This window comes from Thermoactinomyces sp. CICC 10735, from assembly GCF_016055175.1.
GTDB lineage: Bacteria > Bacillota > Bacilli > Thermoactinomycetales > Thermoactinomycetaceae > Thermoactinomyces > Thermoactinomyces vulgaris.
The window spans coordinates 345,091-459,896 of record NZ_JAECVT010000004.1; the positions used below are offsets into that span (position 1 = coordinate 345,091).

The following is a 114,806-nucleotide window of genomic DNA, read 5'->3' on the forward strand; positions in this document are numbered from 1 at the left end:
TTGAAGCGGATGTCGTCCACCGACATATCCTGGCTTTCTTTACTTTCCAGGTGCGGCAGTTCCAACTCGGAAAACAACATGCCTTCCAATTCTTCCACGGAGACTTCCGCTTCATAATAATCGTGTCCTGCTTGATCGCCGGCTCCCTGTCCTTTTCCCGGCCCCTGATTGCCGGAACCGGGTTCTTTCCCCAACACATCTCCCACCTTGCTGTCCCCATTTCCTTGTCCCACATGCTTCCCTTTGTTGTAGTTATAACGGAAACGGTATTCTTCAATGGAGCGAACCGGGATTTTCACGATCTGCTTCCCGTCCGACATAATGATGCTTTCTTCACTGATTAAATCCGGCAGGTTTTTTCGGATCGCTTCTTTCACTTTTTCCTGGTGCCGCATTTGGTCCTGATATCCTTTGCGATGAAGGGACCAGTCTTCCTCAGAGACAATAAACGGGGGGTGCGCCATGGATTTCACCTCCCTGAAATCAAGCCCTTTAGACTGTTGCGGCAAGGATCCTCCTTCCGACAGAAGAATCCTTGCCGCAATTTTTTGACCATCAGCGGTTTAACAAACTGCCCACATATCTTAAAAGCTCATTGGCACTGGCAGGCGTGTATCCGTATTCGGTCACCAGCCGGTTGATCACTTCATTGATTTTTTTCAATTGGTTTTCATCCGGGGTTTTGGTGGATGTCGTGATTTTCACCACGTCCTTGAGATCGGCAAACAATTTTTTCTGGATCGCCTCACGCAGGCGGGGATGCTGTTTATAATCAAACTTTTTCCCTTTGCGTGCATAAGCCGAAATGCGAATCAAAATCTCTTCGCGGAACGCTTTTTTGGCGTTTTCCGAAATGCCGATCTGCTCTTCAATGGAACGCATCAACTTTTCATCCGGCTCCAGTTCTTCGCCGGTGATCGGATCGCGGATTTTTTGCCAGTTGCAATAAGCTTCCACATTATCCAGATAATTTTCCATCAGGGTTTCTGCCGACTCTTCATAAGAGTAGACAAACGCTTTTTGCACTTCTTTTTTGGCGATTTCGTCGTATTCTTTCCGGGCGATGGAAATGAAATGGAGGTATTTATCGCGTTGCTCAGGAGTAATGGAAGGATGTTGGTCCAAACCGTCTTTGAGGGAACGAAGAATATCCAGAGCGTTGATAAAATTGGTTTCCGTCTTGATGAGTGCACTGGAAATACGGTTGATGACATAGCGGGGGTCAATGCCGGACATGCCTTCATCGAGATGTTCATTGCGCAATTCATCCACATCGATGTCTTTGGATCCTTCGACCACTTCCCCGTCATACAGGCGCATTTTCGTCAAAAGATCCACTTTTTTCGATTCTTTCAACCGGGTCAGAATGGAAAAGATCGCTGCGGCTCTGAGCGAGTGGGGAGCAATGTGGATGTGGGCCAGGTCACTTTGTCCAATTAATTTTTTATAAATTCTTTCTTCTTCCGTCACGCTTAAATTATACGGAATGGGCATCACGATGATCCGTGATTGCAGCGCTTCATTTTTCTTATTGGCAATAAACGCTTTGTACTCGGCTTCATTGGTGTGGGCGACAATCACTTCATCCGCGGAGATAAGTGCAAAACGGCCGGCTTTGAAATTGCCTTCCTGGGTCAGTGACAACAAGTTCCACAGAAACTTCTCATCGCACTTGAGCATTTCCTGGAACTCCATCAACCCGCGGTTGGCTTTGTTCAGCTCGCCGTCAAACCGGTAAGCGCGCGGATCGGACTCCGAACCGTATTCGGTGATGGTGGAAAAGTCAATGCTTCCCGTCAAATCGGCGATATCCTGTGATTTGGGGTCAGACGGGCTGAACGTTCCAATCCCGACCCGTTCATCCTCGGACAAGATGATCCGTTTCACGGGAACGTCTTCAATCCGTCCGTTGAATTCTTCCTTCAACCGGAACCGGCAAGACGGGCAAAGTTTTCCTTCGATCTTTACGCCAAACTCTTTTTCAAATTCGGGCCTCAACTCTTCGGGAATCAAGTTGAGCGGTTGTTCATGCATCGGGCATCCTTTAATCGCGTAAACGGCCCCTTCGTCGGTCATGGAGTACTTCTCCAACCCCTTTTTCAACAGCGTGACGATGGTGGACTTTCCTCCACTGACCGGTCCCATCAGCAGAAGGACCCGTTTTCTGACATCCAAGCGCCGGGCGGCGGAGTGAAAATACTCTTCGACCAGGCGGGTGATGGCCTGATCCAGCCCGAACAGCTCTTTTGTGAAGAAATGGTATTTTTTATTTCCTTGTGAATCGGTTGAAACACCGTCTTTTATAATCATATCGTAAACTCGGGAATGAGCGGTTTGAGCCACGCGGGGATTTTTCTTCACAATGTCCAGATAGTCAATGAAGGTTCCTTCCCATTCCAAGCTCTTCTCGCGGTTGCGATACTCCTCAAGGCGTCTGAGGAAATGATCCATGGAAAGCCTCCTCTCTAAACTTTCAAACCAAACCGTTGACTTTTCAAATCCCTGGTGACTAACAATCTGAAAAAGGAAAAGAGACTAAGGCGTGATTTTCTATCATATATATGCGCTATTTAGAAAGTTGTTACTTCTATTTTATCAGAATTTAAAGGAAAAAGATAGAAAAACCTCAGGAAAAAATCTGAGGTTTTTCAAAAATCTTCAGCGGATGGATGGCTCAGAATCTCTTTTTTCAAATACGCCGGTTTGCTGTTGGATCGATTCCAACAAGGTTTGAAGATCCCCGGCATCATCAACCGGATACGTCGGTTTTCCCCGGTCAATTTGGTATTCGGATTTCAAATAGAATGTTTTCATTCCCGTGGTGGAAGCCACCATGTCTTCCTGCATATCGTTGCCGATCATGACACATTCTTCCGGCCGGACCCCGATCCGCCCGGCAACTTCCAGATAATATTTGGGATTGGGTTTGCAATAGTGGGCCTCTTCATACACAGTCACCCATTGAAAGGGCAGATCATTGATTCCGGCCCATTTCAACCGCTCCATGATTGCGGCCTTCGGGAAAACCGGATTGGTTGCCACTGCGACTTTATACCCGTGATCCACCGCGGCTTGTACCACTTTCCGGGACAAAGGACTCACTTTTGTATATTTGGAAAGTTTCGGGAAATCTTGTTCATAAAATTGATTGAATAAAGGCCAGATGATTTCCCGGTCCAGCCCCGAACGTTTGAGAAACTCCCGTTCAAAAATTTGTTCGTTGGTCCTTGTCCCGTCCCCGCTTTTAATCATGGCTTCCGTCGCTTCCCAAATGGTTTGGATCAGTTGATCAGGAGCGATCAGGTGCTTCACCTTTCCCGCCAGTTCTTTTAAGTAAATGCGTACGAAAGACTCCGTGTCAAGCGGCAGCAGCGTACCGTCCAAATCAAACAAGCATGCTTTGATCATAAGATGTCCCTCTTTCTGTGTGAATCTCCGTCAGACCAGGTTCTTAAAGCCGGTTTGTCTCAACCCTTCATACAAAACAATGGCAACGGAGTTCGATAAGTTTAACGAACGGGAGACCGGCCGCATGGGAATCCGAATCATGGTATCCTTGTGCGCCTCCAAAATTTCAGGCGCCAATCCTTTGGTTTCTTTGCCGAAAACAAAAAAATCATTTTCCCGGTAAAACGGTTCGGTATAATGTTTTTTCGCAAAGGTTTCCACACAAAAAAAGCGCCCATCCGGGTACTTTTCCTTCAATTCGTCAAAGGAATCATGATATTCGATATCGAGTTCATGCCAATAATCGAGACCGGCCCGTTTTAATTTGCTGTCATCGATCTCAAAACCCAGCGGACGAACCAAATGCAATTTCGCCCCGGTCACCGAACAAGTGCGGGCAATGTTTCCTGTATTTTGCGGAATTTCCGGTTCAACCAGCACGATATGAAACGGCACAGTTTCATCCCTTCCATCTGTCCAAACTTCCTGTCTATTTTACCTGAAAAAGAAAATCCTCTTCAACTGTTCCTATTCAATGCGGAAAAACACATAGCGTGTCTGTGGTGTCCAGGCGGGGGAATCACGATACTCCCAACGGCGATGCAGGCTGTTTTGGGTATGCGCATTGACCAGCGGCTTTCCGTCTGCATCATACGCCGTTACAATCGTATTGTGATTGAAACGCCCGTCTCCTTCCCAATCATAACAAATCACATCCCCCAATAAAAGCTCCCCGGCCGACCCGACCATTCGGCATCTGCCCGTGGAACCCCCTTTTTTCAAAAACAGATACAAACTGTGGGCAACCGACCAGCTGAAACTCCATTGGTGGTTCCTGCTGTCTCTCCGGTACCACCATCCCTCGTTCCTGCTCCCGAAAACCATGGGCATTCCGCCTGCATACAGGCATTGGGAAACAAAATTGGTACAGTCATCTTCAAAAAGCAGATATCCGGGATGGTGGCTGTTCCAGTATCGATTGGCAAAAGCGACCGCCCGTTGCCGGTTGTAAACCATGCTCGTCATCCACAACGCTCCTTTTTCGGTTTTTACAAACATCCTATGAATCCGGCAACGGGATCATTCTCTATTTAAAGCGGCCCACCCAAACCTCCCCCACTTTGACACTGTAAATGGTCTCTTTCTTTCCTTCGCACAAGTGAAGCTCGGTCTGCTGATAAACTTTGCCCAAAATTTGCTTGATCTCTTGGGAAGCGAGGGAGCTTTTTTTCAAATCGCTTTTTGTAAACACATCACTTTCGATATGAAGATTCCAATCCAGTTGATCCAACCGCGCCTTCAACCGGGGAAACCAATTGCCGGGAAAAGGTTTCGGATCCGGATCGGGGTCAAACATCCCCCACGGCGGACGGGATTCACCTGTCGAGACAACAATTTGCGATTCCGTCATGTGCGGAAGAAAAAGCCACAGCTGCAGTTCACAATCTTTCCGGGCTTGCTGCAGTTTTTGCTGCCAGTATTCACTGACATCCAGCAATGCTTCCAATAACAATTGCTGATACCACAAAGGGGGCTTCCTTCTCTTTAAAACATGCAACGGGGGAACACGCTCGTATTCTTCCAATTCCCGAAGAGGTAACGCCATCGCCGCCTGTTTCCAGTGCTCGATTTTCCGGACTTGTCTTTTCCAACCCCGGATCTTTTTCTTTTTTTTCCTGTGATGTAAAATCATATGAATTCCCCCATTCAAAAAGAAAAACGGATGTTTCCATCCGCAGGATCCGTGTTTTGCTTTGTTTATGGTTTTAACCAACCTTCCAGTGTCAGCAGGTATTCTTTAATATGGAGGCCGCCTCCGTATCCGACCAGCGAACCGTTTGAACCGATGACCCGGTGACAAGGGATGACGATGGACAACGGATTTTTATTGTTGGCCCCGCCCACTGCCCGCACTGCTTTCGGCGACCCGATGGCGGACGCGATCTCTTTATACGTCCGGACTTCGCCGTAAGGAATGGTGGAAAGCTGCCGCCAAACCCTTTTTTGAAACGGGGTTCCGTACAGGTCAAACGGAATCTCAAATGTCTTCCGTGTTCCCTGAAAATACTCATCAATTTCGTCCATATACGGGAGCAATGCCTGCTCGTTCTTTTCCAGTGTGTAATGGCGAAACCAATGATTCAACCAGATCCCGGCTCCCAAAACGGGATCGTTTTGTTTGCAAAAGTCCAAGTAAATAAGCCCCCGCTGATTCGCCAACAGGGTGATCAAACCGACCGGACTTTCCATGTGACTCCAAACCATACGTTGCGTCCCTGAGGCCATGAAATAAACCTCCCATTCGGGATTTCGTCACTTGACAAAAAACATCTTCAGATTATAGACGAATCGATTTGCAAAATGTTGCAAGAAATTCATATTCAAGGGGTGCTGCCGTCCTGATAAAGGAATACCAACCATCGCATCTTCCGGATGATTGAAACCGAAGATCCTTAAAAGTCTGTTTCACATGCATTATTCTCTAGTGTTTAGAATGAATTCTCTTTATCTGTAAAAACTCCTCTTGATCAACTTGGTTTCAATCGGATGAATCTTTCAGGAGACAACCGGGTCCCCGGCAAAGAATTCCAGGCCTTTGTCAATTTCCCGCAAGACGTCCGGATCGGTTTCTTTTTCTTTGGCTTCAAGCAATGCTTCTTTCGCTTCATCTCCTCCGATTTTGCCCAACGCCCATGCCGCCGTTCCCCGGATGACCGGGCGCGGGTCGTCCCGAAGCAGCCGGACAAGACCGGAAACGGCGGAGCGATCCCGGAAGTGGGCCAAAGCCAAAATCGCATTTCGTTGGATCGGTTTTTTCCCCCGCCATGAACCGGCCATCGATCCGTACGTTTCCTTAAACTCCCGGTTGCTGATGGAAAGCAGCGGCTTCAAAAGCGGCTTCACTTTTTCCGCATCCGGGCGAAATTCCGGTTGATGGTCAAAATCGATCTTCCGGTTTTTCGGGCAAACGATTTGGCAGGTATCGCACCCATAAAGACGATTTCCGATTTTCCCCCTGTATTCATCCGGCAAAAAACCTTTCGTCTGGGTGAGATAAGCAATGCAGGATTGGGCATTCAATTGCCCCGGTTGCACCAGCGCCCCGGTCGGACAGGCATCGAGGCAAAGCGTGCAATCGCCGCATCCGTCCGTCACCGGTTCATCCGGAGGGAGATACACATCGGTGATCATTTCCCCCAAGTAAACCCAGGAACCAAATTCCTCCGTGATGATCGCCGTGTTTTTTCCGCTCCAGCCGATGCCTGCTCTTTCTGCCACGGCCCGATCCGACAATGCGCCGGTATCCACCATGATCATGGTCCGCGCTTCGGGCACCCACTCTTTTAATGCCGCTTCCAATTGGCGGAGCCGTTCTTTTAACACATCATGGTAGTCCTGCCCCCAAGAAGCCCGGCAAAAATACCCCCGATAAGCCCCTTCTTCCGAGCGCGGGGCATTTTTTAACCGGGAGGGATAACTCAGGGCAATGGCGATGATTGTTTTCGCTTGAGGAAGAGACAGACTGGGATCCACCCGTTTTTCGATGTCCGGCTCTTCAAAACCGGATGCATATCCTTTTTCCCGGCTCTCCTTCAGTCTCTCCTTGAGCTCAGTAAACGGATCCGCGCTGGCAAAACCGATTTTGTCGATTCCGATTTCCTTTGCTTTTTCCTTCAACCGTTGCTTCAATTCCTCTGCATTCACCTTTCTCACCCCCTTTTTAACCTGTTATTATATCACTGTTATCTATCCATTTGATCCATCAGTTTATTCCATCACTTAGGTACAGCCGCACGGGCCAGCTCATCGCAGCGATTGTTCCACGTCACATTGCTGTGTCCTTTGACTTTGACAAACTCCACGTCATGCTTTTCCATCAACGCAAGCAATTTTTTCCACAAATCTTGATTTTCCACCGGCTTTTTCCCGGAGGTCATCCAACCGTTTTTTGCCCATTTCTCATACCATTTTTGCTGCATGCAGTTGACAATGTATGCACTGTCTGAATGCACCTTGACACGGCAAGGTTCTTTCAGCCGGGATAACGCCTCGATGACTGCGGTCAGTTCCATCCGGTTATTGGTGGTCACTTCCTCGCCCCCGGAAATTTCCTTATGGTGTTCTTTATACATCAATACGGCCGCCCATCCCCCCGGGCCGGGATTGTGGGAACAGGCCCCATCGGTATAGACAATCACTTCTTTCAACGCCCATTCTCTCCTTTGACCGCCAGCGTCCGCATCCGGTTGACAGCCGCTGCGATTTCGTATTTGCGGGGAAGTGCCAAATCCCCGGGATGCCCGCGAAACGGGGAAATCCAGTCCAATCCTTTTTCCTTGATTTCCGATTCGATTTCCTCCAGCAATTGCCGCAATGATTTCCTGCCATCTGCTCGCTCTCCGAGCAAACGCAAAATTTGGGCGATGGCACGGGTTTGGCTGGGATCGACCAACTGTTCCAAGTAGGTCAGATCAATCGTGCCGGAACCCAAAAGGATGCTTTTCAATCCTTTGGCTTCCGCCTTTTCTTTCCGGCCCTTTCTCGCATCAAAACTTTTGGCAACCGGGTTGCGGCGGGAAACCTCTCCGAAGGATTCTCCGCCTTCCGGTGCTCTGCCCGATTGATGGACACCGGCAATTTCTTTGGCCTGACGGGTCACATCATAAGGCAGGTAATGGTCCATCATGATCACATGATCCGCCACATCGAAGTAATCCCCGGATCCGCCCAGGACCAAAATGGTGGACACCCGGTTTTCTTCATAAAGCTGGCGCACTTTGTCAATAAACGGGGTGATCGGTTCTTTTCCTTTGGCCACCAAAGACTGCATCCGTGCATCCCGGATCATAAAGTTGGTGGCACTGGTATCTTCATCCACCAAAAGGCAGGTGCTTCCCATTTCGAGGCTTTCCATGATGTTGGCCGCTTGGGAAGTGCTTCCGCTGGCATCTTCGGTGGAGAATTGATCCGTATCTTTGCCCAGAGGCAACCGGCTGATAAACGGGGAAATGTTCACCTTTTCCACCCGGCGTCCGTCTTCGGCCCGAATCTTGACGGCATCTTCCACGGTAATCACATATTCCCTGCCGTCTCCGGCAACATGGTTGTACACCCCGCGCTCAATGGCCTTGAGCAAGGTGCTTTTTCCGTGATAGCCCCCTCCCACGATGAGGGTGATGCCTTCGGGAATCGCCATGCCGGAAATCGGTTCGCCATGCGGCACCGGAATCACCGCTTGCAATGACTCCGGCGAGCGGAATGGAACCACTTTTCCACTTTTTAAGGGGCGGTTGCTGATCCCGCTTTCACGCGGCAAAACCGCTCCGTCCGCCACAAACGCAACCCATCCGTTTTCTTTCAGCGCTTTGCGGATCGCCTGCTGGTTGTCTGTCAGTTTCATCCGGTCTTCAATCTTTTTTATGTCCTTCTCCGACAGCTTCATTTCTCTGACAATCCGGGGCAGGAAATCAAGCAGCATTTGTTCCGCCTGCCTGCCCAAAACCGTCCGTCCCCGGGCCGGCAATCCGATATGTATCCGGGCTTCCATATATTCCGGTTCCACCACCACGGCCGTTCTCTCCAAAATTTCCTGTCCCGGCCGGTCCATGGTCATCAATCCGCTTTTTCCCGTGCCGGAAGCTTTAAAGGAATACTTCTCCAACCGGTGCGACCATTTCCGGGCCAACCAGTCTTCCAATGCCACTTTTCTCTCCCGGGTTTGAATCCAGGACAGATCGACGGGAACCTCTTTCCGCTCCAATCGCACCCGCACTCTGGACGGAGTGGCAAAAGGATCTCCCTGAACATAATCGATGAATAATTGAAAATCCGGAAATTGATAGGTCCCCTGCAAGTCTTTGTAGGCTTTGTACCCTTTTCCGTCAATGCGTTTTAAAATTTGGCTTAACTGTTTCATTGCGGTTCACCATCCTCATGCTTGTCCTGTTTGGAAGCATTATTTAAAAGTTTTTTGTATACATCCCGGATCTGCTTGAAATCTTCCCAAGACTCCCTTTTGGCGCTTGGGTTCCGGAGCAGATAGGCCGGATGATAGGTTGGCATGAAAAGCACCCCTTTGCGCCGGATCCATTTTCCCCTGACGCGGGTGATCCGGGCAGACGGATCGATTAAAGCCCGGGTGGGTGCTGCACCTAACGTAACAATTATTTTGGGACGAATCAATACAAATTGCTGCCGTAAAATGGAAATACATGTATTCATTTCTTCATCCTTGGGCGTCCGGTTTCCCGGCGGACGACATTTGACAATATTCGTAATAAATATTTCTTGACGGGGAATTTCGGCAGCTTCTAAAATTTTATTCAACAGTTGTCCCGCTTTGCCGACGAAAGGGCGGCCTTGGCGATCCTCATCGGCACCCGGTCCTTCACCGACAATCATCAAAGGAGAACGGGGATTTCCTTCTCCCATCACCACTTGGGTTCTTCTTTGGTGTAACGGACACATGGTGCACTGCTCGTATCTTTTCGCCAATGTCTCAAGGTCCATTCTCTTCTCTCCCTTTTCTTCCGGTTTCTCCTCTGTCAAGAAATATGTTATACTCTTAGGAATTCCATTTCAAAAGCTTTAACAAAAACTCAACCTCCTGTTGATCTTTCTGCTTTATTCCGGAAATAGCAAAGGAGTTGAAAATCATTGGAACTGTTACCTTATCCTTTCTTTGTCTCAGATATTGACGGCACCCTGCTTGACGATAAAAGACAAATTTCCGAAGCCAATAAAAATGCCATCGCATCCTTCCGGAAATCAGGAGGCGTTTTCACCCTCGCCACCGGAAGAACGTATATGGAAGCCAAACGGTTTATTGGAGAATTGGAGATTCAGGTTCCTGTCATTTTGTGCAACGGCGCCGCCATGTACGATCCGGTTTCCAACAAACAAATTCCGGTCAAAACCTTTGAGCGCCAAATGATTCTCCAACTGGTGAAGGAATGGAAGAAAACCATTCCTCCCCAAGTGGACATTTTTGTCTACGGGTTGGACCGGGTTTACGGAACCAATATCGGGTATGTGACCCAAGCCAGCATCGACGAAGGATTTGAACCCGAAATCATCTCTTCTTTTGATAAATTGCCGGACATTCCTTATTTGAAAGTGGTGGCAATCGCCGAAAAGGAAGAGATGAAGGCCATGCTCGATTGGTCCAAGCAACGGTCGGACGCATTTCCGTTAGATTGCATCTTGTCTTCGGATGAATACTTTGAAATCCTGCCTTCCGGAATCTCAAAAGGAAATGCCGTGTTGCAACTGTTGGAAAGCATTCATCTTCAGGCCGGCCAAGCCGCGGCCATCGGAGACCACTTGAATGACTTGTCCATGCTGGAAATCGTCGGCTTGCCGGCCGCAGTGGCCAACGCCCATCCGCTCGTGTTGCAACAAGCCGCGGTGCATGTGCCGCCACATCACCAAGACGGGGTTAAACATTTCATCCAACACCATTTGCTTCCCCACAAAGCCAAAGCATCGTTATAGAAAAAAGGACGACAGGGACGGATCGGACTTCCTGTCGTCTTTCTTTTGAACATGATTTTTAACACGGAAACGGTTCGTTCCCAAACGGGACAATGCGGTATTCATCCAGAAAAGCCTGCATTTTGTCAACCTCTTGAGGGGTACCGGCCACAGCGATATAGCCGTCCGGCCTCACCAGAAAAACCGAGTTTTTCTGAATTCCTGATTTGCCCATGTCCGGCGTCCATTTCACTTCATGCAAAACCATAGCGTTTTTATCTGCAAACTTTCGCAGGGACGGGGTGGTTTCGCCATAAAGATGAAGTTGCCAATCCACCGATTGCAATGGTTTATAGTTTTCCCCGCCACCGGTTTGCACCCACGGCAAACGGTCGCCCCCTTGGATCGCTCCGGTTTTTCCGGCGCTGAGCAAACTGCCCCGATAATTGACTTGTGTTTGTGAGACAGTTTTAAAGAACTTTTCTTTTGCTCCCGGAAGTTTGACCAGTTTGGGAAGGAGACGAGGAATAAACACTTCTTTATAAAAGGAGGAAGACAGTCCTTTTCCTTCCATCACCCGAATCACTCCTTTAAAGAACCGGTCCGTGGTGGCGACCAATGTTTTGGCAAAGCTCAACCGCTCCTGTTCATATGAATCCAATATTCGTTCATCCGCTTTCTTTTGCAAAACCGCGGCAATCTTCCAACCCAGATTCATCGCATCCCCGATGCCGGTATTCATGCCTTGTCCCCCTGCCGGACTGTGAATATGCCCCGCATCGCCGGCTAAAAAAACCCGGCCGACGCGAAACTTTTCACTGACTCGGTGATGGACTTTGTACGAAGAGTACCAGTTGACTTCTTCAATTTTCACCGGTAAGATTTTTTCAATCAAGGGAATCAGCGGCGTCAAGTCCTCCGGAATGCCCCGGCTTAAAACTTCTTTCGGAATCAGCCCGATAAACCGGGCATGCTCCTTGTCGCGGAGATTGACAGCCAGGCAAAATTCTCTTTCTGAAAATCCGGCTCCCATCCCTTGCAAAGGATTTTTGGTTTTGACATCCGCCACAAAAAAGACTTGCTCATAGGTTCCGCCCGGAAAGCCGAGCCCCAACGCTTTTCGAACCGTGCTGTGCGCTCCGTCACACCCGCACACATAATCATAAGATGGTTCCTCTTTCATTCCCTGCCTTTGAATTATGACATGAACCCTGCCATCCGTTTCCTTTAAATCCAACAGTCCGGTTTCCCACTCGACCCCAACACCTTTGGCATTTAAATATTCGATTAATATGGCTTCATGCTCATCTTGGGCCAGACTTAACAGATAAGGATAAGGGCTGATGTTTTCCGCCATTTTTTCGCCCAATTCCACTTTGGATACCGATTCCGCATCTTTAAAAATTTGTAATTCGGCCACTTTGATGCCGGCCTCGATCAACCGGTCCGCCAAACCGAACTGGCTGTATAGCTCCAAGGTTCTGGCATGAACCGCCATGGCTCTGGAAAGTGTGCCGGGCCCCTGATTTTGATCAATGATCCGAAAAGGAATCCCTTGTTTTTGAAGCGAAATGGCCAGCGCCAAGCCGGTGGGGCCGGCACCGACAATGAGTACTTGGGGTTTCATTCCTTTCCCTTCTTTCCGCTTTAAAGTGAACCATACCATTTTTCACGCCGATTTTTACTTCCTGTATAATAAACAACAGGTTGTTCATTTTCATTATAATTTTTGGATTTCATCCGCAACAATGATCAAAACGGCGGAATCTGTCGGTTATGGAACACTTCCGGATGCAGTGTCGTCCAAAAAGGGAAGGAGGAGCCCGATGCGAAAAAATCAAACGGATCTGCGTGTCCTTCGAACGCGGAAAACGATTAAAGAAGCATTCGTGGAATTGATGGAGGAAAAAGGCTTTGACGCGATCACCGTAAAAGACATCACCACGAGAGCCGGGATCAACCGGGGAACCTTTTATGCGCACTATCAGGACAAGTTTGATCTCATGGACAAATATCAGGAAGAGATCCTGACGGAGATGGCAGAAATCGTCAAACGGAATCTGCCGAATGCCCTTTCTGAAATCAATGACTCGTCCCCCACTTTAAAACCGGTGAGCACGATTGTTTCCATATTGGGATATATCAATCAAAATCACCGGTTTATGAAAACATTGTTGGGCCCCAAAGGAGACTTGACTTTTCAAAACCGATTGAAAGAATTCATGTGGAATGCACTCATCAAAAACAATCCAAACTCCATATTGAAAGAAGAAAATTTGCTGGTTCCGGGACATTACCTGATTTCTTATATTGCTTCCGCCCATATCGGAGTGGTTCAGCAGTGGTTAAACAGCGGAAGAAAAGAATCCCCCGAGGAAATGGCGCGTATCCTATCCACCATCACTGTGAACGGACCATTCTTTGCCGCCGGTTTGAAAAAAGCTTGACCTTCCCTTTGCAAATAAATAAAAAGCGCAGGCCTTTTCTCAAGACCTGCGCACATACCATGAATCCGTCCAGATATCGTTGGTCGGGACGACAGGATTCGAACCTGCGACCCCCTGGTCCCAAACCAGGTGCTCTACCAAGCTGAGCCACGTCCCGCTAACTGGTCGGGATGACAGGATTCGAACCTGCGACCCCCTGGTCCCAAACCAGGTGCTCTGCCAAGCTGAGCCACATCCCGACAATTCGGTTATTTCAGGGCCTCAATTTTCAAACGACGAGTCCCATTTTAACATGCCATCCTTTCCAATGTCAATCATCAATTCTTTCTGCCTTGAAGCCGGAAAGGCTGTCTTCAAAATGCAAAAAGACGTTCACGGAAGCATCCGTGTGAACGTCTCAAAAAATCCTTTCCATTATGATTTGGAATCATCTTTGTACCATTTGCTTTCCGTGGTGGGATCATTAATAATCCCGAGCGCTACCAGAATGGCGATAATCAGATCCACAATCGCATTTCCCTCAGTGATCCCCAGGTCAAAACCGGCATACCGAAGACCTCCGGCAACAAATGCCAACAATGATAACCAGAAACCATAGTTGCGAAACCGAGTCATCCAATTCATCCCGATTCGCCCCCATTCCCTGAATGTAAGCCGGCTGAAAAGCCAGCTCCAGCATCATCATATGCAGGGAAAAGAAAAACATTTTCTGATCAATACCCATTCGGTAAAAAAAGACGTCCGTCCAAGATCCGCCGAAATTCCTCCGGGCCCATCCAATCTCCTTTCATCCCGGAGCATCAAACAATAAAAAAACGGTTTCCTTCATCAGGAAACCGTTTCGCTTTGGTGCCGAAGGTGGGAGTCGAACCCACACTCCATAAAGGAACACGATTTTGAGTCGTGCGCGTCTGCCAATTCCGCCACTTCGGCATGACAGGCGGTTAAAAAATTTCAATCTCGCTTGGAACGATTTTTATTATATACGCTTTATTCTCGAATGTCAAATAAAATTTTTAGAGATTGCCGGACATCAACCGAAGATCCTATACCCCCGAAAACCCCGGATAAAAAGCGGATTTCGGCCCACCCTTCCGATCCATTTCCAACCCGCACTCTTTATTTACGCAATATTAAAAATATATTTTTTGGCAAGATTGACCCATTACGTTCCATCCACCGGGTCAGACGCTTTATTCAACCTTTCCGCAAGGCGGTGCAAAGTTTCATAATCGCCGTATTGGACCGGATATGCTTGGCGATCGTTATTGTGGTAAGTGGCAACTTTTGACTGATCGTGATATGGATACCGTTCCCACAACCAGCCCATGTTTTCGACGATATCGCGTTTATGCCCTGCGCACCAAACACCGGCATGATACAAGCCGACCTTTTGCTCATAAAATTGTTCCCGATTCAGTTCTCCGCTTATCCTCTTTACGTAAAAATCAACAGCCCGCGGAGGAAACCCCAGCGCAAGACCCAACAGGCGATGAAACTCTGTGCTGTCGCGGGAAAGGTTTTCGACTGCTTTGGCAAACCCGTCACGCTCCGGCTCATCCCGAAAGAAAATGTCATAGCCGGGATAAACGGAAAAACGCGGGAACTTTTCGAGTTTTTTCAAAGCATCTGGTGGCAATTGGGCCAAGCATTCATAGCTAGACGGCTTGATTCCCGCAAGAAAACTTTCAGTCGGCATCCATTCCATGAGCGATCCCTCCGGTTAGTTTGATTTCTCTCGACTATCTCATCTTTGCGCAGCATTTGATAGTCGCAACATTTAAAATGCAGTGCGTGTTTTAGTTATATTTTTTATGTATGAATTCATGAAAGAAAATTACTCACGTGATCATACACTTCTTTGGCTGTTTCCAGCAATCCTCGCACGGCTTGTACCCGTTCGGCTGCATCGCGTATCCCCAATACATTAATATTTTGTATTGAAACATTTTTATACCCATTAATGGAACCGTATCCTGTAACAGACCCGATACCTAATATCCTCGTCTTACGCACTTCGCTTGGCATCAAGCACAACCATTCGTGTTACGCCGGCAAAAAATCCTTATCCATTTTTGCCTCACATGAGCAGGCACCTGAAAGGCCTGCTCATGTTTTTCCGATCCGGATTAACAATCAATGACCAACAGGGTATGCGGATGTTGAGACCGGTATTCCTCTTTCCACCCGAGCTTGATTTTCTTCCATGTCTTTCCGGCATCAGCAGACCGGAAAAGCCCCAGATTGTTCAACGCGTAAAAAACCCCGGATTCCGACGGGTCGTTTGCCAATGCAGAAATCAGCATTCCTTCCGGCCCCGGCAAGCCGTCAACCGATTCCATCCATCGATCCCCTTCTTTTCGATAAATGGTGGATGAAGCCTGTTCCATTCTGGCGTGGTGAGCGTTATTCGGATGAATGGAGGCAGAGACAAGCACCCAATCCGGGTTTTTGACATCGACCGCCAACCCGTATAAATAAGGATGTTTCAGACCCTGGCCCAAAGGAATCCAAGATTGGCCCCCGTCACGGCTTTCCATGTAGCCGCAACCTTCACGGAACAATCCGTCGCCGCATGCCGCATACAAACGATCCGGTTGACTGGGATGCACCAACAGGGTATGAGCGTCCAGGGGACCTTGAAATTTTTTGTCTTCCCAGGTTTTTCCCCCGTCCAGACTACGCAGCACAGCGCCAAACTCGATCGAAACATAAATCCGTTCCGATTGCTCCGGATCCGGCGTAATCCACCGGACATGATGCGTGTGCGGCCGGGGAGGGAAACTCCAGGTCCGATGCGAAGGCACGAATTTCATCTCTTTATGTTCCCGCCAGGTTTGGCCTCCGTCTTCCGATGAAAAAAGCGCACTCGGTTCCGTTCCGACATATACCACCCCGTAACCATTCCCTTTTTGATGCAGGCTCACCGCCACGGCAGTGATTTTTTCATAAAGAATTCCTTTTTCTTTTAACGGCTCAAAATAATCACATCCATCCCCGACAGGGTACCATGAATCGCCAAAATCGTCCGAACACCACAAGCCACGGCCGAAGATCCCGCAGTACAACCGTTCCGGCCGGAACGGATCTTGAGCAATGCAAGTGGGTTGCATGCCTTTGAGACGGGAAGTTGTCCCGGCACTTTCCCCATCATCCAGGTCAGCCACCAATAATTCCCGTTCCATCCCCAGCAAAAGTCGCTTCATTCAATGATCCCTCCACACACTTGTTTTATGGATCAAACCCGATGGATCCATTTTTTCTTTTCCCGGTCATTAAAAAAAATAAAAGCTTGCCAACCCGTCAAACATGTCGGCAAGCTTTTCAAGGTACCACCTTCTGATTCAAAGATTTTTCACAGCGTCTATAGAATAAACGTAAGCCCCCTTAATTATTTATTCGCAAACCAGACGACATTTCAGTTCACCTTTTTCCAAATTTATTTCATTCGCTCAATATGCGCCTGAAGCTTTTCTTTCGGCCAGATCACTTGAACGAACTCGGCCTCTCCCACCAGCGCCTGGTCATGTTCGGCAATCACATCACACACCACTTTTTGCGGAGTCCATTCCTTGACCGTGGCCACAAACGTGACGGTTTTCCCGACCGGGGCCGGCGAGCGGTGGCGGACATTGATGGAAGCACCGATTCCTTCTTCCCCTTCTTCCAAAAACGGCTCGATGACTTTCCTTCCGACCCATTCCATATAATAGACCATGGACACGGTGGACAAGACCGGATGAATCATCTTGCCGTCAAACGAAGCAACCATCTCCCCGGTGACCGTCACGGACATTTTTTCCTGGTATCCTTGATGAAGACCCGGTTTCATGAAACAACCCCCTTCAGAATGGAACCCGATTTCTGCCAAAATCCATCCCTTTTTTCTCGCTTCTTTCCTGAATGAAAATATTTCCTTCTTCCCCAGTCCCGTTTGGGTACCACTCCCGTCATCTTTTCCGGCAGATCCATTCCGTCAAGACATCGGCCCCGGCATTTCCCCTTGTTTCCGGTTTGCCAATCCGTCCAGAAACAAATCCATAAACCGGTCGGCGATCTCCTCCGGCGGCAACTCTCCTTCGGGACGGTACCACTGATAAAGCCAATTTCCCACGGATAAGAGGAGTAACCGGACAAATTTTTCATCCACCTGCCGGAATTCCCCCTCCCGGATCCCTTGGGACACAAGCCGGGCCCACATTTTCTCATACCGGTCCCGTTTTTCCTGGATTTCACAAAACCTTTCCTTGGACAATCCCTTCCACTCATGAAAATAAACGGTTGCCGCTTCCAGGTTGGCTTCCACCACCTTGATATGGGCGATGACCGCTTGTCTTAACTTATCCACTGCCGGTGCATCGTTCTCGACAATGGGGCGAAGGGAATTTAAAAAAGCTTCAGCGCCTCTGTTTGTAATCTCATATAACAAATCTTCTTTTGTGCGGATATGCGCATATAAACTGCCGGATAAAATCCCGCATGCTTCCGAAATATCCCGAATCGTTGTCCCGTGATATCCTTTTTGGCTGAAAAGCCGGCAAGCCGTGCTCAAAATTTGTTCCTTGCGTTCCTGCCTTGTCATGTTTCATCTCTCCTGCGAAACAAGCGCTTGTTCGCTTCCATGATAATAGAAATTTCAGACATTTGTCAAGAATCCATTTATTTCAGAGAGTGTTATTCTTGTTTGGGCTCTGGCAAGTGAACCAGTCATACACCGGCTGCCCCGTCAACCAAAAATGGCCCTTTCCTGAAAAAGGATTTTGTCCATTTTTATCTAAGTTTTAGATAAAAAAGATATCCCAAATTTTTGAAGCGGGGAAGAAGGGGGCTCATTCGTGTTATTTAAAAAGAGATCTCATCCTGCAAGCGAAGATGCCTTTATGTCCTTTCATTTCTGGTTAACCTTGGAGGAGATCGAGCAGTTGGAAGCCATCGCACGCGATCACCAAACCGATCCGGCGGCCGTGGTGCAAAAAATTGTCAAAAAAACATTGGAACACTGGCGCCAGTTGGAAACTGAGGAAGAAGAAAAAGAAACCGTGGAAAAATAGAGCAAAAAACGGAAGAAAGGAACCCCTTTCCTCCGTCTTGCTTTCAACCGGGTTCAGTAAATGAGGTCAATGAAATCATCTTTGGAAACGGCTCCGAAATAGTGCTTGATATCCAGGCCGTCCAAGGATTTTTCAATTTCATCCCGTTCATACCGGATTCCCGTCAAGCGGTCTTCAATGTCTTTCACATCGCCGATTCCAAAGAAATCGCCGTAGATCTTGCAGGACCGGATGATTCCTTTTTGCACATTCAACCGCACGTCGATGCTTCCGACCGGAAAACGGCGGCTGTGTTTGACATTAAATGCCGGCGACTCGCCGAAATTCCATTCCCATTTTTGATAGCGCGATTCGGAGATTTCCCGGATTTTTTCCCAGTCTTTCTCGGACAATACATACTCGGGAATCGGTTTTTGCCCCTTAAAGATATGTTCCAACAACAATTGGCGAAACTCCAAAATGGTCATAGGCTCTTTCAAAAAGTCAACGATATTGCCCACCCGGCTGCGGATCGATTTGATGCCTTTGGACTCGATCTTTTCCTTTTTCACTTGCAATGCCTTGGTGACGTGATCAACATTGACGTCAAACATCAGCGTTCCGTGGCTGAACATCCGCCCGTTGGTTGAAAACTGGGCGTTTCCCGATATTTTCTTCCCGTTTGCCAAAATATCATTCCGTCCGCTTAATTCCGCATCAATCCCCAGCGATCTCAGCGCCTCGATCACCGGCTCCGTAAACTTCCGGAAATTGGCGAAGCTTTTTCCGTCATCTTTCGTGATAAAGCTGAAATTGAGATTGCCCAAATCGTGGTATACGGCGCCTCCCCCGGATAAGCGGCGGACCACATGGATTCCGTTTTCCCTGACATAATCCACATGGATTTCCTCCACTGTGTTTTGGTGCTTTCCGATAATGATGGAGGGTTCATTGATATAAAAAAGCAAATAGGTCTCATCAATATCCAAATGTTTCAGCGCATATTCCTCAATCGCCAGGTTCATGCGCGGATCGGTCATATTTTGGTTATCTATGAATAACATGATAGATTCCTCCCGTCTTTGCCCGGACATTCCGTGATGGATCCGGGCTCCTCTGTTTCCATTGACCATTGTACCCGTTTCCCGGGACAAAATCACGTTTGGGCGAATTTGAGCAAATCCCGGTTTTATTATACCTTTATTAAAGAGAACAGAGAGAAGAGCGAGCAGGGGGATCCGTCATGTCGATGGAACAAGCGGAATTGTTGTTGCAAAAATACTTTGGTTACTCTTCATTTCGAAGCGGACAAAAGAAAATCATCGAAAGCATCTTATCCGGCCACCATACCATGGGGATCATGCCGACCGGAGGCGGAAAATCCATTTGTTATCAGATCCCGGCTCTTATGTTTCCCGGGATCACGTTGGTGATCTCTCCGTTGATCTCATTGATGAAAGATCAAGTGGACCGTTTGCGCCAGCACAACATTTCGGCCACCTACATCAACAGTTCGCTTCCGCATGCCGAAATCAAGCGGCGCATGAAAAAGCTGAGAGAAGGGGTTTACAAACTGCTCTACATCGCTCCGGAACGCTTGGAATCCCTGGCCTTTCAAGAAATTTTCTCCACCCTTCCGGTTTATCTGGTCACCATTGATGAAGCCCACTGCATTTCCCAGTGGGGACACGATTTCCGGCCCAGCTACCGGTCCATGGCCAAACAACTTTTATCCCTGCCCCGCCGGCCGCTCATTGCCGCTTTAACCGCCACCGCGACGCCGGATGTGAAAGAAGATATTTCCCGGCTTTTGCAAATCGATCCGTCGCGGATCTATTCCACCCGGTTGGAACGGCCGAATTTGTCCTTTCAAGTCATACACGAAGAAAACAGGCTGGATTACATCAAGCAATATTTAAAAGACCATCCCCGCCAAAACGGGATCATTTATTGTGCCACCCGCAAAGATACCGATCATGTCTATGAAGCACTGGTGCAATCCGGCTTTTCCGCAGCCAAGTACCATGCCGGGCTGACCGATGAAGAAAGAGAAAAAGCACAGGAGCAATTTTCATATGACCGGGTGCAAACCATTGTCGCCACGAATGCCTTTGGCATGGGCATCGATAAATCCAATGTCCGGTTTGTCATTCATTATCAATTGCCCCGCAATCTGGAATGTTATTACCAGGAGGCGGGACGAGCCGGCCGGGACGGGGAAAAAAGCGAATGCATTTTATTGTTTTCGCCGCAAGACATCCCGATGCAACGTTACCTGATCCGGCATTCCGATCTTTCCCCGGAAAGAAAAACGTTGGAATTCAGCAAGTTGCAAAAGCTGGTCAATTATTGCCATACCCAACGGTGTTTTCAAGAGGAAATCGTCCGGTACTTCGGGGCCGACATCATGCAACCATGCGGAACATGCGGAAACTGTCGCAAAAAAATGGGGGATTTGGTCAATTATACAATTGAAGCACAAAAAATCTTCTCCTGCATCAAACGGTTGAACGAACAGTACGGACTCACCATCATCGCAAAAGTCCTCAGGGGTTCCAAAAACAAGCGGCTGAAGGAATGGAAGCTGGACCGGATTTCTACATACGGGACCATGAGGGAGTACACGGAGAAAGAAATCCAGCGGTTGTGCCAACTTTTGGCCTCTGATGGTTATCTCTCCCTGGTCTACGAAGGGCGCCCTTATCCGCTGGTCCGCCTGACCCCGAAAGCAGTCGCGGTGCTGAAAGGAAAAGAACCGGTTTATCTGCACAAAGAGACCGAAAAATGGCTCAAAACCCCCGAAACCAAAACCCACCGCCTCTTGGATGAGCTGGTATCCTTGCGCAAACAGTTGTCCGAAACCGAAAAACTTCCGCCGTACATGATCTTTCCGGACAGCACTTTAAAAGAGATGTGCCGCCGCTTGCCCGTCACGGAAGAGGAGATGCAAGCGATCTCCGGGGTCGGGGAAATGAAATTTCAAAAATACGGGGCTCATTTTTTAAAAATAATCCGGGAATATGTCCAAAATCACGGGGAAAAACCGGTCCGGGAAAAAAGCACGGGAAAACCGTCCAGCCATTTCATCACTTATCAGATGTTCCTTCAAGGCAAAACCATTCCCGAAATCGCCAAAGAGCGCAACCTGACGCGCGGCACCATCGAGGATCACTTATTGCGCGCCGGCTTGGAAGGCTTGGAACTCGACTGGGATGCTTTTATTCCCAAAGAATATGAAGCATTGATCATGGAGAAAGTGGAAGAACTGGGCGCCCAAAAATTGCGCCCCATCAAAGAAGCTTTGCCGGAATCCGTGGATTATATGGCCATTAAAGCGGTCATTGCCAAAAGAGAAAGATTGCAAGCTTTGAAAAAATAGCTTCATTCCATGAATCTGCGGTGGAATGAAGCTGTTTTTTCCCTGTCTTCCCTCCTTCAGGGAAACCGCCCGTCCGATATCATGACCTTTTTCCTCCAAACGTCCGTATTTTTATACCAGTCACTCCGCATCCAAAGCCACCACGATTGCATCCGGAGCCAAGCATCATATATGATACCCACAGGAAAACCAGAAAGAGTATAAAAAGAAAGAGTGAGAGCAATGATTAAACTATTTATCAGCGACTTGGACAACACCCTGTTCGACCATGAAAAACAAATCCATCCGGAAGACCAAAACGCCTTGCACAGACTGATGGATGCAGGCCTTGAAATCGGGTTGGCTTCCGGAAGAATGGACTTTGAACTCGTTCAGGTGATGAACCGGATTCAAGCCCGTTTTCACCGGATCAGCCAAAACGGGGCTTTCATCTATACCAAAGAAGGAAAATGTTTGCAAAGGGTCACCTTTCCCGGAAACATTTCCAAACAAATCTATGAAGCGGCCCGTCCTTTCGGGCTTGTTTGCTTTGTCAGCGAGGAAAACGAAATGTTTGTCGCCGAAAAGACGGAAAAAGCCCGGGCCATTGAAGAAAGGATGAAGATGCCTGTTCATTCCCGCCCCCAATTGCATGAAGAAATCGGAAAATCACTGTTTCCCAGCAAGGTTTGCTTCTTTGGGGAACTGAACGATTTAAAACGTTTGGATCAACATATTCACCAACGGTTCCCCTCCCAAGTCGACTCCTTTATTTCGGACACCGATTGCCTCGATTTCATGCCGACCGGCATTTCCAAGGGGAATGCGCTGGAAAAACTGGCGGATGAACTCGGCCTGAAACCGGAGGAAATCGCAACCGTCGGGGATTCGTTTAACGATGTTTCCATGCTGGAATGGACTCCCCACAGCTTTGCCATGCGCCATGCCCCGGAAGAAGTAAAACAAAAAGCCGGCCGGGTCGTTTCTTCCGTCCGCGAAGCCTGCGAATGGGTTCTTCAATATAACCAGTCTTCATAAGAAAGGAATGGGTTGCACGATGCAATGTTATTTTTTGGGTACCGGTGCCGGGGTTCCCTCCCGGAACCGCAACGTGTCCTCCCTGGCATTGATCATGCCCGAGTATAACGGGCAGATTTGGCTTTTTGACTGCGGCGAAGCCACACAGCATCAAATCTGGGACTCGCCGGTGAAACTCGCCAAAATCAACCGGATTTTCATCACTCATTTGCACGGCGACCATCTCTTCGGTCTGCCGGGGATTTTGGGAAGCCGTTCGTTCCAAGGCGCCACCTCCCCCCTCACCTTGTACGGTCCGAAAGGGATTCAAGCGTTTGTCGAAATCTCTTTAAAGACAAGCCGCACCTTTCTCCGGTATCCGCTGGAAATCGTCGAAATGGAAGGGGATTGCCAATTTGAAGCGCCCCCTTTTTCCATCCGGGCCAAAAAGCTGGATCACGGCATCCCTTCGTACGGATATCGTCTGGAAGAACCGGATCAACCCGGCAGATTGAATGTGGAAAAGTTGCAAAAAGCCGGGATTCCGACCGGTCCTCATTACCGGTTGTTGAAGGAAGGGAAAACCGTCACCCTTCCCGACGGACGGGTATTAAAAGGGGAAGATTATGTCAGCCCCCCGAAAAAAGGAAGAACCTTGGCGATTCTTGGAGACACCCGGTACACTCCCGAAGCCTGCATCCTGGCAAACCGGTGCGATTTGCTGATTCATGAGGCAACTTACCGCCGGGATCAAGAAGATCTGGCCCGCAAATATTTTCACTCCACTTGCACGCAAGCCGCCGCCGTCGCCAAAGAAGCCGGGGTGAACCATTTGATCTTGAATCATATCAGCACCCGGTTTCAAGAAGAAGAATGCGAGGCTTTGCTTCAAGAAGCCAGAGACGTCTTCCCGTCGACCGATCTCGCCCGGGACCGGTGGAGCTACACCCTTCCCCCGCACGGCACCTCCTGACCGGAAACACTTTTCCTTTGTTTCCGGTGTCTTTCTCCTGTCAAAATGGATTAAAATAAAATTAACCGATCAAAGAGGAGGAATGTGGGCCGTGTACAAAAAAACCGGCATCCATCTGTTGCTGGTCACCGCGCTGATTCTACCGTCCCTCGCTCCGGCAACCGCTTGGGGAAACGAATTTCATGGAAAGACTTCCGTGCAGCTTCATGCCTCCGACCGCCTCCCGGACAACAACCCGGTCTGGGGAGATTCACGCCCGACCCGTCCGGTTCTCCAACCGGGGTCTCCCGAATCTTGCGGCATGGTAAATAAACCGCTCCTTCACATGGACACCATTCTCCGTCAGGCCATCCGGGAAAATATGACTCCGGGCGCCGTACTCCTCGTTGCACGCAAAGGAACCATTGTGAAACACCAAGCCTATGGATATGCCGTCCGTTATGCCGATGACCGACAGACTCCCGTTCATCCCCCGGTCCCCGCACGGAAAGACACCATCTACGACCTCGCATCCGTCAGCAAGATTTTCACATCCGTGGCCGTGATGAAATTGTATGAAAAAGGACGGTTTGAGCTGGATGATCCCGTAGCCAGATACATCCCCGAATTCGCCCAAAACGGAAAGCAATCGGTCACCATCCGCCAGCTTCTGACGCACACTTCCGGCTTTCGTTCCGGCATTCCGCTTTATCAAATGGGAAACAACCGGGAAGAACGGTTGCAAATCGCTTTGGCTTACCCGCTGGACCATCCGCCCGGAACCACTTACACCTACAGCGATCTCAACATGATTACACTGGGGGTTCTTGTCGAACGCCTTTCCGGTCTGCGGTTGGATCAATTTGTCCAAAAAGAAATCACGGGCCCGCTTCACATGCATGACACGTTTTACAACCCTCCGCAAAAGTTGAAACGCCGGATTGCCGCAACGGAATATCAGCCGTGGACCGGCCGGGGGTTGGTGTGGGGAACCGTGCATGATGAAAATGCGGCGGCACTGGATGGAGTGGCGGGACATGCCGGGGTTTTTTCCACTGCCCGCGATTTGGCCGTCTTCGCCCATATGATGTTGATGGACGGGAAATACGGATCCACGCGGATTTTAAAAAAAGAGACCGTCCGTCTGATGGAAAACAACTATAACACCGACTTTCCCGGCGATGATCACGGTCTCGGCTGGGAATTAAACCAAGGTTGGTACATGGACGCACTCAGCGGTCCGGATGCGATGGGCCACACCGGATTCACCGGAACTTCGCTGGTGATCAACCGCAGCCAGGGAACAATCGCCATCCTTTTGACCAATCGCGTCCACCCGACCCGGGAAACCGAATCCATCAATCCGCTGCGAAGAGAAGTGGCACGCATGGCGGCGGACGCCATTCCCGTGAAAATCCCGGGCAAGGTTCCGGCTTGGTTTTCCGGTTACGGCGACCAACTGTCCCGTTCGCTGGTGGCATCCCTGCCGCTTTCGACTCACGATCGCACCCTTGTATTTACGACTTGGCACCGGATTGAACCGGTTCATGATCAAGCCACGGTGGAATTTTCCGCCGACGGCCGGCATTGGTCCGCGGCGGAGCAATTCAGCGGAAACCGAAAAGATTGGAAGACTTACGCCATTCCGGTTCCCGAAGAAGCCCGTTTCATCCGCTTCCATTATCAGACCAATGAAAGTGTCAACGGACGCGGCTGGTACATCATGGATCCGTTCCTTGAAACCCGCGGAAAAACCATTCCGCTTCAATGGCAGGGGGAAGGATGGGAACGCCGGACCTATTAATTCAGCCGGCGGACCAGCTCACACCGCTTGTTTTTCTTTGGATTTGAACGAATTCATCCGGTTGCCCATCTTCTCCAATAAAATCATCAAAACATAACCGGCCAGCATGCATCCGATGGTGATGAACAACATTTCCCCGCCTGCTTTTTCAATGGAAAAACCGCCCAAAGAAGGGCCGAGAATGCTGCCCACACTGAAATGAACCGAAGCGATGGCATTGGCGGCAGGCAAAAAGCGGGCAGGCAGCAAGTCCGTGGCACAAGCCAATCCCATGGAGTAAAGGGAGCCGACCAATCCGCCAATCAATATGAAAGAAACAAAAAGATAAATCTCGTTGGACAAAAAATGCGGGATGACAAACATGCCGGCCGATCCGGCCGAACAAACCAAAATCAGCAGATTTTTACGGCCGATCCGGTCCCCCAACACCCCGAGCGGCACCTGAAAGAGCAAACTGCCCCAGACAAATGCGGAAATCAAAAGGGAAATAAAGCCTTGGCCCATGCCTTCCCGTATGCCGATCACCGGGAAATTCCCCGTCAAAGCGGTTTCCAAAAACCCGTAAATGAACGGGGAGCAAAAAGCAATGAAGCCAAGCCGGTAAACCGTTCGCAATGATCCTTGCCGGTTCGCATCCTTTTCTTTCCATTCGTTGTCCAAAGATTCGGCGATCGTTAAACGGCCGGTTAAATAAATGGAAAAAAAGAGGATACACAAAACAAAGAGAAACGGAACCGTTTCTCCAAAATGAACCAGATTCAGCCCCAGCGGACCGATCCCAAATCCCAATCCATAAGCAAACCCGTATTGGGAAATCCGGCGTCCCCTTTCTTTCACGGGAGCATGGATGGTGATCCACAATTGGGTGGCATAGTGCAACAAACTGTCGCCGATGCCGACCAGAAAGCGAAGCCCGGTCCATACCCAGAAACTTTGAAAAAACGGAAAAAAACAAACTGCAACAGTGACAATGTACAACCCGGCAAGAATCGATTTCTTCACGCCGATTCGCCGGACCATGGCCGGTCCGAGGGGAGCCGCGAGCAAGATGCCGAGATAAAGCGCAGAGGCACTCAGGCCGTTAAAATCGGCTTGCACTCCTCTTTCTTCCAGAAACATCGTCAACAGCGGAATCAATAACCCCTGGGTCATCCCGGCCACACAAATCATCCAGACCATTCCTTTGAACGTCCGGAGAGACCAGGCCATGTTTTCGCCCCCCTTTTCAAAATCTTTTCAAACCATTATATTGGTTTTAATCATGATTGCTCAACATCCAAAGAGGGGGACACGCAAGTGATAAACATGATATTGAAACTCGATTGGGGATCGATTCTTGCATCCGTCATCGCAATCGGGATCATCATTTTGCTTTCAATCATCAGCATCATCATCGCCAGAAAGTTGATCATCCGCCTGACCACTCACAGCCGTCTCAGCAAAGGGACGCAGCTGAGGTTAAAAACCATTCAAAGCATTTTGATCAATGTCACCACCTATGTGATCATCTTCATCGCATTGGTCTCCATCCTGGCCGAATTTCACATCAACATTTCTGCCATTTTAGCCAGTGCCGGCGTCCTGGGGCTTGCCATCGGTTTTGGCGCAAAAGATCTGGTTTCCGACATCGTCTCAGGATTTTTCATTTTGTTGGAAGACCAGGTGCAAGTCGGGGAAGATGTCACCGTCAACGGATTTTCCGGCACCGTGGAGCATGTGGGCCTCCGCGTCCTGAAAATCCGCGATCCGGAAGGGGATTTGCACTTTATTTTAAACCGGGATATCAAATCCCTCACCAATCATTCCCGCGGACACATGCTTGCCAAAGTAGACCTTCCGCTTTCAACCAAAACCGATCTGGATCAGGCCCTCGCTTACCTGGAAGAACAATGCCGGCACCTCCGGGAATCGTTGCCGGACGTGATCGACGGTCCTAACGTGCTGGGCGTGGTGGATGTGACCCCGCAGTCGTCCATTGTCCGGATCCAGGCCCGGGCAGAAAACGGGAAACAAGGTGAAGTGGAACGCCGGTTGCGCAAAGAATTGGTCCAAGCCACCGACAAAGCCGGTTATTTATTGACCGAAACCACATAACCATTAAAAATGATATAATAAAGTTATACTTTTAAATTTTCATTCGAGGTGATCCGGATCCGTGTATCACATGACGGTATATGATATGGATGGCCAACTGCTTTATGATGGTCCCATCAATGCCACGAGTGACGACGAAGCCAAAAAGCTCGGCTATGCCTGGATTTCCGAAAACGGCCATCAAGATAAACCTCACCGCATTTTCCATGTGACAGGACGTCTTGTTTCCTTCAAACCGCATCCCTACCGGGGAAATGCTTCATCCAACAAAGCCTGAAAGAGATTATCTTTCAGGCTTTTCCTTCATCTTAAAAAATACGGGTCTGAAGATTCCCATCTGCCATTCATTGAGCGGGATAAAAGCGGAAATCCTTTGTTTTTTACTTTGAATCGGCTTTTGTCTCACCCGACCCCTGATTGTAACAATTATTCCATTTATTTATAATATTCCCGTAACTGTACATACCGCCGAAGGAGGATATCGATGCGACATGCCAATGGTTTGCGAATGACTGTTTCTTTCCTGTCAACCCTTTTGCTGATGGTTCCCGCCTCTTGGTCCTTTGCAAAAGCCGATGCAGTGTTTGCCGAAGCTTCCCCCCACTCTCCCGTGGCCAGCGACGGCAAAATCATCAAACAATCCACGCAGTCGGGGGACATTGTCCAAACCTCCGGGGGCGCCTACAGCAAAGGGCATCAAGGAAACATGCTGAAAGCACGTGAAAAAAACCTTTCCCAAAATGGTGCATCCGCCGAATCTGTCATCGGGCCGGATAACCGGACGCGTGTAAAAGACACTTCCAAATACCCCTACAGCGCTGTCGTCCAGATCCAAAGCGATCTCGGAAACTGCACCGGTTGGCTGATCGGACCGGACACCGTTGCAACGGCCGGCCACTGCGTCTTTGACCCGGATGAGAAAAAATGGGCCTCTTGGGCAAAGGTTTATCCCGGACGGGACGGCGACCGTTTGCCATTTGGTTATGCGAAAGCCACCCGTTTTTACTCGGTTGTCGGATGGACCCGGTATGGAAACACCAATTATGATTACGGAGCCGTCAAATTGAACAAAAACGTGGGAAACCAAACCGGCTGGTTCGGATACCGCTGGCAGAGCGGATCATTGGACGGCACCCGGGTGAACATCAGCGGTTATCCCGGTGACAAACCGCAAGGCACCCAATGGGAACACAGAGACCAAATCCGCGAAACCACCCCATACAAGTTGCTGTATGACAACGACACTTATTCCGGACAAAGCGGATCACCCGTCTATCAGGAACAATATCAGAATTGCGGGGTTTGCAGCATTGCCATCCACACCAACGGAGTTTACGGAAATAAAAAGAGCAACCGCGGAACCCGCATCACCAAAGAAGTTTTCGATAACCTGAACACTTGGAAAGACCAATAGATTCCAACCGGTTGGAACTTTTTCCCCTGAAGGAAAGTCATATAAAGTAGCCGTACCATTCTGAGAGGATCTTTCCTCTCTCTTTTTATTCAAGGGGGGATTTTGCTTGATGAAATGGAAATGCGGATTCACCATCCTTCTGTTCACCCTTTGTTTCCCGCTCTTTTTCGGCTGTGAAAAAACACCGGATGCCGGACCCGTGTCCAAAGTGAAAGTCACCGGAACCGTCACGGATGAAAACCATTCGCCTGTCTCCGGCGCTTTGGTCGTCCCGAAACCGAAAGAAGACGTCAGCGGACCCGTCCCGGAAATCGCCAGATATACCGATGAAAATGGCCGTTTTACATGGTATGTGCCCGCCGGATCGTACGAATTTGTCATCGAAAAAGAAGGTTACAAACCGCGCCGCCTTCCGGTTCAATCCAAAGATGCCGGAAAACCCGTCCACTTGAACGTCATACTGGAAAAAGAATAAAAAAACAAGCTCCAAAAATCTCTTTTTGGAGCTTGTCATGATGCTTTTTACTGCAATTGTTTTTTCAGCTCTTCCAAATCGGTCACCGGCGATTGGCAGGCATAATTTTCACAGATGTACACTTTGGGGCCAAGCGTTTGGGACGCCTCTTCTTCAGACCGGGGAACAAACCATTTGATGGTGGTGGCATCACTTCCGCGCGGATCCAGGGAAATGACCGCTTCCGGCAAGTAAGCCCTTTGGATCAACCGGATCATTTCTTTGGTTTTCACATCATTGGGCGAACCGGAAATGAAAATTTCTTTGCTTTTCCCCAGCACCAACATCACCGCCATCAGGAAAAAGGAATGGGAAATCGGTGAAGATTCCACCGCTTTGGCAAAAGCCCGGATTTGTTCCCGCGCCTCCTGAAGCAAAGATTCATCCGATGTCAGCTTGGCCAACCGGATCAAATTATAGGCCGCCACCGAGTTGCCGGACGGAGTCGCACCGTCATAAATCTCTTTGGGCCGGACAAACAAGGACTCTGCATCTTTTCCGTAAAAATAAAATCCTCCTTGTTTTTCGTCTTTGAACAGCGCCAGCATTTGCCGTGTCAACACCAAAGCTTGCTCGATAAACCGGGGCTCAAAAGTGGCTTCGTACAACTCCGTCAAACCCCAGGTGAAAAAGGCGTAATCATCCAGATAGCCGGGATAGGCCACTTCCCCGTCACAATAGCGGGCAAACAGACGGCCTTTCTCATCGATTAACCGTTCTGAAAGAAAGCGGGCCGCTTTGACCGCGGCATCGGTGTATTCCGTTTCTCCGAGAACCCGGCCGCCCCGGGCCAATGCCGCAATCATCAATCCGTTCCAGGACGTGAGGATTTTGGTGTCTTTTCCTGGGCGTACGCGTTGCTCTCTGGCTTCAAATAATTTCCGGCACCCTCTTGCCAGCATTTCCTCCAATTCATTCAGCGGCAACTGATACCTCTCGGCAATCTCCCCGAGGCGAACGCCAATTTGGTTTAAGACGCTTTTTCCGTCTTCAAAATTTCCTTCTTCTGTCACGCCGTAAGCCGCACAAAAGATTTCAGCCTCTTTTTCTCCCAACACCTCCGCGATTTCCTGCGGGGTCCAAACATAAAACTTTCCTTCTTCCCCTTCGGAATCAGCATCCTCTGCCGAATAAAAACCGCCTTCCGGCGCCTGCATGTCTCTTGTCACATAACGGAAAATGCCCCGTGCCACTTCGGCGTAACGTTCCTCAAGGGTCACCTGGTACGCTTCCAGATAAGCCAAAGCCAGCAAAGCATTGTCATAAAGCATTTTTTCAAAGTGGGGAATCAGCCACTCCCTGTCCACGGCGTACCGGGCAAAGCCATGGCCCAAGTGGTCATAAATCCCCCCTCTGTGCATGGCTGTGAGCGTGCGGGTCACCATCTGGAGGGCTTCCTCTTCTCCCGTCAGCCTGTGGTACCGGAGCAAAAACAGCAAATCATGCGGGCGGGGAAACTTCGGCTCATCGCCGAAACCTCCAAAATCCGGATCAAACTGGCTGGCGAACTGTTCATACGCATGATCGATGACCCCCAAGTCCACCTCCCCGGCTTCCGCCGCATTTAAATAAGACTTGACCGCGTGGACAATTTTGTCCCCGACTTCATCGGCCCGGTTCCGCTCCTCTTTCCACAGCATCGAAACCCGTTTCAACAAATCAATCAGGCCCATGCGTCCGTACATGGTTTGCTTGGGCAGATAAGTGCCTGCAAAAAAAGGTTTTTGCTCCGGCGTCATGATGATGGTGAGCGGCCATCCTCCCTGGCCGGTCATCGCCTGACAAACGGTCATGTATACTTGATCCACATCCGGCCTTTCTTCCCGGTCCACTTTGACCGGGACAAAATCCCGGTTCAAAATGGCAGCCACTTCCTCATCCTCAAACGATTCACGTGCCATGACATGGCACCAATGGCAGGTGCTGTAACCAATACTTAAAAAGACCGGTTTATCCTCTTTCTTGGCCTTTTGGAAAGCTTCTTCCCCCCATGGGAACCAATTCACGGGTTGATGCGCATGTTGGAGAAGATAAGGCGATTTTTCCCGGATCAACCGGTTGGACTTTCGCTGATTGGATTGATGAACACTCATAAATCAGTCCTCCAAAATATTCATGTATGTCACCCGTCGGGATTTCCATAAAATTCTTGTCTCTCCCAGTAGTTTAGCACAAAAAAAACGGAGGCATGCAACCCGCCTCCGCAATCCGGTTGATCCAAATCAGTTCATCCTTGGCAAAACCAACATCCACCCGTCCGCCAAACAGCTGATGGCGGAAATCCCGGATTGAATTACTCAATGATTTTTAATGCTTCGAGAACATCTTTGGCACTGCTGACCAAAGAAGCGAGTGTAGCAGTCAGGGTGATCAAGCCGCCGTATTCTTTCACGAATTCATTGCACTGTTTTTTCAGCTTCCGGATCGTTTCTTTCTTGATCTTTTGCTGCTTCATTTCATTGAGGGCTTGTTCCGTGCTTTCTTTCAGTTTCAGTGCGCTCTGGAGATAGATCACATTGTCTTCCTGATAATATTTTCTGGCCCGGGGAATCGCCCGGCCGTATTTGAATCCGTCGCCCTGATCGGTTTTGGCTTTTTTTCGGGCCGGACGGGGCTTGATCTTCTCATTTTGATCCATGCTGGTTAAAAGAGCTTCCAATCGCGTACGGAGCAATTGATTCTGCTCCGGTGTCAAATCCATCGAAGATGCCATTTGATCGACTCCTTTATCTGCCGGATTCCACATGATGATCTCCCGATCGAAAAGAAAGTTTTTTCAGCCTCCATTCAAACCTGCTGATCCATTTCACTTTCATAAAAGCATTTATCACCCGCTGTGCCGATAGCCGCCCGTTACCTGTTGAGGATTTCAGAATCCGGCTTTTTCTGTTTCTCCTTGGATAGCATGAATGTATCCCCGTGCTTGCGGAAAACAATCCGCCCCGCTTCTTGCCCGGCGGCTTGCATCAACCGTTCTAACGGCTCATCCAAAGGTTCGGCCGACAATACAAAGGTGTCCCAATGAATGGGAGCCAACCATTTCGCACCCGTATCGCGAAACATGGCCCAAGCCTCTTCCGGCGTGCAATGTGCCCATCGCAAATGATCGGGGGAATAGGCTCCGATCGGCATAAAAGCAAGATCCACCGGCCCCGTATCAGACAACTTGCGAAATTGATCCGTAAAAGCCGTATCCCCCGGAAAAAAGATCCGGGTTCCTTTTTTCTCTATCAAATAACCGTTATAGCCGTACCGGCGATTCCAAGGGTAACGGTTCCCCCAATGTTTGACGGGGACGCCCAGAATCTTGATTCCCAGTTCTTCAATCTCCAGTTGTTCATCCCATCCCAGCTCAAAAACTTTTTTAAACGGCAAGTGTTTGATCAGACGGGCCGTGTTTTTGGGAGTCACCACATAACACCCTTCATGGGCCAATTGCGACAAGCTGGGAACGTCAAAGTGGTCAAAATGGGCATGGGACAAAAGGATCAACTGCACCCTCTCCAAATCTGAAAGAGAGACAGCCGGCTCGGTATGGCGTTTCATCCCGATCTGCCGGTTCAACCATTTGATGGACTCTCCCACGCGTTTCCCCAAGACGGGATCGGTGAGAATGCGTGTATCATAAAGTTGCATCAAAACCGTGGAATGCCCGACCCAGCCAACCGTCACCTCTTCCCGGCTCCATTCCTGCGGTTTCAGCATCTTTTCAGGCTTTTTCAATGGCAGCCGGGGCAAACGGTTGAACCGGAACCACATTCCCAAACCAATGATTCCAACCATCACCACAAGCAGAATGAACAGTATTTTCATCCCCAAACATCCTTTAAACTCTTGTTGTCGAATTTCTTTTTGTTTTAAAAATGCAAACGGCTTCGGAATTTTTCGTATACAGCTTTTTTATTTTACATTAGCGGTCTTTGGCTCATCAACCGATCCCGCCGCCACCATGCCGTTATTCCCCCGCATCAAAAAGAGCCTGCCCGCCTCCAAAGGAAAAACCGGACGGTCCAAAGGGAGTTCCTTTTTTTCCGTCCGGCTTCCGTCTTGCCAAAATGTCCTGGCTTTCCATATAATTCTTTTTCCGGTTCAGTGAATCGTAAAGAAAGTTCCCCGATTTCCGATCAAGGCTGGCCGTGATGAGCGACAGCGGGGAAGTATCCGGAATGTTGCCCGGAAAACTGATCACCGGCAGGTTGTAAAACAGATGCTCCGGATCCTCCTGATGGATATTCCACCGCCCTTGTAGATGAATTTTAAAAACTTCGCCCACATACCGCAACAGGCCGTCCAACGTCATTTTTTCTTCATCTTTCAATATCTCATCCGGCGAGGAGTAATTTTCCAACACCCATGCTTCCACTCTCAGCAGGGACTCCGGAGTGTAATCCAGATCCAAATGCCCCAGCTTCTTTTGCAATTTTTCCAGTTCATCCGGATGGATCATCAGCCATTCTTCGAACCAGTCTCGTTGATTTTCCTGTACCACTGCCTTTTTCCCTCCTTTACGGTTAATTACCGGAATTCCACCTTAATTCCTGCCGCTTTTAATTCATTGATCAACGGCTGGCTGGCATCGGCATTTTCAAACACCCAGGTGATATCCCAATTTTCCACTTGCACCAGATATTTGTCCTTTTCCAGTTCATCCCGGATGTGCACATCTCTTGAAAAATACCCTCTGCTTCCATCGGTTTTGGTCGTGGTCTTATGTTCAACCGCTTTTAATGTTTTGGGATCGGCAATGTCGATAATCCGCACACCAAGTGGGGTGTCCACACTGTGTTGCATGGTGGAGTTTTCCCAGTTGAGGGTTTTCCGGTAATTTTCCACCAATTGGTGCGACCGGTTTGCTTTTTCCATGTTGGCATCATACGTTTTGCTCCATTGTTCATAACTCCATTTTCCGCCGTTTGCCTTGTAAATCTCCCACCGGTTTTGTTTATGTTCCGGGGTTCACGGAACCAATGAGATGTCTTTTTCCACTTTGGGCGTTTTCGGATCCGGTGTGCGGTTTCCGCAAGGCAACTCGATCATTGCCGTGTAACGTTCGGTGGACCGGGCTTTTAAACACCTTTGAAAGCTGTCAAACAGTTCATCCGTTTCTGATTTGACCACCGGTATGCCGAGATCGAGCTGTTTCACTTTGTTAAACACGGGCACGGCAAAAGCGGTGACCCCGACCAACGCCGCACCACCGACACCGGCGATGATCGCATTCTTCCAGTTGATGCCGCGTCCGTGAAGCAGATCATCGGCAACGCTGGTTCCGGATCCTTCCACCGCACCCACGACACCAGCTCTGGAGAAAATGGAACGAAGCGGCCCCGGCAATTTCGTAACCCCATTCCGAATCCCGGAAGCCAGCGGCCCCAACAACCTCGAACCGGTGATGGATGCAATCAGCCGGCTTCCCAATGAACCGGCCAATGCCCGGGCCGCTCCCCCGGCAATCCCCAATCCGATCGCCCCCAATACACCGCCGAGGGCTGCTTCCAAAAAGGTGTCCTGCGTGATTTCGCCATTCATCAACCAGCTCATTCCAAAAGAAAGGCCCATCCCGATTAACACCGAAGCTCCCAGCGGTGGAGCGACAAAACATAATACCACTCCGACCACCAACACCACTCCGGCCGCGATATATCCAATATTCTCCTTAACCCATTTCCAGGCAGCGGACAGTTTGTCCACCACCACTTCCTTCATCTTGGCACAAACTCCGGTGAATCAGTCCCATAAGTCCCCCAAAAATTCCTTTGTTCCTTCCCAAACTCCCTTTACTTTTCCCTTAAACCAATTCCACGCTTTACCAATCGGATTACCCGATTTTTCGGAAGAAGGGCTCTCTTTCTTCACTTCCTGTGAGACCGGTTGCTCATCCGCCGGGCCCGGACCCGGTTTCACTTCCTCAAAATGGTCATCCACCTTCGGGACCTCAAAACCTCCGCTTTCGGCAAACGAAATGGGAAAGCCGGCCGCCATCATAAAAAAAAAGGGCTGCCAACCCCGGAAGGATCAATTTTCGCATGTTCCCCGTTACGGAAAAAATTGTGTCTGCGCCCGTTTTTTCTGTTCTGTCGGTAAAATCGATCCGTACGCCGATAATTGATTAATCATCCCGTAGCCTGCACACCTCCTTTTTTAACTCTATTCAGCTATTTCACAAGAGACTGATTTATTCTATTTTACAAAAAGATAAGCCGTTTTTGTTAAAAATCATGAAGTTCGCTTTTTTTACGGACTTCTTTGGCTTCCCGGAATGTTCACGGGATGCTTTACACAAATAAAAAACCCCGTCCCCCAGAATGACAGACGGGGTTGGGTTTGCACTTGCCATTTCCGTTTGGCTCACCATGAAAATTGCCGGCCACTGCCAATGGTGCGGCGTTTTTCCATCGATTCTTCCTCCGGATTTCGCTTTTGATCCGGTCATGAGTTCGAAAAAATTTCAGAAAAAAGGGCAATTGTCAACAGAACCAGAATAACGTAAATGATCATATGAACCTCTTTTTGCATTTTCCAACTCCCTCTCGGTGAGTAAATGGATCCGTTTGAACGGAAAAAGAATCGAATTGCAACCCTGTGACATTGGAAAAACGGGTCGTTTACACCAACGGTTTGCCTTTTTTCTGAGTAATCATTGCAACTGGATTCATTCAATACACAAATCGATGTTTTATTTTGATTAAATAGAATATTTTTAATTTTATTTTAAATAAAATGATGGGCTTCATCAAGATCGCTTCCAAAAAAACCGGAGCAGACAAAGCTCCGGTTTTTTCTTTAAAGCGCAAAATGGGAATATTCCCCGACAATCCGTTTCATGAGGTCGCTTTCGGGCGGGATTTGTGTGATCTCATAAATGGTGTTCTCCAATCCCTTTTGCCGGATGCTTTCCTGAATTTGAACGGCCTCGGGATCTTCCTGGTAATCATACCGCAGGGCAGCGGCAATGCCTTTGGCCAGTGAAACCGGCTGCTCCTTCAGATACGTGATATATTGGGCAGCCGGACTGACCAGACGGTCTTGGGGTCCCAGTTTCCGTATGGGGGAACGGCCCACCCGGGTCACGTCATCAGAAATATGCGGGTTGACAAAACGCCGGATGATGGTGTCGATGTATTTTTGATGTTCCTCTGGGTTGAACCCGTGCTTTTCAACCAACAGTTTTCCGGTTTCCTGCAAAGTGTTTTTCACCAGGCTTTGGATCTTTGGATCCGCCATGGCTTCATCAATGGTTTGGTAACCGGCTTGGTAGCCGAAGTATGCGGCCACGGCATGGCCGGTGTTGACGGTGTACAGCTTTCGTTCAATATACGGCATTAAATCATCCACCAAGGTCATGCCGGCCACTCGAAGTTCTCCCACCACTTGTGAACGGTCCACCGCCCACTCATAAAAGGGTTCCACCACCACTTTTAACGGATCCGCATGGGACTGGTTGGGAACAATCCGGTCCACCGCCGCATTGGGGAAACCGACCATTTCATCAGCCTTTTCTCTTTCTTCTTCATCCAGTTTGGAATAAACTTCTTTTTTTAGCAGGGCGCTGCCGCCAATCATGTTTTCACAAGCAATGACATTCAAGGGCTTGGTTCCGGTTGCCATCCGCTGTTTCAACCCTTCGGCAATCAGTCCGGCAATCAGCGGCAAGACATTGGGACCGACCGCCGTGGTGACCAGATCCGCACCGGCAATGGCCGACATCACTTGCTCCGGATGGTCTCCGCTGTGAATGGCGTAAACATTTTTGACGATGATTTCTTCATTGGAATCATCGGCCAACCCGATGGAATAGCTTTTCCGTTCGTTGATCAAATCCACTATCTCCCTGTTCACATCCACAAAACAAACCTCATATCCCGTTTGGTGAAGCAGGCTGCCGATAAATCCGCGTCCGATATTTCCAGCTCCAAAATGTACTGCCAGCATGTGTGTCCACCTCTTAAAAGAATTTCATGATTTCTTCGGCTGTTTCCGCTTGAACAATTTGATGCACGTTTTCCTCCTCGGCAACCACCAAGGCGATCTTGGATAAAATATCCAAGTGCTCATCGCCTTTTGCGGCAATTCCGATCAAAAGTTTGACGATGTTGCCGTCGCCAAAGTCCACGCCGTCAGGAACCTGTACGATCACAATGCCGGATTCGATAACATTTTCCTTGCCTTCTTCCGTTCCATGGGGAATCGCAACATAATTGCCCATATACGTCGAAGTCAATTTTTCCCTCTCCAGCATGGTATCCACATAAGCCGGTTTGACGTAACCTCTTTCCACCAACAATTGGCCCGTTAAGCGGATCGCTTCCTCTTTGCTGTCCACGCTTGCATTGAAACGGATGTTTTCCGGAGATAAGATCGATGATGCCATGTCAAACACTCCTTGTTTCTTTTAATTTCTCTTCAAAGAATCGTTCAAACCGTTTAGCGAGGTAAGCGGAAATTGCCTGGCGGTCTCCCGACTGAAACAAGGCAATCCCCTCATCATTTTCAATAAACAGGGAACTGATGAAACTCAAGACTTCCAACACCGGACCGGAAACCTTCTCCGGCGCCAACAACAACAGCAACGTATCGGCACGGATGTCCGATTGATCCATGCCCTTCATCACAAACGGCTGCTTCAGAAAACAAACCGTAAAGGAGGGGCGAACCACCTGTTTGCTCCGTGTGTGGAAAAGTGCGAGCCGTGTCCCGGGAATTCCCAATCCCCCTTTTTCCTCCCGCTTTAATAAAGCTTCCACCACCGGCGCCACCCTTTGGATCACCCCTTCATCCCGCAATCGCAAACAGGCTGCTTCCAAGGCTTCCGGGACAGATCCGGCCTCTTCCGCAACAAAACATTGGAACCCTTGGAGGATGGTGGCGATCCCCCCCGAATACTGATGGATCTTTTGCATGTTGGAGACGGTTTGTTCCAGCTTTTGGGAAGGGGCCGGATCCGGACGCCCGGAAGAAGGTTTGAAGCCCTGTCTCTTTTTGCGCCTTTTTTCCCGGATACAGGCCCGGATCTTTTCCACTTCATCGCGGGTCAAAATGGGACTGACCACCAGATAATTCTCTTGGAAATAAGGCAGTTGGATGGTGGAAATGATGAGGTCAAACGCCTCCGGGTCCTCCTGATCGATTTCAAAAACCGACCGGTTGGTCAAATTTTTGATCTCAGGAATCTCCTGCCGGATCCGGGTTTCCAGCATTTTGGATGTGCCAATCCCGCTGGAACAAATAATGAGCGCATGCAAATCCTGATCTTGTTTGTTGAGCAATGCCGAACCGAAATGCATCACGAGGTATCCGATTTCTTCATCCGGAACGGAAACATCAGGGAAGACGGCCGCCATCCCTTTTTTGACGACCGCAAACAAATCCCTGTAATCTTCCATGATTTTGGGCAACATGGGGTTGGTGATTTTCATATTTCGCCGGATGCGGGTGAGGGCCGGCTTCAAATGAGAAATCAGCCCCTGAACCAGTGATGTTTGATCCGACAAGCGGCAATTCAGCTCTTCTTCCACAAACCGGATCAGCTTTTTGGTCCAAAGCAGAACGGGATAATCCTCTTCCTCGATCCGGTATTCCTGATCGTGTCTAAGCCGGGCCCCTTGCAGATGCATGGTGATATAGCCGACTTCCGCTTCGGGGATCGACAGGCGGAACACCGTTTGCAACCGGGCGATCAATTGCCGGGCGAACGCATACTCCGGCGTGTTTTTCAACCGGTTCAGATGAACGGGATCCATTTCAATGTTTTCCCCCTGCATAATGCGTTCGATCGCCAGCGCCAAGTGGACAACCAAACCGATGTAGGCACTGTCCGCAAGAGAATAAGGCAATTGTTTGCTGATTTCTTCAACCACTTTTTCCACCAGGATGAGCTTTCGCTTTTCAACCAACCCCAGCAATCTTCCGGAAAGGGATTCAGACGTTTTTTTTGTCTTGTTTTGAATGTTTTCGCGGATCAGGGATAAGAACTGGACTTCATCAATATTTTCGGCAATCAGGTTGCTCATGGCCCGCCGCTTGGCCGACTCGCTTCCGACAATTTCAACCCCGTATCCGCGTTTTCGAATCAACGACAAATCAAACTTTTCAAGCCCGCTTTCCAGCTTGGTCAGGTCATGGCTGACGGTTGCCATGGTGACGTCCAGTTCACTTGCCAGCGAAATCAGTTTCACGGGTTCTTTTGCTTCCAAAAGCGTGCATAAAATCAGGATTCTCCGTTCTTCCGGCGTATACTCCCGGCGGGATTGCCGGAACAGATCCTGTTTCAATGCCTCCATTTGGCCGGCTGCACCGGACAGCTGAATGCCGACTCCCGGCTTTTTGACCAGTTCCAGGTCATACTTTTGAAGCAATTGTTCAATCCCTTTCAAATCCCGGTGGATGGTGCGGACACTGACATCCAGTTCTTCCGCCAGTTGCTTCGTGGTCAAATTATCCACCCGGGTGGATAACAAACGTTTTAAAATCAACCTTTCCCTTGCAGTGATATACATCTTGTCCACTCCATTAAAACGACATCGCCCGGAAAGCTTCGGACAAGCCGTGCTTTCCCGTTATTCTTTGGCCTTTTTCAATTCTTCCACGAGTTCATCGTATTTCGGACTGCTCAAAAAGTTGTCCACGGAAATATGATGAGCATGGGGGACCTTGGCTTTGGCCCGGTCCGTCAGGTCTTTGTGTGTCACCACAATGTCGGCATCATCCGGCAGGTTGTTGATCGATGTGTTGGTCACAGACAGATCCAAGCCTGCTTTTTGCACTTTGTTTCTCAAAATGGATGCCCCCATGGCGCTGGAGCCCATTCCTGCATCACAGGCAAAAATAATTTTTTTCACTTTGCCGTACTCAACCGTCTCGGCTTTCGGCTCTTCGTCTGCCGGTTTTTCTTCTTTTTTCAGCAGCTCGGCCGCTCTGCCTTCTTTCCCTTTTAATTCACTGGTTTTTTCAACAGCTTTGTCCAAGTCTTCACCGCTTTGTTTGGATGTTTTCAAAATCAACGATGCGATAAGGAAAGAAACAAGCGTCGCCGCGATGACTCCCGCCAAAACACCGACATAGTTCCCTTTCGGCGTCATGGCCACCAAGGTGAAAATGCTTCCCGGTGACGGCACTGCGATCAATCCGGCGCCGGTCATCAAGAAGGTGAAGACGCCGGTGGCTCCGCCGGCAATGGCCGCAACCAAAAGGAAGGGTTTCATCAAAATATAAGGGAAATAAATTTCATGAATTCCCCCGAAGAAATGAATGATTGCCGCACCCGGCGCGGATTGTCTGGCCGTTCCTTTGCCAAACAACATATAAGCAAGCAAAATTCCAAGTCCGGGACCCGGGTTGGTTTCCAACAAGAACAAGATCGATTTTCCGGACTCAGTAACTTGTTCAATCCCGATCGGACTTAAAATTCCATGGTTAATGGCATTATTCAAAAACAGGACTTTTGCCGGCTCCACAAACAAACTGGCAAGCGGCAACAAATGCGCATCGATGATGGCTTGAACCCCCGCCGCCAGTGTGCTGTTCAACAACAATACCACCGGGCCGATGGCTTTATAGCCGAGGATGGTTAAAATTCCTGCGATGATCCCGGCGGAAAAGTTGTTCACAAGCATTTCAAACCCTTGTTTCACTTTTCCTTCGACCAATTGATCCCATTTTTTGATGCAATAACCGCCAAGCGGTCCCATCACCATCGCTCCCAAAAACATGGGAATACCGGATCCGACGATGACGCCCATGGTGGCCGTGGCTCCCACCACACCTCCTCTGACATCGTAGATCATTTTTCCGGCGGTGTATCCGATTAAAACCGGAAGCAGATATTGGATCATGGGGTCGACCAGTTTGGCCAAATCCTCATTCGGGAACCATCCGGAAGGAATAAATAAAGCCGTGATCAATCCCCAGGCAATGAAGGCGCCGATATTAGGCATAATCATTCCGCTTAAAAAACTCCCGAAACGTTGTACCTTCATTTTGACTCCGGGATTTGCCTGACCCGATTCCGCCATGTTCCTCTCTCCTTTCTCTTTTGGGAATATATATTTATATTTTGTGAACATCTCGTTACTTTTATCATAAGACGGCGATCCAAGCTGGTTCAATTTATAGAAAATCCTATTTTGTCCTCCTAATTGTTGACATTATTAAAATAAACAAAACCCCTTTCCATAAAAAATAGAAAGGGGTTGACGGGTGAAGGGATTCGATTTAACAGTTATAGCTGGCTTTTTCTCAAGGCCTGATCCAGATCGGCAATAATATCATCCACCGACTCAATTCCAACGGACAAACGGACCAGATCCGGAGTCACTCCTGCGCTTCTTTGCGCTTCTTCCGTCAATTGTTGGTGCGTGGTGCTGGCCGGGTGGATCACCAGGGACTTGGAATCGCCGACATTGGCCAGATGTGAAAAGAGTTCCAGGCTTTCAATGAACTTCTTGCCGGCTTCCAATCCGCCTTTGATGCCGAAAGTAAAAATCGCCCCTTGGCCTTTGGGGAGATATTTTTGAGCCAGTTCATAAGACCGGTGGTTCGGAAGCCCCGGGTGATTGACCCATTCAACCGACTCATGTTTTTCCAGATATTTTGCAACTTCCAGTGAATTCTCACTGTGCCGTTCCATCCGCAGATGCAATGTTTCCAACCCTTGCAACAACAAAAAGGCGTTAAACGGGGAAATCGCCGCTCCGGTGTCACGCAAAAGCTGCACCCGCGCTTTGGTGATGTATGCAAGCGGTCCGAGCGCTTCGCTGTACACCACTCCGTGATAACTCGGATCGGGCTCCGTGAAATCCGGGAACTTGCCGTTGGTCCAGTCAAATTTTCCGGAATCCACAATAACTCCGCCGATGCTGTTTCCATGTCCCCCGATGAATTTGGTGGCCGAGTGAACGACAATGTCGGCCCCGTGCTCAAAAGGACGGCACAAATACGGGGAAGCAAAAGTATTGTCCACAATAAGCGGAATTCCGTGGTCGTGAGCCACTTTCGAAACCGCTTCAAAATCCAGCACATCCAATTGGGGATTTCCGATGGTTTCGGCAAAAATGGCTTTGGTCCGGTCGGTGATCGCTTTCCGGAAGTTTTCCGGATCCGATTGATCCACAAATTTCACGCGAATCCCTATTTTGGGAAGAGTATGGTAAAAGAGATTATAAGTTCCTCCATATAACGCACTGGAAGCGACGATTTCATCTCCGGCTTTGGCAATGTTCAAAATGGCATAAGTGATGGCTGCCTGCCCGGAGCTGGTTGCCAACGCTCCGACTCCGCCTTCCAGTTCCGCCACCCGTTTTTCAAAAACATCCTGGGTGGGATTCATGATGCGGGTATAAATATTTCCCGTTTCTTTCAACGCGAACAAATTGGCAGCATGTTCCGTATTGTCAAACACATAAGAGGTCGTTTGGTAAATCGGCACGGCTCTCGATTTCGTGACCGGGTCCGGCACCTGTCCTCCGTGTACGGCAATGGTTTCGCTTCGATAGTTCGTGGATTCACTCATTGGCCTTTTTCCCCCTTTTGTTGTAAAAAAGCCTCTTCTCTGATCCAGAGAAGAGGCTTGATCACTCATCGAAGTCTCTCCTATCTTCTAGAAATCCCAAAGGATTTCTACAGGAATTGGCACCTTCCGGATCTTTATCCGGGGTTGCCGGGCGTCATTGGGCCAGTCCCTCAGCCTCTCTGGATAAGAGCAAAATCTGATAAGAATAGTATTATTTTATTGAATTGACTCTATTATAATGACTGGAAAGGACCATCGTCAATGATTTTTCTCAAAAAACCCATTAAAAAACCAGGGCAATTGCCCTGGCCAGATATAAACCCGGTTCGAATGGGGATTCGAAGAGATTTAATCGGGAGTCCATCTGATGATTTATTCGGACGGTCTTCCTAAATTATGGTCTTTTTGTACGAAAAAAGTTTTTTTGTCACGGATTATTCAATTTTTAAGACAAAAAAACAACCTCTTTTCCAAAACGCCTCTTTTTGCATTTAAGCTTTGATTCCTTGGGTACTGGCCCTTTCGTCCGGATCCTTCATACATATGTTATAGCGATTTGAAAAACGCGGAGGTGATTTTATGTCAGCGCTTGAGCGCTTATGCCGTCAATTCGCACGAATTGTCAACGGCCAGCCAAGCACCATAAACGGGGTTTGTTTTATTCAAAAATTCCGGAACATCCCCGTCACCATTTTGGGGAAACGGTCCCGTTCTCCGCTGGTTCTTCCCACCTTCTTCAGTTTTGAAAGCCTTGACCGCCAAGGCCGCGCGCTCAATTTGGGAGAAACGGTGATTTTACAAAGAGAGATTAATCCGTTCATCTCCGAATTGCGTAAACGGGGAATTATTGTAACCGCTCTTCACAACCACTGGTTGTTTGAAAACCCCCGTTTATTTTACATTCATTTTGAATCCGTCGAAAATCCGATCACTTTTGCCAGAAAAGTTGCCGCCGCCTTGAGGGTATTGAAAAGATGATGATTTCTTTAAAAACCACCCGGAAGCCGGGTGGTTTTTAAAAACTCCCGGTATAATAAACTTAATCTGAAGCAAGGGAGAACGTTGCATGGAAGAAATGTGGAGAAACATTTTGCTGGAACTCGGCATTTGGGCCATTCCAGTCAGCCTTTTGATCAATACGCTCGTCAACCTGACCGGCTTTCTCCCCTCGATCTTTATGACGGCAACAAACGTCTGGCTTTGGGGAGCTTGGTGGGGCGGGGTCCTGTCCTGGACCGCGGAAGTTTTGGGAGCTATGCTTGCCTTTGTGCTTTATCAGCGGGGCGTGCGCATGCTTCCCCGAAAATACCGAAACCGCTGGCATTGGCTGGAGTCCATCCATGCACAGCCGCAATGGCGGCAATGGACCCTGCTTGTTACTGCCCGGCTGGTGCCCTGGATTCCGACAGGGGCCGTAAACCTTTTTGCCGTATGGGCAGAAACCCGCTTTTTCATCTTCTCAAGTTCCACCGCCTTGGGCAAAATTCCATCCATCGCCTTGGAAACCGGAGCCGGGTATGGGTTCATCCAATGGATTCAACTTTTTTAAGGGAAAGAAAAATTTTTACATACAGATCCTTTTGGGTTAAAATAAATAATGTACGAGAAAATAGTAAGTAACTTGTAATAACAAGATGGAGGGATTTTTTATGGCAAAAGTGTTGATTTTGACCGGTGATGCCGTGGAAGCCCTGGAGATTTTCTATCCCTATTACCGGTTGCTGGAAGAAGGACACGAGGTCACCATCGCGTCCCCGAATAAAAAGAAATTGCAAACGGTTTGCCATGATTTTGTGGACATGGAAACATTCACGGAAAAACTGGCATACGGCATTGACTCCCATGCATCATTTTCCGAAATCAATCCGGCTGATTATGACGGCTTGATCATTCCCGGGGGACGGGCTCCGGAATACATCCGCATGGAAAAAGAAATCCCTGCACTGGTCAGCCATTTCTTCGAAAACAACAAACCGGTGGGGGCCATTTGCCATGCCGCACTGGTGTTCAGCGTGATTCCGGAATCCGTCAAAAACCGTTCGATGACGGCATTCACCACTTGCAAACCGGAAGTGGAAAGCGCAGGAGCAGAGTACGTCAACAAAGAGCTTCATGTGGACAACAACTTGGTATCGGCTCATGCTTGGCCGGATCTCCCCGGATTTATGCGGGAGTTTTTAAAGAAATTAAAATAATTTTGATCAAAAAAGGAGCCGGTTTTTCCCCGGCTCCTTTTTTAAAACAAAGCCAACTGGTTGCTTTCCGGAAGCCCCTTCAAACAACCCAGCCGCTCCAGCACTTCGATCACCGTGCTGGACAAACGGGCCCGCTTTTGCAAATCCTCAATCGACAAAAACTCTCCTTGCTCCCGGGCTTGGACGATGTTTTGCGCCGCACTCTCCCCGACTCCGGAAATCGAAGCAAAGGGAGGGATGAGGCGTTTTTGGTCATCCAGCCAAAACTTGACGGCATCCGACTGGTACAAGTCCACGGGCGCAAATTCAATTCCCCGTGCATACATTTCCATCACCAATTCCAAGGTGGCCGCCATGGCTTTGTCTTTCGCCGATGCCTGGAAGCCCATCTCGTTGATCTCGTTCAGTTTCCGTTTGACCGCATCATATCCTTTTAAAACCAGCTCAATGTCAAATTCATTGACGCGGGTGCTGAACAATGCCGCATAAAAAGCTTCCGGATGATACACTTTAAACCACCCGATGCGGACCGCCGCCGTCACATAGGCCGCGGCATGCGCACGCGGGAACATGTATTTGATCTTCCGGCAGCATTCAATGTACCAATCCGGCACGCCATGCTCTTTCATCAAGGCTTCCTCTTCTTCAGTAACCCCTTTTCCTTTTCTCACTTTTTCCATGATCTTAAACGCCGCTTTGGACGGCAATCCCATGCGGATCAGATACAACATGATATCATCACGGCAACAGATGGCCTCCGAAATCGTACAAACGCCGTCATTGATCAAATCCTGCACATTGCCCTGCCAGACGTCCGTCCCGTGCGACAGCCCGGACACACGAACCAATTCACTGAAACAACTGGGTTTGGCATCTTGCAAAATCCCACGCGCAAAATAGGTTCCAAATTCCGGAATCCCCAACGTACCATGTTCAATTCCGTTAATGTCTTCGGGCCGGACACCGATGCTTTTGGTGCTGCGGAACAGTTCAATCACCTTGGGATCCCCGAGCGGAACCTTGGTGGGATCCACACCGGTCAGTTTATGCAACAGACGCTGGATGGTGGGTCCCGTATGCCCGAGCAAATCCAGCTTCAAAATCTTCCCGGAGATGGCTTTGTAATCAAAGTGGGTCGTGATCACCCCGGATTTGGTGTCATCCGCCGGGTGCTGAATGGGCGTGAAATCATAGACTTCCCGTTCCTGCGGCACCACCATCAACCCTCCGGGATGTTGCCCGGTGGACCTTTTCACCCCGACGCAACCTTGCGCCAGGCGCTCAATTTCGGCACGCCGCAAATTCAAATTATGTTGTTCCGCATACTTTTTCACATAACCAAACGCGGTCTTTTCTTTCACCGTGTTGATGCTTCCCGCACGATAAATGTACTCTTTCCCAAAAAGTTCCTCGGTGTACTGGTGCGAGCGCAATTGATATTCTCCATCAAAGTTCAAATCGATATCGGGCGCTTTGTCCCCTTCAAAGCCAAGAAACGTCTCAAACGGGATGTCATGCCCGTCTTTCCACAGATCTTCCCCGCACCGGGGACATTTTTTGTCAGGCAGGTCAAACCCGCTTTCATAAGAACCGTCGGTAATAAACTCGCTGTACTTGCACTTTTTGCAACGATAATGGGGAGGCAACGGATTCACTTCGGAAATATAGCTCAAACAAGCAACGACCGAAGAACCGACCGATCCCCGTGAACCGACCAAGTATCCGTCTTCCAGCGATTTGCTGACGATTTTTTGCGAAATCATGTACAGCACACTGAATCCGTGTTTGATAATGGAGTTCAATTCCCGTTCCAACCGGTTCTTCACGATTTCCGGCAACTCTTCCCCGTACCATTCGTGAGCCGTTTGGTAACAAATCCTTTTTAACTCTTCTTCGGCTCCTTCCAAATGGGGCGTGTACGTTTCATCCGGGAACGGCTTGACCACTTCAATCTGCTCCGCAATCGCCCGGGGATGATCCACCACCACTTCTTTGCATTTTTTCTCGCCCAAATATTGAAATTCCCGCAACATCTCGTCCGTCGTCCGAAAATGCGCTTTCGGCAAAGGCCCTTGCGGTTTCGCGCCGGTTTGGTTTGCGGCGATGATTTCGCGGAAGATGGCATCCTGTTCATCCAAATAATGGGCGTTAGAAGTGGCAACCACCGGTTTGCCCAGCTTCTCACCGATCTCGACAATCAATTGATTCGCTTGCCGCAACCGCTCTTCATTTTCCACCAAGCCTTTTTCCACCAGATGCATGTTGTACTCCACCGGTTGGATTTCCAAGTAATCATAAAAACGCGCGATTTCTTCCACTTCGGAAGGCGACTTGTTTAACGCCGCTTCATATAATTCTCCGCGTTCACAGCCCGATCCGACCAAAAGGCCGTTCCGGTGCTTGACGAGTTCGCTGCGGGGAATGCGCGGCACCCGGTAAAAATATTTTAAATGGGACATCGAGATAAGCTTGTACAGGTTTTTCATCCCTTCCTGGTTTTGCACAAGCAAAATGGCATGGAAAGGGCGAACCCTTTTTAAATCCCGTTCCCCCCGGTTTTCATTCAACATGTGCAAATGGGTGATCTTCTTTTTCTCAACCGCGATTTGCAACATTTTCCACATCACATGGCCGGTGGCTTCCGCATCATAGATCGCCCGGTGGTGCTGTTCCAGTTTGATACCGAGCTTATCCGACAGTGTGTTCAAGCGGTGGTTCCGCATCTCGGGGAATAACATCCGTGCCAGTTCCAGGGTGTCCAGCACCGGATTTTTCACCGGCTCCTTGCCGATCCGTTTCACCGCTTCCTGCAAAAATCCCATGTCAAATCGCGCATTGTGCGCCACCAGTACGGTTCCTTCGATAAACTCAAGAAAATCCGCCACCACATCATCCACTTCCGGTGCGTCTTTCAACATGTCGTCGGTGATATGCGTCAGCTCGACAATATGTTTGGACAACGAGCGGTGAGGGTTGGCAAAGGAGGAAAATTTATCGATGATTTTTCCGTCTTTCATCTTGACTGCTGCCAGTTCGATAATGACATCGTGAACGGCGGACAACCCGGTGGTCTCCACGTCGAAGACGACATATGTACCCTCGAGCAAATCCATCTCAGCTTCATTCATCACAATGGGAATGCCATCGTCAACGATATTGGCTTCCACTCCGTAAATCACTTTGATGCCATGTTCGCCGGCCGCTTTGTATGCTTCCGGATAGGCTTGCGCAACGGCATGGTCGGTAATCGCCACGGCGGGATGACCCCATTCCGCCGCTCTTTGAATCATTTTCCCCGCACTGGCAATCCCGTCCATCGCCGACATGGAAGTGTGCAAATGAAGCTCAACCCGTTTTTCTGCCGCCGTATCCCGGCGCGCAAACGAATCGGGTTCGGTTTCTTCCAAGCTGTTCACCATCACGACCAGTTCGCGGGAAAACGTGTCATATTGAACACTTCCGCGCACTTTTAACCAATCACCGTCCCGGATCATGGCCAAAACGGCGGCTTGCTCCTTGTCACGGGCAAACACTTTGCACGAAATGGAATCGGTAAAGTCGGTCAAATTGAAGGTTAACAACTTCCGACCGCTTTTTAACTCTTTCAACTCGCTTTTAAACACTTTGCCTTTGATGACCACATTCCGCTCTTCTTCGACAATGTCTTTGATTTTCACCGGTTCTCCCTTGATGCTGTAGCCCAATTTTTTGCTTACAACCGGTTCCTCCGGATGCCCGCTCTTTTCTTTCTGTTTCTTGGCCCGCTCTTTTTGTTCGGCCAACGCTTTTTGCATCAAGGTCTTTTCCTCTTGGATTTTCTGCTCGCGGAATTGTTCGGCGGCCTGCTCCGGTTCGGTTTCTTTTGCTGATAAAATGACGGGGAGTTTGGTTCCGGTGATGCGTTCGTAATACTTCATGATGTAGCGGTCTGTTTCCCGTTGTTTGGCCATTTTCAAAACAGCCGGGTTGGGGAAGATGACAACGATCCGGTCCCCTTCCACCTGCCATTCAGCCTGTCCGAACCAAGTGGCGGCGGCGGGTGTGACCTGTTCTTGCAAACATTTTTGGATAAAATATTTATATTTTTGCAAAACGATTTCATGTTGCAAGCGGTCGTAGGTAAAGTACATATTCACCCGGACCCACGGCTGAAAATGTTTTTTCACGCGCATCTGAAAATCCTGCCATAACTCCGCATTCATCGGCTCCACCAAATGAAGGTGAATATTCCATGTTCTGTCTTGGAGACGGACTTGCACCTCTTTAATCACACCATCCCGAAAGGCATGATTCAGCCATTCTTCCGGCAATTCGGCTTCATGGAACAGGTTAACCAGTGCTTGCCTCCCCTTCATTGCTAAAGACCTCCAAATACTTGGTTTCTCTTCCCATACCACATCGGAATGATTCGAGTCATTTACTTATTGTATCGAACATATACAAAGAGAGAAAGAGGCGATTTTTGTAAGGCCGTTTTAAAAGGATAAAACCCTGCGGTCAGGCAGGAATCAAATTATCTTTCAAGAAATTTATATATGGAACATTTATATTTTTCGAAAAAATAAGGAGGATGAGGCCATGAGCGTCAAACTTTCCTGTTACAAAGCCCCCAACACGGAAGGCAGCCTGCTTCACTTTAAACCCCGTTATGAAAACTTTATCGGCGGCGAGTGGGTTCCTCCGGTAAACGGCGAGTATTTTGACAATCCGTCACCGGTCGACGGCAAGGTGTTTACCAAAGTTCCGCGTTCACAAAAAGAAGATATCGAACTGGCTTTGGACAAAGCGCACCAAGCCAAGGAAAAATGGGCCAACACCCCGCCTGCCAAGCGAAGTAAAATCCTCCTTGAAATTGCCGACCGGATTGAAGCCAACAAAGAAAAACTGGCACTTTCGGAAACATGGGACAACGGAAAACCCATCCGCGAAGCACTGGCGGCAGACATCCCGCTTGCCGTTGACCATTTCCGGTATTTCGCCGGTGTCATCCGCGGAGAAGAAGGCAGCGTTTCCGAAATTGACGCCAAAACGCTTTCGGTTCACATCAAGGAACCGATCGGTGTGGTCGGACAAATCATCCCCTGGAACTTCCCCTTGTTGATGGCCGCATGGAAACTGGCACCGGCACTGGCGGCAGGAAACTGTGTCGTACTGAAACCTGCTGAACAAACGCCTGTCACCGTCCTGTTATTTGCCGAGATCATTCAAGATTTGCTTCCACCCGGTGTCCTCAATATTGTAAACGGTTTCGGCCCCGAGGCCGGCCAGGCGCTCGCCACCTCTCCGCGTATCGGAAAAATCGCTTTCACCGGTGAAACCACCACGGGCCGGTTGATTATGCAATATGCTTCTGAAAACATCATTCCGGTCACGCTGGAGTTAGGCGGAAAATCTCCCAATATTTTTACGGAAAGCGTCATGCGGCAAGATGATAGCTTCCTGGAAAAAGCCATCGAAGGATTTACCATGTTCGCGTTAAACCAGGGGGAAGTCTGTACCTGTCCGTCCCGTGCACTGATTCAGGAATCGATCTATGAAGAATTCATGGAACGGGCCCTCGAACGGGTGAGCAAAATCAAACTGGGGGATCCCCTGCATCCGGAAACGATGATGGGGGCGCAAGCTTCTTCGGATCAATTCCAAAAAATCCTAAGCTATCTCGAATTGGGGCGTGAAGAGGGAGCGCAATGCCTGACCGGCGGAAAACCGTATGACAATCCGAAATATCCGGACGGCTTTTATATTGAGCCGACCGTCTTTGTCGGAAACAACAAAATGCGCATTTTCCAAGAAGAGATTTTCGGACCGGTTGTCTCCGTCACAACATTTAAAGATGAACAGGAACTGTTGGAAATCGCCAATGACACGCTCTATGGCTTGGGAGCCGGATTGTGGACCCGAGACGTTCATCAAGCTTACCAGATCGCCCGGAAAATTGAAGCCGGCCGCGTGTGGGTGAACTGTTACCATGTCTACCCTGCACATGCTGCCTTTGGCGGATACAAACAATCCGGGATCGGGCGGGAAACCCACAAAATGATGCTGGAACACTACCAGCAAACCAAAAACATGCTGATTTCCTACGATCAAAACCCCACCGGATTGTTTTAAGGTGAACACGGATGAAAAAAGTGGAGCGGGTGTCTGTGACCGAAGAAGCAGCCAAAGTGATTGAGGCTTTGCGAAAAGAACATGGCGATTTAATGTTTCACCAAAGCGGTGGTTGTTGTGACGGATCTTCTCCAATGTGTTTCAAAGCGGGAACATTCCGGGTCGGAGCCAACGATATTTACCTCGGGGATGTGGCCGGTTGCCCTTTTTATATGTCACGGGCCCAATATGAATACTGGAAACACACCCACCTGACCATCGATGTCACCAAAGGCCGCGGAGCGTCTTTCTCCTTGGAAATCCCGCTCGGGATCCGGTTTATCATTCGTTCCCGTTTGTTTACCGAAGAAGAGCAAAAACAATTGGGATTCCTTTAAACGAAAACCCCCTGCCCATGCAGGGGGTTCACTTCGCCTCTTTATTTTTGAATAAACAATTGTGTCCAATAAGTGCCGTAATCTCCACCTTGAACATAACCGATTCCAATATGGGTAAAATCAGGATTCAAGATATTGGCCCGGTGTCCTTCACTGTTCATCCAGCCGTCCATCACTTCTTCCGCCGTTTTTTGTCCCGCCGCAATATTTTCTCCGGCCGCTTTAAAATCAATGCCTTGTTGTTTCATCATTTCAAAAGGAGAACCATAAGTCGGGGATTGATGGTCAAAATAGTGATGATCCCTCATGTCCTTGGATTTCATGTCCGCTGCTCTGGAAACCGCGGCATCCAGTTGCAACGGGTTCAAGCCGTGCTTCTCCCGTTCCTGATTCACCAAGGCCAAAACCTCTTTTTCAATGGGAAGGATCTCTGCATCTTGATCATCGGTTGCCGCCGCAGAAGACGGTTGCGTTTCACTTACTGCCTCCTGTTGTTGCGGTGTCACCTTTGGATCGGCTTGATTTTGGATTTCCAAAAACCCCAAACCGGAAACAGTGGACAACAGTGCCGTCAATCCGGCAAGAATCAATTGAAAACTCATGCTACATCCCCTTTCCCTTCAACTTGCTTCACAGTCTAACATAAATCCGAAGCAATAAAATTGTAGAATATTGGAAAGGAGTTTCATTTCCGTTTCATCAATGCATCAAACCGGTGCGAACTCAATTCTTGTTCAGGAGTGATCAGCATGTTCAGGCTGATGGGGTATTCCCGGTCCTGATGTTCCACTTGCACGGCAATGTGGGCATCTTGCACTTTCCACAATGCCATCCGGATGCTGACATACTGGTCACGCGGAAATTGCGGATCCCAAAATTCCCCATAAAAAAAAGGAGCTCCCCAATTGGTTGACAAAAAGCGCACAACAACGTCCAAACTCCTCAACATTTCCATGGTTAATTCGTTCATCCGGTCTTCACTTTGATCCTTCAGGATCTCATCCATTTCCCGGTATGTATCAATATCCAGCCATACAGATTGAATGCGCCCTTCCTTTTTTTCCAAAAGAATACGGGGATATCCGTCCAAATGATTGCAAAAACACACACCTTCTTCCTTTTCCCACATCATGCGATAATCCAAGAGTTCGGCAAGTACTGAAAATGAATGAACCATTTGCTCCTTATCCCAATCAAATTGAATACTTGGCAAATAGGAAGCAATCATTTGTAACTGGCGATGATGTTGTTCATTTAACATGATCCGGCTTCACCCTGTTTTCTAGTGTTCAAAAATCAAGAACCTATATATTTTAATTCAAAAACAATCATACAAAGATTATAATTATTTTTATATTAATTGATCAAGTATGGATCTACTACCTTTCTTTTCTTCAAACAAAGGTGATTTCAACCGGATCCATACCAGCCCGCCTGACGGGGAAAAACGCAATCATCCCGGGCGCCGGGACACACAAGGGAGGGATGGGAAAGAAACGGGAAACCAACAGGAGCGGATAAAAACCACAAGCAAATGCGAAACATTCAAATATTGAGATATTAAAAAGAAAAAATGGCAGATAAAATATCGGAGATTTGTTCTTCCTGATCATTTGAAACCTGTTTTTTCCGTTTCCGGCTTCAGTCGCCAGGCACCCCCGGTCAAAATTTTCGAATGTTTGCGGATACGATGGAGCGGCAGGATTTTCCGGCCGTACGACGTATAAAAAAAGCAGGTCTTTGATTTGTCACCCGTGGAGGTGGTACAACATGTCACGTCAATTTACCATCAAAGGATGGTTATATGAACATATCACTTTGACGTGGAAAGAAGGAGAATTATTCAGCGACTGCCCCGAAGTCTTGGAAGTGATTCAAAAAAGAATTGAGGAACTGGAAGAGTTAAAAGCGTTTATCTTCTGTCCCGACACAAAACGTTTTTTTACCGAAAACTATCTGGAAAAGCCTTACTCCGCCTATTTGGTGTTAAAACATGTATTGGAGGAAGTTTATGAACTTCCGGACAAAGAAGAGGTCCTGCGGTTGGAAGACCAATCTTCTTCATCCACTCCTCTTCTCAGTTCATAACATGAAAGATGCCCCGCTATTCACGGGGCATCTTTCATTACCGGTCAAACCACGCAAAAAGCTCCGCTTGTTCAAGCGGAGCTTTTTTAACGGGCCGATTCACACTTTGGTGCTGAGGGTCGGACTCGAACCGACACGGTGGTACACCCACCGCAGGATTTTAAGTCCTGTGCGTCTGCCAATTCCGCCACCCCAGCATGCTTGGTGCCGAAGGTGGGAGTCGAACCCACACTCCATAAAGGAACACGATTTTGAGTCGTGCGCGTCTGCCAATTCCGCCACTTCGGCTTGAGATGAAAATTCATTATCGAATCGACAAAAAATATCATATCAGCAACAAGAATAAATGTCAACGATTTTTTTAAACAGGTAAAAACAAAGAACCGGTTAAAAACCAGTCATCATCAGCTTTTATGGGAGCTTTTCATCTTGAAAAAAACTTTTTCCAATTTTTTGCGTGCCAGAGCAAGTTCATGAAGGACGGCTTCTTCCGTCATCCACTCAGATAATGTCCCGGACCATCCGCAGGACGGACACACCATTTTCTCTTCGAGCGGCTCCGAATGTAATGTTTTAAACTGTTCCCGGCACTCCCGGCATTGCAAACGATGGCTGACTGGCAACGGATCCGGTAAATAGTCCCTCATAAAAAAACTCCTTAATGAAACGTTTTTTGGAGACAATAAGTGAAGTGCGTTTTTCATTTTTCATATTAATCCTTCGAAAAACACTCAGGCTTTTCCTGCAACAATTTGCCAAGAATCATTTAAAAATCGTCTCTTAATGAGATATAATAAAATAGTTTCACAAAGGATTCGGAAACAACGCATGGATAAAATAGAACCGACACCGAACGGAAAGGATGACCAGGCATTGATACCGGCTGAACTTATGGCCAATTTTCCTCTTTGGGCATCTCTCGCTGCCATTATCTTGGCACAACTGTTAAAAGTCCCTTGGAATTTTTTTATCACGCATCATTGGGATTGGAACTGGATGGTCAGCTCCGGGGGCATGCCCAGCTCACACACTTCCGCTGTGACCGCGCTGGCAACCTCCCTGGGAATCACGGAAGGATGGGATTCTTCCGCCTTTGCCATTGCAACTGTCATTGGAATCATTGTGATGTACGATGCCACCGGTGTCCGCCGACAGGCCGGCATGCATGCCCAGGCTCTCAACCAGTTGGCTGACGACTTCGCATTACTGTTGAAGGAACTCAGGAACATCAAAGAAAAGCCGACCTCGGAAACGCGGATCCGCTTGAAAGAAATCCTGGGCCACCAACCCATCGAAGTCTTTACCGGTGCCTGGTTAGGCATATTGGTTTCTGTTGCGATGTACTTTCTCTGGTATTAAGTGAAGCGGGACATTCAAGCAATGCCCGCTTCATCATTCTGAAGAAGCGCAATGCACTCAAAGGAGGGGATCAGGATGCGACTGGTTTCCATTTGTCCCAGCAATACGGAAATGCTTTATTTTCTGGGAGCGCACTCATGGCTTGTCGGAATTGATGATTACTCGGACTGGCCCCCGACATGCCAACACCTTCCGCGCGTCGGTCCGGATCTAAATGTTGATATCGAAAAAATCAAAGCATTGAATCCGGATCTGGTGATCGCTTCCCTCAGTGTCCCGGGAATGGAGAAAAATATCGAAAGATTAAAACAAGAAAATCTCCCCTTGATGATTCTGAACCCCAAAACCCTCCGGGATATTGCACAAGATTTGATCCGGCTCGGAGATGCTCTCGGCCTCCAAACCAAAGCGGAACAGACCGCCCGCCGGTTTACAGACCAAATCGACCGGCTCAAAGCCCGGATTCCCGGCAAGGAAACACCGCCGCGCCTGTATTGGGAGTGGTGGCCAAAACCGGTTTTCACCCCGGGCAGACGAAACTGGCTCACCGAGGTGAGTGAATTGGTCGGGGCAGTCAACATCTTCTCCGACATTGACAAAGAAAGTGTACAGACGGATTGGGAAACCGTACGGGATAAAAAGCCCGATTATGTTTTGACTGTCTGGACCGGGGTTCCGCTGAAGCGGATAAAAAAAGAGATGATCCAATCCCGTCCGGCCTGGCAAGGAACGCCACTTTCAAAGGAGCAAAATATTTTCCTGTTGGACGAGGGATGGTATTGCCGCCCCTCCCCCCGGATTTTGACCGGCCTTTGCCATTTGGCACACTTGTTATATCCGGAAACGTTTTCACCGCCGGATCCGGATCACCCTTTTCCCTTACAGGAGGAGTAAAGAACGGGGGTGCACTTCAATCCGGATTGGAGTCGTCCCCTTAACTTCCCCGTCAATATGGTAAGGAAACGATTCCGGTCCCAGGATTTCAATTTGTTGTGCCCGCTCAAACCGTATGGACGGGTGCCGGGCATGCCACCCGAAATAAGTTAATGGAAAAGCGCGAATAAACTGACCTTTCCTCAGATTTTGCACACAACAGACATCCAAATATCCGTCTTGAGTATCCGCCTGCGGACAAATCCGGATTCCTCCGCCGTATTGGCGGATATTGGCAACGGACACCATCCAACATTTCTCCAGCCGATACTCATTTCCGTCCATCCTCAGTGTCATGGACCGGGCCCTGTAGGAAAACAAACATTTCACCGCTTCCATCCCGTATGAAAACGATCCGAACCACTTTTTTAAGCCGGACCGGTTCACCCGCTCCACCACACTGACATCAAATCCCACCCCCGTGGATCCAAACATGGGTTTTCCGTTCACGGTCGCCGTATCCACCGGTTCCGGGTGAAAATTCAAGATACGCGCCAGCGCTTTTTCCGGCCGGGAAGGGATGGCGTGGGCAAAAGCAAAATCATTTCCGGTTCCGGACGGAATAATCCCGAATGGAACCGGAACGCCAATCAAGCCGCTCCCCACCTCGTTCACCGTTCCGTCGCCACCGATGGCAACCACCGCTTGCCACTTTTTCTGTTTGGCTCCGTCACGAATCCGGGAAGTCAATTTTTCGTTTTGCTTCGTATGCCAGACTTCATAAGCAACGGACCGGGCCTTGAGATATTTTTCTGCCTTTTCCCAAAAAACTTTTCCTTTTCCTTTTCCCGATTCCGGATTCACCACAAATAAAATCATGTTCTCACCTTCTGCCCGAATGCATTCTTGCTAAAAAAAACCCAGGGTGCATCCCTGGTTTCTAGAACATCCGATATCCTTTTAAGCGCAACGTACGAATGGTAAAAATCCCGCCCAGGACTCCCAAAAAACCCGAAAAGAACAAAACGGCATTGACAATGGTAAAAATTTGCGTCACATCCCGCCCCACATACAAAACAACCCCGAAAAAAAGGGCGAGCGGCAACCAAGTGGTTTTTAAAATCATATTCAGAATAAAGCCCAATCCAAAAAATAAAACAAATAACAACGGAATGGAAATGATCAATTGGGCGAGCGTCACTTGAGTCATCGCCTCCACATCTCAAAGTTCCCACTCATTTTACTGAATATCTTTCAGAAGGTCAACGATATAAAAAAACCCGCCAAAAGCGGGTTCACTTCATTTTTTATCTTCTTTTCCGGTTCCGTGACAGGCATAACACGCTTCCGTACCGCCCAGCAAAAGCTCCAAATACCCTTTTCCGCTGCAATAATGGCAAGTATTTTCTGATAGTTCTGACATGGCTTTTTTCATGGAATCGCCCCCTGTGGTCCCGTTTCAGAAATGATATAATATTCTAATCTAAATGAAAAATTCCATTCAGGAGCAAGAACCGCGTTCACAATCCATGTAAGCGATAACATCAGAATCATGCCTTTTCTTTCGGAAAATTGCTGTATTCCATAACAAAAAACCCTTCTTAAACCAAGAAGGGTTTTTGTAAAAATCATAAATGATTACAGTTTTCCTTTGCGAAGAACCAAAGAAACGCCACCCAACAAGAAGAGCCAGCGAAGATCAATGATTTTTTTCATGAACGCAGCTGTTCCGCCGGTCATCTTTTTATTTCCGACCACACCGATGGCCTCTTTTCTTCCCAGAGAAGCCACGGTTCCTTTCGGTTCATATTTAAACGGTTGGTCAAATTGACCCCCGCGAACCACTTTGGCCAATTGTTTGCCGAGATATTGGCCTTGCTGTGTGGAGATTTGGGCTGTCGGCGGGTAAGGACGCTCATTTTCGCTTTCTCCCGGGAACACGAGAGAGCTGTCACCCACGATAAACACATTGTCATGGCCGGGAGCACGTAGATATTCATCCACTTTCACACGTCCGCGCATCGTTTCAATGCCGGATTCTTCAACCAGTTTATTTCCGCGCACGCCACCGGTCCAGACCACGGTAGACGATTTGATTTCACGTCCGCCTTTCAGGATGACACCGTCTTTGGTGCACTCTTCGATCGGCGTATTGACAATGAATTCAACACCTTTATTTTCCAGGTATTTCACTGCATAGTCCACCAGTTCTTTGTCAAATCCCGGCAAGACGGTCGGTGCCGCTTCCACATTCACAATACGGACTTTTTCAAGCGGAATGTCATAATCCCGGCACAGTTCGGGCATGCGATCCACCAATTCGCCCACGTACTCAATTCCGGTGAATCCGGCTCCCCCGACCACGATCGTGATCAATTCTTCTTTTTTCTCAATGGCATAACGCGAGAACATGTATTCCATGTGCTCGCGAATCATGCGCACGCTGTTGATATTGCGAATAAAGAACGCATTTTCCAATAAACCTTTAATACCAAACGTTTCCGGTGCGCTTCCCAATCCAACCACCAAATAGTCATATTGGATCGGGTCATTGTTTTCCAACAGAACCGTTTTTTCGTCCAACTTCATTCCGGTCACCCGGTCTTGGATAAAACGGATCCGGTTGGTGTCAATGACCGACGGGATCGAAACACGTGCGTGATCATGATGGGAAGTTCCTGCAGCCGGCTCATGCAATTTCGTCGTGATATAGTGGTAACTGTTTTGGTTGACCAGGGTAATTTCTGCTTCGTTCGCATTCAGATTTTTGGCCAATCCTTTGGCTGTCATCAGTCCGCCATACCCTGCTCCAAGGATCACGATTTTAGGTATACTCATCACAAATCACATCCATCTAAAGTATTATTTAGTATGATTGATTTCTCACAATCTGAAAAGGTTCGAACGCTTCGTGATCATTGAATCATGCCATTGATTATGATATTATTTTCACGAACTTTTAGCAAGAGCTTTTGTTCACATTTTCTCCACTTCATTTCAGTCTATCCGGCAAAAACGAATTGGTAAATTTTTTAAAGCTATGGATTCGATCATCACATCATGTTATATGATTATTATATAATTTTCTCCATTTTCGCAATAATATTTTGGAGGTGCGCTTGTGACAACACAACAAGTTGAACAAAACATAACCGATATCATTGTGATCGGCGGAGGGCCAACCGGGCTCTTTGCTGCTTTTTACGCCGGAATGCGCCAAGCTTCCGTCAAAGTCATTGAAAGCCTGCCGCAATTGGGAGGCCAATTGTCTGCACTCTATCCGGAAAAATATATTTATGACATTGCCGGTTTTCCCAAAGTGACCGCCCAAAACCTGGTGGATAATCTGATTGAGCAAGCCAACCTTTTTCATCCCACCTATTGTTTGGATGAAAAGGTCTTACAAGTTCATAAAAAAGAAGAACGATTATTTGAGGTTGTCACCCAAAAACAAGTGCATTTGGGCCGTTCTGTGATTATCACCGCTGGTTGCGGAGCTTTTGAACCACGCAAATTGAAACTGCCGGAAGCTGAGAAATTTGAAAACACCCATATTCATTACTTTGTCAAAGACAAGCGGCAGTTTGAAGGAAAAGATGTTTTAATCGCCGGCGGGGGAGATTCCGCGGTGGATTGGGCTTTGATGCTGGAACCGGTCGCCAAAAGTGTCACTTTGATCCATCGCCGGGACAAATTCCGCGCTCATGAGCACAGTGTCGAAAAAATGATGAATTCCGGCATCAGGGTGTTAACCCCGCGGGAAATTACCGCGATCGAAGGAGCCACACACATCGAAAAAGTGACGATTTCTGATAAAAAAAGCGGTGTATCCGAGGAATTGAAAGTGGATGAAGTGATTGTCAGCTTTGGGTTTGTCTCTTCGTTGGGGCCGATTCAAGAGTGGGGACTTCACATCGAAAAAGGATCCATCCTTGTCAACTCCAAAATGGAAACCAACATCCCCGGCATTTACGCCGCCGGCGATATTGCCACCTATGAAGGAAAAGTCAAACTGATCACTGTTGGTTTCGGGGAAGCCCCCATTGCCGTCAACCATGCCAAACAATACATTGATCCGGATGCCCGTGTTCAGCCTCAACACAGCTCCAATTTAAAATTGGACCGGTAATTTGTTGCATGATCCCTCCTTTGATTTGAAACGATAAATATAAAATTAAAGGAGGGATTTTTTTTGGGTACTCATTATGCTTGTCCCGTTTGCAACGGGTTTTCCGCCCTCGAAACTCATCGTTGCCCCGGGTGCGGTCATGTTTTGGAAGACAACGGACGGTTGACTGACCTGTTCAGTGATTACAGTCCTTACCGGGAGATTGATGATCTGAAAATGACCGACGGGCTGACCGATCTGAAAACCCGTCAATGTCCTCACACCCTCATCTGTCCCGCTTGCGGGCATTCCAAAGTGATGCTGGTGGATGAAATCCCGATATCGTAAAAAAACCCATCTCACATGGAGACGGGTTTTTTTAACAATCCTCGTCGGGCCGGCCTGATTCCGTTGCCGTCCGAAATGATGATCCGCAACCGCAAGTAACCGTTGCATTCGGATTATCGATACTGAATCCGCCGCCCATGACGGTCTCTTTGTAATCAATCACCGTTCCCTGCAGCAACGGTTGGCTTCGTTGATCAACCAAAATCCGGACACCAAACTGGTTCAATTCCATATCATTTTCTTTCTTTTCTTCATCAAAACCCATACTATATGAAAAACCGCTGCATCCGCCGTATTCCACGCCAACGCGCAGATAGAGGTTTTCCGGATGCTCTTGTTCGCTCAACATATCCTTCACTTTTAAAGCGGCTTGTTCCGTCAATGTAATCATGGGGCATTCCCTCCTTCTCTTTACAGTATACAAGGGAATCTTCCCCTGATACAACCGATGAGCTCAGATCGCTTTCATCATCGCCTGTTTGGAACGTTTTTTCGTTCTTTGCATCGGGGAACGAAGCGGATAGATGATTTCTTCTCCCCTTTGGTGAAGAATCGTTTCCTGCTCCCACAAATTATGCAGTTCGTCGAGCTCCCGGCTCAGTTCATAAACGGCCGGATGATTCAAACCGAAACGATCTGCCGCTTCTTCCATGCGTTTTCTTGCTTTTTCCAACTGATCTTTTAACGCCGGACCCCCACTCATCTTATGACCTCCTCTCCCCTGTCTTGACCCATCTCTCATCAAACAAGGCACATTTGTTCGAAATCTGCCAGTTATTTTCAGTATACAATGACAAAACTGAAAAGAAAAGCCGCATTTTTTACAAATTATTCAATTAAATATATTATTTAGACACAACTTCTTGTTATCTCCATCCTTTCCAAACTTTTTGCGCCGTTATGTAAAAAAATGTAACCCCCTTCCCTCCCGGGAAATTGACAAAATCCGGGCGACGGAAGAGGCCTTCCCGTTTGTTTTCCAATGATTATCCTTTGTGGTAGAATAATATAAGTTCGATTTGTTATTTAGACATTCGAAATAATTTCAGATATCATTGGTTCTTTGTTTGATCAGAAATGAGAGGAGGAACCCTCCATGTCGTTAACCTCCACGGTTTCAGACCGCAATTTGGATATGATTGTGGAGAAGGTGAAACATGGGGAACGCCTTACATTGGAAGACGGGCTCACTTTATACGAATCGCCGGACTTACTCACCATCGGCCAATTGGCCAATGAAGTAAACAGGAGAAAGAATGGGGATCGTGTTTACTTTATCCAGAATATGTACTTAAACCCGACAAACGTTTGTGAAGCCAGATGTGCATTCTGCGCTTTCCGGCGGGATCCCGGGGAAGAAGGGGCTTACACCATGTCGCCCGAGGAATTGCTGGAACATGTCGGCGAGCGGTACACGGAAGGAATCCGGGAATTCCACATTGTCGGCGGACATAACCACACGGTGCCGTTTGACTATTATCTTGAAACGGTAGCCATCTTGAAAAAACACTACCCGCATGTGACCATCAAAGCTTACACGGCGGCGGAAGTGGAATTTTTCTCCCGCTTGTCCGGGCGTCCGGTCGAAACGGTCTTGAAAGAACTGATGGACGCCGGCGTCAGCTCCCTGACCGGCGGCGGCGCGGAAATCCTGACCGAGCGTTACCGTTTAAAAATGAGCCCCGACAAAGCAAGCACCGACGACTGGTTGAATGTCCACCGCATCGCGCACCAGCTGGGAATGAAAACGCACAGCACCATGCTTTACGGATCGATTGAAACCAAGGAAGAACGGTTGATCCACATGATCCGCCTGCGTGAATTGCAAGACGAAACCAACGGCTTTTTGGTCTTTATTCCCTTGGCGGTACAACCCAAAAGCGTCAATGCTTCCATCAAACGTCGCACTTCGGCGATGGACGACCTGAGAACCATTGCCATCAGCCGGCTGATGCTGGATAATTTCCCGCATATCAAAGCTTATTTTATCAATATCGGAACGCAGCTGGCGCAATTGGCCACGCAATTCGGTTCTTCCGATCTGCACGGAACCCTGGTTCAGGAACGAATCAGCCATGCCGCTGGCGCTTTGACGCAACAAGCATTGACCAAAGACGAACTGATCTGGCTGATCAAAGGAGCCAACCGCACACCGGTCGAACGGGACACGTTCTACAACGAAATTGCGGTTTACTAGAAAAAAAGCATCCGGCTGAAACAACCGGATGCTTTTTTAATATCGAATTTCCATGTCTTCAATCTCCTCATAAATTTTCTTGAGAAGTTCTTTTCCGCTGTCCGCCGTGACGATTTCCCCGTTGACCAATGCATAGGGACCTTGCGCACAGATTCCGCAGTTCCCCAAACAGTCATACTCCAACACATCAATCCCCGGATCTTTTTCCAGCTCGTTTTTTACGGCCAACACTTCATCCGTCAAATTATTGATGCAAAACTCAACAAGAGGGATCATTTATATTCACTCCATCATTGACTTCATCTTTTGGTTGTTATTATATAACGATTCCATGGCTTTTCCCATTTCCAGAAAAAAACAGCACTCCGGGCCATGGATTCACCCGGAGTTTGGTGCATTCTGATTCTCTTCTTTGATTAATTTCAGGCCGGTTTCTTTCATCACCCGGATCGTCTCTGATTGGCTCCATTGCCGGTCCTCGATGATTTCATCCGTAAAAACCAAGGTGGACAAGTCGTCCAAGATGTCATGGGAAGCTCTCGTTCCCAATTTATTCTTTGCCTGGTTCAAATCCTGACGAAAAGCTTGGAAAAAAGCAAAGTACTTTCCGTTGTTTACATATTCGGGTTGATTAATGATGGATTCGATATTTTGAAATTCGCTCTCCGGATGATCGAGCGGGGCCCCCCATTCCGGCCCGAACACAAAATAGTGATCATGCTGATGGAGTGCGTCCAAAGATCTGGCAATCGCATCGAAATCCTCCCGCCGAAAAATCCCTTCATCCGGCTTGTCCAGTAAGGTTCCTTTCACCAACTGTTCCCGGTATTTTTCAATCGCTTGTTTTTCTTCAGGACTCAGCTGTTCCACATGACGAAAATCCATTAAAAAAAACAATATGGCTCCAATGATCAAAAAAGGAGTAAGTATTCGCAACAAACGCTTCATACCCATGCCTCCAACCCGTCTCCATTAGTCTGCACCAAAGCGAAAGGCTCCGTCCCGTCGTCCGTCAAACCCTCCTTCCATCTTGTTCTTACTCCGGTTCACCCGGATGCCTTGCACTCCCCCGTAATACATGCCCGTCGGTTTCACAATCACCTGATATCCTTTTTGTTCCAATTCTTTCTGGACATCGGCAGGCAACGCTTTTTCGACATAAACGATATTATCTTCCACGATAAACCGGGGGCGGTTGATGGCGGACTGGACCGAAAGATCATATTCCAAGACACGCAACACCACTTGTGTCAAAACCGGCGTAATCCGGCTTCCGCCTGCACTTCCGATCCCCAAAACCGGGCGTCCGTTTTTGGCAAAAATGGTCGGAGCTGTATAACTGACGGGCCGTTTCCCCAACTGGGGACGATTGGGAGAGCTTTTGATGATACTGAAATTTTTTAACTGGTTGTTTAAGAAAAAGCCATCCACGTATATCCCCGAGCCGAAAAAGTTACTCAAGGTATTGGTGGCCGTCACCATGTTTCCGTCTTTATCGACAACCACAAAATGGGTCGTATTGTCATGTTCCTCTTTGTCCGCGAGCGAATCGGCCACGGTTTGATACTGGCTCGAAATTTGTTTGAGGTTGATATCCTTTGTTAATTGTTGAATATATTGATCCGCCAACATCTCCTTTACCGGAACCTTGGAAAACTGAGGATCTCCCACGTTTTGGCGCCGCGCATGGTTCACCCTTTTGTCGATTTCCCCGAGCAAATGGATCTGATCGGCAGACAAGTCCTGGGTTTTGCCCACCTTCAGTTTATCCGCCATTTTTAACGACTCGGCCAACATAATTCCACCGGTTGGGGGAGAAGGGGTGATCATTTCATAGTCCCCGTATTTTACAACAATCGGTTCTTTGACCAACGGCTGATACTTGTGTAAATCACTGACTTTCACGCCTTGGGATTTATTCTCGATGTCTTTGGCGATCAAGCCTTCATAAAACGCTTTGGATCCGTCTTTTTGAATCGCCTTCAGTGTATTGGCCAGATCTTTTTGGACCAGCAAGCGGTGCGCCTGAATCGGCTCCCCGTCCGGGAACATGTGCTTCAGATCGTTGACCGGCAGCCGGTATTTAGCAGCCTGTAAGCGGCTGTTTAAAATCGGGGTGACTTCAAACCCCTGTTCCGCCAGCTCAATCGAAGGTTGAATCAACTGATCCATCGGCAATTTTCCGTATCGTTGATGAACGAGTTCCATTCCTTTCACAAACCCCGGAACCCCCACTCCGTTATCCGGAATGATCCCGGTGTATGGCGCTGTTTCCCGATAATCGATGACCACGGGGTCTTTCTCCTTGCTGTAAAAATCGATCAACATCGTTCCTCCGCCGCCAAGCCCCGATCCGTAAGGCTCAACGACGCCCAAAGCATATCCGACGGCAATCGCCGCATCCACCGCATTGCCGCCTTGCTCCAAAATGCGCATCCCCACTTTGACCGCTTCCGGATGCGCCGCTGCCACTCCGTATTTATGCTTGTTCTTTTGGTCAACGGTTTGCTCAAAGGCTTTGGAATCATACTCATTGCTTTTATAAAAATAAGCAAAAATGGTGCCGATAATAACAAAAACAGCCAAGATGACATGAAATTTTTTATTGTTCAACCTTTTTCCCTCCTTTCAGCCCGGGCGGAAGCGGAACCGTGCGGACAAGGATGTTGTTTTCCCGTTTCCATGTGCGATTCCACAAATCCGAATATATCCTCTCTTGTGTCATTTGCATAAACACCCGCTCACGCCGGTACGCCTGACTCCATCCCAGAAGCGGACGTGGTTGTCCTTCCCGGATCATTAACGGATAAATTTCCAACCGGGCTGTATCATTTTTTAACACCTTGTATTGCACCAGCACACTTTCGCGGGTACGGGTCCAACCCTGATCAAACACAAAATTGCCCAAGCTGTAGAAAATCACGCCGTTTTTATACACCTCGACCGGCTCCAACACATGGGGATGATGGCCGACCACAAGATCCGCGCCGGCATCGATCAAAGCATGCCCCAGATCTCTCTGCCGCGGATGATAGCGGCTGTCATATTCCAATCCCCAATGCATATGTACAATCACCAGATCCGCATTTTGTTTGGCTTTGGCCACTTGTGGAAACCAAACATCCGGATCCGCCGGGGCGATTCCGGAACGTTGATGCATCGCGCGGAAATCGACCGGCATCACATCGGAAAAGCCCAAGGTGGCAATTTTTATCCCGTTCACGGTTTGATATACCACTTCAACGGCTTCGTCCAAATGACTGCCAGCCCCGACGGTCTCCAATCCGGCATCCCGAAAAGCCTTCAATGTATCCAACAAGCCTTGTTTCCCATAATCCTTCATATGGTTGTTAGCCAGATTGACGGTGGAAAAACCGACCTTTTTCAATGCTTTGGCAGCTTCGGGTTTTGTGCTCAGATGAATAAATTTGTCCGCCTTGGGATAACCCGGCCGGTTCACGATGGGATTCTCGAAGTTACCCGTCACATAATCCGAATACTGAAAATAAGGACGAACATAATGAAACAAATATTCATAACCGTAGTTTTTGACGATCACATCCTCGATATGCCGCCCGAACATCATGTCCCCCACCAGCGTGACCGTCAGCCGGCTGTCGGGATCCTCCCGGACGGATACGGCTTTCACGCGATCCAAGGCCGCCCATCCCGTCATCAACACGATGACGAGGAACAAAGCAATGTACGAATGGATCACAGCCTTTTTTTTCTCGCGTTTCATGTATCGCTGGAACCTCTGCCGATAAGTCAACATTTCCTCCATTCGTCCCTTCACGATGTAATCTTAATCAAAATCAATTTCAAATGGAAGAAAATTTCCTATATCTTTTATGGAGCCAATTTTGCTTTTAGTTTCGGCGGAAGATCGATGGTGCGTACCAACGCGTCACCTTCCCGTTTCCACAAACGACTCCATTCCTTCGAAAAGACAGGCTCATCGGTGATTTGCATAAAAATCCTCTCCCGACGGTAAAAAGAACCAAAACCGGTTAAAGGCCTCGGGGTTCCCTGCCGAATGACAAGCGGGTGAATCACCAAATTCACCTTTCCATTCATCACTTTATACTGAGCCAAAGCACTTTCGCGGGTACGGGACCACCCCTGATCCGAAATAAAGTTCCCAAGGCTGTAAAAGATGACCCCGTGTTTGTAAACTTCCACCGGTTCCAAAACATGGGGATGGTGGCCGATCACGATATCGGCTCCGGCATCGATCAACGACCGTCCCAAATCCTGCTGTCTCGGGTGGAAGTTGCTGTCATACTCTTCACCCCAATGCATATGGACAATCACCAGATCGGCATTTTTTTTGGCTTTGGCCACATCATAAAAAAACACGTCCGGATCCGCCGGGGCCACACCGGACCGGTCGGACAAAGCGCGAAAATCTTTGGGAAGAATATCGGAAAACCCGAGGGTGGCAATTTTGATGCCCCGGATCATCTGATAGGTAACAGTGGAAGCATCTTGGATATTGTAGCCGGCTCCGACCGTCTTCACCTTTTGGTTTTGAAACACCCGAATGGTATCCAACAAGCCTTGTTTCCCATAATCTTTTATGTGGTTGTTGGCAAGGTTGACGGTCGTGAAACCTTCTTCTTTCAACACTTTGGCAATCTCCGGTTTGGTGGAAATATGCACCCGTTTGTCCGCTTTGGGATAATCTTCGCCTTCGGTGACGGGCTGATCAAAATTTCCGGTAATATAATCCGATTTCTTGAGATAAGGCCGCACATACTGAAACAACGACTGATATCCGTGATTGGGGACCACCACTTCATCGACATACCGCCCGAACAACATGTCTCCTGCCATGCTGATGGTCAAAAGGCTGTGATCATCTTTTTCCTCCACTTTTGGCGGCGAATCCAAAACCTGGCTGAGGACGATGAGCAAAACGGTGATGCCAAGAGCAATCAACGTGTGCTGCATCGTTTTTTTCTTTTGCCTTTTGATATAGCGTTGAAATTTTTGTTTCCAAGTTAACATGTAGAATCCATCCTTACACCTTGCATAAAAAATAAAGTTCGGGGTTAGAGCCTGTTTCTTTCTCCACCCCCGCATCTTTTGGCTGCCCTTTGATGTTTAGAAAAATTTCAGCAACACAAATTCGTATAAAAACATAATGACGAAAGTCGCCCCGCTTAATAACAACGTACTTCCGACGGTCGGAATCACGCCCTGTTTTTGAATGGTGTTGGCAATGAGTCCGGGAACAATCACACCGATCCCCCGGAATTCCTGCATTTCAAAAGGCAAATAAGGAAAAGTCATGGGAGCAAAATAATCAAAAACCAGCTTCAAGGCGACACCGACGGACAACATGGCGGCAAACTTTCTCCGCCCGTATAAAATGGTAAATCGCCCGACGACTTTTGTCACAATTATAAATGTTAAAAAACTAATCAACAAAATCACACAAATGAAAACAGGTTGATCAAAAACCAATCCCATATATCCGGGAACAATCAGTCCTGCAGGCATTACCCCCACTTTTTCCGCATACAACAGGCTGAGTACCACGCCGATAATTAACGAAACGTATAAGTCTGATCCAAACAACGAACTTTCCTCCTAGCTGACAATATGTGCCATTTTCTTGTTTTGTACCGCTTTTTGTTCATCTTCGGGTTGATTCGATTCAGACTCCAGCCGGGCGGTAAACTGCTCTTTGGCTTTTTGGTTCATCTGTTCAAACCATTCACACAACGGCTCCGCAGCCCCGTGAATGTTTCCGACGCCGTAAACCAACCGGTTATGTAATTTGCCTTGAATCGCTTGAACAATTTGTTCCACCGGCTGATTTTCCAGATCCAGCAGTTCACTGCACCGGATCAGGCCTTTTTCGCAGGCTTCCACGATCGGCTGAGTCGTTTGTCCGATGACGACAAGTGTATCGATGGACATATGCGGCAAAACATCCCTTGCGAATTGTTCGGTCCGATCCACCCGGTCCGGACGGCAGTTCATAATGACCACGGGATCTTTGACCGGATATCCCAACATTCCGACACGTTCCCAAATATTGAGGGTGGATGAAGCATCATTGGCTGCAAATCCGTTGACAAAATAGGCAGGATGTTCATCCGCACTCAGCGGAAGGATCCGCATGGCTCCCGGATCGGGATTTGCCTTCAACATGCCCCGGAAAGCCGTTTCCTGGTCAATGCCCAACGCTTCGGCAACAGCCAACGCCAATGCGGCATTCTCCGGAAACACCATGTAATCGAACTGGCGCAAAAACTTTTCCGAGATCTTGGAAGTATCGGCAACAAAAACACGCGTGCGGCGGCGACGGGCAACCTTTTTGAAAAAGGGAACGAAAGGCCCTTCGGATACAATCAGATATCCTTTGTACGGAATTGTCGCCGTAAACGCATCCGCCACCTCTTGCAACGTCGGCCCCATCACATCCATATGGTCTTCCAAAACATTGACAATCACGCCGACATTGGCTTGCAACATTTCTTCCTGAAATACAATCTGATAATCCGGATTCACTGCCATGCATTCGCTGACCAGACAATTGGCTCCGAGCTTGGCCACTTCTTCCACAACCACTTTCTGTTCCCGGATATTAGGCCCTTCCAGGCGTCTGCGAATCGGTTTTTCTTCCTTTTTATCCCAATAGATCATCCGGGCGGCCGTCCCCGTGGTTTTCCCGACCGCACGATATCCGGCTTCAATCATGACTCCGGTAATCAATCTGGTCACCGTGGATTTCCCGCGGATGCCGTTCACATTAATCCGCAACGGAATGGAATCAATATTTTTTTGGTGTTTTTTCTTTTCCCAGACCCCCAGGCCAAAAAGCGCCCCAAGCGACAGGGGGATCAACCACATATCCATCAACTCCTCGGTTCCTCCGTGATCCAAGCGGTGATGGCCATTTCATCACCCATCCGGAACATCCATTTTTTATCTGTTTATATTATACTATTAATGACTTTTAATAAGATTTTACTAGAACGTTAAATAGCAGACACATAATAAGATATCACGAACCCGCCGGAACTCGTAGCAAAAATAGCACAAAAATATTAAACCTTTTTGAGTTGCTGATGAAAACCCCCGATCCCCGAAGCAACAAAAAAAATGCTGTGCAGAAACCTCTACACAGCAATCAAGCGGTCGATCACTTCACAGATTTTTTTCAGTTTCGGATTTCCTTCCGCAACCATTTCATCCTCAATGACCACGACGGGGTACCATAAATCTTCTTCGATGACCCGTTGGCTGAATGCTTTTTCTTTTTCTGTCTGGGGATGGAAAATATCCACATATTTTACCGTCACCTGCCCGGGATATTTTCGCCTGAGGGCCGCTTCCAACCAGGTTGCGGTCTCCTTGGAAGAAGGCAGGTTGACACAACTGGCACAAATTTCTTCCGCACCATAGACGTATACAACGACATGATTCACCGGCTTCCCTCCGCTTCTCTATTCTATTACCGAAGCGCCTGATCCAAATCCATGATCAAGTCTTCCACATCCTCCACACCAACGGAAATGCGGACCAATCCGTCCGTGATCCCGAGTTCCGCCCTGCGTTCGGCAGGAATCGATGCATGGGTCATGCGGGCCGGGACAGAAATCAGGCTTTCCACCGCTCCCAAGCTTTCCGCAAGGGTGAAGAAGCGGGTGTTCTCCAACAATTGATCCGCCTTTTCCGCGCAGCCCACATCAAACGAGATGATCCCGCCATAGCCTTTGGCTTGTACGGATGCCACTTCGTGCCCCGGATGGCTTTCCAATCCCGGATAATACACTTTCTCCACTTGCTCATGCTCATTCAACCAATCGGCAATCCGCCGGGCATTTTGTTCATGTTGGCGCATTCTCAATCCCAGCGTCTTCATTCCTCTCATCAAAAGCCAGGAATCTTGCGGTCCGAGAATGCCGCCGATCGAGTTTTGCAAAAAGTGGAGTTCCTCACCCAGGGATTTTTCTTTGGTGACAACCAGTCCGGCGACCACGTCACTGTGTCCCCCGAGATATTTGGTGGCACTGTGAAGAACAATATCGGCACCAAGGTCCAACGGGTTTTGCCAGTAAGGAGTCAAAAACGTGTTATCCACAATCAGCAACAACCCTTTTTCTTTGGCCAACTGTGCGATCGCCCGGATATCAGATACTTTTAAGAGTGGATTACTTGGTGTTTCCATATAAATGGCCTTCGTGTCGGGAAGAATGGCCGCCTCGATTTGTTTTGGATCACTGGTGTCCGCAAACGTGGCTTTCAATCCCATCCGGTTAAACACCTTGGAAACCACCCGGTACGTCCCGCCGTAAACATCATCCCCGATGACCAAATGGTCTCCTTGATTGAAGTAAGAAAGGACAGTTGAGATGGCAGCCATTCCCGAGCTGAAAGCCAACCCGGCCGCACCATTTTCCAATTCCGCGATCAGCTGTTCCAATGCCGCCCGGGTCGGGTTCCCCGTCCGGGAATATTCATAACCGGAATGTTCACCCACCCGTTTTTGTTTATAGGTTGACACCTGGTATATCGGAACGCTGACGGCTCCGGTTTGGGCATCGCCAAAAACGCCTCCGTGAATCAATTTTGTATCCGTTTTCATCATTTACACCCCACCTTGGTAAATTTTTGAGCTGAGATAACGTTCGCTGCTGTCTGGAAAAATGACCACGATCTGTGCATCTTTGGAGCATTTTTTGGCTTCTTCCAAAGCGGCATAACAAGCGGCCCCGGAAGAACTTCCCACCAGCAACCCTTCCTTCGTCGCCAGTTCCTTGACGAGCCGGAAGGCATCCTCGTCCTTTACCGTATACACTTCATCGATCAAAGACCGGTCAAAGTAATCCGGGAACATTTCCATGCCGATTCCTTCCGTCTTGTGCGTCCCCGGCTTTCCGCCCCCGATGATGGATCCTTCCGGTTCCACGATCACCGTTTTGATCGCCGGATTTTTTTCTTTCAGGTAGCGGGCCGTCCCCATAAACGTTCCGGCTGAACCAGCCCCGGCCACAAACACGTCAATTTGGCCGTCCATCTGCTCCCAGATTTCAGGGCCGGTGCTTTGATAATGCGCCCGGGGATTGGCCGGGTTGACAAATTGTTGCGGGCAATAAGCGCCGGGAATGGATTGTTCCAATTCTTTCGCTTTTTCCATGGCTCCTTTCATCCCGAGCTCGGTCGGCGTATTGATCACCTCGGCTCCCAACGCGCGCATCAATTCTTGCTTTTCCACTGAAAACTTTTCCGGAACGACAAAAATCACCCGATAGTCCGTCCCCACCGCGGCCAAAGCAATGCCAATGCCTGTGTTCCCGGCTGTCGGCTCGATAATCGTCCCGCCCGGTTTCAGTTTCCCCGTTCTTTCCCCTTCGCGAATCAACGCCACTCCCAAGCGGTCTTTCACACTGCCACCGGGATTAAAAAACTCCAATTTCGCAAACAGTTTTATATTCTTCGGAGTTCCCATCCGTTTCAGACGTAACATCGGGGTTTGACCAATCAATTCCTTTACGTCTTCATAACGCTTTTTCATATACATACTCCTTTGAAATGAAACTGAGACATATCCATCATATCAATTTTCTGATTTGGAAAAAAGACTCGTTTTTCCCTGCCGGTTTCCGCCAATTAACCATTGATTTTGCTGGAAAAACCCCCTACAATGAATTTGATATTGGGATATCTGCTTGGTTTGTTACTCCTATTTAGAAAGGGGTTATGGTTGTGTCAGTAGAAGAACGCGTTAATGAAGTATTGGGCAAATTGCGCCCTTTCATTCAGCGTGACGGTGGAGACGTGGAACTGGTTGAAGTCGAAGACGGAATCGTGCGTGTGCGTTTGCTCGGTGCCTGCGGAAGCTGCCCCAGTTCCACCATTACACTGAAAGCCGGAATTGAACGGGCGTTGATGGAAGAAGTACCGGAAGTTCGCGAAGTCGAGCAGGTATTATAAGCTCTTTCTCAAATCCCTCTTACTTTTTGTAAAGAGGGATTTTTTATATTCATCTCGAAAACAAAAAAAGAAACTTATTTAATGTATAAATACAATTGCGATGAAGGAGGGATCTCCCGTACAAACCAAAACGCCTCCCAAAACATTAAAAGAACGTTTTTTATTGATCGGACCCGGGCTGGTTGCCGCCGCCACCGGTGTGGGAGCCGGAGACTTGGTCGCCGCCTTGGTGGCCGGAACCAAGTTTGGAACGGTTTTTGTTTGGACCATTATTGCAGGGGCCATCATCAAGTATTTCCTGAATGAAGGTGTGGGCCGTTTCCAACTCGCCTCCGGACAAACCATTCTGCAGGGATGGAGATCTTTGGGCCACTGGGCATTGATCTACTTTGGAATTTATATCGTGATATGGGGATTCATTTACGGAGCCGCCGGATCATCCTCCGCCGCTCTGGCCGCCACCGCCATCTTTCCACAAATCCCGTTGAAAGGCTGGGCCATCCTGCACGCCATTATTTGCTTAATATTCGTATGGATCGGAAGATATCAGTTTTTTGAAAAAGTGATGTCCCTGCTGACCGGCATTATGTTCATTACCGTCGTCGGCACCGCTGTCATCGTTCTGCCCCAGCTGGATCAAATTGCCACGGGACTCATCCCCCGCACGCCAAACGGCTCCATCACATATGCCTTGGGATTGATCGGCGGCGTTGGCGGATCCATCACCATCGCTTCCTATGGGTATTGGGTGCGGGAAAAAAACTGGTCGGGTCCTTCGTGGATTCCGGTCATGCGCCTGGATACCTGTGTCGCTTACACGCTGACCGCCATCTTCACCCTTTCGCTGTTGATCGTGGGAGCTGAATTTTTATACGGATCGGGCATTGAATTGCAAAACGAAGAAGGATTGATCCACCTTGCCGTCCTTTTGGGCAAAGAATTTGGCACCCCGGTCTATTGGTTGTTCCTGCTCGGTTTTTGGTCTGCGTCTTTCACATCGGTCTTGGGGGTGTTTAACGGTGTTCCCTATCTTTTCGCCGACTTGGTGCGCCATTTCAAAAAAGAAGTCCCGGGAACAAAAAAACCCGCTCCGGTTTCCGTGCGGGATCCTTTCTACCGCGGCTTTCTTTTGTGGATGACATTCCCTCCGATGTTGCTTTTGTTTTTGGAAAAACCGGTCGGCCTTGTGATTTTGTACGGAGTTCTCGGTTCCTTGTTCATGCCTTTTATCTCCGTCACATTGTTGATTTTGTTAAATTCCAAAAAATTGGATCCGGTTTACCGGAACCGTTGGTGGGCCAATGCCGTTCTGATCATCAGTCTGGTCTTGTTTGCCATCCTTGCTGTCATCCAAATCATGGATATGGTTTAGAAGAACCTTAAAAATTATCATAAAAAAGAAATCCCGGTATGAAACCGGGTTTTCTTTATTGTTCATTATACAAATGGCAAGCCACCCAGTGTTTGGGTGCGGCTTCTTTCCATTCCGGAACGGCCTTGGCGCAAATGTCCATCGCTTTCGGGCACCGGGTCCGGAACCGGCAGCCGCTGGGAGGATCAATGGGACTGGGGACATCCCCTTCCAAAATAATCCGTTCCCGTTTTTTGGAAACATCCGGATCCGGGATGGGAACGGCAGACAGCAGCGCTTCCGTATACGGGTGCAACGGTTTGTCATACAGATCCTCACTGTCCGCAAGCTCCACCATGCCTCCCAGATACATCACGCCCACACGATCCGAAATATATTTCACCATTGACAAATCATGGGCAATAAACAGATAAGTCAGCCCTTTTTCTTTTTGGAGTTTTCGCATCAAGTTGACGACTTGTGCCTGAATGGAAACATCCAATGCCGAAATCGGTTCATCGGCAATGATAAACTCGGGATCGACTGCCAGAGCCCGGGCAATTCCGATCCGCTGCCGTTGACCCCCGCTGAACTCGTGCGGGAAACGGTTGGCATGCTCTTCATTGAGCCCGACCACTTTCAACAGCTCAATGACCCGTTTTTTCCGTTCTTCTCCTTGAGCCAGACCGTGGATGTCGATCCCTTCCGCAATGATATCCATGACTGTCATGCGTGGATTGAGCGAAGCATACGGATCCTGGAAAATCATTTGCATTTTCCGGTTAAATTCTTTCAGTTTCTTTCCTTTTAATTGATACACATCGTCCCCGTTAAACGTAACCGAACCTTCCGTCGCATGGTACAGCCGAATCAAGGTGCGGCCAATGGTGGACTTTCCGCAACCGGACTCCCCGACCAACCCGAAGGTTTCTCCCCGGTAAACGTCAAAGGTGACCCCGTCCACCGCTTTGACCACTTGGCCGTTACTGAGCCGGAAATGTTTTTTCAATCCCTTCACCGACAAAATCACATCTTTTTCCGGCCGTGTTTCATGATTTTTATTTTCTTGCTTACTCACTTTTCTCCCCTCCAATCGGTCCTTTCCGGACATTCGGCTTCGGCGCCATGGGATGTTCCAGCCAGCAAGTCACTTGATGCGTGGATGACACCTCGGTGACTCCCGGCATGTGTTCCTTGCAAACCTTCATCGCATGCTTGCAACGGGCTGCAAACGGACACCCTTTCGGAGGGGAAATCAAATCGGGAGGGGAGCCCGGAATCGGAAGCAATTCCTGCTCATGCGACAAATCCAGCCGTGGCATGGAATCCATTAACCCCCAAGTGTACGGATGGCGGGGATGATAAAACACTTCTTCCAAAGTGCCTGATTCCACGACTTGTCCGGCATACATCACCACGACCCGGTCGGCAATGTCGGCCACCACCCCGAGATCGTGGGTGATCAAAATGATGGAGCTTCCCGTTTTCCGTTGCAATTCTTTCATCAATTCAATGATTTGCGCCTGAATGGTTACGTCCAAAGCTGTTGTCGGTTCATCCGCAATCAGCAGTTTGGGCTGACAAGCCAGTGCAATTGCAATCATCGCCCGTTGCCGCATGCCTCCGGAAAATTGGTGGGGATACTGCTTGATCCGGGATTCCGGGCTGGGAATTCCGACCAATCTCAACATTTCCACCGCTTTTTCTCTGGCTTCCGACGCACTCAGATTCTGGTGTTTCATCAACCCTTCCGTGATTTGCCGTCCCACCGTCATGGTCGGGTTGAGAGAAGTCATGGGGTCCTGGAAAATCATGGCAATTTCGGCCCCGCGGACTTTTTCCATCTCTTTGTCGTTGAGTTTTGTCAAATCTCTTCCTTCAAAAAGGATTTCGCCTTCTTTGATGATGCCCGGGGGTTGGGGAATCAATCTCATGATGGTTTGCGAGGTGACACTTTTCCCGCATCCTGATTCTCCCACAACAGCCACGGTTTCCCCCTTGTTGACGTGAAAGCTCACACCTCTTACCGCTTTCACTTCTCCGTTATACGTTTTAAATGAAACATGCAAGTCTTTCACATCGAGTAATTTCTCCATACTGATTCCCCCCTTTATTTGCGCATTCTTGGATCAAGTGCATCCCTCAAGCCGTCTCCCAAAAGGTTGAAGGCGAGCATGATCAAACAGAGAATCGTTGCCGGATAAAACACTTGATACGGAAAAATCTGCAAATATCTGGCGCCGTCATTCACAAGTGATCCAAGGCTTGCCAGCGGCGGACGGATCCCAAGACCGATAAAGCTCAAAAATGCTTCAAAGAAAATGGCTGAAGGAATGGCAAACGTCACCGCAATAATTATCGGCCCCATCACATTGGGAATCAAATGTTTGAGTAGAATGCGCCGGTGTCCGGCCCCCAACGTACGGGCCGCCAACACGTATTCCTGAGATTTCAGTTTCAGGATCTGTGCACGAACCACCCTGGCCATCGGCACCCATCCCGTGACTGACAACGCCAACGCAATGGGGATAATCCCCGGTTCAAAGATCAGAAGCATCAAAATGATGATGATCAGGTTGGGAATGGAATATAAAATCTCCACCACCCGCTGCAAGATCATGTCCACCCGTCCGCCGAAATATCCGGAAACACTTCCGATGGTCACACCGATGCAAAGATCAAACAAAGCCGCCAAAAAAGCAATTTGCAAGGAAACCTGAGCCCCGTACCATGTCCGTTGCCACAAGTCACGGCCAAAATTGTCTGTTCCGAAATAATGGTCCGCAAACGGTTCCTTGTTTTGAGCGGAGTAATCTTGTGTCCGGTAATCATAATCATTCATCAAGGGACCGGCAAAAGCGAAAAATCCAATAACCAAAATAATGACAAGGCCGATCATCGCTCCCCAGTTGGAACGAAAACGGCGTGCCGCATCTTTCCAAAAACCGACCCGCTCCCGGGCGATCTGTTCCCCGCCCGATTCATCAGCGCCAATCGGCTCAAACATTTCCGGTGTGATCTCATTGATTGTTTTCTCACTCATCGCTGATTCACTCCTTTGCACCCGTTAGTCGAATCCGGGGATCGATGACTCCATACAAAATATCCACAAGAAAGATGGTGGCAAGAATCAAAATGGAGTAAAAAATGGTAACCCCCATAATCAAGGTATAATCATTGACCTGGATCGACTGAACGAAGAATTCCCCGATTCCGGGTACAGCAAAGATGGTTTCCACAACCAGCGAACCGGTAATAATATTCACCGCCAAAGGACCCAACACGGTAATCGCCGGAATGAGCGCATTACGCAAAGCATGGCGGAAAACGATGGCCTGTCTTCCCAAGCCTTTGGCTTTGGCCGTTTTCATATAATCCTGATCCATCACTTCCACCATTTCGGTTCTCACATAACGGGAAATTTGTGCAATGACGGTGAAAGAAAGAGCCAATGACGGCAAAATGGTATGCTCATAAGTTCCCCACAACCCCGCCGGAAGTATTTGCCATTTCACACCGACCCAATAAGATAAAAGAGCCGCCAGAACGAAGCTGGGGATTGATATTCCTCCGACGGCAATCACTGTGGCCACATTATCCAACCAGCCTCCGCGCCGGAGCGCCGCACCCACTCCGAGCAACAGTCCGACCAAAACCCCGAAAACCAGTGCCTGCGCCCCGATAAAAGCAGACGCTTCAAATCCCTGCAACAACATTTCTGTCACGGAGCGGCCGTCATACGATAAGGACTGACCAAAATCCCCCTGCACCAAACGCTTCATAAAGTTTACATACTGCACCGGCAGCGGATCCTTCAAACCATAGGTTTCCATGATCTGTTCCCGGATCAATGGAGGCAATTTTTCTTCATTTTTCAACGGAGTTCCCGGCAAAGAGTGCATCAAAAAGAAAGTAGCCGTGACAATAATCCAAAGCGTAAGCACCATATACCCCAACCGGCTCAGAATATATCGCAGCAAACCGCTTCACTTCCTTTCCTTCCTGATTCAGCATGGATGAAGGTATATGCCAAACCGTTGACATATACCTTCTCCCAGCAAAACTCGGATCTTATTTTCCGGTATCCACCGACGCCCATTTTAAAGTGTATTCCGGACCGATCGGGCTCCAGTACCAATCTTTCACAAACGGTTTTTTCACAGCTTTTTGCGTGCGATAATAAAGCGGAACAATGGCTTGTTCGCTAATCAGCAATTCTTCGGCTTTTTTCATTTCTTCAAAACGTTGTTTGAAGTCACCATTTTCTTTTGCCTTTTTAATCAACTGATCGTATTCCGGGTTACTGTATTTTCCACGGTTAAAAAGGTTATCGCTGGTAAAGAGATCGAGGAAAGTCATCGGGTCGTTGTAGTCCGGACCCCATCCGGAATATAACAAATCAAACCGTTGGTTTTTCCCTCTTTCCAGACGTTCTTTAAACGGAACCGAGGTGATTTGAATATTGGCGCCCAAGTTGACGCGCAGTTGCTCTTGAATAAATTGCATTTCTTGCTTGGCCGTCGTTGTATCATCCCCGACCAATTCGATGGACGGCGCTTGGGACAAGCCCAATTCTTTCAATCCTTCTTGCCATAACTGTTTGGCTTTGTTCGGATCATACTGCGGGTCCATTTTCACCAAATCACGGTATTTTTTGTTGTCATCCACACCGCTGGCTTTGATAAACGGCGGAACCAGAGCACCGGACGGAACCGATCCGGTTTTGGAGATATTTTCCACCAATGTTTTGCGGTCAATTGCCAAACTGATTGCTTTTCTGATTTTTTCATTTTTAAAGAAATCTTTGGTTTGGTTCATTTCCAGATACCAGTTGGAACCATCGTCAATGTTAAAAGTGTTGGGATCGTCTTTAAAAGCATCAATAAATTCCGAAGACAGGTACGTAAAATCCAATTTTCCCGTGTTATAAAGGTTGACTTGTGTCGCGTTATCCTTTACAATTTGCCAGTTGATTTCTTCCAATTTGACGACCCCGCTGTCCCAATACCCGGGGTTCTTTTTCATTTGGAAGCTTTGGTTGTGTTTCCAATCGGAAAGAACGAACGGTCCGTTGTAAACCAATGCATCGGCTTCCAAAGCGTATTTATTTCCAAACTTTTCAACAATATCCTGACGCTGCGGCAAGAAAGTCGCAAAACACAAGATGTCTTTAAAGTAGGGAATCGGGCGCTCCAAAACCACTTCCAATGTTTTGTCATCCAAAGCCTTTACTCCCACATCGTCAGCTGATCCTTCACCGGTATTGTAAGCTTCAGCTCCTTTAATCGGATAAAGGAAATAGGCATATTCGGATGCCGTTTTGGGATCCAGCGCCCGCTTCCATGCATATTCGAAGTCATGGGCCGTCACCGGCTTTCCATCACTCCATTTGGCATCGCGCAATGTAAAAGTCCATTTCAAATTGTCCTCGCTCACTTCCGGCTCTTTGGCTGCCATCCCGAGAACCGGTTTGCTGTCTTTATCCAAACGATAAAGCCCTTCCATGGTGTTTCCCAAAATCATGAAAGACACCACATCTGTCGATTTGGCACTGTCCAGGTTTGGCGGCTCCTGCTTTTCAACCAGGTTCAACACCTGACTGTTTTTGGTTTCTGTCCCTCCCCCAAAGCAAGCCGTCAACACCATCGCCGAAGCCAAAACCAGTGACAGCAAAGAAAATAATTTGATTCTCCGCCTCAAAACGTCTGCCCCCTTTTTTTAAAATAAAGTATATAGTTTAGACCAAAAAATGGTCATAAACCCTGAATGGAAAAAGACTGGTTGTTCCCTCCGCCTAATAATCTGAAAATAAATAATTCATCTGTTATTTTAAGGCAAGATGAGCGGTTCACCAAGAAAATCGAACAAAGAGTCAACTCAAATTTCTAACAATTTTTTATTCTAATTTTATCAAATTTTAGGCGTTATTTATATTTAACTCATATTTCATTGATTTGTAAAGGGGGTTTATCTTTTGTTGTATTAAATAAAAGTCTACAATAAAGGAATACCCTTTTTCATCCGCCTTTGATAACAAGCTGCACAAAAAAGCTCAAGCCCCTTTTGACAGTGGCTTGAGCTTTTCATCATTCTTCATTTTTCTCCACAATATATGCCCATTTCAAACTGTATTCCGGACCAAACGGATGGCGGTACAGGTCTTTGACATAAGACTTTTGCACAAACGCTTTAGAGTAGTAAATCAACGGCACAAAACCGGCACTCCCCTGATCATCCACGCCGGAAAGCAACGCTTCGGCCTGTTTTAACAACTCAAACTGCGCTTTCGGGTCTGAAGTTTGCCTTGCCTGATCCATCAACTGGTCAAATTTGGGATTGTTGTAATGGGAGAAGTTCATTTCATTATCCGACTCCCAAATTTCAAAGAAGTTGAACGGATCATTGTAGTCCGCCACCCAACCCAGCATGGCCATGTCAAAGTTTCTGTTTTTCACTTTGTTGACATGGGTTTTCCAAGTCGGGGAATCCAGCTTGATCTCCAAATTCAGCTTTTTCCGCAATTGCTCTTTGATGTTGATCGCCACATCCCTCAGCGGGGTTGCGTCATAACTGACCATCACGATATCCTTGGGCGGTTCGGACATTCCCAATTCCGTTAAACCTTCCTGAAACAAGGCTTGGGCACGGGCAACATCGGTTTTGACGTAGGATCCTGAAAGTTCACGGAAGTTTTTGCCGCCCACCCCGCTGATCGATGAAGGAATCAAAGCATCTGCCGGTTTGGATCCGCCTTTCATGATTTCGTTGGCAATCGTTCCTCGGTCGATTGCCAGATTGATTGCCTTCCTGATTTTTTCATTTTTAAAAAAAGGATCGTCATGATTAAACAGAATATAATAGTTTCTTGCCCTTTCCGCTTCCACATATTCTTCTGTATTTTTAAAGGCATCCACAAATGCCTGGTTCAGCGTGGCGGTGTCAATTTCCCCGGAGTTGTATAGATTGATTCCCGTTGCCAAATCCTTCACCACGTTGATTTCAACGGTTTCCAGCTTTACTCCGTTTTTATCCCAGTAATTTTCATTTTTTTTCAACAACACTTTTTGCGGTGTCCAACTGGCGACTTTAAATGGTCCGTTATAAATGGTTTCTTCCGCGGATGTTCCGTATTTACCCCCAAACTTTTCAACCACATCTTTACGTTGCGGCATGAAAGCGATCATGGTCGTACGCTGAATAAAGTTCAATGTCGGCTTTTCCAATTGCACTTCCAAGGTGTGATCATCCACCGCCTTGATTCCGACAGCAGACGCATCCACTTGCCCCTGGTTATACTGTTTGGCATTTTTAATCGGGAAAAAGACATAGGCATATCCGGAATCAGTTTGAGGATTGAGCACCCGTTTCCATGCATACTCGAAATCTTGCGCCGTCACGGGTTCGCCGTCACTCCATTTGGCGTCTTCCCGCAGTTTGAAGGTATACTTGGTTTTGTCCGGGCTGAGTTCATATTCATACGCAATCCCGTATTCCGGTTGTTTTTCCCTTCCCAATCGCATCAAGCCTTCATTCACATTATTCAGGACATTAAACGTGATCGCATCATTGGCCTTGACCGTGTCCAGTGTCGTGATGCCGCCTTCTTCGGCAATCCTCAACACCTGCTCGTCACTTAATTTCATGTTGGAACCACTGTTTGCTTGAAAACCGCACCCGCTCAGTACTAAACTGAAAGAGGCTGCGATTGCCAACAACACTTTCCCTGTCTTGAGCATGACTCCCCCTCCCTGCAGTCGAACCTTGGATACTTTCTTTTCTGACAATTCCCCTTCAGATCGTGGATCTGGACCGGGTTAACTTGTAACATTATAAATGAATTGCTAGCTTTAGAAAAGATTATATGGATATTGTCCAAAATAAACCATATTTCCATTTCAGACCGTAAACGGAGGAACGCCATGAAGATGCGAAATAAACGTGCTTGGGCAACCATTCTCATCACGATGGTCGTGTTTTTGTTTCTCGGCTTCATTTCCAAAGGGAATGCGCTTGCCTTTATCGATCAATCCTTTTTGGCCGGATTGCTCTTTTTGATCCTTGCCGCCGGCATTTTTGTCGTCCAAGGCGGTTTCTTTTCCGTCTTTTTGCGCACTTTTAAAAAATTCAACAAACTCCCCGGACAGAGGCGGGAGGATGAAGCCGAAGATGATTCCCCTTTGTCCAAAGCGGAACGGAGGGCTTTCCTCCAAAACCTGCAATTCATTTGTTTGAACGTTGGAATCATCTTCATTTTGGCGTCGCTTCTGTTCCTGTTCTTTCAGTAATCTTTTCTCACTCCCAAATAAAAAAGGCTGTTGAAAATCAACAGCCTTTTTTTTCGCCTGATTTTTCCAAACGGATCCATCCGTTTTCTTCCATCATTTGCAAAAACGTCGCAAGCCTGGGCAAAACCGGCTCTGCCTTTTCCCCGAATTCCGATTCCAGTTTTTTCTGTATTTCATCCACGGTATGGCGCCCGTCACACAGCCGGATCACAAAGCTTCCCAGTTCATCCAGTTTCACCTTGATGGCTTCCGGCTGTTTCAAAAAACGGATGGAAAAGCGTTCAATCCAGCTGGTCCGGGGGATCACCACAAAAACCAGCTCTTTGTCTTCCCTTGCCGGCTGCAAAGAAAGATGCGGCTTTAAACACGGGATTAATTCCAGCAGATTTTCTCTTTTCTTCTTCATCATTTGGCAGAAGAAGAAGATCCTTTTACATTTTTATTGGCAAATTTCACAGCGACAAATCCCAACAAGCCGACCAATGCAAGGAAAAGAAGCAATGGCAAGAGCTGGCTTTCCACTTTAAACGGAGCTTCCGGATCGATGATTCCCGGCACGATGAGCAAGGCAACGACAACGCTGAGCAACGCTTCCCCGGCAATCAAACCGGAAGCAAAGAGCGTTCCTGCTTCTTCGCGCCCTTGTTTTTCAGCTTCGGTTTTGCTGAACCGGGTCGTAAGCCAGCGGACAATACCTCCGACCATGATCGGCGCACTGATGGAAATCGGCAGATAAAATCCGACAGCCACCGTCAAGGAATTGATCCCCAAAAATTCAATCGTAATCGCCAGCGCCGCCCCCATTATGATGAGTTCCCAAGGCAAGTTTCCTTGCATCAGCCCCTCAACAATGATCTTCATTAACATGGCTTTGGGAGCCGGCAATGCTTCGCTTCCGATTTCATACGCCTGATCAAAGAGGTACAAAACGTATCCGATCAACAAACCGCTGGCCAGCACCCCGACCATCATGGCAATTTGTTGTTTCCACGGAGTTGCTCCCACCAGATAACCCGTTTTTAAGTCTTGGGAAATATCCCCCGCGACGGCAATGGCCACACAAACGATGGCTGCGGAGGTCAGTGAGACAATCATCCCCGTTTGACCGGTAAAGCCAATCGCCTTAAAAATTAAGGTGGTGATCAGCAAGGTGGCAATGGTCATGCCGGACACAGGCATGGATGAACTTCCGACAATCCCGACGATCCGGGAAGCAACCGCCACAAACAAGAACCCAAACAAGGCGATGCAAATCGCACCGATGATTCCGACTTTCGTCACCGGCACAAAAGCAATGATCAATATCAGCAAAATCGAACCGCCCAAAATATAATGCATCGGCAGATCCTTGTCGGTTCTTTCGATTTGCAAGGCCGCATTGTGATCTTGCTTCAACAAACCTTGCAGCGTATCACGTACGGAAGTGAACAATATGGGCAAGGTTTTCACCAACGTGATCAAACCGCCCATGGCCACCGCACCAGCCCCGATATATGTGATGTAACTGGAATAGATCGCGGAAGCATCCATTCCTCCCACTGGATCTTCCGACGGGAAAAAGACCGCAGGACTTCCTTGTGTAAAAAAGGAGATCATCGGAATGAAAACGACGGAAGCCAGAAGCCCTCCGGCAATCATTTGTCCCGCGATGCGCGGACCAATGATATATCCCACCCCAAGCAAGGCGGGCATGGTACTCATGCCGAGCACTGCATTTTTATAGCCAATGATTTGTGTTTCCACCGAAGTTTTAAACCATCTTAAACCATCTCCCAATGCTTTGAACAAGCCGCCGACAATAAACCCGGACAAAATCAGCTTGGCATTGGTTCCACCGGTTTCGCCTGATTTTAAAACCTCTGCACATGCAGTTCCTTCCGGATACGGCAGCACTTCATGCTCGTTGACAATCAACAAACGGCGCAAAGGAACCATCATCAAAACACCGAGCAATCCACCGGTCACAACGATAAAAGCAATCATGGCCTGGCTTGGACTCAAATCCCACAAGTAAAGAGCCGGCAGGGTAAAAATCGCACCGGCCGCCACAGCTTCCCCGGCCGTGGTCATTGTTTGCACAATATTATTTTCCAAAATGGATTTTCTGCGGAACAACCCGCGCAAAATAGCCATTGAAATCACAGCTGCAGGAATGGAAGCAGAAACGGTCAATCCGATTTTCAGCCCCAAATAAGCGTTGGCCGCACCAAAAACAATGGCCAGCAAAATTCCGAGAATCATTGCGACAACCGTTAATTCCGGCAATGACTTGGACGCTGGAATATAAGGGACAAACTTTTGTTTGTTTTTTGACACTTTTTTCACCGCCTTTGATGTGTATCATTTTGACAAATTAAGTAAATTGACATGACCTAGTTCATAATAACATGGAAACCAAAATATATTAAATGTTTTTTATCGAAAAATAAAATTATTGCTGTTACATCAACTGCCAATTCACTGCCCATTCCTATCCTCTCTGAAAAAACGGCATTTATCCATGTCGTTGTTTTTAGAAAAATTAAATTTATTAAATATTTTATATTATCACAACAATGGAGGTGGATACAAGCAAAACAAAGATTGTGGTAGCATAAAGATAAATCTTCTGCTACAGCCTTTTCATTTAGTATGGATGGGAAGTGAAAAGATGTCATTGGATCCTCAAATCATCCGTGAGCTTGAAAAAATTGTGGGGCAACCATACTGCCGGACGGATCAGGAAGCCCGTCTCACCCATTCCTATGACGCCACACCGCTGTTTCAAGCCTTTCCTCATGCCGTTGTTTATCCGCAAAGCACAGAAGAAGTCCAAGCCGTCATGAAAGTGGCAAACCGATACCAAATCCCCGTAATTTCCCGCGGTTCCGGAACCAATCTCAGTGCTTCCGCCGTACCGGTCAATGGCGGTATTGTCATGGTTTTCAACCGAATGAACAGCATCCTGGAAATCGACACCCAAAACTTAACGGCCACGGTGCAGCCCGGCGTGATCACCCGGGACTTGCATGAAGCTGTTTCAGCCCACTCGCTTTTCTATCCGCCGGATCCCGGAAGCATGTCCATTTCCACCATCGGCGGCAACATTGCCCAGGGCGCCGGCGGATTGAGAGGATTAAAATACGGAACCACCAAAGATTACGTGCTCGGCCTTGAAGCCGTGCTCGCCAACGGGGAAGTCATCCGGACGGGAGGAAAACTGGCCAAAGATGTTTCCGGCTATGATGTCACCAAGCTTATGGTCGGCTCCGAAGGAACCCTTGCCATCATCACCGAGGCAACGTTGAAATTACTTCCCCAACCGGCTTTCCAACAAACCATGGTCGCCTATTTCCCTGAGCTTGATCTGGCTGCGGAAGCCGTTTCCAACATCATTTCCTCCCGGATCATTCCTTGCACTTTGGAATTTATGGATCAGGGCACGATGGAAGTGGTGGAAGCCTTCACCAACATCGGGCTGCCGACGGATCAAAAAGCCATGTTAATTTTGGAACAAGACGGCCCGCCGGAAGTGGTGGAACGAGATCTGGAGCAAATGGCTGAAATCTGCCGACGGCTTCAAGCCACCAAGATTGAAATCGCCCGTACACAAAAAGAAAGGGAATCGCTGTTGGAAGCACGCCGGACAGCCCTTTCCGCCCTGGCCCGTTCCACCCCCACCACCATTTTGGAGGATGCCACGGTTCCGCGCGCTTCGATTCCGGAAATGGTTCGCAAAATTACCGAGATATCGAAAAAATACAATATACGCATTTGTACGTTCGGCCATGCAGGAGACGGCAACCTGCACCCGACATGCATGACAGATGCCCGCAACAAAGAAGAAATCGGGCGGGTTAAAAAAGCATTTGACGAAATTTTTGAAACGGCTTTAAAACTGGGTGGCACCATCACCGGGGAACACGGTGTCGGAATAGCCAAAGCCCCTTATATGGAAAAACAGTGGGGAAAAGCGGGCATGGAGTTATTAAAACGCATCAAAGAGGCATTTGACCCTCATCATCTCCTGAATCCGGGGAAAATTTTGCTGCCATCCGAGGAGGAGTGATCATGGACAAATGGAACGAATCGCTTGCCAAACAGTTGCAAAACACGTTGGATGAAGACCAACTGACCCAATGCATGCGTTGCGGCTTTTGTCTCCCGGCTTGCCCCACTTACCGGGAAACCGGGTTTGAGGGAGCCTCTCCCCGGGGAAGAATCGCCTTGATGAAAGCGGTTTATGACGGTCAAATCAAGCCGGACCAAAACTTCATCAACCAAATCGACCTTTGTTTGGGTTGCCGTGCCTGCGAGCCGGCCTGCCCCGCCGGGGTTCCCTACGGGCAACTGTTGGAACAAACACGCGCGGCCATCCATCAAGAACGGCCGGGCAGCAAAAAAAGCCACATCCTGCAACAAATTTTGTTGCGGGATGTGATTTCGCATCCCCGCCGCTTAAAAGCGTTGGGTTCCCTGCTCCGTCTGTATCAGCGGTCCGGCATGCCCAAATGGATCAACAAGGTGCCTCTTTATCGCCTGTTGCCGGAGCCGGTCCGGGAAATGGAACGGATCCTGCCGGACGTGGAATCCCCCGCATTTTCCCCGGGAACCCGGGTATATCCTTCTTCCGGCAAAAAATCCGGACGGGTCGGTCTGTTTCTAGGTTGCGTCATGGATGTCCTCTTCAACCGGACCCATCGAAACACCATCCGGCTGTTGACGTCGGCGGGCTATGAAGTCGTAGTTCCTGGTGGTCAAAATTGTTGCGGCGCATTGCATGCCCATGCCGGGGACCGGGAGCAAGCCATCCGGCTGGCCAAACAAAACATCCAGGCTTTTGCCGGTGCAAAGGTGGATTTCATTTGCTCCAATGCAGGCGGATGCGGGGCCATGCTTGCCGAATATGCCGAGCTTTTCAAAGAAGAACCAAATTGGCGTGAACAAGCCCTCGAATTTCAGCGCAAAGTGAAAGATATCAGCGAACTGATTCTGGAACAAGCGGACTCCGGTTTGATCACCTTCTCCGCCGACCGGCACCAACGGATCACTTATCAGGATTCATGCCATTTAATCAACGGCATGCGGGTTTTTGCGCCGAGAACGTTGTTAAAGCAAGTCAAAAACACCACGTTTGTTGAATTGAAAGAAGCCAACCGGTGTTGCGGATCTGCCGGCATCTACAATTTATTGCAGACGGAAATGGCCAACCGTTTGTTGGACGAAAAAATGAATCATGTTAAAAACACGCAGGCAGATCTGTTGATCACCAGCAATCCGGGATGTTTTCTGCAAATGGCGTTGGGAGTGAAAAGGGCCGGATTGCAAAAACAAATCAAAGTCATGCACCTCGCTGACTTTCTGGCCTCCACCCTGCAACCCGGCGCAAAGAAACAAAAACATCCATCTTGATGAATTTGAAATGAAAATCTATGATTTGAATAAAAGCATTGGAACAGGTTACAATGCCACAAAACAATTCGTCGCCGCAAGAAAATCGTTGAGTGGTTTAAACGGAAAGATCACCGGGGTTTGAAAGCCCGGTTGTTCTTTCTTATCCGAGGGGAAGGATGATCCAAAAGAAGACTTGGAACGAATTTTTCAAACCGGATCAAGCGATCACCATCCAGGGGATCGCCAAATATTTTAATCACGTGATCCAAGAACAATGGGAAGTGATTTTGAAAGAATATCGCGAAGAATGGAACCGGAAATTTTATGAAATCGGGGAACAGGTGTACGGATTGTATCTGGGCAAGGTGTTAAACCCCGTGTTTCGTGAACTCTCGGAGGCTGGCTTTGTCACCAAACCAGGCTTTATTCTCCCCAACTCCATCGAACACTGGGGTCCGCCGGAAGAGCGGGAAAGATGCATGTGGTGTGTGGTGAAGGATCAAAACGGAACCCCATTGGGAACCTTGGTCCTCCGGGTGTTCCACTCCCATGTCCGATTTAACGTTCCTCATGCTCCGGATGTGTTCAGTCTGGAGGAAACAGAAAGAGAAGCGATCCAGAATGCCATCTGCAACGCTTCGGTCCGCCTGAACCAAAAAATACCGCGGGGTTTGGCAAGAGCAAAAAAACGACGGGTGGGAATACAGTGTGGAAACCGGCCTCGGCGATTACCTGAATGCCGGGCGCGGGGAAGTGTAAGTATCCTACCTGGACCATGCCCTCGCCTCCTGGGGAAGAAACGGCTGGGAACTGGTGTCTGTTGTTCCCCACGGAAATCGTTTGCTCGCTTTTTTCAAACGTCCGGTTCAAAAACAAAGCTGACTGCCAAAACGGGTCATCATTGGAATCCAGTCCAATGGATGACCCGTTTTTGACTTGAATGCCTGTTTTTCTCCTAGGAATATGGATCATTGGAAAATGAATCCTCTTCCCAATCGTTGTCATTTTCCCGGTAATGATCTCCTCCTTCCGGCACCGGATCCTCTTTTTTATGAATCCAATCAATTTCCGAAAAAGATGCGTGAAAATGGTCACGCGCAAGTTGTGCATAGCACTTCAGCAAATTCGCCTTTTTTTGTTCGGTTTGAATGGCCTGATGCACCAACCGGACGGTAAAATCCCCCGGTTTTTTTTCATTCAGATAGACATTCCGCAGATGGCGGACCAATTGTCCGGGAAAAAGCAACCGGGCATAAATCAAAGCATAATCGGCGTCGGTCAATTCCGATGCCTCCTGATAACCGCTCAGGATAATTTTGATCACTTCCGGGCTTTGGGTTCGTCCATAGGCATACATTAACCAGTCAGCGAGATCAGCCGCACGAACGTCGGCAACCATTTCATTCCAATCAATGAGCGCAAAAGCCCCATCCGGCTGGATTAACAGATTTCGCCTGTGCCAGCGTCCATGGCTGATGTTCCCGAACTTTTCCGTTTCCAGGCATAACTGGTCAAGCCCCGTTTTCACCGAATATTTCAACAAATTTTTCATCAAGCCCAGCGAATAATGGGAAACTTTCCGCCAGATTTCATCCAGTTCCGTGGGAACCGCTGTCCATCGGGCCGCCAAATGGAAAATTTCCATTTCTTTATACACTTGCAACCACCAATCGCCCCATTTCCCAATCCGGTTCCACGGATCGGGCATTTTCCGGTTTTCAAACCCGGCGGTTGCCAAATGAAAAGAAGCCATTCCCCTGGATAGTTGCCGCCACTCCTCCGCCTTGTTCAGTTGCGGAGTCTCTCCTTCCAGCCACGGGAGGAGAACATACGGATACCGGTAACCATCAAAAAAAATTTTTTTTCGTTTCGTCCGGACCGGATTTGGCATTCTAAACGACAGCCCTTTCTCCATCGACAAGAAATCAGCCAGTCGGGCAATCTGCTGCCAGCGGTCTTTTTCCCTCATCCGAACCCGTTTCAATACAAAAAAACCTTGGTCGGTTTCCAGCTTTAACACGCCTCCGACCGGTTCCACCGATACCAAGTCAAGTCCGTAATGATAGCGGATCCAGTCATCCAGCCGTTCTTCCCCGGTTAAGAAGGCCCACTCCTCTTTGTTTTTCAATACAGGCATTGATCCCTCACCTCTCATCCACCATGATATGTGCGGAGGCAAGGGATGGTTCCCTGTCACGCTTCGCGCTTGGAAGTCGGATGAATGACATCCAACCCGCCCGTCACTTGCAGGATGTTTCCCGTCACAAAATCGGATTTGTCTTCAAGCAAAAATTGAATCAACCGGGTCACATCCTCCCCCGAACCGGGCCGTCCACGCGGCGTTTCCCCGTCATCCAGCGCTTTGACCTCATCGATCCACATTTCTTTCCGTTCCTTGACGATATCCCCCGGACAAATCATGTTGACCGTGATTCCGTACGGCGCTTCTTCCACCGCCAAGGTTTTGGCAAAGGAAACCAATCCGGTTTTCGCCGCGGCATATACCGAGCGGTCCGGCCAGGCCGGGGCCTCCATCGCCCTGCCAAATCCAAAAAACAAAATCCTTCCCCACTTTTGCCTGCGCATCACCGGGATCACTGAATGCGCCATCCACATGGCACTTAACAAATTCCCTTCCACCATTTCCTCGATCTCGGCGGGTGTATGTTCAATAAACCATTTTCGTTCCCGAATAAACGGGCCGACCGCATGAATCAAAGCGTCAATCCGCCCGTACCGTTCCATGGTCTCTAAAACTACCTGACGGGCCGTTTCCCGACAGCGGAGATCTCCGACACTGATTTCGATCTCCGTCCCTTGGCGGGCCAGTTGATCCGCCCATTCATCCACTTCTTTTCTCCGGCGCCGGCAATTCACCATTAAAGACCATTGGTCCTGACTCAAAACCACGGCGGCCATTTTTCCCAAACCACCGGATCCTCCTGTTATCAATGCCACTTTCTTGTGACTCATTCCTGAAGGGACTCCTTCCTTTATCAAACTCATATTTCGATCGGTTACGGAAAAAATAATGTTCACGAGCTCCCGAAAGGAGAGATAGCATGGATCAAGAAGCATTTTCACCGGTTGCTGATGAAAAATGTTACCAAGCCACACTGGATTGGATTCAAAAACGGGGCGTCCGCCTTGAAGAGATTGCAGAACTCACTTTTTTCCTGCAGAAGGACTATATCCCGGATTTGACCATGGAGAAATGTCTTGAAAGCGTCCGTCACGTCCTCACCAAAAGAGAAGTCCAAAATGCAGTGATGACTGGCATTCAACTGGATATGCTCGCTGAAAAAAAACAGATTGAAGAACCTTTACTGAGTATCATCAACAATGATGAAGGATTATACGGAATCGACGAAATTTTATCCGTTGCCATTTTAAACGTTTACGGGAGCATCGGACTGACCAATTACGGTTACATCGACCGGATCAAACCCGGTGTGCTTGCCCGGTTAAACAATCATGACAGCAAACAAACGCACACCTTTTTGGACGATCTCGTGGGGGCCATTGCCGCTTCCGCATCCGCAAGAATCGCACACAGCCGCAGCTTTGGTCTGTAACGGAAAAGGCATGGAGCAAGGGGTGTTCTCCCATCGCTCCGTGCCTTTTTTCTCATTTCACAAAATAACGGTATTGGTCTTCGAACCACTCGCGGCAAATCTCTCCGTTGATTTTCAAGTATTCCAAATGAGCCAATGTTTCTGCCAAGGCAAACCGCAAATTGTGAATGTTCAAGTTGGTCCCGAACAAATCCCTGCACAGATCATACGCGGTGCAACGCCCATATGTTTTCAGCTTGTTCTTGATGGAAGCCAACCGTTTTTCATGATGGTCGATCAATGCGTCAATCCGCTCCCGGTAATGGGTAAACGATGATCCGTGGGCCGGAAACACCCGTTTCACCGGCAAGCTTTTCATTTTTCCCAGAGTTTGCAGATAAACTTGCAAGGGATTCGGGTGGCAAGCCGGCCATAAACTGATATTGGGAGTAATCTTCGGCAACAAGAAATCCCCGCCGATGAGAAATTCGCGTTCGGGATCATAGAAACTCAGATGACCGTCCGCATGGCCGGGGGTATGGAAGATGACATATTCACGGTCCCCCAGTCGAATCGTTTCCCCGGCCTCAATAAATTCCGGTTCGGGGTGAGGCTCCACCCATGGGTAAAAACTTTGCATATGGCCGGGAATTTGCGCGGTCCGTTCCGGCGTCAGCCCGTGTTTCGCGTAAAAATCAGCCAACTGCCCCGGCATGTTGCTTTCCCGGGAAAAGAAAAGCTGTGCCTGTTCAAAGTCGGTTTTGGACATATACACCGGAGCTTTCGTTTTTTGTTGCAACAGTCCGGCCAAACCGTAATGATCCGGATGATAATGGGTCAGGACAATCTTTTCCACATCCGCCCAAGACCAGTTCCCTTCTTTTTGTGCCTGCTCCCACCGGGCCAAATCCGCTTCGTCATGAAGGCCGGTGTCCACAATGGTGTATCCCGTCTTTCCTTTGATCAAATAAGCGTTAATGATCTTTAAAGCAAACGGCAAAGGAAGCGGTACTTCGATGATGTCCTCCCACTGTTTCATGAGGTTGTCTCCTCTCTCTTCATTTCATCCAGCTTGTCAAGCGATCCACCGCATAAGTAGCCTGAATCTCCGAACGTTTTGCCATTTCCGGGGTCGTGATTCCCGTGTAAACCAAAAGCGTATCCATCCCGCCGCGGACTCCTGCCAAAATATCGGTTTGCAAATTATCGCCGACCACAAGCACTTCGTCTTTCCGACAACCCAGTTTTTCAAGGGCGTAACGCATGATCACCGGTTCCGGTTTTCCGATAAAACGAGGTTCCACCCCCGCCGCCGCGGCGATGCCCATTGCCAGCGACCCGGATCCCGGCCAAAAACCTTCTTCAGTGGGCAAAGCCCGATCCGCATTGGTCCCGATCAATTCGGCTCCGGCCTGGATGCCCAAAAAAGCTTTTTTCATTTTTTCGTAGGTGAAATCGCGATCCAATCCCACCACCACTGCATCGGGATGGTCGTCGGTCACCACAAACCCGGCTTGTGTGATCGCTTGGTGAAGCCCTTCTTCCCCGACAATATAAACTGACTTCACATCCTCTTTTTCCTCCAGATAGCGGGCACAGGCCAACGATGAGGTATAAACCTGCTCCGCTTCTGCCGGAAAACCAAAGCGGTGCAACTTTTCAGCCACCTGTTCCGGCGAACGCGTCGAATTATTGGTCAAAAAAAGATAAGGAATTTGATCCTCATCAAGCCGTTTCACAAATTCCAAGGCTCCTGGTATCACTTGGTCACCGCGGTACAAGGTTCCATCCAGATCGATTAAGTATCCTTTGTATTGATTCATTTTTTCACACAACCTGTCACAATCATTCTTTTTCCTTCAGGAGAATAAGGTTCCCCGTCAAAATCCGAATAGACTTGCTTATGTTTTAAAGAGTATTTTTCCAACATGGAGATCAATTGTTCATAATCGTACATTTTGACCCGTTCCTGATAGGTGCGTTTTCCACGTTCATCGCTCAATTCGATCGACTTGCAGACAAAATCGCCTTCAATCCACCGTTTTTCCTTGGTCCATCGTCCGTCGACCTGCCGCCGGCTTTCCGGAACCAGGTTTCTCTCCACCGATGCCCGGTTTAAAAAATCAATCAAAAAGCGGCCACCCGGTTTCAACACCCTGGCAATTTCCGACAAAACCCGCTCATTGTCCGCGTCTTCTTTAAAATACCCGAACGAGGTGAACAAATTGAGCACCACGTCAAAAGACCCGTCAACAAAAGGCAGCATCCGCATATCCGCCCGGATAAACGGAATCGCCAGGTCTGCCGATTGTTCCAAGGCCTTTTTCAACAAAACCTCAGACAAATCAAGCCCGGCCACTTGATAACCCATTTTTTTCAGCGATATACTGTGGCGGCCCATTCCGCAGCACAGATCCAAAATCAAATCATCCCGGTTCAAATCCAGCCATTTGGCGGCTTGTTCTACCTCCTTGGATGCATCCTGCTGATTCCGGTGTTTATATACGATGAGATAGTCTTCTCCAAAACTTTCTTCATACCATTGCGGCATGGATTTCCCTCCTGCTTGTTTAAAAGGAACTATTCTCCTTGTAAATTGTATCACAAGTACCAGAAACTTCGAAAAAGAAAACGACACGCAACCCTCGTGCCGTTTTGAAAGTTTCCCTGTTTTCATTCCTTCCGCTCACGAATCACATAGACACAATTTTGTCCGCCCATCGCTTTGCATTCTTTCTGTTCCACCTTGGCATCCAACAGCTTGCAAAACCAATTCATTTCACATTGGCATGCCTGATTGTAAACACTGGCCACTTGTGAAATGGGACAATTGCATTCAACAAACCGGTAAACCCCTTCCCCTTCTTTTTCCCATTTCACCATGTATCCTTTTTCGTCCTGAAGTTCAGCCAGCCGTCTCACCTTTTCGTCCAAGCTCTTTCCTTGAAAATCAGACAAGTGTTCTTTCAGGAGGCGCTTCTCCCGGTTTTTGAAGACGGATTGGATCATCTCCTCTCCGTAATTCTCTTCCAAATCCTTCAGGATCTCCATCGCAAACCCGGCATACATTTTTGGAAAGTACTGCTCGGAACGTTCCGTGAGAAAGTATTGGTTGCTCGGTCTCCCCATGGACTTTCGAAGCAGTTGTGGCACAATCAATTGATCCCGCTCCAATTGGTTCATGTGCCGGCGGACCGCCATTTCCGTAACCCCCAACCGCTCGGCGATTTCGCTGACGGTCAAGCCTCCTTCGGTCTTGAGCATCGTCATGATCTGCATTCGTGTCGATCCGGTTTCATTCATTGCTTCCACCCCCTCCCCGCCATATGGTTTCTTTATAATTCTCTTTTCAGATAATCCTGTACTTGCACGCGGAACTCACGGTAAAGGCCGCTGTCTTTGAGAAACGGCTTCAGCTCGTCCAAGTCGACCTCAGTATAATACCGGACCAAGCGGTCCCGCAAATGGACATGTTCCTTTACCCGGTTGCCCACTTTTGAATCAATCACTTTTTCATCCAACAAAATGTCGACAATGTCCAGATATCCTCCGGGATCCCGCATGATAAACCCGTCAATCATGGCCGTTCCCACATCAATCATGCATTCCACGGCCAAGTGCAAAGCCCGCTCCAACGCAAAGCGGTCTTCTGTGTTTGAAGGCCCTTCTCCCAACCGTTCCAACACGATGGCGCATTGCTCCAAATGTTCCAACTGTTTTTCAATCCGCTCCACATCCACATCGTAAACCATGATTTTTCCCCTCTTTCTGCCGGTTTCCAACCGCGATAAATGTATCCTTCAAACAAAAATTATAAGGGAAGCCTGTTCAAGAATAAATGAAAACGATCCAACAAAGATTAATAGTAAATTTCCTGTAAAGGAGGATCCGTGTGATGCAGATCTCCACCAAAGATCTTTCGTACTTGAGCGATGAAATGTCCTGGGAACTTCTGGCGATGAAAAAATGTAATCACTTCGCCCAAGAGTGCCAGGATGAACAAGTTCGCCAACTGCTTCACCAAGTTGGCCAAATGCATCAAAATCACTACGAAATGCTTTTGAATCAATTACAACAAGCCACAGGACCGACCGGAGCGCCCGGCGCCGGAAATCCGTCGGTCACACAATAAGGGAGGGAATGATTAATGCAATCCACACCCCAACAAAACATGGGACCTCAGCAGTCAACCGGATTGCCGCAAGTGAAAGGTCCGGAGTTGAATGACCGGGACCGGATCAATGATATCCTGGCCACGGAAAAATATTTGGCATACGGTTACAACACAGCCTGCCATGAAGCAAGCCATGAAGGATTGTTTCAATTACAGATGCAGTGTTTGTCGGATGTCCAAAAAGCCAGCCGCGAACTGTTCAATCTGATGCATCAGAAAGGATGGTACAAACTCGAAGCGGCACAACCTGATAAAATCAGCCAGAAATTCCAGCAATTCAGCAACTACCGTACACAATTCCCCTATTCCTGAAGGATAAACCTCTCCTGCTTCCAGAAGCGGAGAGGTTTTTTCTGTCCGTTGAACAAGGAAATTGTCAGCAAATGACTTCCTTTGTCAGAAGGAAGGAATTTATTTACAGGTCTCGAAATCGTTAACAAATATACAGCGAAAAAAGGAGGATTCGGTTATGGCAGAGTCACACATGACCACCAAAGAAGCCGCTGAACAACTGCAAGTCCACGCCCGCACCATCCGGAAATGGATTGATACTTTTGAAGAATATATTCAACCCGATATCAACGAACGGGGGCATTATCTGTTATCCAAAGAAAGCTTTCAACGCCTGTCCCACATTAAAAGCCGGCTGCAAGAACCGCACCGTTCCATGAAACAAGTCAAAGAGGAATTGATCCAGGAAGGGAAAATGAGCCCTTATCCCGCTTCCCCCTCCCAGGAGTTCATGGAAGAGACGGAAAGATGCTTGCAAGACATGATGGATATGATGGATGGCATGACCGATTTATTGGAAGAGATGACGAACCGGATCAATCATATCGAAAAGCATATGATGAACTTGTTTAATTCCCTGGATGAAATGCAACATAAACTGTTGTCCGTCCAATATGAATCCGCCTCTTCCAACGAAGTTCACCAAATGTTCGATGAAATCCGGAAAAAACAGGATCAATTGCGAATGGAGCTGCGCAATGTGACCTTCACTCAACGGCTGACAGCGGCAACTGGGGAACAGGGACTATTGCCCAGGCGGCAGAAAAAAGCCCGTTTTTTCGGACTCTTATAATGGATCCTTTTCATGTATAATGGGGTCAAACGACGACAAAGGAGCAAAAAAGATGGAAAATCAGGACCTCATGGTTTTATATGATGAAAAGGAAAACACCCGTACCCGTTTTGTCAGTTTTGCCGGGAACACCAACCGGTTTGACCTTGCCATTACCTTTACGGATCGTTTCTACGGCAAACTTTTGGTTTTGGATCTCCAATCCAACCGGTTTGCCATTATCGGCCCGGACGACGTGGATGAGCCGGGTTATCTGGAAGAAGTGTATCAATTGAAAGAAGACGAAGCGGATGAATTACGGCAATTTTTGCATACCCTTGTTTAAAACGTATAACCTTCCTTTGGTTCACACAACTTAATCCCAAAGGGAGGAACTGTGCATGAAAAAAAAGCAGAATTTCCGGGAACTGAAAACGGTGGAATCACAACAAAACGAGCTTGTTCCGGAAGAATTTCCCGAAGGACCTTACGGGGCGGCTGTCAGCGGCAAGCCGGGAAAATCATCTCCCTGGCGGCCCACACAACACGCTTCTCCCCGTTTTACATATGAAATGCGGGAGTTTCATGAGGGGTTGCAACGGCATTTTCCAGGCAGCCATCCGACCCACGATGATCCCGATGATCATGAATAAACCCGCTTTCCATCGCAAACCGGCCCGCCGCTTGAGTCACGACGGGCCGGTTTGTCGTTAACTTTTTGCTTTTGGATTCACTTTTTTCAACACAAAATAGGCACAGCCAAAATTGCAAAATTCATTGAGATATTCCTCCAAATAACTGATTTTGGTATCAGCCGTGGCACGTGACCGGTGATCGGCAAAAAATCCTTTTAACCGCAGTTGTCCGTACCCCCAATCCCCGACAATATAATCGTATTTGTCCAGAATTTCGCTAAAACGGCGTTTAAACGCTTCCGGATCCCATCCTTCCCGATGGTTGGTCAATAACTCATACTCATGGCCATGTATATAAATTCGCTCCATAACGACCTACCTTTTCCATTACAAATCTCTACTTATATGTTACCATATCCCTCCTATTTTCCGGAAAAATTTAGCCCGTTATGACCGCCTCCTTTTGGGCAGTTTATAAAACAAAAGGAGGGAATGGCATGAAACGATGGATCGTCTTTTTACTCTCTGGCCTCTTTGTTTTTTCCCTGACCGCTTGTTCCCCTGACAACCGGGGAGAAAACGAAGGAAATCAGGGAATGGAAAATCAAAGTTATGAAGAACCTCTTTACCGTGAACAAAACAATGACACACGCATCGGCAGAACGAGCAACGATTCAATCAACGGGAACGAAGAAGCACGCGGCGGGGGACAAAACGAAATCGGATATTTCAAATACAACCCTCAAAATTATGACGAAAAAAGCGCGGGAAAAACCAATGTGTTTGTGGATCGTCCTTTGCTGGCAAGACATATCGCGGAAATGGTGACCAACCTGCCCAATGTCAAAGACGCGACCGCACTGGTCACGGATGACCGCGTGTTCATCGGCGTGAACACAAAGAACGGGAAAGTCGACCCGAAGACCGTCAAAGAAGCGAAACGTACGGCCGAAAGCTTAACCCCCCGTTATTACCGGGTTCATGTGACCAGCGACAAAAATCTGAATGAGAAAATCACCAACATCGGGATGCGGATGTCCACCAATAACGATGTGGAAGGTGTCCGGGGAGATTTGGAAGATCTGTTGCGTCGATTGGGAGACGACACCCCTCCGGACGTCAACGAACAAATCGAACCCAACGGACGCCGGGATATCAACCCGCTGGAAAAATAAACAAAAGCAGTGTCATCCCGTAAGGACGGCACTGCTTTTGTTGATTCAAGCCATTTTTTCTTCACTTTGTTTTGCAGACCGGACTTGTTCATGCGCATGATAAGAGCTGCGCACCAGCGGACCGGATTCGACGTGGGAAAAGCCCATTTCCAACCCGATCTCTTTCCATTTTTCAAATTCCTCCGGAGTGTAATACCGTTCGATTTTCAAGTGCTTTTTCGTCGGTTGCAAATATTGGCCAATGGTGACAATGTCCACTTGGTGATCGCGAAGATCCTGCATCGCTTCCACCACTTCTTCAAAGGTTTCCCCCACTCCGACCATGAGGCTGGATTTGGTGGGAACATCCGGTTGCATTTCTTTGGCCCGCTTCAATAATTCCAAGGAACGGTCGTATTTTGCTTTGGAACGGACCCGGTCGGAACGGCGGCGAACCGTTTCAATATTGTGATTCAAAATATCGGGTTTTGCATCCATCACGACTTTTAAGGCATCCCAATTCCCTTGGAAATCAGGGATCAGTACTTCCACACTGGTAAATGGATTCCGTTTGCGGATGGCTTTGATGGTTGCGGCAAAAATGGCAGCCCCGCCATCTTTCAAGTCATCCCTGGCCACGGATGTGACAACGGCATGACGAACACCCATCTGTTCAACCGCTTCCGCCACACGTTGCGGTTCGGCCCAGTCCAGTTCGGTTGGGAGCCCGGTTTTCACGGCGCAGAAACGGCAGGCCCGGGTGCAGATATCCCCCAAAATCATGAAAGTCGCGGTTCGGTTTGCCCAACATTCATAAATGTTCGGGCAACGCGCTTCTTCACAAACCGTATGCAGGGTTTTTCCCCGCATCATCTTTTTTAATTCGCGGAAATTTTCATTGGTGGTTAAACGCACTTTCAGCCATTCAGGTTTCCGCTGCCGGGTTTTTGCTTTGTTATCGCTTGCCACTTGAATCCCTCCACAATCAAAATCGACACCAAACCGCCCTTCCCAGCCTTGCAAAAAATTTCACAAAGTACAAGAGGGAACAGCCGGATCGTTTCCATTTTCACCATTGCAAAAAAATGTTTTTTCCACAAGTGTTTTTATCATTTTCACTTAAAATGGCAAAATCGATGTTCCTTTATACTATAACGCAAAAAATCATTTTTGCATAATCAAAAGACCAGCCGTGCATCAAGCTGGTCTTTCATTGGTGCTGACGGATCAAAAGATAAATGAAATAAGGGGCGCCGATCACGGCGGTAAACACGCCTGCCGGGATCTCCGCCGGCGCCATGACGGTCCGGCCGATCATATCGGCCACCATGACAAAAACGGCCCCCAACAATCCGGACAGAGGCAACATCGCCCCATACGAAGCCCCCACCAACCGCCGGGCCAAATGCGGCGCAATCAAGCCCACAAAACTGATTCCCCCGGCAAACGCCACTCCCGATCCGGCCAGACCGGTACTCAACAACAAGAACCCGATCCGTATCCGGTCACTGTTTCCCCCGAGCCCTTTGACCACTTCTTCTCCCAACTGCCCGCTGTTCAGATGGCGGGAAAACAGCAAGGCGACCGAAATCAAAATTAAAAGCCAGGGCCACAAGACCGCCACTTGGTCCCAATTGCTCCCGTAAACTGTTCCGGTGATCCACATTTTGGACTGGCTGGCATGGAAAACGGGTCCAAACAAAATAATGAGATTGGTCAATGCCTGGGTTGCCGTATAAAAGCCGATTCCCATCAGGACCAAACGAAGCGGGGAAACCCCCCGGTTCCATGAAAGAAAATAAATAAGCGCTCCAACCACGGAAGCCCCGATGAAAGCGGCAAACGGAACCCAAAATAAATGAATGGACAATGTACTGGACCAGTCGCTGAAAAAAGTGATCACGCCAACCGCACCCACGGAAGCACCGCCGGTCACCCCGATAATATCCGGAGAAGCCAAAGGGTTTCGGATCACCGCCTGCAAGATCGCTCCGGACAGGGCCAGTGCCGCCCCGGACATCATGGCGATCAAGATCCTTGGAAATCTCAGCGTCAGAATGACAAAAGCATTTTCCCCCCGGCCGAAGAAAGCCTGAATCACGTCCTGCAAAGAAACCGGGGTTTCCCCGATCATCAACCCGGCAGTGAAAATCAACCCCGTCAGCACGGCAAACAAACTGATGATCCACACCGCTTTTTTGTCCATCATGACGGAGAACCGGCTGCAACGCACGGAAAAATAACGCTTCATCCCCGCACCCTCCCTTTTCGTCTGGCCAAATAGATAAAGAACGGCGTTCCGATCAATGCCGTCATCACGCCGACCGGAATGGGCTGTTGCTGCATGATCAGCCGCCCCAGTATGTCTGCAATTAAAAGCAAGTTGGCACCGTACACCAAACAATAAGGAAAGAGCCAGCGATGATCATTCCCGACCAGCACACGAACCAAATGCGGCACAATCAGCCCGACAAAAACAACCGGACCGGCAACGGCTACCGATCCGCCCGCTGAAAATGCAATCATGACCACACCCAAAAGCTTGATGATTCCGACATTCATCCCCAGTCCTCTGGCCACATCATCCCCCATCATGAGCACATTAAAAGCCCGTGCCAAACAAAGCGCCATCACCGCGCCGGCCAAAAGAAACGGAAAAACCGGAATCGCCAAATCCAAACTCCGGCCTTCCACCGATCCGACCAGCCAAAACAACAATTCTTCCAAACTTCTTTCATTCATGGTCAAAAATCCTTGTGTAAGCGATGAAAAAAGCGCCATCACCGCAGCGCCGGCCAAGGTCAACTTCACCGGCGTCATTCCGTCCCGGCCGGCCGATCCCAATATATACACGATGAAAATGGCAAACGCGGCCCCGGCAAAACCCATCACCATCAAAGTGGACATCACAGTGACGGAAAATAATGACACCGCCAAAACAATAAACAAACCCGCTCCCTGGTTCACGCCTAACGTTGAAGGCGAGGCCAGCGGATTCCGGGTCAAAGCCTGCATCACCGCACCGGCAACAGCCAAACTGGCTCCCACTGCCACGGCAATGATCGTCCTGGGTACCCGGGTTGTCCGGACGATCAAATGTTCATTGGTGTTTTGAAAGTCAGTAAAGGATTCAATCACCGTTTCAAACGGGACCGGTGTCACCCCGACACTGATACTTGCCACACTGAGGAAACCGGCCAAAAATATTCCCAAAATCAGTCCCGTCCATTTCCATCCCTTGGTTGAAAAAATTTCGTCCATGCCCGTCCCCTTTCTGTCCAACCCTTTTCCCCCGGTAAACACGCATTTTTTCTTTTAAAAATCAATTTAAGTCTATGTGATCCGCTAAAAAGTGTCAACGATTTTGAAAATCATTATCAAATAGATTTGACAAGATTGTTACATTTCCCTATAGTAAAAATGCACGATAAATGATAATCATTTTCAATTAGAAAGGAGTCAAAACATGTCCCGTTGGATCAAAAACGGAATCCTCTTTTGCTTGCTTCTGTCTCTCATTGCCACCGGATGCACCAACTCCTCCACCACCACAGAAAATAACTCACCCACCCGGTCGATTGAGCATGCCATGGGAACCACTCAAGTTCCTGAGCATCCCAAACGAATCGTGGTGCTGACTAATGAAGGTTTGGAAGCCCTGTTGTCAATCGGGATCAAACCCGTGGGTGCGGTTCAAGGGTTTACCCCGGACGGGGGTCTGTGGTATGACCACCTGGAGCCGGAAATGTCCAGTGTAAAATCCGTGGGGACGGAACTTCAGCCCAATCTGGAAACCATTGCCGGTTTAAAACCCGATTTAATTATCGGCAACAAAGTGCGACAGGAAAAAGTGTATAACCAGTTGAGTGCCATTGCGCCCACCGTATTCGCCGAAGATCTCACCGGGGATTGGAAAGAAAATTTCAAGCTGTACGCCAAAACTGTGGGACAGGAAAAGAAGGCGGAAGAAGTCTTGGACGAGTATCACAAAAAGGTGGAAGCCGTACGGAAAAATGCCGGAGATTTAATCAATAAAGAAGTATCCGTTGTCCGATTTGTAGCTGGAAACACCCGTCTTTATCAATTGGACAGTTTTTCGGGAGTCATTTTAAAAGATATTGGCTTTAAACGTCCGGAAATCCAAAACAAAAACGATTTCGCCGCCGTGATCACCAAAGAACAAATTCCTCAGGCAGACGGGGATATTCTTTTCTACTTTACTTATAACTATGGGGATACCCAAGGTGATGCTCAAGAAAAAGAATTCACTTCCGATCCGCTTTGGAAAAACTTGAAAGCCGTAAAAAACAATATGGTTTTTAAAGTGGATGATGTGATTTGGAACACTGCGGGAGGAGCCAAAGCCGCTTTCTTGATGCTGGATCAGTTAAATCAGCACATCAATGAAATCAAACAAAGAAAGTCTACTGCATCCGAATAAACAGCCTGCCACCGGGCTGTTTTTTCTGTGCATAATTTTTCCCGGGCCGTGCAAACTATTCTTATCATTCACTTAAGACACATGGTGATTCACATGATGAAACAGTTGATCACACTCGCACTCTTTCTTGCGTTTCTCTTTCCTTTCCCGTCTGCCGTCGCCACCGGCCGGAATCAAACGGATCAAGAGGAACTTCTGCATCTGTTTGAAGCCATGGAATCCGTATCCGGAGTCCCTTGGTATTATCTGGCGGCGGTCAACCAGTATGAAAAAAACATCCGGCAAAACCGGAACCAAGCCAAAGATGACAAAGCAAAAAGCAACGACCGGAAATTATTGTCCATTCAAATTCCGCAAGAACGTTGGGCCGGGAAACTGAATCCGGATCCGGATGACAACATTCCGGAGTCGATTTCATTTTTTCAAGGCATCGGCCGGGACGGAAACGGCGACCGTCTGGCAGATCGACAGAATGATATCGACGTCCTGTATTCCGTCGCTCTCTACCTGTCCGAAAACGGAGTGGAAGAAGACCAGATCCGAACCAGATTATGGGACTATTACCAACATCCCGTGGCAGTGGATGTGATCACCCATATTGCGAAAATTTATCAAAAATTCGACCGATTGGATTTGGAAGAAAAAAAATTTCCGATTCCGATCCAATATAATTACACATACCATGATACCTGGGGCGACCGCCGCGGTTGGGGCGGGTTGCGCATTCATGAAGGGACGGATATTTTTGCCGGTTACGGAACTCCCGTATTAAGCACCTGCTACGGCTATGTGGAATTGATCGGTTGGAACCGCTATGGCGGTTGGCGGATCGGAATTCGCGACATCCATAACAATTATCACTATTTCGCCCATCTGAACCATTTTCGCAAAGGGCTGAAAAAAGGGGATATCGTCCGCCCCGGAGACTTGATCGGAACGGTGGGCTCTTCCGGATACGGCCCTCCGGGAACCTCCGGTAAGTTCCCTCCGCATTTGCATTATGGCATCTACCGTTTTAACGGGGAAAACACATACTCGTTTGACCCCTATCCCCAACTGAAAAAATGGGAACGGGAAGCTTACAAACTAAAAAAGCAAAAAAAGAAAAAATCCGCTACGTTCAAAAACACCTGGAAATGGATTGATTGAGGAATGAATGGAAAAAGCATGGTGTGTTTTATACACCATGCTTAAAAACCCGTTCACATGTCATTAAGAATTGGAATCCGATTTTTTGCGAAGATTCGAATGTTCATATCCGTACACGAGGTAAAAGATGAGTCCTGCAGCAAACCAACCGAGGAAACGGATCCACGTCATCACCTCGAGATTGAAAGCCAAAACACAACAGAAGATAATAGCCAAAATCGGGACATACGGAACCAGCGGAGTTTTAAATTTCCGAGGCAAATCCGGCTGTTTGTAACGCAGGACAATCACAGCGACCGAGATGAGGACAAAGGCCGCCAATGTTCCCAAGTTGACCAGTTCGGCAAGCTGATCCAAAGGAACAAACGCGCCGAGGAATGCGGCAATCAATCCCAACGTCCAAGTGGAAACATACGGTGTGCGGTATTTTTTATGCACTTTGGACAAAAACTTCGGCATCAATCCGTCCCGGGACATCGCAAAAATGATCCGGATTTGGCCGTACAACATGACCAACATGACCGTGATCATGCCGATGGCGGCCCCCAAGCTGACAATCCCGACCAGCCAATCCTGTCCGGTCATGCTGATGGCATAGGCAACCGGGGCATCGGCATGCTTTTCAAACTGTTGAAACGGAACAATTCCCGTCATCAATGCAGACACAATCATATAAAGCAGGGTGACGATCCCAAGCGACCACAGAATTCCTTTCGGCAGATCTTTTGCCGGATTTTTGGTTTCCTCTGCCGCCGTACTCACCGCATCAAACCCCAGATAAGAAAAGAAGATCAGTGCGGCACCTTGAAATACGCCTTTGATTCCAAACGGCATGAAGGGAGTCCAGTTCTCCGGCTTCACATAAAAGGCACCCACCAGAATAAAGAGCAAAATCACTGCCACTTTGATCAGAACCATGATATTGTTGACTCTTTTCGATTCTTTCACGCCGATGGAAAGCAACCAAGTAATGAAGAGGATGATCAAAAAAGCCGGCAAATTCAAGATGCTTGTGCCGTCAATCAGGGGGGACTGGGTTAACACATGCGGAATTTCGATTCCAAAACCGGCCAGCAAGGACTGGAAATAACCGGACCAACCCACCGAGACCGAACTGACGGCAAGCAAATACTCCAGAATCAAATCCCAACCGATCACCCAGGCAAAAAATTCTCCCAGTGTGGCATAGCTGTAGGTGTAGGTGGATCCGGACACAGGAACCAATGAGGCAAATTCAGCATAAGTAAATGCGGCAAGCAAACACGTAAATCCCGCAATAATAAAAGAGAGCGGCAGTGCCGGTCCGGTGACCAGGGAGCCCACCCCGGTCAATACAAAAATTCCCGTCCCGATAATCGCCCCAACGCCCAGCATCGCCAGATCCACAGCGTTTAATTCTTTGCGGAGCGTGGTGCCTTGTTGAGTCGTTTGAATCATTTCCTGAATGCTCTTCTTGCGGAAAATCTCCACTCAGAAACCCCCTAACCCTTTTTGGTTTAGAAAAATCTTTCTTATTAAATTATTTCGAAAATAAAACTTTGTATATATTATATATTAAATTTTTGTAAAATTAAATAATGAATTATTCCATATAAGAAGAATTCATCAAATAAAAAATCCCCTTTGAAACCGTTGTTATCAAAGGGGTTTGATCCTTTGCGGCTGGTTTAATCCACATTGACATTTTTGTCTTGTTTTTCCAAAGCGGCTAAAATCGCATCCGGCTGCAATCCCTCGATGGCCTGACCATGCACGACCGTCACCGGGACGCCCAAAAATCCCATTTTTTTCACTTCTTCCAAGTAGGCCGGATTTTTTGAGCAATCTCTTTCTTCATACGGAATTTTATAGTCATTCAAAAACCGCTTCAGTACATTGCATTCCAAACAATGGGGTCTCGAATAAACGATTACTTTCAATGTCAGACACTCCTTTAATCCTCATGATCCCGCGCAAGCAAACTGTCCGTTTTCCGTTTATAATGTGGCTAGAGCCTAAATAGTCCATCAAACTGGGAGAGATGCAATTTGTATAGAAATTTACGTCAGTTCATCCAAAAATTAAAAGCTGAAGACGAGCTCGTGGAAATCCATGCAGAAGTGGATCCCTTCCTCGAGTTGGCAGAAATACACCGCCGCGTGATCGAAGAAGGCGGACCTGCTTTATTATTTACACAGGTAAAAGGAAGTTCCTTCCCGGTGGTCACTAATTTATTCGGCACCCCCCGGCGGGTGGAAATGGCATTTGGCCCGCGTCCCGAGCAATTGATGAAACAAATCGTATCGCTCATGGACAAGTTGATGCCCCCGACCCCGAAAGCCATTTGGAACGAACGGAACGTCTTCAAAGAGCTCTTGAAAGTCGGCCTTAAAACCGTGCCGGCCAACAAAGCGCCGGTTTTGGAAACCAAACAAAACGAAACGGATCTCACCCGGCTTCCGGTGATCACTTCATGGCAGGAAGACGGCGGCCCTTTCATCACGCTTCCGCTCGTGTATACAGAGCATCCCCAAAGCAAACAACACAATCTTGGCATGTACCGCATGCAAATTTTTGACAAACAAACCACCGGCATGCATTGGCAAATCCATAAAGGCGGGGGATTTCACCACTATGAAGCCGAAAAACGAAATGAACCGTTGCCGGTCCATGTTCACCTGGGCGGGCCTCCGGCACTGATTGCCTCGGCCATTGCACCGGTTCCGGAATTTTTGCCTGAATTGATCCTGACCTCCTTGATCATGGGCGAAAAACTGCCGGTCGTCACCGGTAAAAACGGCTATCCTTTCATTGCGGAAGCGGAATTTGTGCTGACAGGGAGTGTTCCCCCGCATGAACGCCGTTTGGAAGGGCCGTTTGGGGATCATTACGGTTACTATTCCCTGGCACATGAATTTCCCGTCTTCCATGTGAAAGAAGTTTATCATCGCAAAGATGCGATATATCCCGCCACGGTTGTGGGCAAACCCCGTCAGGAAGATTATTACATGGGCGAGTTTTTGCAACGGTTGTTGTCCCCGGCTTTCCCCATGGTTATGCCCGGTGTGCGTGATTTATGGACGTATTCTGAAACCGGCTTCCATTCGCTGGCTGCAGCCGTTGTACGCGAAAGCTACCAGCGTGAGGTGCTGGCCAACGCTTTCCGGATCTTGGGCGAAGGGCAGCTGACGCTCACCAAGTTCTTGATCTTAACCGATCAGTCGGTATCGCTCGGGGATTTCCCGAAATTATTTGAAACCGTTCTTGAACGGATGGATCCGGCCACCGATTTGTTCATCTTTAACCACACTTCGATGGACACCCTTGATTATACCGGTAAACGGCTCAATCATGGAAGCAAAGCCGTCCTGATCGGCACCGGGGAACCGAAACGCACGTTGCCGGCATCCTTTCACGGGCCGGATATGAAAGGCATCCGCGACGCCCGGGTGTATTGCAAAGGTGCCCTCGTTCTGGAAGCGGAACCTTATGAACAAAATCCAAAACTGGCAGAACAGATCCTCCGCGACCATAAAGAGGACTTGGCCGGGTGGCCCTTTGTCTTTTTGGTGGATGACATCGAGGCGGCTAGCGGGCAAACCGCATTTTTGTGGACCATTTTCACCCGGTTCAATCCGGCATTTGACATCCATGCACAAACCCGGTTTCAACATCATCATCCACATTACCAATTCCCCTTCATCGTGGATGCACGAATGAAGCCGGGATACCCGGATGAACTGGTGCCCGACCCTTCCATCACAAAGAAAGTGGACGAACGCTGGAAAGAATATTTTGGTTCCTAAAGAATACAAAAACGGTGTGTCCCGAAACCGGGCACACCGTTTTCTTACTGTTTCATCCGCGGATCAAAAAGATCCCTGAGACCGTCTCCCAACAGATTAAACCCGAGAACCGTCAACATCATGGCCACTCCCGGAAAAATCATGGTCCAAGGTGCGAGCTGGATGAATTCACGCGAATCGGACAACATGGTTCCCCATTCCGGCTGGGGAGGTTGGGCTCCCAAGCCCAAAAACCCGAGCGCCGCGGCCTCGATCACCGCCGTGGCAAATCCCAGCGTCCCTTGCACCATGATCGGTGTCCAGCAATTGGGCAAGATATGTTTCCATAAAATGCGGCTGTTCTTCATCCCCAACGCTTTGGCCGCCAGAATATAATCTTCCGCCTTGACGCTTAACACTCTGGAACGCATCAACCGACCAAAGTTGGGGATATTGATGATGGCAATCGCAATCAAAGCATTGTTCAAGCTCGGCCCCAGCATGGCCACAATGGCAATGGCCAGCAAAATACTCGGAAAAGCAAGCAGAATATCAAACAAACGGGAAATGACCGAATCGACCCATTTGCCGTAATAACCGGCAATCAATCCCAAAAAACTCCCGATCACGATGGACCCGGTGATCGCCACAAAACCGATCCACAAGGAAATCCGCGCTCCATACACCACCCGGGTAAAAATGTCCCGTCCCAAATCATCCGTTCCAAACCAATGGGACGACGACGGGGGCTGTAATGTATCCGGACTGGAAGATTGATAGTCATAAGGAGTCAAGACCGGGGCAAAAATCGCCAGCAAGATAAAAATCATCACCAAAGAAGTGCCAATGAGCGCCGAACGGTGCCGGACAAAAGCTTGAAAAAAATCACGAAGAGAATGGGTTTCCGTGTTTTCTTCCAGACCCATTTCACCGGCTGCATCGGGAGCGGGCGGCTGAATTCCGGATGAAATTTGCTGCACCTTCATCACTCCTTCCCATATTGGATGCGGGGATCAATCCATGCATACAACAGATCAACGATTAAATTGATCACGACAAAAATCGTTGCAAGCACCAATATTCCGGACTGAATCACCGGATAATTTCTCTGTGTGATGGCGTCATAAATATACCGGCCCACTCCCGGCCAGCTGAAAATGGTCTCCGTCAAAACCGCCCCCCCGAGCAACAGGCCCATCTGCAGCCCCATCACGGTCAGGATCGGGATGAATGCATTTTTTAACGTATGCTTGTAAATCACCCAAAACTCGGATAATCCTTTGGCCCGGGCCGTACGAATATAATCGGATCTCATGACTTCCAACATGCTGGACCGCGTCATCCGCGCAATGATCGCCATCGGGATGGTCCCCAGCGCAACCGCCGGCAGAATCAAATGCTTCAACACATCTCCCAGCCACTCAAAATCCCCGTATAACAAGGAATCCAAAATATAAAAATGGGTGAGCGGCTCAAAACCGAGGCGGGGATCCACTCTCCCGTTGGACGGCAACCAATCCAGAACCTGGGCAAAAAGCCACTGTTCCATCAACCCCAGCCAGAACACGGGAATGGAAACCCCGATCAATGCAATCAGCATTGATCCATAATCCAGCCATGAATTTTGCTTCCAAGCCGATAAAATCCCGAGATTCACCCCGAAAAATACGGCAATCAACATGGCAGCCAAAGTGAGTTCAGCCGTGGCGGCCAAAAAAGGAACGATTTCTTCGGAGATGGGGGTATTGGTGATCAAGGATGTCCCCAAATCCCCTTGCAACAGTCCTTTGACATAGTTGAAATATTGAATGTAAAACGGCTGATCCAAGCCCAGACTTTCCCGGATTTCCTGCAATTGTTCCGGTGTCGCTTTGTCACCCGCTATCGTTTTGGCCGGATCCCCCGGGATGGCATGAACAATGGAAAATGTAATGAGCGACATGCCGATCAACACAGGAATCAACATCAAAATCCGGCGTATCGTGTAAGCCAACATAACATCCATTCACCACCTGACTCTTGCAATGAATAAGGAGGCACTGCGGACTCCCCGCAATGCCGCCTTTACACCTGTTTTCAGTTCTTCAGATCAACAAATTCCAATTTCAACTGTGTTGTCGGATGAGGAACAAAGCCGGTGATTTCTTTTCGCCCAGCAAAGCTGACGGTCGCATGCGCGATGGGAACCCAAGGCGCATCCGCTTTGATGATTTCCTGTGCTTGTTCATAAAGTTTGGCACGTTCTCCCTGATCGGTTAAGCTTTGCGCCTGAATCAAAAGATCATGCACGGCATCACTTTTATAGAAAGCAATGTTTCCGGCGTCAGGCATCCGCGTGTTGTCTTTATCCAACAAGACGTACAAGAAGTTATCCGGGTCTCCGTTGTCCCCGTTCCACCCCATCAACGCCATTTGGTGTTCCCCTTTTCCGGTCTTATCCAAATACGTTTGCCAGTCATAAGTCACAATTTTGGCCCGGATGCCGATTTTGGCCAAATCCGCCTGAATAAATTCCGCAATTTTCTTTCCGTTCGGCATATACGGACGGGGTTCGGTCATCGCATAAAATTCCACTTCAAAACCATCCGGATAGCCAGCTTCTTTCAGCAATTGCTTCGCTTTATCCAAGTCATATTCATAATCTTTCACTTGGTCATTGTATCCCCACATCATGGAAGGCATGGGGTTGACGGCCGCCACGGCCTGGCCTGCATAAAAGTTTTTGATAATGGCGTCTTTATTCACCGCATGGTTGATCGCCTGCCGCACTTTGACATTGTTAAACGGTTCCTTCTCGGTATTTAAAGCCAGATAACCCACATTCATGCCTTCTTGTGCGTACAGTTCAAAGTTTTGATCCTGTTTGACCAGTTGGACATCATTGGGGTTGAGTCCGTCCATCATGTCAATATCCCCTGATTTCAATGCAGAAAAGCGGGCCGCATTATCCGGAATCGATTTAAAAATAACCCGGTCCAGTTTCGGCTGACCTTTTTTCCAATAGTTCTCATTTTTCACGAGCACGACCGTGTCATTTTTCTTCCAGCTTTCAAACTTGAAGGGACCGGTTCCGACCGGATGTTGTGCAAACTTCACCGGATCTTTTTTCACAGCCGTCGGGGAAGCAATTCCGAACGGAGACATGGCCAGGTTGCTGAGGAAAGGCCCCAATGGCTTTTTCAGTTTAAACTGCACCGTATATTCATCCTGGGCGCTCACGCTTTCAATCAAATGGCCTTCATCCCCTTTAAACCCGCCAAACATATATCCGTAGTAGGGAAATTCCCCGCCTTTATGCTCAGGATGTTCCGGATCCATCCAACGTTGGAAGTTATAAACCACCGCTTCGGCATTAAATGGAGTGCCATCATGGAACTGGACGCCTTTTCGCAAATGGAATGTCCATGTCAGTCCGTCTTCGCTGGTTTCCCAACTTTCAGCAAGTCCCGGAACCACTTCGGTTGTTTTTTGGTCATATTCGACCAGGTTATCAAAAATCTGGTCTGTCGGCTTAAAAGATTCTCCATCCGTCACCTGAATGGGATCCAATAATTTGGCGTCGGCTCCCCTCCCATAAATCAAAGTCTTTCCGCTTTTCGCCGAATCTTTTTCGACACATCCGGCCAGGATGGTGGAAAAAAGGAAAATGGCCATCACACTGACAATCCAAAAACGCTTTTTCATATTTCGTCCTCCTTTATTGGTTTTTCGTTTGATTGCATCGTCACGTTTTCCCGATCAACCACCTCCCCCATCAAGTCAAGGGATCTTCTTTTCAACCCTCATGAACCAAGTGGCAGGCAACCAAGTGTCCGCCGCCGGCATCTTTCAACTCCGGGCGTTCCTCCTTGCAACGGTCCGTCACATATGGACAACGCGGATGAAACGCGCAGCCTTGTGGGGGATTTTCGGGACTCGGCACATCGCCCTCAAGAATGATGCGTTCCCGCTTGGCTGTCGGATCCGGAACGGGAATGGCCGACAACAGAGCCTGGGTGTAGGGATGCAACGGCTTTTCATAAAGCTCGTCGCGCGGGGATATTTCCACCATGCGCCCCAGATACATCACGCCGACCCGGTCGCTGATATGTTTGACAACACTCAAATCATGCGAAATAAAGAGATACGTCAGTGAAAACTGTTCCTTTAAATCCATCATCAGATTTAAAACCTGCGACTGGATCGACACATCCAATGCCGATACCGGCTCGTCGGCAACAATCAGTTTGGGTTTGGTCGACAATGCGCGGGCAATCCCGATCCGCTGCCGCTGTCCCCCGCTGAATTGATGGGGGTAACGGTCACCGTGAAATGCATTGAGCCCGACCACCCGAAGCAATTCTTGCACTTGTTCTTTTCTTTCCTTGGGCGTTCCCATGGAATGGACGATCAAAGGTTCCTCCAGGATTTCGCGCACTTTTTGCCGGGGATTGAGGGATGCAAAAGGATCCTGAAAAACCATTTGCAAGTCTCTGCGGGCTTTTCTCATCTCCTCTTTGTCCAAGGCAAACAAATTTTTCCCGTTAAATTCCACTTCGCCGCCGCTGGGTTCAACCAAACGGATGATGGTTCGCCCGGTCGTCGATTTCCCGCAGCCCGATTCCCCGACAATCCCCAACACTTCTCCTTCTTCAATGGCGAAACTAACGTCATCCACCGCCTTGACTTCCCCGACTTTTTTGCTCCACAATCCCCCGTAAACCGGGAAACTTTTCTTTAAGTTTTTCACGTTAATCAGTGCCATGTACCGGTTCCTCCCTCTGATGCAAAAAACAGCGGCTGTAATGGTTCTTGTCTGTTTCGGTAAGTTCGGGCGTTTCTTTGCGGCAACGATCCATGACAAATTCACACCTCGGCGCAAACCGGCATCCTGCGGGCATGTTCCGGGGCGTCGGCACCTGGCCGGGAATGGCATACAACCGTTTTTTTCTTTCTTTCAACTTGGGAATTGACTTTAACAATCCCCGGGTGTAAGGATGCTTCGGATTGCTAAACAGACGGTGGCGGTCGGTTTCCTCCACCACTTGCCCGGCATACATGACCACAATGCGGTCACACATTTCCGCGACAACCCCCAAATCATGCGTGATCATTAAAATCGCCGTTTGATACTCTTCATTCAATTGTTTCATCAAATCAAGAATTTGTGCCTGAATGGTGACATCCAGCGCGGTCGTGGGTTCATCGGCGATCAATAACTTAGGGTTTAAGATCATGGCCATGGCAATCATGACTCGTTGGCGCATTCCGCCGGACAATTGATGCGGAAATTCACGCAAAATCCCCTTCCGGGAGATCCCCACTTTTTCCAACATTTCAACGGCACGGGCTTCCGCTTCTTTTTTGGAACATTTTTCATGCGCCCGGACCGCTTCCACCAATTGATTTCCAATCGTAAACAACGGATTCAGGGAGGTCATCGGTTCCTGAAAAATCATTGCAATCTCTCTACCTCGAATTTTCTGCATCTTTTTCTGTGAAAGTTTGGTCAGGTCTTGTCCCTCAAACCAAATGGAACCGTTGACGATTTTCCCGGGCGGTTGCGGGACCAGCCCCATAATGCTCAGTGAGGTCACGCTTTTTCCGCATCCCGATTCTCCCACCAGTCCGACGATTTCCCCCCGGCGGATGGTCAGGTCAATCCCGTCAACCGCTTGGACCACTCCTTTTTCCGAAAAAAAATGCAGCTTCAATTGCCGGATATCCAACACGGGCTGAGTCAAATGGATCACCTCAAACGATTTGTTAAAAACCTCTTAAATCCAATCATAAGCGGATTTTTTCTTTTAATTCCCATTTTTCCAATTAATTATTTTTTATTTTGAATAAAAATATTATCAATTCCTTATATTCTCTGTATAATCAAAAATCCCTTTTAAAAAATAAATCCTTTCCTTTCTACTTTTGGCCGCTTTCTTCCCCCAAATGGAAAATACCCCCTCGTTTTTTCCATCAAAAAATAATAGAAAACAGGGCGGATTGTTCCATCTGCCCTGTTATTTCAGATCCTCGTTTCCGTTTTTTAACCGGTAACCCATATGAAGCACGGGACCCACATATTCATTTAACGGAAATCCGCCGCGAATGGCTTCGGTGATGAAGGCTTTGGCCAGGCGAATGGCTTCCGAAACCGTTTTTCCTTTGGCCAATTCGGCGGTAATGGCTGCGGAAAATGTGCAACCGGCACCGTGAACATAAGGGGTTTCCACCCGTTCTTCTTCCATCACTTCGAAGGTACGGCCATCATAGACGACATCAACCGCTTTTTCGTGATCCAACTTACTTCCGCCTTTGATAATCACCACTTTTGCCCCCAGGTCATGAATGCGTGCCGCCGCTTCTTTCATTTCCTCCACCGTGCGGATCGGATGCATTTTGCTCAGCTGGCCGGCTTCAAATAAATTGGGGGTCGCCACGGTCGCCAGCGGAATCAGAATTTCCCTCAAGGCATCGGCTGTTTCGGGATTGAGCACCTCATCCGTTCCTTTGCATACCATCACCGGATCAATCACCACCGGGACCTCTTGGGAACGGATGGTTTTGGCCACATATTCAATGATCTCTACTGATCCCAACATGCCCGTTTTTAACGCATGGATGCCAATCCCTTGCAAAATCGTTTTTAATTGATCCTGAAATGTATCGAAAGGAATGGGGAACACCTTGTGATTCCATTGATGATCCGGATCCATCGCCACAATGGTGGTGATGGCTGACATTCCATAGACGCCGCGCTCCTGGAATGTTTTCAGGTCTGCTTGGATTCCTGCACCTCCGCTGCTGTCGGAACCTGCAATCGTCAGAACTTTGTATCTGGTTGTCATCTTTATCCTCCTACCTTTCGTCAGCTCAAAATTAGCTTAAACTTTCTCACATCATTTCACAACATTTTTCTCCATTTTCCATTGGAAGGAATTTTGCTAGAATGTAAGGCAATGACAGGGAGGGTGGAAGTATGAAACAGGAGCAAAAAATCGATTTATCCCATTATGTATCCAATCTTGATAAAAATGTATACACCATTTTTAATTTGCCTGAAGAAGTGATTGCCGTCATTTTTGCCTATGTAAGTCGTTCTTCAGCCAGCTTCCGCGACAATTTGCGAAAGCTGTTGTCCGATGAAGAGTTAAATGTCAACCTGAAGACGGCCGGTGCCGCCAAGGGGCATTCGGAAAAAGCGGCCCGCTTCCATGAAAAAT

The 114,806-nt window shown here is 48.4% G+C and carries 119 protein-coding genes, 5 tRNA genes and 1 riboswitch (2 of these 125 only partly in view); of the genes, 39 read left to right on the plus strand and 85 right to left on the minus strand.

The genetic code is table 11. The features are described from left to right. The 11 genes from yhbH to I8U23_RS10655 all read right to left on the minus strand — a co-directional run. Positions 1–464, minus strand: partial view of a sporulation protein YhbH gene (yhbH, locus tag I8U23_RS10605; RefSeq protein WP_037994248.1) — the beginning only. Its footprint begins 682 nt before the window's first position; 464 of the gene's 1,146 nt are visible here — the first part of the coding sequence; its start codon is at positions 462–464; its stop codon lies beyond the left edge, outside the window. Positions 465–555: 91 nt separating this feature from the next. After that, a complete protein-coding gene (locus I8U23_RS10610; protein ID WP_037994246.1) occupies positions 556–2,451 on the minus strand; it encodes a PrkA family serine protein kinase in 1,896 nt (631 codons plus the stop codon). Between the two features lie 207 nt (positions 2,452–2,658). Then, on the minus strand, positions 2,659–3,408 hold the full coding sequence (locus tag I8U23_RS10615; RefSeq protein ID WP_049719701.1) for an HAD family hydrolase: 750 nt from the start codon (positions 3,406–3,408) through the stop codon (positions 2,659–2,661). A 30-nt stretch (positions 3,409–3,438) separates the two neighbouring features. Next, positions 3,439–3,903, minus strand: coding sequence for a tRNA (cytidine(34)-2'-O)-methyltransferase (locus I8U23_RS10620; protein ID WP_037994242.1), 465 nt, complete (start codon positions 3,901–3,903; stop codon positions 3,439–3,441). A gap of 72 nt (positions 3,904–3,975) precedes the next feature. Beyond that, a complete protein-coding gene (locus tag I8U23_RS10625; protein ID WP_198051038.1) occupies positions 3,976–4,473 on the minus strand; it encodes an amidase domain-containing protein in 498 nt (165 codons plus the stop codon). Between the two features lie 61 nt (positions 4,474–4,534). Continuing rightward, positions 4,535–5,140 (minus strand): hypothetical protein, encoded by a 606-nt coding sequence (locus I8U23_RS10630; RefSeq protein WP_131470852.1) that lies wholly within the window; start codon positions 5,138–5,140, stop codon positions 4,535–4,537. A gap of 65 nt (positions 5,141–5,205) precedes the next feature. After that, a complete protein-coding gene (locus I8U23_RS10635; protein ID WP_037994238.1) occupies positions 5,206–5,733 on the minus strand; it encodes a methylated-DNA--[protein]-cysteine S-methyltransferase in 528 nt (175 codons plus the stop codon). A gap of 270 nt (positions 5,734–6,003) precedes the next feature. Further along, positions 6,004–7,152 carry a tRNA epoxyqueuosine(34) reductase QueG gene (queG, locus tag I8U23_RS10640; protein ID WP_049719699.1) on the minus strand — a complete coding sequence of 383 codons (1,149 nt, stop codon included), beginning with the start codon at positions 7,150–7,152 and terminating at the stop codon, positions 6,004–6,006. 71 nt (positions 7,153–7,223) lie between these two features. Continuing rightward, positions 7,224–7,655, minus strand: a complete 432-nt coding sequence (gene rnhA / locus I8U23_RS10645) for a ribonuclease HI (RefSeq protein ID WP_037994234.1) — start codon at positions 7,653–7,655, stop codon at positions 7,224–7,226. Beyond that, the gene (locus tag I8U23_RS10650) at positions 7,652–9,364 is read right to left on the minus strand and encodes an ABC-ATPase domain-containing protein (protein WP_037994232.1); all 1,713 of its coding nucleotides are present in this window, start codon (positions 9,362–9,364) and stop codon (positions 7,652–7,654) included. Before I8U23_RS10650 ends, rnhA begins: the two co-directional genes overlap by 4 nt. Then, complete coding sequence (locus I8U23_RS10655; protein WP_049719697.1) at positions 9,361–9,957, minus strand: uracil-DNA glycosylase; 597 nt, start codon at positions 9,955–9,957, stop codon at positions 9,361–9,363. Before I8U23_RS10655 ends, I8U23_RS10650 begins: the two co-directional genes overlap by 4 nt. Before the next feature lie 147 nt (positions 9,958–10,104). Here I8U23_RS10655 and I8U23_RS10660 point away from each other — a divergent pair, with 147 nt between their 5' ends. Beyond that, positions 10,105–10,941 carry an HAD family hydrolase gene (locus I8U23_RS10660; RefSeq protein WP_037994230.1) on the plus strand — a complete coding sequence of 279 codons (837 nt, stop codon included), beginning with the start codon at positions 10,105–10,107 and terminating at the stop codon, positions 10,939–10,941. A 58-nt stretch (positions 10,942–10,999) separates the two neighbouring features. Here I8U23_RS10660 and I8U23_RS10665 read toward each other — a convergent pair whose 3' ends face one another. After that, entirely contained in the window at positions 11,000–12,547 is a 1,548-nt protein-coding gene (locus tag I8U23_RS10665; protein WP_198051039.1) for an FAD-dependent monooxygenase, read from the minus strand. A gap of 199 nt (positions 12,548–12,746) precedes the next feature. On the opposite strand from I8U23_RS10665, the gene I8U23_RS10670 reads away from it, so the two are divergent. Beyond that, positions 12,747–13,367 carry a TetR/AcrR family transcriptional regulator gene (locus tag I8U23_RS10670; RefSeq protein WP_037994228.1) on the plus strand — a complete coding sequence of 207 codons (621 nt, stop codon included), beginning with the start codon at positions 12,747–12,749 and terminating at the stop codon, positions 13,365–13,367. Between the two features lie 80 nt (positions 13,368–13,447). Here the strand turns inward: I8U23_RS10670 and I8U23_RS10675 are convergent. The 9 genes from I8U23_RS10675 to I8U23_RS10715 form a co-directional block, all read right to left on the minus strand. After that, positions 13,448–13,524 (minus strand) — tRNA-Pro (locus tag I8U23_RS10675). A gap of 5 nt (positions 13,525–13,529) precedes the next feature. Continuing rightward, positions 13,530–13,606, minus strand: a tRNA-Pro gene (locus tag I8U23_RS10680). A 175-nt stretch (positions 13,607–13,781) separates the two neighbouring features. Continuing rightward, positions 13,782–13,991 (minus strand): phage holin, encoded by a 210-nt coding sequence (locus I8U23_RS10685; RefSeq protein WP_037994225.1) that lies wholly within the window; start codon positions 13,989–13,991, stop codon positions 13,782–13,784. Between the two features lie 223 nt (positions 13,992–14,214). Beyond that, a tRNA-Leu gene (locus I8U23_RS10690) sits at positions 14,215–14,300 on the minus strand. Between the two features lie 232 nt (positions 14,301–14,532). Continuing rightward, positions 14,533–15,075 carry a hypothetical protein gene (locus tag I8U23_RS10695; protein WP_037994224.1) on the minus strand — a complete coding sequence of 181 codons (543 nt, stop codon included), beginning with the start codon at positions 15,073–15,075 and terminating at the stop codon, positions 14,533–14,535. A 116-nt stretch (positions 15,076–15,191) separates the two neighbouring features. Next, positions 15,192–15,395 (minus strand): hypothetical protein, encoded by a 204-nt coding sequence (locus I8U23_RS10700; protein WP_138615126.1) that lies wholly within the window; start codon positions 15,393–15,395, stop codon positions 15,192–15,194. 101 nt (positions 15,396–15,496) lie between these two features. Further along, a complete protein-coding gene (locus I8U23_RS10705; RefSeq protein ID WP_198051040.1) occupies positions 15,497–16,573 on the minus strand; it encodes a WD40/YVTN/BNR-like repeat-containing protein in 1,077 nt (358 codons plus the stop codon). Positions 16,574–16,806: 233 nt separating this feature from the next. Then, positions 16,807–17,199: a thioesterase family protein gene (locus tag I8U23_RS10710; protein ID WP_037994221.1), complete on the minus strand. Its 393-nt coding sequence runs from the start codon at positions 17,197–17,199 to the stop codon at positions 16,807–16,809. Positions 17,200–17,343: 144 nt separating this feature from the next. Continuing rightward, positions 17,344–17,949 carry a TetR/AcrR family transcriptional regulator gene (locus I8U23_RS10715; protein WP_037994219.1) on the minus strand — a complete coding sequence of 202 codons (606 nt, stop codon included), beginning with the start codon at positions 17,947–17,949 and terminating at the stop codon, positions 17,344–17,346. A gap of 253 nt (positions 17,950–18,202) precedes the next feature. Between I8U23_RS10715 and I8U23_RS10720 the strand changes: the two genes are divergently transcribed. Beyond that, entirely contained in the window at positions 18,203–18,418 is a 216-nt protein-coding gene (locus I8U23_RS10720; RefSeq protein WP_037994218.1) for a hypothetical protein, read from the plus strand. Positions 18,419–18,471: 53 nt separating this feature from the next. Here I8U23_RS10720 and lplA read toward each other — a convergent pair whose 3' ends face one another. Beyond that, the gene (gene lplA / locus I8U23_RS10725) at positions 18,472–19,461 is read right to left on the minus strand and encodes a lipoate--protein ligase (RefSeq protein WP_037994303.1); all 990 of its coding nucleotides are present in this window, start codon (positions 19,459–19,461) and stop codon (positions 18,472–18,474) included. Positions 19,462–19,640: 179 nt separating this feature from the next. Here lplA and recQ point away from each other — a divergent pair, with 179 nt between their 5' ends. The 4 genes from recQ to I8U23_RS10745 all read left to right on the plus strand — a co-directional run bounded on the left by recQ (position 19,641) and on the right by I8U23_RS10745 (position 25,528). Further along, positions 19,641–21,776 (plus strand): DNA helicase RecQ, encoded by a 2,136-nt coding sequence (gene recQ, locus I8U23_RS10730; protein ID WP_049719691.1) that lies wholly within the window; start codon positions 19,641–19,643, stop codon positions 21,774–21,776. 222 nt (positions 21,777–21,998) lie between these two features. Continuing rightward, positions 21,999–22,793: an HAD family hydrolase gene (locus I8U23_RS10735; RefSeq protein ID WP_037994216.1), complete on the plus strand. Its 795-nt coding sequence runs from the start codon at positions 21,999–22,001 to the stop codon at positions 22,791–22,793. A 19-nt stretch (positions 22,794–22,812) separates the two neighbouring features. Next, entirely contained in the window at positions 22,813–23,745 is a 933-nt protein-coding gene (rnz, locus tag I8U23_RS10740; protein WP_037994214.1) for a ribonuclease Z, read from the plus strand. An 82-nt stretch (positions 23,746–23,827) separates the two neighbouring features. Continuing rightward, on the plus strand, positions 23,828–25,528 hold the full coding sequence (locus I8U23_RS10745) for a serine hydrolase domain-containing protein (RefSeq protein ID WP_198051041.1): 1,701 nt from the start codon (positions 23,828–23,830) through the stop codon (positions 25,526–25,528). A gap of 18 nt (positions 25,529–25,546) precedes the next feature. Here the strand turns inward: I8U23_RS10745 and I8U23_RS10750 are convergent, their stop codons facing one another. Further along, a complete protein-coding gene (locus I8U23_RS10750) occupies positions 25,547–26,737 on the minus strand; it encodes an MFS transporter (protein WP_037994210.1) in 1,191 nt (396 codons plus the stop codon). 96 nt (positions 26,738–26,833) lie between these two features. Here I8U23_RS10750 and I8U23_RS10755 point away from each other — a divergent pair, with 96 nt between their 5' ends. The 4 genes from I8U23_RS10755 (at position 26,834) to I8U23_RS10770 (ending at position 29,511) form a co-directional block, all read left to right on the plus strand. Next, the gene (locus I8U23_RS10755) at positions 26,834–27,622 is read left to right on the plus strand and encodes a mechanosensitive ion channel family protein (RefSeq protein WP_037994298.1); all 789 of its coding nucleotides are present in this window, start codon (positions 26,834–26,836) and stop codon (positions 27,620–27,622) included. Between the two features lie 70 nt (positions 27,623–27,692). After that, positions 27,693–27,899 carry a YhzD family protein gene (locus I8U23_RS10760; protein WP_069201535.1) on the plus strand — a complete coding sequence of 69 codons (207 nt, stop codon included), beginning with the start codon at positions 27,693–27,695 and terminating at the stop codon, positions 27,897–27,899. Between the two features lie 207 nt (positions 27,900–28,106). Then, positions 28,107–29,036 carry a trypsin-like serine peptidase gene (locus I8U23_RS10765; RefSeq protein WP_049719689.1) on the plus strand — a complete coding sequence of 310 codons (930 nt, stop codon included), beginning with the start codon at positions 28,107–28,109 and terminating at the stop codon, positions 29,034–29,036. 109 nt (positions 29,037–29,145) lie between these two features. Continuing rightward, a complete protein-coding gene (locus I8U23_RS10770) occupies positions 29,146–29,511 on the plus strand; it encodes a carboxypeptidase-like regulatory domain-containing protein (RefSeq protein WP_231564590.1) in 366 nt (121 codons plus the stop codon). A gap of 47 nt (positions 29,512–29,558) precedes the next feature. Here I8U23_RS10770 and I8U23_RS10775 read toward each other — a convergent pair whose 3' ends face one another. The 13 genes from I8U23_RS10775 to I8U23_RS10830 form a co-directional block, all read right to left on the minus strand. Next, on the minus strand, positions 29,559–31,643 hold the full coding sequence (locus I8U23_RS10775; RefSeq protein ID WP_198051042.1) for a thioredoxin domain-containing protein: 2,085 nt from the start codon (positions 31,641–31,643) through the stop codon (positions 29,559–29,561). Between the two features lie 73 nt (positions 31,644–31,716). Next, on the minus strand, positions 31,717–31,851 hold the full coding sequence (locus I8U23_RS13635; protein ID WP_255347190.1) for a hypothetical protein: 135 nt from the start codon (positions 31,849–31,851) through the stop codon (positions 31,717–31,719). After that, positions 31,844–32,263 carry a hypothetical protein gene (locus I8U23_RS10780; RefSeq protein WP_131470853.1) on the minus strand — a complete coding sequence of 140 codons (420 nt, stop codon included), beginning with the start codon at positions 32,261–32,263 and terminating at the stop codon, positions 31,844–31,846. The genes I8U23_RS13635 and I8U23_RS10780 overlap by 8 nt, the downstream gene beginning before the upstream one ends. A 140-nt stretch (positions 32,264–32,403) precedes the next feature. After that, entirely contained in the window at positions 32,404–33,363 is a 960-nt protein-coding gene (locus tag I8U23_RS10785) for an MBL fold metallo-hydrolase (protein ID WP_037995213.1), read from the minus strand. A 142-nt stretch (positions 33,364–33,505) separates the two neighbouring features. After that, a complete protein-coding gene (locus I8U23_RS10790) occupies positions 33,506–34,039 on the minus strand; it encodes a hypothetical protein (RefSeq protein ID WP_037995212.1) in 534 nt (177 codons plus the stop codon). A 26-nt stretch (positions 34,040–34,065) separates the two neighbouring features. After that, positions 34,066–34,413 carry a hypothetical protein gene (locus I8U23_RS10795; RefSeq protein WP_037995209.1) on the minus strand — a complete coding sequence of 116 codons (348 nt, stop codon included), beginning with the start codon at positions 34,411–34,413 and terminating at the stop codon, positions 34,066–34,068. 93 nt (positions 34,414–34,506) lie between these two features. Then, complete coding sequence (locus I8U23_RS10800) at positions 34,507–35,256, minus strand: hypothetical protein (RefSeq protein WP_198051043.1); 750 nt, start codon at positions 35,254–35,256, stop codon at positions 34,507–34,509. A 21-nt stretch (positions 35,257–35,277) separates the two neighbouring features. After that, positions 35,278–35,475 (minus strand): hypothetical protein, encoded by a 198-nt coding sequence (locus I8U23_RS10805; RefSeq protein WP_131470854.1) that lies wholly within the window; start codon positions 35,473–35,475, stop codon positions 35,278–35,280. An 858-nt stretch (positions 35,476–36,333) separates the two neighbouring features. Then, positions 36,334–37,482, minus strand: a complete 1,149-nt coding sequence (locus tag I8U23_RS10810) for a mannitol-1-phosphate 5-dehydrogenase (protein WP_198051044.1) — start codon at positions 37,480–37,482, stop codon at positions 36,334–36,336. A gap of 13 nt (positions 37,483–37,495) precedes the next feature. Further along, entirely contained in the window at positions 37,496–37,921 is a 426-nt protein-coding gene (locus tag I8U23_RS10815) for a PTS mannitol transporter subunit IIA (protein ID WP_049719685.1), read from the minus strand. A 1-nt stretch (position 37,922) separates the two neighbouring features. Further along, positions 37,923–40,046 carry a BglG family transcription antiterminator gene (locus tag I8U23_RS10820; protein WP_037995196.1) on the minus strand — a complete coding sequence of 708 codons (2,124 nt, stop codon included), beginning with the start codon at positions 40,044–40,046 and terminating at the stop codon, positions 37,923–37,925. Between the two features lie 60 nt (positions 40,047–40,106). Further along, positions 40,107–41,561 carry a PTS mannitol transporter subunit IIBC gene (locus tag I8U23_RS10825; protein ID WP_037995194.1) on the minus strand — a complete coding sequence of 485 codons (1,455 nt, stop codon included), beginning with the start codon at positions 41,559–41,561 and terminating at the stop codon, positions 40,107–40,109. Between the two features lie 206 nt (positions 41,562–41,767). Further along, a complete protein-coding gene (locus tag I8U23_RS10830; RefSeq protein WP_037995193.1) occupies positions 41,768–43,057 on the minus strand; it encodes a homocysteine synthase in 1,290 nt (429 codons plus the stop codon). A 77-nt stretch (positions 43,058–43,134) separates the two neighbouring features. Then, positions 43,135–43,247, minus strand: a riboswitch (SAM riboswitch). A gap of 389 nt (positions 43,248–43,636) precedes the next feature. Here I8U23_RS10830 and I8U23_RS10835 point away from each other — a divergent pair. The 3 genes from I8U23_RS10835 (at position 43,637) to I8U23_RS10845 (ending at position 45,252) form a co-directional block, all read left to right on the plus strand. Continuing rightward, on the plus strand, positions 43,637–44,035 hold the full coding sequence (locus I8U23_RS10835; RefSeq protein WP_037997593.1) for a DUF1259 domain-containing protein: 399 nt from the start codon (positions 43,637–43,639) through the stop codon (positions 44,033–44,035). Between the two features lie 88 nt (positions 44,036–44,123). Beyond that, on the plus strand, positions 44,124–44,606 hold the full coding sequence (locus I8U23_RS10840) for a TVP38/TMEM64 family protein (RefSeq protein WP_037997591.1): 483 nt from the start codon (positions 44,124–44,126) through the stop codon (positions 44,604–44,606). Positions 44,607–44,706: 100 nt separating this feature from the next. Then, positions 44,707–45,252 carry a DJ-1/PfpI family protein gene (locus tag I8U23_RS10845; RefSeq protein ID WP_037997588.1) on the plus strand — a complete coding sequence of 182 codons (546 nt, stop codon included), beginning with the start codon at positions 44,707–44,709 and terminating at the stop codon, positions 45,250–45,252. Positions 45,253–45,293: 41 nt separating this feature from the next. Here the strand turns inward: I8U23_RS10845 and I8U23_RS10850 are convergent, their stop codons facing one another. Then, on the minus strand, positions 45,294–49,607 hold the full coding sequence (locus I8U23_RS10850; protein ID WP_198051045.1) for a PolC-type DNA polymerase III: 4,314 nt from the start codon (positions 49,605–49,607) through the stop codon (positions 45,294–45,296). Between the two features lie 223 nt (positions 49,608–49,830). Between I8U23_RS10850 and exaC the strand changes: the two genes are divergently transcribed. Together exaC and I8U23_RS10860 are read left to right on the plus strand one after the other, a co-directional pair. After that, positions 49,831–51,363: an acetaldehyde dehydrogenase ExaC gene (exaC, locus tag I8U23_RS10855; protein ID WP_049719683.1), complete on the plus strand. Its 1,533-nt coding sequence runs from the start codon at positions 49,831–49,833 to the stop codon at positions 51,361–51,363. 11 nt (positions 51,364–51,374) lie between these two features. Then, the gene (locus tag I8U23_RS10860) at positions 51,375–51,740 is read left to right on the plus strand and encodes a DUF779 domain-containing protein (RefSeq protein WP_037997583.1); all 366 of its coding nucleotides are present in this window, start codon (positions 51,375–51,377) and stop codon (positions 51,738–51,740) included. A 41-nt stretch (positions 51,741–51,781) separates the two neighbouring features. On the opposite strand, the gene I8U23_RS10865 is transcribed toward I8U23_RS10860, so the two are convergent. Together I8U23_RS10865 and I8U23_RS10870 are read right to left on the minus strand one after the other, a co-directional pair. Then, positions 51,782–52,342 (minus strand): CAP domain-containing protein, encoded by a 561-nt coding sequence (locus I8U23_RS10865; protein WP_049719682.1) that lies wholly within the window; start codon positions 52,340–52,342, stop codon positions 51,782–51,784. An 83-nt stretch (positions 52,343–52,425) separates the two neighbouring features. Then, positions 52,426–53,001: a hypothetical protein gene (locus I8U23_RS10870; protein WP_198051046.1), complete on the minus strand. Its 576-nt coding sequence runs from the start codon at positions 52,999–53,001 to the stop codon at positions 52,426–52,428. A gap of 509 nt (positions 53,002–53,510) precedes the next feature. Between I8U23_RS10870 and I8U23_RS10875 the strand changes: the two genes are divergently transcribed. Further along, a complete protein-coding gene (locus I8U23_RS10875) occupies positions 53,511–53,828 on the plus strand; it encodes a hypothetical protein (RefSeq protein WP_037998441.1) in 318 nt (105 codons plus the stop codon). Between the two features lie 107 nt (positions 53,829–53,935). Here I8U23_RS10875 and I8U23_RS10880 read toward each other — a convergent pair. From I8U23_RS10880 to I8U23_RS10890, 3 genes are all read right to left on the minus strand, one after another. Continuing rightward, a tRNA-Leu gene (locus I8U23_RS10880) sits at positions 53,936–54,025 on the minus strand. 5 nt (positions 54,026–54,030) lie between these two features. After that, a tRNA-Leu gene (locus I8U23_RS10885) sits at positions 54,031–54,116 on the minus strand. A 116-nt stretch (positions 54,117–54,232) separates the two neighbouring features. Further along, entirely contained in the window at positions 54,233–54,475 is a 243-nt protein-coding gene (locus I8U23_RS10890) for a hypothetical protein (RefSeq protein WP_037997417.1), read from the minus strand. Positions 54,476–54,656: 181 nt separating this feature from the next. Between I8U23_RS10890 and I8U23_RS10895 the strand changes: the two genes are divergently transcribed. Then, positions 54,657–55,187 carry a divergent PAP2 family protein gene (locus I8U23_RS10895; protein ID WP_049719679.1) on the plus strand — a complete coding sequence of 177 codons (531 nt, stop codon included), beginning with the start codon at positions 54,657–54,659 and terminating at the stop codon, positions 55,185–55,187. Between the two features lie 75 nt (positions 55,188–55,262). Beyond that, positions 55,263–56,081 (plus strand): cobalamin-binding protein, encoded by an 819-nt coding sequence (locus I8U23_RS10900; protein WP_037997414.1) that lies wholly within the window; start codon positions 55,263–55,265, stop codon positions 56,079–56,081. Here the strand turns inward: I8U23_RS10900 and I8U23_RS10905 are convergent. The 4 genes from I8U23_RS10905 to I8U23_RS10920 all read right to left on the minus strand — a co-directional run bounded on the left by I8U23_RS10905 (position 56,067) and on the right by I8U23_RS10920 (position 58,898). After that, positions 56,067–56,939 carry a diacylglycerol/lipid kinase family protein gene (locus I8U23_RS10905; protein ID WP_049719678.1) on the minus strand — a complete coding sequence of 291 codons (873 nt, stop codon included), beginning with the start codon at positions 56,937–56,939 and terminating at the stop codon, positions 56,067–56,069. The two genes, I8U23_RS10900 and I8U23_RS10905, sit on opposite strands and share 15 nt — an antisense overlap. Positions 56,940–57,000: 61 nt before the next feature. Then, positions 57,001–57,270 (minus strand): YuiB family protein, encoded by a 270-nt coding sequence (locus I8U23_RS10910; RefSeq protein WP_082240761.1) that lies wholly within the window; start codon positions 57,268–57,270, stop codon positions 57,001–57,003. 90 nt (positions 57,271–57,360) lie between these two features. Then, positions 57,361–57,495 carry a YuiA family protein gene (locus I8U23_RS10915; protein WP_049719677.1) on the minus strand — a complete coding sequence of 45 codons (135 nt, stop codon included), beginning with the start codon at positions 57,493–57,495 and terminating at the stop codon, positions 57,361–57,363. 203 nt (positions 57,496–57,698) lie between these two features. Further along, entirely contained in the window at positions 57,699–58,898 is a 1,200-nt protein-coding gene (locus I8U23_RS10920) for an NAD(P)/FAD-dependent oxidoreductase (RefSeq protein WP_037997405.1), read from the minus strand. 283 nt (positions 58,899–59,181) lie between these two features. On the opposite strand from I8U23_RS10920, the gene I8U23_RS10925 reads away from it, so the two are divergent. Further along, positions 59,182–60,189, plus strand: a complete 1,008-nt coding sequence (locus I8U23_RS10925) for an NAD(P)/FAD-dependent oxidoreductase (RefSeq protein WP_037997403.1) — start codon at positions 59,182–59,184, stop codon at positions 60,187–60,189. Between the two features lie 63 nt (positions 60,190–60,252). Further along, the gene (locus I8U23_RS10930; protein ID WP_037997401.1) at positions 60,253–60,516 is read left to right on the plus strand and encodes a hypothetical protein; all 264 of its coding nucleotides are present in this window, start codon (positions 60,253–60,255) and stop codon (positions 60,514–60,516) included. A 31-nt stretch (positions 60,517–60,547) separates the two neighbouring features. On the opposite strand, the gene I8U23_RS10935 is transcribed toward I8U23_RS10930, so the two are convergent. Together I8U23_RS10935 and I8U23_RS10940 are read right to left on the minus strand one after the other, a co-directional pair. Beyond that, positions 60,548–60,907, minus strand: a complete 360-nt coding sequence (locus I8U23_RS10935; protein WP_037997398.1) for a HesB/IscA family protein — start codon at positions 60,905–60,907, stop codon at positions 60,548–60,550. Positions 60,908–60,970: 63 nt separating this feature from the next. Next, positions 60,971–61,219 (minus strand): aspartyl-phosphate phosphatase Spo0E family protein, encoded by a 249-nt coding sequence (locus I8U23_RS10940; RefSeq protein ID WP_037997396.1) that lies wholly within the window; start codon positions 61,217–61,219, stop codon positions 60,971–60,973. A 393-nt stretch (positions 61,220–61,612) separates the two neighbouring features. Here I8U23_RS10940 and mqnE point away from each other — a divergent pair, with 393 nt between their 5' ends. Next, the gene (gene mqnE / locus I8U23_RS10945) at positions 61,613–62,713 is read left to right on the plus strand and encodes an aminofutalosine synthase MqnE (protein WP_037997393.1); all 1,101 of its coding nucleotides are present in this window, start codon (positions 61,613–61,615) and stop codon (positions 62,711–62,713) included. 36 nt (positions 62,714–62,749) lie between these two features. On the opposite strand, the gene I8U23_RS10950 is transcribed toward mqnE, so the two are convergent. From I8U23_RS10950 to cysK, 10 genes are all read right to left on the minus strand, one after another. Next, positions 62,750–62,989, minus strand: coding sequence for a DUF1450 domain-containing protein (locus I8U23_RS10950; protein WP_037997390.1), 240 nt, complete (start codon positions 62,987–62,989; stop codon positions 62,750–62,752). A 102-nt stretch (positions 62,990–63,091) separates the two neighbouring features. Further along, positions 63,092–63,661 carry a hypothetical protein gene (locus I8U23_RS10955; protein ID WP_037997387.1) on the minus strand — a complete coding sequence of 190 codons (570 nt, stop codon included), beginning with the start codon at positions 63,659–63,661 and terminating at the stop codon, positions 63,092–63,094. A 24-nt stretch (positions 63,662–63,685) separates the two neighbouring features. After that, a complete protein-coding gene (gene ggt, locus I8U23_RS10960) occupies positions 63,686–65,326 on the minus strand; it encodes a gamma-glutamyltransferase (RefSeq protein ID WP_037997384.1) in 1,641 nt (546 codons plus the stop codon). Continuing rightward, positions 65,316–66,455 carry a CapA family protein gene (locus I8U23_RS10965; RefSeq protein ID WP_165489713.1) on the minus strand — a complete coding sequence of 380 codons (1,140 nt, stop codon included), beginning with the start codon at positions 66,453–66,455 and terminating at the stop codon, positions 65,316–65,318. Before I8U23_RS10965 ends, ggt begins: the two co-directional genes overlap by 11 nt. A 107-nt stretch (positions 66,456–66,562) precedes the next feature. Next, positions 66,563–67,723, minus strand: coding sequence for a CapA family protein (locus I8U23_RS10970; RefSeq protein WP_049719673.1), 1,161 nt, complete (start codon positions 67,721–67,723; stop codon positions 66,563–66,565). A 96-nt stretch (positions 67,724–67,819) separates the two neighbouring features. Then, on the minus strand, positions 67,820–68,296 hold the full coding sequence (gene pgsC, locus I8U23_RS10975; RefSeq protein WP_037994174.1) for a poly-gamma-glutamate biosynthesis protein PgsC: 477 nt from the start codon (positions 68,294–68,296) through the stop codon (positions 67,820–67,822). 12 nt (positions 68,297–68,308) lie between these two features. Next, entirely contained in the window at positions 68,309–69,577 is a 1,269-nt protein-coding gene (pgsB, locus tag I8U23_RS10980) for a poly-gamma-glutamate synthase PgsB (RefSeq protein WP_069201534.1), read from the minus strand. 269 nt (positions 69,578–69,846) lie between these two features. After that, positions 69,847–70,155: a YuzD family protein gene (locus tag I8U23_RS10985; RefSeq protein WP_037994172.1), complete on the minus strand. Its 309-nt coding sequence runs from the start codon at positions 70,153–70,155 to the stop codon at positions 69,847–69,849. Positions 70,156–70,181: 26 nt separating this feature from the next. After that, positions 70,182–71,315 (minus strand): bifunctional cystathionine gamma-lyase/homocysteine desulfhydrase, encoded by a 1,134-nt coding sequence (locus tag I8U23_RS10990; RefSeq protein ID WP_037994170.1) that lies wholly within the window; start codon positions 71,313–71,315, stop codon positions 70,182–70,184. Positions 71,316–71,318: 3 nt separating this feature from the next. Beyond that, the gene (gene cysK / locus I8U23_RS10995) at positions 71,319–72,245 is read right to left on the minus strand and encodes a cysteine synthase A (protein ID WP_198051047.1); all 927 of its coding nucleotides are present in this window, start codon (positions 72,243–72,245) and stop codon (positions 71,319–71,321) included. A gap of 185 nt (positions 72,246–72,430) precedes the next feature. Here cysK and I8U23_RS11000 point away from each other — a divergent pair, with 185 nt between their 5' ends. After that, positions 72,431–72,664, plus strand: a complete 234-nt coding sequence (locus tag I8U23_RS11000; protein ID WP_037994168.1) for a NifU family protein — start codon at positions 72,431–72,433, stop codon at positions 72,662–72,664. A gap of 100 nt (positions 72,665–72,764) precedes the next feature. Beyond that, entirely contained in the window at positions 72,765–74,036 is a 1,272-nt protein-coding gene (locus tag I8U23_RS11005; RefSeq protein WP_049719671.1) for an Nramp family divalent metal transporter, read from the plus strand. 55 nt (positions 74,037–74,091) lie between these two features. Here the strand turns inward: I8U23_RS11005 and I8U23_RS11010 are convergent, their stop codons facing one another. From I8U23_RS11010 to I8U23_RS11035, 6 genes are all read right to left on the minus strand, one after another. Continuing rightward, positions 74,092–75,093, minus strand: coding sequence for an ABC transporter ATP-binding protein (locus tag I8U23_RS11010; RefSeq protein ID WP_370526941.1), 1,002 nt, complete (start codon positions 75,091–75,093; stop codon positions 74,092–74,094). Beyond that, the gene (locus I8U23_RS11015; protein ID WP_037994164.1) at positions 75,086–76,111 is read right to left on the minus strand and encodes an ABC transporter ATP-binding protein; all 1,026 of its coding nucleotides are present in this window, start codon (positions 76,109–76,111) and stop codon (positions 75,086–75,088) included. The genes I8U23_RS11010 and I8U23_RS11015 overlap by 8 nt, the downstream gene beginning before the upstream one ends. A 14-nt stretch (positions 76,112–76,125) precedes the next feature. Continuing rightward, positions 76,126–77,058, minus strand: a complete 933-nt coding sequence (locus tag I8U23_RS11020) for an ABC transporter permease (RefSeq protein ID WP_198051049.1) — start codon at positions 77,056–77,058, stop codon at positions 76,126–76,128. Positions 77,059–77,065: 7 nt separating this feature from the next. Then, positions 77,066–77,995 (minus strand): ABC transporter permease, encoded by a 930-nt coding sequence (locus I8U23_RS11025; RefSeq protein ID WP_198051050.1) that lies wholly within the window; start codon positions 77,993–77,995, stop codon positions 77,066–77,068. A gap of 91 nt (positions 77,996–78,086) precedes the next feature. After that, positions 78,087–79,715 (minus strand): peptide ABC transporter substrate-binding protein, encoded by a 1,629-nt coding sequence (locus tag I8U23_RS11030; protein WP_232335515.1) that lies wholly within the window; start codon positions 79,713–79,715, stop codon positions 78,087–78,089. Between the two features lie 386 nt (positions 79,716–80,101). After that, on the minus strand, positions 80,102–81,751 hold the full coding sequence (locus I8U23_RS11035; RefSeq protein ID WP_049719668.1) for a peptide ABC transporter substrate-binding protein: 1,650 nt from the start codon (positions 81,749–81,751) through the stop codon (positions 80,102–80,104). Positions 81,752–81,940: 189 nt separating this feature from the next. Here I8U23_RS11035 and I8U23_RS11040 point away from each other — a divergent pair, with 189 nt between their 5' ends. Next, a complete protein-coding gene (locus I8U23_RS11040) occupies positions 81,941–82,300 on the plus strand; it encodes a DUF3899 domain-containing protein (protein ID WP_198051051.1) in 360 nt (119 codons plus the stop codon). A gap of 37 nt (positions 82,301–82,337) precedes the next feature. Here the strand turns inward: I8U23_RS11040 and I8U23_RS11045 are convergent, their stop codons facing one another. Beyond that, entirely contained in the window at positions 82,338–82,706 is a 369-nt protein-coding gene (locus tag I8U23_RS11045; RefSeq protein WP_231564576.1) for a PqqD family protein, read from the minus strand. After that, positions 82,706–84,625 carry an OPT family oligopeptide transporter gene (locus I8U23_RS11050; protein WP_428843392.1) on the minus strand — a complete coding sequence of 640 codons (1,920 nt, stop codon included), beginning with the start codon at positions 84,623–84,625 and terminating at the stop codon, positions 82,706–82,708. Before I8U23_RS11050 ends, I8U23_RS11045 begins: the two co-directional genes overlap by 1 nt. A 325-nt stretch (positions 84,626–84,950) precedes the next feature. Between I8U23_RS11050 and I8U23_RS11055 the strand changes: the two genes are divergently transcribed. From I8U23_RS11055 to I8U23_RS11065, 3 genes are all read left to right on the plus strand, one after another. Next, a complete protein-coding gene (locus I8U23_RS11055; protein WP_049719666.1) occupies positions 84,951–86,348 on the plus strand; it encodes an FAD-binding oxidoreductase in 1,398 nt (465 codons plus the stop codon). Between the two features lie 2 nt (positions 86,349–86,350). Continuing rightward, positions 86,351–87,691 carry a (Fe-S)-binding protein gene (locus I8U23_RS11060; protein ID WP_049719665.1) on the plus strand — a complete coding sequence of 447 codons (1,341 nt, stop codon included), beginning with the start codon at positions 86,351–86,353 and terminating at the stop codon, positions 87,689–87,691. 158 nt (positions 87,692–87,849) lie between these two features. Beyond that, complete coding sequence (locus I8U23_RS11065; protein ID WP_049719664.1) at positions 87,850–88,608, plus strand: DUF6022 family protein; 759 nt, start codon at positions 87,850–87,852, stop codon at positions 88,606–88,608. A 20-nt stretch (positions 88,609–88,628) separates the two neighbouring features. Here the strand turns inward: I8U23_RS11065 and I8U23_RS11070 are convergent, their stop codons facing one another. Beyond that, positions 88,629–89,810: a phosphotransferase gene (locus I8U23_RS11070; RefSeq protein ID WP_198051052.1), complete on the minus strand. Its 1,182-nt coding sequence runs from the start codon at positions 89,808–89,810 to the stop codon at positions 88,629–88,631. A 56-nt stretch (positions 89,811–89,866) separates the two neighbouring features. After that, entirely contained in the window at positions 89,867–90,646 is a 780-nt protein-coding gene (locus I8U23_RS11075; RefSeq protein WP_037994140.1) for an SDR family oxidoreductase, read from the minus strand. 89 nt (positions 90,647–90,735) lie between these two features. Between I8U23_RS11075 and I8U23_RS11080 the strand changes: the two genes are divergently transcribed. Then, positions 90,736–91,248 carry a phosphatidylglycerophosphatase A family protein gene (locus tag I8U23_RS11080; protein WP_037994138.1) on the plus strand — a complete coding sequence of 171 codons (513 nt, stop codon included), beginning with the start codon at positions 90,736–90,738 and terminating at the stop codon, positions 91,246–91,248. Positions 91,249–91,300: 52 nt separating this feature from the next. On the opposite strand, the gene I8U23_RS11085 is transcribed toward I8U23_RS11080, so the two are convergent. The 5 genes from I8U23_RS11085 to I8U23_RS11105 all read right to left on the minus strand — a co-directional run bounded on the left by I8U23_RS11085 (position 91,301) and on the right by I8U23_RS11105 (position 94,979). Beyond that, positions 91,301–92,266, minus strand: a complete 966-nt coding sequence (locus tag I8U23_RS11085) for an MBL fold metallo-hydrolase (protein WP_049719662.1) — start codon at positions 92,264–92,266, stop codon at positions 91,301–91,303. A gap of 19 nt (positions 92,267–92,285) precedes the next feature. Next, positions 92,286–93,050 carry a TIGR01457 family HAD-type hydrolase gene (locus I8U23_RS11090; protein ID WP_049719661.1) on the minus strand — a complete coding sequence of 255 codons (765 nt, stop codon included), beginning with the start codon at positions 93,048–93,050 and terminating at the stop codon, positions 92,286–92,288. Then, positions 93,047–93,778, minus strand: coding sequence for a class I SAM-dependent methyltransferase (locus I8U23_RS11095; protein ID WP_198051053.1), 732 nt, complete (start codon positions 93,776–93,778; stop codon positions 93,047–93,049). The genes I8U23_RS11090 and I8U23_RS11095 overlap by 4 nt, the downstream gene beginning before the upstream one ends. Positions 93,779–93,900: 122 nt before the next feature. Then, positions 93,901–94,530: a helix-turn-helix transcriptional regulator gene (locus I8U23_RS11100; protein WP_049719659.1), complete on the minus strand. Its 630-nt coding sequence runs from the start codon at positions 94,528–94,530 to the stop codon at positions 93,901–93,903. Positions 94,531–94,562: 32 nt separating this feature from the next. Further along, positions 94,563–94,979: a DUF86 domain-containing protein gene (locus tag I8U23_RS11105; protein ID WP_037994135.1), complete on the minus strand. Its 417-nt coding sequence runs from the start codon at positions 94,977–94,979 to the stop codon at positions 94,563–94,565. Between the two features lie 143 nt (positions 94,980–95,122). Here I8U23_RS11105 and I8U23_RS11110 point away from each other — a divergent pair, with 143 nt between their 5' ends. The 5 genes from I8U23_RS11110 (at position 95,123) to I8U23_RS11130 (ending at position 97,117) form a co-directional block, all read left to right on the plus strand. Further along, a complete protein-coding gene (locus I8U23_RS11110; RefSeq protein WP_049719658.1) occupies positions 95,123–95,359 on the plus strand; it encodes a spore coat protein in 237 nt (78 codons plus the stop codon). A 15-nt stretch (positions 95,360–95,374) separates the two neighbouring features. Further along, complete coding sequence (locus tag I8U23_RS11115) at positions 95,375–95,713, plus strand: spore coat protein (protein ID WP_049719657.1); 339 nt, start codon at positions 95,375–95,377, stop codon at positions 95,711–95,713. 157 nt (positions 95,714–95,870) lie between these two features. Beyond that, positions 95,871–96,485, plus strand: coding sequence for a MerR family transcriptional regulator (locus I8U23_RS11120; RefSeq protein ID WP_037994131.1), 615 nt, complete (start codon positions 95,871–95,873; stop codon positions 96,483–96,485). Positions 96,486–96,537: 52 nt separating this feature from the next. Continuing rightward, on the plus strand, positions 96,538–96,810 hold the full coding sequence (locus tag I8U23_RS11125) for a DUF3055 domain-containing protein (protein WP_082813455.1): 273 nt from the start codon (positions 96,538–96,540) through the stop codon (positions 96,808–96,810). A 55-nt stretch (positions 96,811–96,865) separates the two neighbouring features. Continuing rightward, on the plus strand, positions 96,866–97,117 hold the full coding sequence (locus I8U23_RS11130) for a hypothetical protein (protein ID WP_037994129.1): 252 nt from the start codon (positions 96,866–96,868) through the stop codon (positions 97,115–97,117). Between the two features lie 57 nt (positions 97,118–97,174). Here I8U23_RS11130 and I8U23_RS11135 read toward each other — a convergent pair whose 3' ends face one another. Further along, on the minus strand, positions 97,175–97,468 hold the full coding sequence (locus tag I8U23_RS11135) for a YutD family protein (RefSeq protein ID WP_037994127.1): 294 nt from the start codon (positions 97,466–97,468) through the stop codon (positions 97,175–97,177). A 128-nt stretch (positions 97,469–97,596) separates the two neighbouring features. On the opposite strand from I8U23_RS11135, the gene I8U23_RS11140 reads away from it, so the two are divergent. Beyond that, entirely contained in the window at positions 97,597–98,274 is a 678-nt protein-coding gene (locus I8U23_RS11140) for a YhcN/YlaJ family sporulation lipoprotein (RefSeq protein ID WP_037994126.1), read from the plus strand. 45 nt (positions 98,275–98,319) lie between these two features. Here the strand turns inward: I8U23_RS11140 and lipA are convergent, their stop codons facing one another. The 3 genes from lipA to I8U23_RS11155 form a co-directional block, all read right to left on the minus strand. Continuing rightward, positions 98,320–99,222 carry a lipoyl synthase gene (lipA, locus tag I8U23_RS11145; protein ID WP_049719656.1) on the minus strand — a complete coding sequence of 301 codons (903 nt, stop codon included), beginning with the start codon at positions 99,220–99,222 and terminating at the stop codon, positions 98,320–98,322. A gap of 241 nt (positions 99,223–99,463) precedes the next feature. After that, complete coding sequence (locus tag I8U23_RS11150; protein ID WP_037994121.1) at positions 99,464–100,504, minus strand: FecCD family ABC transporter permease; 1,041 nt, start codon at positions 100,502–100,504, stop codon at positions 99,464–99,466. Further along, positions 100,501–101,514, minus strand: a complete 1,014-nt coding sequence (locus I8U23_RS11155; RefSeq protein ID WP_049719718.1) for a FecCD family ABC transporter permease — start codon at positions 101,512–101,514, stop codon at positions 100,501–100,503. Before I8U23_RS11155 ends, I8U23_RS11150 begins: the two co-directional genes overlap by 4 nt. Before the next feature lie 205 nt (positions 101,515–101,719). Between I8U23_RS11155 and I8U23_RS11160 the strand changes: the two genes are divergently transcribed. Together I8U23_RS11160 and I8U23_RS11165 are read left to right on the plus strand one after the other, a co-directional pair. Then, positions 101,720–102,694, plus strand: coding sequence for an ABC transporter substrate-binding protein (locus I8U23_RS11160; RefSeq protein WP_052186653.1), 975 nt, complete (start codon positions 101,720–101,722; stop codon positions 102,692–102,694). Between the two features lie 93 nt (positions 102,695–102,787). Further along, entirely contained in the window at positions 102,788–103,843 is a 1,056-nt protein-coding gene (locus I8U23_RS11165) for a M23 family metallopeptidase (RefSeq protein ID WP_049719653.1), read from the plus strand. A 63-nt stretch (positions 103,844–103,906) separates the two neighbouring features. Here I8U23_RS11165 and bcaP read toward each other — a convergent pair whose 3' ends face one another. Beyond that, on the minus strand, positions 103,907–105,313 hold the full coding sequence (bcaP, locus tag I8U23_RS11170; RefSeq protein ID WP_037994119.1) for a branched-chain amino acid transporter BcaP: 1,407 nt from the start codon (positions 105,311–105,313) through the stop codon (positions 103,907–103,909). A gap of 197 nt (positions 105,314–105,510) precedes the next feature. Next, on the minus strand, positions 105,511–105,762 hold the full coding sequence (locus tag I8U23_RS11175) for a glutaredoxin family protein (RefSeq protein WP_049719652.1): 252 nt from the start codon (positions 105,760–105,762) through the stop codon (positions 105,511–105,513). 108 nt (positions 105,763–105,870) lie between these two features. On the opposite strand from I8U23_RS11175, the gene I8U23_RS11180 reads away from it, so the two are divergent. Continuing rightward, complete coding sequence (locus tag I8U23_RS11180) at positions 105,871–107,628, plus strand: menaquinone biosynthesis decarboxylase (protein WP_037994115.1); 1,758 nt, start codon at positions 105,871–105,873, stop codon at positions 107,626–107,628. A gap of 44 nt (positions 107,629–107,672) precedes the next feature. Here the strand turns inward: I8U23_RS11180 and nikC are convergent, their stop codons facing one another. From nikC to pdxK, 6 genes are all read right to left on the minus strand, one after another. Then, positions 107,673–108,533: a nickel transporter permease gene (gene nikC / locus I8U23_RS11185; RefSeq protein WP_049719716.1), complete on the minus strand. Its 861-nt coding sequence runs from the start codon at positions 108,531–108,533 to the stop codon at positions 107,673–107,675. 59 nt (positions 108,534–108,592) lie between these two features. Next, positions 108,593–109,603: an ABC transporter permease gene (locus tag I8U23_RS11190; protein ID WP_037994111.1), complete on the minus strand. Its 1,011-nt coding sequence runs from the start codon at positions 109,601–109,603 to the stop codon at positions 108,593–108,595. Between the two features lie 80 nt (positions 109,604–109,683). Continuing rightward, entirely contained in the window at positions 109,684–111,291 is a 1,608-nt protein-coding gene (locus I8U23_RS11195) for an ABC transporter substrate-binding protein (RefSeq protein ID WP_049719651.1), read from the minus strand. Between the two features lie 91 nt (positions 111,292–111,382). Beyond that, the gene (locus I8U23_RS11200; RefSeq protein ID WP_049719715.1) at positions 111,383–112,351 is read right to left on the minus strand and encodes an ABC transporter ATP-binding protein; all 969 of its coding nucleotides are present in this window, start codon (positions 112,349–112,351) and stop codon (positions 111,383–111,385) included. Further along, positions 112,338–113,330, minus strand: a complete 993-nt coding sequence (locus I8U23_RS11205; protein WP_198051054.1) for an ABC transporter ATP-binding protein — start codon at positions 113,328–113,330, stop codon at positions 112,338–112,340. Before I8U23_RS11205 ends, I8U23_RS11200 begins: the two co-directional genes overlap by 14 nt. Positions 113,331–113,603: 273 nt before the next feature. Then, the gene (pdxK, locus tag I8U23_RS11210; protein WP_037994107.1) at positions 113,604–114,431 is read right to left on the minus strand and encodes a pyridoxine/pyridoxal/pyridoxamine kinase; all 828 of its coding nucleotides are present in this window, start codon (positions 114,429–114,431) and stop codon (positions 113,604–113,606) included. A 131-nt stretch (positions 114,432–114,562) separates the two neighbouring features. On the opposite strand from pdxK, the gene I8U23_RS11215 reads away from it, so the two are divergent. Next, a protein-coding gene (locus I8U23_RS11215) for an FAD-dependent thymidylate synthase (protein WP_049719650.1) crosses the window boundary here: on the plus strand, positions 114,563–114,806 show its start. Its footprint extends 1,247 nt past the window's final position; only the first 244 of its 1,491 coding nucleotides appear in the window; the start codon lies at positions 114,563–114,565; its stop codon lies beyond the right edge, outside the window.

Excerpts from the sequence above, each read along its gene's own strand:
- I8U23_RS10610 (WP_037994246.1), bottom strand. The coding sequence starts at position 2,451 with ATGGATCATTTCCTCAGACGCCTTGAGGAGTATCGCAACCGCGAGAAG.
- I8U23_RS10615 (WP_049719701.1), bottom strand. The coding sequence starts at position 3,408 with ATGATCAAAGCATGCTTGTTTGATTTGGACGGTACGCTGCTGCCGCTT.
- I8U23_RS10625 (WP_198051038.1), bottom strand. The coding sequence starts at position 4,473 with ATGACGAGCATGGTTTACAACCGGCAACGGGCGGTCGCTTTTGCCAAT.
- I8U23_RS10630 (WP_131470852.1), bottom strand. The coding sequence starts at position 5,140 with ATGATTTTACATCACAGGAAAAAAAAGAAAAAGATCCGGGGTTGGAAA.
- I8U23_RS10635 (WP_037994238.1), bottom strand. The coding sequence starts at position 5,733 with ATGGCCTCAGGGACGCAACGTATGGTTTGGAGTCACATGGAAAGTCCG.
- I8U23_RS10650 (WP_037994232.1), bottom strand. The coding sequence starts at position 9,364 with ATGAAACAGTTAAGCCAAATTTTAAAACGCATTGACGGAAAAGGGTAC.
- I8U23_RS10655 (WP_049719697.1), bottom strand. The coding sequence starts at position 9,957 with ATGGACCTTGAGACATTGGCGAAAAGATACGAGCAGTGCACCATGTGT.
- I8U23_RS10665 (WP_198051039.1), bottom strand. The coding sequence starts at position 12,547 with ATGAAACCCCAAGTACTCATTGTCGGTGCCGGCCCCACCGGCTTGGCG.
- I8U23_RS10670 (WP_037994228.1), top strand. The coding sequence starts at position 12,747 with ATGCGAAAAAATCAAACGGATCTGCGTGTCCTTCGAACGCGGAAAACG.
- I8U23_RS10685 (WP_037994225.1), bottom strand. The coding sequence starts at position 13,991 with ATGAATTGGATGACTCGGTTTCGCAACTATGGTTTCTGGTTATCATTG.
- I8U23_RS10695 (WP_037994224.1), bottom strand. The coding sequence starts at position 15,075 with ATGGAATGGATGCCGACTGAAAGTTTTCTTGCGGGAATCAAGCCGTCT.
- I8U23_RS10700 (WP_138615126.1), bottom strand. The coding sequence starts at position 15,395 with ATGCCAAGCGAAGTGCGTAAGACGAGGATATTAGGTATCGGGTCTGTT.
- I8U23_RS10705 (WP_198051040.1), bottom strand. The coding sequence starts at position 16,573 with ATGAAGCGACTTTTGCTGGGGATGGAACGGGAATTATTGGTGGCTGAC.
- I8U23_RS10710 (WP_037994221.1), bottom strand. The coding sequence starts at position 17,199 with ATGAAACCGGGTCTTCATCAAGGATACCAGGAAAAAATGTCCGTGACG.
- I8U23_RS10715 (WP_037994219.1), bottom strand. The coding sequence starts at position 17,949 with ATGACAAGGCAGGAACGCAAGGAACAAATTTTGAGCACGGCTTGCCGG.
- lplA (WP_037994303.1), bottom strand. The coding sequence starts at position 19,461 with ATGTTATTCATAGATAACCAAAATATGACCGATCCGCGCATGAACCTG.
- recQ (WP_049719691.1), top strand. The coding sequence starts at position 19,641 with ATGTCGATGGAACAAGCGGAATTGTTGTTGCAAAAATACTTTGGTTAC.
- I8U23_RS10735 (WP_037994216.1), top strand. The coding sequence starts at position 21,999 with ATGATTAAACTATTTATCAGCGACTTGGACAACACCCTGTTCGACCAT.
- rnz (WP_037994214.1), top strand. The coding sequence starts at position 22,813 with ATGCAATGTTATTTTTTGGGTACCGGTGCCGGGGTTCCCTCCCGGAAC.
- I8U23_RS10745 (WP_198051041.1), top strand. The coding sequence starts at position 23,828 with ATGTGGGCCGTGTACAAAAAAACCGGCATCCATCTGTTGCTGGTCACC.
- I8U23_RS10750 (WP_037994210.1), bottom strand. The coding sequence starts at position 26,737 with ATGGCCTGGTCTCTCCGGACGTTCAAAGGAATGGTCTGGATGATTTGT.
- I8U23_RS10755 (WP_037994298.1), top strand. The coding sequence starts at position 26,834 with ATGATATTGAAACTCGATTGGGGATCGATTCTTGCATCCGTCATCGCA.
- I8U23_RS10760 (WP_069201535.1), top strand. The coding sequence starts at position 27,693 with ATGACGGTATATGATATGGATGGCCAACTGCTTTATGATGGTCCCATC.
- I8U23_RS10765 (WP_049719689.1), top strand. The coding sequence starts at position 28,107 with ATGCGACATGCCAATGGTTTGCGAATGACTGTTTCTTTCCTGTCAACC.
- I8U23_RS10770 (WP_231564590.1), top strand. The coding sequence starts at position 29,146 with ATGAAATGGAAATGCGGATTCACCATCCTTCTGTTCACCCTTTGTTTC.
- I8U23_RS10775 (WP_198051042.1), bottom strand. The coding sequence starts at position 31,643 with ATGAGTGTTCATCAATCCAATCAGCGAAAGTCCAACCGGTTGATCCGG.
- I8U23_RS10780 (WP_131470853.1), bottom strand. The coding sequence starts at position 32,263 with ATGGCATCTTCGATGGATTTGACACCGGAGCAGAATCAATTGCTCCGT.
- I8U23_RS10785 (WP_037995213.1), bottom strand. The coding sequence starts at position 33,363 with ATGAAAATACTGTTCATTCTGCTTGTGGTGATGGTTGGAATCATTGGT.
- I8U23_RS10795 (WP_037995209.1), bottom strand. The coding sequence starts at position 34,413 with ATGGAAAAAGCAAACCGGTCGCACCAATTGGTGGAAAATTACCGGAAA.
- I8U23_RS10800 (WP_198051043.1), bottom strand. The coding sequence starts at position 35,256 with ATGAAGGAAGTGGTGGTGGACAAACTGTCCGCTGCCTGGAAATGGGTT.
- I8U23_RS10810 (WP_198051044.1), bottom strand. The coding sequence starts at position 37,482 with ATGCTGGCAGTACATTTTGGAGCTGGAAATATCGGACGCGGATTTATC.
- I8U23_RS10815 (WP_049719685.1), bottom strand. The coding sequence starts at position 37,921 with ATGGCATCATCGATCTTATCTCCGGAAAACATCCGTTTCAATGCAAGC.
- I8U23_RS10820 (WP_037995196.1), bottom strand. The coding sequence starts at position 40,046 with ATGTATATCACTGCAAGGGAAAGGTTGATTTTAAAACGTTTGTTATCC.
- I8U23_RS10825 (WP_037995194.1), bottom strand. The coding sequence starts at position 41,561 with ATGGCGGAATCGGGTCAGGCAAATCCCGGAGTCAAAATGAAGGTACAA.
- I8U23_RS10830 (WP_037995193.1), bottom strand. The coding sequence starts at position 43,057 with ATGAGTGAATCCACGAACTATCGAAGCGAAACCATTGCCGTACACGGA.
- I8U23_RS10835 (WP_037997593.1), top strand. The coding sequence starts at position 43,637 with ATGTCAGCGCTTGAGCGCTTATGCCGTCAATTCGCACGAATTGTCAAC.
- I8U23_RS10840 (WP_037997591.1), top strand. The coding sequence starts at position 44,124 with ATGGAAGAAATGTGGAGAAACATTTTGCTGGAACTCGGCATTTGGGCC.
- I8U23_RS10845 (WP_037997588.1), top strand. The coding sequence starts at position 44,707 with ATGGCAAAAGTGTTGATTTTGACCGGTGATGCCGTGGAAGCCCTGGAG.
- I8U23_RS10850 (WP_198051045.1), bottom strand. The coding sequence starts at position 49,607 with ATGAAGGGGAGGCAAGCACTGGTTAACCTGTTCCATGAAGCCGAATTG.
- exaC (WP_049719683.1), top strand. The coding sequence starts at position 49,831 with ATGAGCGTCAAACTTTCCTGTTACAAAGCCCCCAACACGGAAGGCAGC.
- I8U23_RS10860 (WP_037997583.1), top strand. The coding sequence starts at position 51,375 with ATGAAAAAAGTGGAGCGGGTGTCTGTGACCGAAGAAGCAGCCAAAGTG.
- I8U23_RS10865 (WP_049719682.1), bottom strand. The coding sequence starts at position 52,342 with ATGAGTTTTCAATTGATTCTTGCCGGATTGACGGCACTGTTGTCCACT.
- I8U23_RS10870 (WP_198051046.1), bottom strand. The coding sequence starts at position 53,001 with ATGTTAAATGAACAACATCATCGCCAGTTACAAATGATTGCTTCCTAT.
- I8U23_RS10875 (WP_037998441.1), top strand. The coding sequence starts at position 53,511 with ATGTCACGTCAATTTACCATCAAAGGATGGTTATATGAACATATCACT.
- I8U23_RS10890 (WP_037997417.1), bottom strand. The coding sequence starts at position 54,475 with ATGAGGGACTATTTACCGGATCCGTTGCCAGTCAGCCATCGTTTGCAA.
- I8U23_RS10895 (WP_049719679.1), top strand. The coding sequence starts at position 54,657 with ATGGATAAAATAGAACCGACACCGAACGGAAAGGATGACCAGGCATTG.
- I8U23_RS10900 (WP_037997414.1), top strand. The coding sequence starts at position 55,263 with ATGCGACTGGTTTCCATTTGTCCCAGCAATACGGAAATGCTTTATTTT.
- I8U23_RS10905 (WP_049719678.1), bottom strand. The coding sequence starts at position 56,939 with ATGATTTTATTTGTGGTGAATCCGGAATCGGGAAAAGGAAAAGGAAAA.
- I8U23_RS10910 (WP_082240761.1), bottom strand. The coding sequence starts at position 57,270 with ATGACTCAAGTGACGCTCGCCCAATTGATCATTTCCATTCCGTTGTTA.
- I8U23_RS10915 (WP_049719677.1), bottom strand. The coding sequence starts at position 57,495 with ATGAAAAAAGCCATGTCAGAACTATCAGAAAATACTTGCCATTATTGC.
- I8U23_RS10920 (WP_037997405.1), bottom strand. The coding sequence starts at position 58,898 with ATGAGTATACCTAAAATCGTGATCCTTGGAGCAGGGTATGGCGGACTG.
- I8U23_RS10935 (WP_037997398.1), bottom strand. The coding sequence starts at position 60,907 with ATGATTACATTGACGGAACAAGCCGCTTTAAAAGTGAAGGATATGTTG.
- I8U23_RS10940 (WP_037997396.1), bottom strand. The coding sequence starts at position 61,219 with ATGAGTGGGGGTCCGGCGTTAAAAGATCAGTTGGAAAAAGCAAGAAAA.
- mqnE (WP_037997393.1), top strand. The coding sequence starts at position 61,613 with ATGTCGTTAACCTCCACGGTTTCAGACCGCAATTTGGATATGATTGTG.
- I8U23_RS10950 (WP_037997390.1), bottom strand. The coding sequence starts at position 62,989 with ATGATCCCTCTTGTTGAGTTTTGCATCAATAATTTGACGGATGAAGTG.
- I8U23_RS10955 (WP_037997387.1), bottom strand. The coding sequence starts at position 63,661 with ATGAAGCGTTTGTTGCGAATACTTACTCCTTTTTTGATCATTGGAGCC.
- I8U23_RS10965 (WP_165489713.1), bottom strand. The coding sequence starts at position 66,455 with ATGAAACGCGAGAAAAAAAAGGCTGTGATCCATTCGTACATTGCTTTG.
- I8U23_RS10970 (WP_049719673.1), bottom strand. The coding sequence starts at position 67,723 with ATGTTAACTTGGAAACAAAAATTTCAACGCTATATCAAAAGGCAAAAG.
- pgsB (WP_069201534.1), bottom strand. The coding sequence starts at position 69,577 with ATGTGGTTGATCCCCCTGTCGCTTGGGGCGCTTTTTGGCCTGGGGGTC.
- I8U23_RS10990 (WP_037994170.1), bottom strand. The coding sequence starts at position 71,315 with ATGAAAACGGATACAAAATTGATTCACGGAGGCGTTTTTGGCGATGCC.
- cysK (WP_198051047.1), bottom strand. The coding sequence starts at position 72,245 with ATGAAAAAGCGTTATGAAGACGTAAAGGAATTGATTGGTCAAACCCCG.
- I8U23_RS11000 (WP_037994168.1), top strand. The coding sequence starts at position 72,431 with ATGGTTGTGTCAGTAGAAGAACGCGTTAATGAAGTATTGGGCAAATTG.
- I8U23_RS11005 (WP_049719671.1), top strand. The coding sequence starts at position 72,765 with ATGAAGGAGGGATCTCCCGTACAAACCAAAACGCCTCCCAAAACATTA.
- I8U23_RS11015 (WP_037994164.1), bottom strand. The coding sequence starts at position 76,111 with ATGGAGAAATTACTCGATGTGAAAGACTTGCATGTTTCATTTAAAACG.
- I8U23_RS11020 (WP_198051049.1), bottom strand. The coding sequence starts at position 77,058 with ATGAGTGAGAAAACAATCAATGAGATCACACCGGAAATGTTTGAGCCG.
- I8U23_RS11035 (WP_049719668.1), bottom strand. The coding sequence starts at position 81,751 with ATGCTCAAGACAGGGAAAGTGTTGTTGGCAATCGCAGCCTCTTTCAGT.
- I8U23_RS11040 (WP_198051051.1), top strand. The coding sequence starts at position 81,941 with ATGCGAAATAAACGTGCTTGGGCAACCATTCTCATCACGATGGTCGTG.
- I8U23_RS11045 (WP_231564576.1), bottom strand. The coding sequence starts at position 82,706 with ATGAAGAAGAAAAGAGAAAATCTGCTGGAATTAATCCCGTGTTTAAAG.
- I8U23_RS11055 (WP_049719666.1), top strand. The coding sequence starts at position 84,951 with ATGTCATTGGATCCTCAAATCATCCGTGAGCTTGAAAAAATTGTGGGG.
- I8U23_RS11060 (WP_049719665.1), top strand. The coding sequence starts at position 86,351 with ATGGACAAATGGAACGAATCGCTTGCCAAACAGTTGCAAAACACGTTG.
- I8U23_RS11065 (WP_049719664.1), top strand. The coding sequence starts at position 87,850 with ATGATCCAAAAGAAGACTTGGAACGAATTTTTCAAACCGGATCAAGCG.
- I8U23_RS11070 (WP_198051052.1), bottom strand. The coding sequence starts at position 89,810 with ATGCCTGTATTGAAAAACAAAGAGGAGTGGGCCTTCTTAACCGGGGAA.
- I8U23_RS11075 (WP_037994140.1), bottom strand. The coding sequence starts at position 90,646 with ATGAGTCACAAGAAAGTGGCATTGATAACAGGAGGATCCGGTGGTTTG.
- I8U23_RS11080 (WP_037994138.1), top strand. The coding sequence starts at position 90,736 with ATGGATCAAGAAGCATTTTCACCGGTTGCTGATGAAAAATGTTACCAA.
- I8U23_RS11085 (WP_049719662.1), bottom strand. The coding sequence starts at position 92,266 with ATGAAACAGTGGGAGGACATCATCGAAGTACCGCTTCCTTTGCCGTTT.
- I8U23_RS11090 (WP_049719661.1), bottom strand. The coding sequence starts at position 93,050 with ATGAATCAATACAAAGGATACTTAATCGATCTGGATGGAACCTTGTAC.
- I8U23_RS11095 (WP_198051053.1), bottom strand. The coding sequence starts at position 93,778 with ATGCCGCAATGGTATGAAGAAAGTTTTGGAGAAGACTATCTCATCGTA.
- I8U23_RS11100 (WP_049719659.1), bottom strand. The coding sequence starts at position 94,530 with ATGAATGAAACCGGATCGACACGAATGCAGATCATGACGATGCTCAAG.
- I8U23_RS11105 (WP_037994135.1), bottom strand. The coding sequence starts at position 94,979 with ATGGTTTACGATGTGGATGTGGAGCGGATTGAAAAACAGTTGGAACAT.
- I8U23_RS11110 (WP_049719658.1), top strand. The coding sequence starts at position 95,123 with ATGCAGATCTCCACCAAAGATCTTTCGTACTTGAGCGATGAAATGTCC.
- I8U23_RS11115 (WP_049719657.1), top strand. The coding sequence starts at position 95,375 with ATGCAATCCACACCCCAACAAAACATGGGACCTCAGCAGTCAACCGGA.
- I8U23_RS11120 (WP_037994131.1), top strand. The coding sequence starts at position 95,871 with ATGGCAGAGTCACACATGACCACCAAAGAAGCCGCTGAACAACTGCAA.
- I8U23_RS11125 (WP_082813455.1), top strand. The coding sequence starts at position 96,538 with ATGGAAAATCAGGACCTCATGGTTTTATATGATGAAAAGGAAAACACC.
- I8U23_RS11130 (WP_037994129.1), top strand. The coding sequence starts at position 96,866 with ATGAAAAAAAAGCAGAATTTCCGGGAACTGAAAACGGTGGAATCACAA.
- I8U23_RS11135 (WP_037994127.1), bottom strand. The coding sequence starts at position 97,468 with ATGGAGCGAATTTATATACATGGCCATGAGTATGAGTTATTGACCAAC.
- I8U23_RS11140 (WP_037994126.1), top strand. The coding sequence starts at position 97,597 with ATGAAACGATGGATCGTCTTTTTACTCTCTGGCCTCTTTGTTTTTTCC.
- I8U23_RS11150 (WP_037994121.1), bottom strand. The coding sequence starts at position 100,504 with ATGAAGCGTTATTTTTCCGTGCGTTGCAGCCGGTTCTCCGTCATGATG.
- I8U23_RS11155 (WP_049719718.1), bottom strand. The coding sequence starts at position 101,514 with ATGGACGAAATTTTTTCAACCAAGGGATGGAAATGGACGGGACTGATT.
- I8U23_RS11160 (WP_052186653.1), top strand. The coding sequence starts at position 101,720 with ATGTCCCGTTGGATCAAAAACGGAATCCTCTTTTGCTTGCTTCTGTCT.
- I8U23_RS11165 (WP_049719653.1), top strand. The coding sequence starts at position 102,788 with ATGATGAAACAGTTGATCACACTCGCACTCTTTCTTGCGTTTCTCTTT.
- nikC (WP_049719716.1), bottom strand. The coding sequence starts at position 108,533 with ATGGGTCTGGAAGAAAACACGGAAACCCATTCTCTTCGTGATTTTTTT.
- I8U23_RS11190 (WP_037994111.1), bottom strand. The coding sequence starts at position 109,603 with ATGTTGGCTTACACGATACGCCGGATTTTGATGTTGATTCCTGTGTTG.
- I8U23_RS11195 (WP_049719651.1), bottom strand. The coding sequence starts at position 111,291 with ATGAAAAAGCGTTTTTGGATTGTCAGTGTGATGGCCATTTTCCTTTTT.
- I8U23_RS11200 (WP_049719715.1), bottom strand. The coding sequence starts at position 112,351 with ATGGCACTGATTAACGTGAAAAACTTAAAGAAAAGTTTCCCGGTTTAC.
- pdxK (WP_037994107.1), bottom strand. The coding sequence starts at position 114,431 with ATGACAACCAGATACAAAGTTCTGACGATTGCAGGTTCCGACAGCAGC.